Source organism: Microbacterium sp. (assembly GCF_031178445.1).
Taxonomy (GTDB): domain Bacteria; phylum Actinomycetota; class Actinomycetes; order Actinomycetales; family Microbacteriaceae; genus Microbacterium.
In genome coordinates this window covers 1-109,752 of the sequence record NZ_JAPSIY010000009.1, presented here as the reverse complement: position 1 = coordinate 109,752, position 109,752 = coordinate 1, and the positions used below count along the sequence as shown (strand labels likewise).

113 protein-coding genes, 4 tRNA genes and 1 other RNA gene (1 of these 118 only partly in view) are annotated in these 109,752 nt (G+C 68.4%); 38 read left to right on the top strand and 80 right to left on the bottom strand.

The window, feature by feature from the left end:
• The 7 genes from RIN43_RS13280 to RIN43_RS13250 all read right to left on the bottom strand — a co-directional run.
• Nucleotides 1–192 carry the start of a D-alanine--D-alanine ligase family protein gene (locus tag RIN43_RS13280; RefSeq protein WP_309129402.1) on the bottom strand. 906 nt of this gene lie to the left of the window's left edge, so 192 of the gene's 1,098 nt are visible here — the first part of the coding sequence; it begins with the start codon at nt 190–192; its stop codon lies beyond the left edge, outside the window.
• The gene (locus tag RIN43_RS13275; RefSeq protein ID WP_309129401.1) at nt 98–1,219 is read right to left on the bottom strand and encodes an NAD(P)H-dependent glycerol-3-phosphate dehydrogenase; all 1,122 of its coding nucleotides are present in this window, start codon (nt 1,217–1,219) and stop codon (nt 98–100) included. Before RIN43_RS13275 ends, RIN43_RS13280 begins: the two co-directional genes overlap by 95 nt.
• A 4-nt stretch (nt 1,220–1,223) precedes the next feature.
• Nucleotides 1,224–1,973: a lysophospholipid acyltransferase family protein gene (locus RIN43_RS13270; protein WP_309129400.1), complete on the bottom strand. Its 750-nt coding sequence runs from the start codon at nt 1,971–1,973 to the stop codon at nt 1,224–1,226.
• A 4-nt stretch (nt 1,974–1,977) separates the two neighbouring features.
• Nucleotides 1,978–3,339 carry a UDP-N-acetylglucosamine 1-carboxyvinyltransferase gene (gene murA / locus RIN43_RS13265; RefSeq protein WP_309129399.1) on the bottom strand — a complete coding sequence of 454 codons (1,362 nt, stop codon included), beginning with the start codon at nt 3,337–3,339 and terminating at the stop codon, nt 1,978–1,980.
• Between the two features lie 106 nt (nt 3,340–3,445).
• Complete coding sequence (leuD, locus tag RIN43_RS13260) at nt 3,446–4,042, bottom strand: 3-isopropylmalate dehydratase small subunit (RefSeq protein WP_309129398.1); 597 nt, start codon at nt 4,040–4,042, stop codon at nt 3,446–3,448.
• Complete coding sequence (gene leuC / locus RIN43_RS13255) at nt 4,042–5,553, bottom strand: 3-isopropylmalate dehydratase large subunit (RefSeq protein ID WP_309129397.1); 1,512 nt, start codon at nt 5,551–5,553, stop codon at nt 4,042–4,044. Before leuC ends, leuD begins: the two co-directional genes overlap by 1 nt.
• A gap of 157 nt (nt 5,554–5,710) precedes the next feature.
• Entirely contained in the window at nt 5,711–6,709 is a 999-nt protein-coding gene (locus RIN43_RS13250) for a TerC/Alx family metal homeostasis membrane protein (protein ID WP_309129396.1), read from the bottom strand.
• A gap of 233 nt (nt 6,710–6,942) precedes the next feature.
• Between RIN43_RS13250 and RIN43_RS13245 the strand changes: the two genes are divergently transcribed.
• The 5 genes from RIN43_RS13245 to RIN43_RS13225 all read left to right on the top strand — a co-directional run bounded on the left by RIN43_RS13245 (nt 6,943) and on the right by RIN43_RS13225 (nt 11,324).
• On the top strand, nt 6,943–7,500 hold the full coding sequence (locus tag RIN43_RS13245; RefSeq protein WP_309129395.1) for a sigma-70 family RNA polymerase sigma factor: 558 nt from the start codon (nt 6,943–6,945) through the stop codon (nt 7,498–7,500).
• Nucleotides 7,497–8,579 (top strand): DUF4349 domain-containing protein, encoded by a 1,083-nt coding sequence (locus RIN43_RS13240; protein WP_309129394.1) that lies wholly within the window; start codon nt 7,497–7,499, stop codon nt 8,577–8,579. Before RIN43_RS13245 ends, RIN43_RS13240 begins: the two co-directional genes overlap by 4 nt.
• 67 nt (nt 8,580–8,646) lie before the next feature.
• The gene (locus RIN43_RS13235; protein WP_309129393.1) at nt 8,647–9,183 is read left to right on the top strand and encodes a helix-turn-helix domain-containing protein; all 537 of its coding nucleotides are present in this window, start codon (nt 8,647–8,649) and stop codon (nt 9,181–9,183) included.
• A 1-nt stretch (nt 9,184) separates the two neighbouring features.
• Nucleotides 9,185–10,453 carry an MFS transporter gene (locus tag RIN43_RS13230; protein WP_309129392.1) on the top strand — a complete coding sequence of 423 codons (1,269 nt, stop codon included), beginning with the start codon at nt 9,185–9,187 and terminating at the stop codon, nt 10,451–10,453.
• 61 nt (nt 10,454–10,514) lie between these two features.
• Nucleotides 10,515–11,324, top strand: a complete 810-nt coding sequence (locus RIN43_RS13225) for an SDR family oxidoreductase (protein ID WP_309129391.1) — start codon at nt 10,515–10,517, stop codon at nt 11,322–11,324.
• A 56-nt stretch (nt 11,325–11,380) separates the two neighbouring features.
• Here RIN43_RS13225 and RIN43_RS13220 read toward each other — a convergent pair.
• The 3 genes from RIN43_RS13220 to RIN43_RS13210 all read right to left on the bottom strand — a co-directional run bounded on the left by RIN43_RS13220 (nt 11,381) and on the right by RIN43_RS13210 (nt 12,715).
• Nucleotides 11,381–11,453 (bottom strand) — tRNA-Glu (locus RIN43_RS13220).
• 62 nt (nt 11,454–11,515) lie between these two features.
• Entirely contained in the window at nt 11,516–12,541 is a 1,026-nt protein-coding gene (locus tag RIN43_RS13215; RefSeq protein ID WP_309129390.1) for an LLM class flavin-dependent oxidoreductase, read from the bottom strand.
• A 101-nt stretch (nt 12,542–12,642) separates the two neighbouring features.
• Nucleotides 12,643–12,715, bottom strand: a tRNA-Glu gene (locus tag RIN43_RS13210).
• Nucleotides 12,716–12,859: 144 nt separating this feature from the next.
• Here RIN43_RS13210 and RIN43_RS13205 point away from each other — a divergent pair.
• Nucleotides 12,860–13,498, top strand: coding sequence for an MBL fold metallo-hydrolase (locus tag RIN43_RS13205; protein WP_309129389.1), 639 nt, complete (start codon nt 12,860–12,862; stop codon nt 13,496–13,498).
• Nucleotide 13,499: 1 nt separating this feature from the next.
• Nucleotides 13,500–14,378, top strand: a complete 879-nt coding sequence (locus tag RIN43_RS13200; RefSeq protein WP_309129388.1) for a phosphotransferase — start codon at nt 13,500–13,502, stop codon at nt 14,376–14,378.
• On the opposite strand, the gene pepN is transcribed toward RIN43_RS13200, so the two are convergent.
• Together pepN and RIN43_RS13190 are read right to left on the bottom strand one after the other, a co-directional pair.
• Entirely contained in the window at nt 14,364–16,883 is a 2,520-nt protein-coding gene (gene pepN / locus RIN43_RS13195) for an aminopeptidase N (RefSeq protein ID WP_309129387.1), read from the bottom strand. The genes RIN43_RS13200 and pepN overlap by 15 nt on opposite strands.
• A 46-nt stretch (nt 16,884–16,929) precedes the next feature.
• The gene (locus tag RIN43_RS13190) at nt 16,930–18,126 is read right to left on the bottom strand and encodes a PLP-dependent aspartate aminotransferase family protein (protein WP_309129386.1); all 1,197 of its coding nucleotides are present in this window, start codon (nt 18,124–18,126) and stop codon (nt 16,930–16,932) included.
• A 114-nt stretch (nt 18,127–18,240) separates the two neighbouring features.
• Here RIN43_RS13190 and RIN43_RS13185 point away from each other — a divergent pair, with 114 nt between their 5' ends.
• On the top strand, nt 18,241–18,726 hold the full coding sequence (locus RIN43_RS13185; RefSeq protein WP_309129385.1) for an Lrp/AsnC family transcriptional regulator: 486 nt from the start codon (nt 18,241–18,243) through the stop codon (nt 18,724–18,726).
• Here RIN43_RS13185 and RIN43_RS13180 read toward each other — a convergent pair.
• The gene (locus RIN43_RS13180; protein WP_309129384.1) at nt 18,641–20,029 is read right to left on the bottom strand and encodes an APC family permease; all 1,389 of its coding nucleotides are present in this window, start codon (nt 20,027–20,029) and stop codon (nt 18,641–18,643) included. The two genes, RIN43_RS13185 and RIN43_RS13180, sit on opposite strands and share 86 nt — an antisense overlap.
• A gap of 153 nt (nt 20,030–20,182) precedes the next feature.
• Between RIN43_RS13180 and RIN43_RS13175 the strand changes: the two genes are divergently transcribed.
• Nucleotides 20,183–20,653: a carboxymuconolactone decarboxylase family protein gene (locus RIN43_RS13175; protein WP_309129383.1), complete on the top strand. Its 471-nt coding sequence runs from the start codon at nt 20,183–20,185 to the stop codon at nt 20,651–20,653.
• Nucleotides 20,650–20,997 (top strand): GNAT family N-acetyltransferase, encoded by a 348-nt coding sequence (locus tag RIN43_RS13170; RefSeq protein WP_309129382.1) that lies wholly within the window; start codon nt 20,650–20,652, stop codon nt 20,995–20,997. Before RIN43_RS13175 ends, RIN43_RS13170 begins: the two co-directional genes overlap by 4 nt.
• Nucleotides 20,998–21,013: 16 nt before the next feature.
• Here the strand turns inward: RIN43_RS13170 and RIN43_RS13165 are convergent, their stop codons facing one another.
• Both RIN43_RS13165 and RIN43_RS13160 read right to left on the bottom strand, forming a co-directional pair.
• The gene (locus RIN43_RS13165; protein WP_309129381.1) at nt 21,014–22,009 is read right to left on the bottom strand and encodes a pirin family protein; all 996 of its coding nucleotides are present in this window, start codon (nt 22,007–22,009) and stop codon (nt 21,014–21,016) included.
• 83 nt (nt 22,010–22,092) lie between these two features.
• Nucleotides 22,093–22,443, bottom strand: coding sequence for a hypothetical protein (locus tag RIN43_RS13160; protein WP_309129380.1), 351 nt, complete (start codon nt 22,441–22,443; stop codon nt 22,093–22,095).
• A 272-nt stretch (nt 22,444–22,715) separates the two neighbouring features.
• Here RIN43_RS13160 and RIN43_RS13155 point away from each other — a divergent pair, with 272 nt between their 5' ends.
• The 3 genes from RIN43_RS13155 to RIN43_RS13145 are packed head-to-tail and all read left to right on the top strand — an operon-like array spanning nt 22,716 to nt 24,297.
• The gene (locus RIN43_RS13155) at nt 22,716–23,024 is read left to right on the top strand and encodes a hypothetical protein (RefSeq protein WP_309129379.1); all 309 of its coding nucleotides are present in this window, start codon (nt 22,716–22,718) and stop codon (nt 23,022–23,024) included.
• 5 nt (nt 23,025–23,029) lie between these two features.
• On the top strand, nt 23,030–23,794 hold the full coding sequence (locus RIN43_RS13150) for a hypothetical protein (RefSeq protein ID WP_309129378.1): 765 nt from the start codon (nt 23,030–23,032) through the stop codon (nt 23,792–23,794).
• Nucleotides 23,791–24,297, top strand: a complete 507-nt coding sequence (locus RIN43_RS13145) for a YfcE family phosphodiesterase (protein ID WP_309129377.1) — start codon at nt 23,791–23,793, stop codon at nt 24,295–24,297. The genes RIN43_RS13150 and RIN43_RS13145 overlap by 4 nt, the downstream gene beginning before the upstream one ends.
• A gap of 108 nt (nt 24,298–24,405) precedes the next feature.
• Here RIN43_RS13145 and RIN43_RS13140 read toward each other — a convergent pair.
• The 10 genes from RIN43_RS13140 to RIN43_RS13095 form a co-directional block, all read right to left on the bottom strand.
• Nucleotides 24,406–24,477 (bottom strand) — tRNA-Gln (locus tag RIN43_RS13140).
• Nucleotides 24,478–24,565: 88 nt separating this feature from the next.
• Nucleotides 24,566–25,066 carry a lipocalin family protein gene (locus RIN43_RS13135; protein WP_309129376.1) on the bottom strand — a complete coding sequence of 167 codons (501 nt, stop codon included), beginning with the start codon at nt 25,064–25,066 and terminating at the stop codon, nt 24,566–24,568.
• An 88-nt stretch (nt 25,067–25,154) separates the two neighbouring features.
• Nucleotides 25,155–26,465 carry a threonine/serine exporter family protein gene (locus tag RIN43_RS13130; protein ID WP_309129375.1) on the bottom strand — a complete coding sequence of 437 codons (1,311 nt, stop codon included), beginning with the start codon at nt 26,463–26,465 and terminating at the stop codon, nt 25,155–25,157.
• Nucleotides 26,466–26,493: 28 nt separating this feature from the next.
• Nucleotides 26,494–28,005, bottom strand: coding sequence for a glutamate--tRNA ligase (gltX, locus tag RIN43_RS13125; protein WP_309129374.1), 1,512 nt, complete (start codon nt 28,003–28,005; stop codon nt 26,494–26,496).
• Nucleotides 28,006–28,047: 42 nt separating this feature from the next.
• Entirely contained in the window at nt 28,048–28,806 is a 759-nt protein-coding gene (locus RIN43_RS13120) for a methyltransferase domain-containing protein (protein WP_309129373.1), read from the bottom strand.
• On the bottom strand, nt 28,803–30,062 hold the full coding sequence (locus RIN43_RS13115) for an MFS transporter (protein WP_309129372.1): 1,260 nt from the start codon (nt 30,060–30,062) through the stop codon (nt 28,803–28,805). The genes RIN43_RS13120 and RIN43_RS13115 overlap by 4 nt, the downstream gene beginning before the upstream one ends.
• Nucleotides 30,059–30,835 (bottom strand): fumarylacetoacetate hydrolase family protein, encoded by a 777-nt coding sequence (locus tag RIN43_RS13110; RefSeq protein WP_309129371.1) that lies wholly within the window; start codon nt 30,833–30,835, stop codon nt 30,059–30,061. The genes RIN43_RS13115 and RIN43_RS13110 overlap by 4 nt, the downstream gene beginning before the upstream one ends.
• 115 nt (nt 30,836–30,950) lie before the next feature.
• Nucleotides 30,951–32,054, bottom strand: coding sequence for a branched-chain amino acid aminotransferase (locus tag RIN43_RS13105; RefSeq protein WP_309129370.1), 1,104 nt, complete (start codon nt 32,052–32,054; stop codon nt 30,951–30,953).
• Nucleotides 32,055–32,101: 47 nt separating this feature from the next.
• Nucleotides 32,102–33,151 (bottom strand): 3-isopropylmalate dehydrogenase, encoded by a 1,050-nt coding sequence (locus RIN43_RS13100; RefSeq protein ID WP_309129369.1) that lies wholly within the window; start codon nt 33,149–33,151, stop codon nt 32,102–32,104.
• A 105-nt stretch (nt 33,152–33,256) separates the two neighbouring features.
• Entirely contained in the window at nt 33,257–34,795 is a 1,539-nt protein-coding gene (locus RIN43_RS13095; RefSeq protein ID WP_309129368.1) for an MFS transporter, read from the bottom strand.
• A gap of 105 nt (nt 34,796–34,900) precedes the next feature.
• Between RIN43_RS13095 and RIN43_RS13090 the strand changes: the two genes are divergently transcribed.
• Complete coding sequence (locus RIN43_RS13090) at nt 34,901–35,494, top strand: helix-turn-helix domain-containing protein (RefSeq protein WP_309129367.1); 594 nt, start codon at nt 34,901–34,903, stop codon at nt 35,492–35,494.
• A gap of 7 nt (nt 35,495–35,501) precedes the next feature.
• On the opposite strand, the gene serA is transcribed toward RIN43_RS13090, so the two are convergent.
• The 4 genes from serA to RIN43_RS13070 all read right to left on the bottom strand — a co-directional run bounded on the left by serA (nt 35,502) and on the right by RIN43_RS13070 (nt 38,769).
• Nucleotides 35,502–37,118, bottom strand: a complete 1,617-nt coding sequence (gene serA / locus RIN43_RS13085; RefSeq protein WP_309129366.1) for a phosphoglycerate dehydrogenase — start codon at nt 37,116–37,118, stop codon at nt 35,502–35,504.
• A gap of 142 nt (nt 37,119–37,260) precedes the next feature.
• Nucleotides 37,261–37,587 carry a hypothetical protein gene (locus RIN43_RS13080; RefSeq protein WP_309129365.1) on the bottom strand — a complete coding sequence of 109 codons (327 nt, stop codon included), beginning with the start codon at nt 37,585–37,587 and terminating at the stop codon, nt 37,261–37,263.
• Nucleotides 37,584–38,126, bottom strand: a complete 543-nt coding sequence (locus RIN43_RS13075; RefSeq protein ID WP_309129364.1) for a hypothetical protein — start codon at nt 38,124–38,126, stop codon at nt 37,584–37,586. The genes RIN43_RS13080 and RIN43_RS13075 overlap by 4 nt, the downstream gene beginning before the upstream one ends.
• 13 nt (nt 38,127–38,139) lie before the next feature.
• The gene (locus RIN43_RS13070; protein ID WP_309129363.1) at nt 38,140–38,769 is read right to left on the bottom strand and encodes a TetR family transcriptional regulator; all 630 of its coding nucleotides are present in this window, start codon (nt 38,767–38,769) and stop codon (nt 38,140–38,142) included.
• Between the two features lie 80 nt (nt 38,770–38,849).
• On the opposite strand from RIN43_RS13070, the gene RIN43_RS13065 reads away from it, so the two are divergent.
• The 3 genes from RIN43_RS13065 (at nt 38,850) to RIN43_RS13055 (ending at nt 42,942) form a co-directional block, all read left to right on the top strand.
• Nucleotides 38,850–40,559 carry an amidohydrolase gene (locus RIN43_RS13065; protein WP_309129362.1) on the top strand — a complete coding sequence of 570 codons (1,710 nt, stop codon included), beginning with the start codon at nt 38,850–38,852 and terminating at the stop codon, nt 40,557–40,559.
• Nucleotides 40,559–41,953: an APC family permease gene (locus RIN43_RS13060; RefSeq protein ID WP_309129361.1), complete on the top strand. Its 1,395-nt coding sequence runs from the start codon at nt 40,559–40,561 to the stop codon at nt 41,951–41,953. Before RIN43_RS13065 ends, RIN43_RS13060 begins: the two co-directional genes overlap by 1 nt.
• Before the next feature lie 68 nt (nt 41,954–42,021).
• A complete protein-coding gene (locus RIN43_RS13055) occupies nt 42,022–42,942 on the top strand; it encodes a hypothetical protein (protein ID WP_309129360.1) in 921 nt (306 codons plus the stop codon).
• A gap of 66 nt (nt 42,943–43,008) precedes the next feature.
• Here RIN43_RS13055 and RIN43_RS13050 read toward each other — a convergent pair whose 3' ends face one another.
• The 6 genes from RIN43_RS13050 to RIN43_RS13025 are packed head-to-tail and all read right to left on the bottom strand — an operon-like array spanning nt 43,009 to nt 50,024.
• A complete protein-coding gene (locus RIN43_RS13050; protein WP_309129359.1) occupies nt 43,009–44,358 on the bottom strand; it encodes an alpha-L-fucosidase in 1,350 nt (449 codons plus the stop codon).
• On the bottom strand, nt 44,355–45,890 hold the full coding sequence (locus RIN43_RS13045) for a M81 family metallopeptidase (protein WP_309129428.1): 1,536 nt from the start codon (nt 45,888–45,890) through the stop codon (nt 44,355–44,357). The genes RIN43_RS13050 and RIN43_RS13045 overlap by 4 nt, the downstream gene beginning before the upstream one ends.
• Before the next feature lie 54 nt (nt 45,891–45,944).
• Nucleotides 45,945–46,865 carry an ROK family protein gene (locus RIN43_RS13040; protein WP_309129358.1) on the bottom strand — a complete coding sequence of 307 codons (921 nt, stop codon included), beginning with the start codon at nt 46,863–46,865 and terminating at the stop codon, nt 45,945–45,947.
• Nucleotides 46,866–46,896: 31 nt separating this feature from the next.
• Complete coding sequence (locus RIN43_RS13035) at nt 46,897–47,823, bottom strand: carbohydrate ABC transporter permease (RefSeq protein ID WP_309129357.1); 927 nt, start codon at nt 47,821–47,823, stop codon at nt 46,897–46,899.
• Entirely contained in the window at nt 47,813–48,724 is a 912-nt protein-coding gene (locus tag RIN43_RS13030) for a sugar ABC transporter permease (protein ID WP_309129356.1), read from the bottom strand. Before RIN43_RS13030 ends, RIN43_RS13035 begins: the two co-directional genes overlap by 11 nt.
• Before the next feature lie 43 nt (nt 48,725–48,767).
• Nucleotides 48,768–50,024, bottom strand: coding sequence for a sugar ABC transporter substrate-binding protein (locus RIN43_RS13025; protein WP_309129355.1), 1,257 nt, complete (start codon nt 50,022–50,024; stop codon nt 48,768–48,770).
• Between the two features lie 171 nt (nt 50,025–50,195).
• On the opposite strand from RIN43_RS13025, the gene RIN43_RS13020 reads away from it, so the two are divergent.
• Nucleotides 50,196–51,329, top strand: a complete 1,134-nt coding sequence (locus RIN43_RS13020) for an ROK family transcriptional regulator (protein ID WP_309129354.1) — start codon at nt 50,196–50,198, stop codon at nt 51,327–51,329.
• 67 nt (nt 51,330–51,396) lie between these two features.
• On the opposite strand, the gene RIN43_RS13015 is transcribed toward RIN43_RS13020, so the two are convergent.
• The 8 genes from RIN43_RS13015 to RIN43_RS12980 all read right to left on the bottom strand — a co-directional run bounded on the left by RIN43_RS13015 (nt 51,397) and on the right by RIN43_RS12980 (nt 61,595).
• Nucleotides 51,397–52,662 carry an alpha-L-fucosidase gene (locus RIN43_RS13015; RefSeq protein WP_309129353.1) on the bottom strand — a complete coding sequence of 422 codons (1,266 nt, stop codon included), beginning with the start codon at nt 52,660–52,662 and terminating at the stop codon, nt 51,397–51,399.
• Nucleotides 52,663–52,795: 133 nt separating this feature from the next.
• Nucleotides 52,796–53,824, bottom strand: a complete 1,029-nt coding sequence (ilvC, locus tag RIN43_RS13010) for a ketol-acid reductoisomerase (protein ID WP_309129352.1) — start codon at nt 53,822–53,824, stop codon at nt 52,796–52,798.
• A 54-nt stretch (nt 53,825–53,878) separates the two neighbouring features.
• A complete protein-coding gene (gene ilvN, locus RIN43_RS13005; RefSeq protein WP_309129351.1) occupies nt 53,879–54,388 on the bottom strand; it encodes an acetolactate synthase small subunit in 510 nt (169 codons plus the stop codon).
• Between the two features lie 3 nt (nt 54,389–54,391).
• Nucleotides 54,392–56,197, bottom strand: coding sequence for an acetolactate synthase large subunit (locus tag RIN43_RS13000; RefSeq protein ID WP_309129350.1), 1,806 nt, complete (start codon nt 56,195–56,197; stop codon nt 54,392–54,394).
• A 62-nt stretch (nt 56,198–56,259) separates the two neighbouring features.
• A complete protein-coding gene (gene ilvD, locus RIN43_RS12995) occupies nt 56,260–57,993 on the bottom strand; it encodes a dihydroxy-acid dehydratase (protein ID WP_309129349.1) in 1,734 nt (577 codons plus the stop codon).
• Between the two features lie 9 nt (nt 57,994–58,002).
• Entirely contained in the window at nt 58,003–58,806 is an 804-nt protein-coding gene (otsB, locus tag RIN43_RS12990) for a trehalose-phosphatase (RefSeq protein WP_309129348.1), read from the bottom strand.
• Nucleotides 58,807–58,840: 34 nt separating this feature from the next.
• Nucleotides 58,841–60,253, bottom strand: coding sequence for a trehalose-6-phosphate synthase (locus tag RIN43_RS12985; RefSeq protein ID WP_309129347.1), 1,413 nt, complete (start codon nt 60,251–60,253; stop codon nt 58,841–58,843).
• Between the two features lie 115 nt (nt 60,254–60,368).
• Nucleotides 60,369–61,595, bottom strand: coding sequence for an MFS transporter (locus tag RIN43_RS12980; RefSeq protein ID WP_309129346.1), 1,227 nt, complete (start codon nt 61,593–61,595; stop codon nt 60,369–60,371).
• A 137-nt stretch (nt 61,596–61,732) separates the two neighbouring features.
• On the opposite strand from RIN43_RS12980, the gene RIN43_RS12975 reads away from it, so the two are divergent.
• Complete coding sequence (locus RIN43_RS12975) at nt 61,733–62,011, top strand: hypothetical protein (protein ID WP_309129345.1); 279 nt, start codon at nt 61,733–61,735, stop codon at nt 62,009–62,011.
• Nucleotides 62,012–62,040: 29 nt separating this feature from the next.
• Here RIN43_RS12975 and RIN43_RS12970 read toward each other — a convergent pair whose 3' ends face one another.
• From RIN43_RS12970 to RIN43_RS12960, 3 genes are read right to left on the bottom strand one after another with little or no spacing between them, the layout of a single operon-like run.
• On the bottom strand, nt 62,041–63,219 hold the full coding sequence (locus RIN43_RS12970; RefSeq protein WP_309129344.1) for an acetyl-CoA C-acetyltransferase: 1,179 nt from the start codon (nt 63,217–63,219) through the stop codon (nt 62,041–62,043).
• Entirely contained in the window at nt 63,216–63,869 is a 654-nt protein-coding gene (locus RIN43_RS12965) for a CoA transferase subunit B (protein ID WP_309129343.1), read from the bottom strand. Before RIN43_RS12965 ends, RIN43_RS12970 begins: the two co-directional genes overlap by 4 nt.
• A 1-nt stretch (nt 63,870) precedes the next feature.
• The gene (locus RIN43_RS12960) at nt 63,871–64,647 is read right to left on the bottom strand and encodes a CoA transferase subunit A (protein ID WP_309129342.1); all 777 of its coding nucleotides are present in this window, start codon (nt 64,645–64,647) and stop codon (nt 63,871–63,873) included.
• Nucleotides 64,648–64,749: 102 nt separating this feature from the next.
• Here RIN43_RS12960 and RIN43_RS12955 point away from each other — a divergent pair, with 102 nt between their 5' ends.
• Genes RIN43_RS12955 through RIN43_RS12940 form a run of 4 tightly spaced genes read left to right on the top strand, consistent with a single transcriptional unit; the run spans nt 64,750 to nt 67,781 of the window.
• Nucleotides 64,750–65,547 carry an IclR family transcriptional regulator gene (locus RIN43_RS12955; RefSeq protein ID WP_375163749.1) on the top strand — a complete coding sequence of 266 codons (798 nt, stop codon included), beginning with the start codon at nt 64,750–64,752 and terminating at the stop codon, nt 65,545–65,547.
• A gap of 59 nt (nt 65,548–65,606) precedes the next feature.
• Nucleotides 65,607–66,044: a MarR family transcriptional regulator gene (locus RIN43_RS12950; protein WP_309129341.1), complete on the top strand. Its 438-nt coding sequence runs from the start codon at nt 65,607–65,609 to the stop codon at nt 66,042–66,044.
• Nucleotides 66,041–67,267: an MFS transporter gene (locus tag RIN43_RS12945; protein ID WP_309129340.1), complete on the top strand. Its 1,227-nt coding sequence runs from the start codon at nt 66,041–66,043 to the stop codon at nt 67,265–67,267. Before RIN43_RS12950 ends, RIN43_RS12945 begins: the two co-directional genes overlap by 4 nt.
• Before the next feature lie 31 nt (nt 67,268–67,298).
• The gene (locus RIN43_RS12940) at nt 67,299–67,781 is read left to right on the top strand and encodes a YbaK/EbsC family protein (RefSeq protein ID WP_309129339.1); all 483 of its coding nucleotides are present in this window, start codon (nt 67,299–67,301) and stop codon (nt 67,779–67,781) included.
• A 3-nt stretch (nt 67,782–67,784) separates the two neighbouring features.
• On the opposite strand, the gene RIN43_RS12935 is transcribed toward RIN43_RS12940, so the two are convergent.
• Entirely contained in the window at nt 67,785–68,255 is a 471-nt protein-coding gene (locus RIN43_RS12935; protein WP_309129338.1) for a hypothetical protein, read from the bottom strand.
• A gap of 74 nt (nt 68,256–68,329) precedes the next feature.
• The gene (locus RIN43_RS12930; protein ID WP_309129337.1) at nt 68,330–68,656 is read right to left on the bottom strand and encodes a hypothetical protein; all 327 of its coding nucleotides are present in this window, start codon (nt 68,654–68,656) and stop codon (nt 68,330–68,332) included.
• A 106-nt stretch (nt 68,657–68,762) separates the two neighbouring features.
• On the opposite strand from RIN43_RS12930, the gene RIN43_RS12925 reads away from it, so the two are divergent.
• Together RIN43_RS12925 and RIN43_RS12920 are read left to right on the top strand one after the other, a co-directional pair.
• On the top strand, nt 68,763–69,029 hold the full coding sequence (locus RIN43_RS12925; protein ID WP_309129336.1) for a hypothetical protein: 267 nt from the start codon (nt 68,763–68,765) through the stop codon (nt 69,027–69,029).
• Nucleotides 69,030–69,073: 44 nt separating this feature from the next.
• Nucleotides 69,074–70,159 carry a Rossmann fold nucleotide-binding protein gene (locus RIN43_RS12920; RefSeq protein WP_309129335.1) on the top strand — a complete coding sequence of 362 codons (1,086 nt, stop codon included), beginning with the start codon at nt 69,074–69,076 and terminating at the stop codon, nt 70,157–70,159.
• Nucleotides 70,160–70,242: 83 nt separating this feature from the next.
• On the opposite strand, the gene RIN43_RS12915 is transcribed toward RIN43_RS12920, so the two are convergent.
• A tRNA-Lys gene (locus RIN43_RS12915) sits at nt 70,243–70,315 on the bottom strand.
• A 127-nt stretch (nt 70,316–70,442) separates the two neighbouring features.
• Between RIN43_RS12915 and RIN43_RS12910 the strand changes: the two genes are divergently transcribed.
• Nucleotides 70,443–71,261: an inositol monophosphatase family protein gene (locus tag RIN43_RS12910; RefSeq protein WP_309129334.1), complete on the top strand. Its 819-nt coding sequence runs from the start codon at nt 70,443–70,445 to the stop codon at nt 71,259–71,261.
• A gap of 24 nt (nt 71,262–71,285) precedes the next feature.
• Nucleotides 71,286–71,861 carry a hypothetical protein gene (locus RIN43_RS12905; RefSeq protein WP_309129333.1) on the top strand — a complete coding sequence of 192 codons (576 nt, stop codon included), beginning with the start codon at nt 71,286–71,288 and terminating at the stop codon, nt 71,859–71,861.
• Between the two features lie 38 nt (nt 71,862–71,899).
• Here RIN43_RS12905 and RIN43_RS12900 read toward each other — a convergent pair whose 3' ends face one another.
• Entirely contained in the window at nt 71,900–72,097 is a 198-nt protein-coding gene (locus tag RIN43_RS12900) for a hypothetical protein (RefSeq protein WP_309129332.1), read from the bottom strand.
• Nucleotides 72,098–72,197: 100 nt separating this feature from the next.
• Between RIN43_RS12900 and RIN43_RS12895 the strand changes: the two genes are divergently transcribed.
• Both RIN43_RS12895 and RIN43_RS12890 read left to right on the top strand, forming a co-directional pair.
• A complete protein-coding gene (locus tag RIN43_RS12895) occupies nt 72,198–72,818 on the top strand; it encodes a TetR/AcrR family transcriptional regulator (RefSeq protein WP_309129331.1) in 621 nt (206 codons plus the stop codon).
• A gap of 22 nt (nt 72,819–72,840) precedes the next feature.
• Nucleotides 72,841–73,698 carry a transposase gene (locus RIN43_RS12890; protein ID WP_309129330.1) on the top strand — a complete coding sequence of 286 codons (858 nt, stop codon included), beginning with the start codon at nt 72,841–72,843 and terminating at the stop codon, nt 73,696–73,698.
• Between the two features lie 144 nt (nt 73,699–73,842).
• Here RIN43_RS12890 and ssrA read toward each other — a convergent pair.
• Nucleotides 73,843–74,212, bottom strand: a transfer-messenger RNA (tmRNA) gene (gene ssrA / locus RIN43_RS12885).
• Nucleotides 74,213–74,358: 146 nt separating this feature from the next.
• Between ssrA and RIN43_RS12880 the strand changes: the two genes are divergently transcribed.
• Complete coding sequence (locus RIN43_RS12880) at nt 74,359–75,015, top strand: SIMPL domain-containing protein (protein ID WP_309129329.1); 657 nt, start codon at nt 74,359–74,361, stop codon at nt 75,013–75,015.
• Between the two features lie 33 nt (nt 75,016–75,048).
• Here the strand turns inward: RIN43_RS12880 and hflX are convergent, their stop codons facing one another.
• A complete protein-coding gene (hflX, locus tag RIN43_RS12875) occupies nt 75,049–76,560 on the bottom strand; it encodes a GTPase HflX (protein ID WP_309129328.1) in 1,512 nt (503 codons plus the stop codon).
• A 70-nt stretch (nt 76,561–76,630) separates the two neighbouring features.
• On the opposite strand from hflX, the gene RIN43_RS12870 reads away from it, so the two are divergent.
• Nucleotides 76,631–77,272: a methyltransferase gene (locus RIN43_RS12870; RefSeq protein WP_309129327.1), complete on the top strand. Its 642-nt coding sequence runs from the start codon at nt 76,631–76,633 to the stop codon at nt 77,270–77,272.
• 18 nt (nt 77,273–77,290) lie between these two features.
• Here the strand turns inward: RIN43_RS12870 and dapF are convergent, their stop codons facing one another.
• The 17 genes from dapF to RIN43_RS12785 form a co-directional block, all read right to left on the bottom strand.
• Nucleotides 77,291–78,163 (bottom strand): diaminopimelate epimerase, encoded by an 873-nt coding sequence (dapF, locus tag RIN43_RS12865; RefSeq protein ID WP_309129326.1) that lies wholly within the window; start codon nt 78,161–78,163, stop codon nt 77,291–77,293.
• Between the two features lie 36 nt (nt 78,164–78,199).
• Complete coding sequence (locus RIN43_RS12860) at nt 78,200–78,643, bottom strand: GNAT family acetyltransferase (protein ID WP_309129325.1); 444 nt, start codon at nt 78,641–78,643, stop codon at nt 78,200–78,202.
• Nucleotides 78,640–79,188, bottom strand: a complete 549-nt coding sequence (locus tag RIN43_RS12855; RefSeq protein ID WP_309129324.1) for a dihydrofolate reductase family protein — start codon at nt 79,186–79,188, stop codon at nt 78,640–78,642. Before RIN43_RS12855 ends, RIN43_RS12860 begins: the two co-directional genes overlap by 4 nt.
• 44 nt (nt 79,189–79,232) lie before the next feature.
• Nucleotides 79,233–80,174 (bottom strand): tRNA (adenosine(37)-N6)-dimethylallyltransferase MiaA, encoded by a 942-nt coding sequence (gene miaA / locus RIN43_RS12850; RefSeq protein ID WP_309129323.1) that lies wholly within the window; start codon nt 80,172–80,174, stop codon nt 79,233–79,235.
• Nucleotides 80,167–81,717: a tRNA (N6-isopentenyl adenosine(37)-C2)-methylthiotransferase MiaB gene (gene miaB / locus RIN43_RS12845; protein ID WP_309129322.1), complete on the bottom strand. Its 1,551-nt coding sequence runs from the start codon at nt 81,715–81,717 to the stop codon at nt 80,167–80,169. The genes miaA and miaB overlap by 8 nt, the downstream gene beginning before the upstream one ends.
• 54 nt (nt 81,718–81,771) lie before the next feature.
• Nucleotides 81,772–82,611: a regulatory protein RecX gene (locus tag RIN43_RS12840; RefSeq protein ID WP_309129321.1), complete on the bottom strand. Its 840-nt coding sequence runs from the start codon at nt 82,609–82,611 to the stop codon at nt 81,772–81,774.
• Between the two features lie 33 nt (nt 82,612–82,644).
• Nucleotides 82,645–83,694: a recombinase RecA gene (recA, locus tag RIN43_RS12835; protein WP_309129320.1), complete on the bottom strand. Its 1,050-nt coding sequence runs from the start codon at nt 83,692–83,694 to the stop codon at nt 82,645–82,647.
• Nucleotides 83,695–83,932: 238 nt separating this feature from the next.
• Nucleotides 83,933–84,154 carry a DUF3046 domain-containing protein gene (locus RIN43_RS12830; RefSeq protein ID WP_309129319.1) on the bottom strand — a complete coding sequence of 74 codons (222 nt, stop codon included), beginning with the start codon at nt 84,152–84,154 and terminating at the stop codon, nt 83,933–83,935.
• 5 nt (nt 84,155–84,159) lie between these two features.
• Nucleotides 84,160–84,468 carry a helix-turn-helix transcriptional regulator gene (locus tag RIN43_RS12825; RefSeq protein WP_309129318.1) on the bottom strand — a complete coding sequence of 103 codons (309 nt, stop codon included), beginning with the start codon at nt 84,466–84,468 and terminating at the stop codon, nt 84,160–84,162.
• A 198-nt stretch (nt 84,469–84,666) separates the two neighbouring features.
• Nucleotides 84,667–85,149 carry a CinA family protein gene (locus RIN43_RS12820; RefSeq protein ID WP_309129317.1) on the bottom strand — a complete coding sequence of 161 codons (483 nt, stop codon included), beginning with the start codon at nt 85,147–85,149 and terminating at the stop codon, nt 84,667–84,669.
• The gene (gene pgsA, locus RIN43_RS12815) at nt 85,146–85,724 is read right to left on the bottom strand and encodes a CDP-diacylglycerol--glycerol-3-phosphate 3-phosphatidyltransferase (protein WP_309129316.1); all 579 of its coding nucleotides are present in this window, start codon (nt 85,722–85,724) and stop codon (nt 85,146–85,148) included. Before pgsA ends, RIN43_RS12820 begins: the two co-directional genes overlap by 4 nt.
• Nucleotides 85,724–88,522, bottom strand: a complete 2,799-nt coding sequence (locus RIN43_RS12810) for a DNA translocase FtsK (protein WP_309129315.1) — start codon at nt 88,520–88,522, stop codon at nt 85,724–85,726. The genes pgsA and RIN43_RS12810 overlap by 1 nt, the downstream gene beginning before the upstream one ends.
• 146 nt (nt 88,523–88,668) lie before the next feature.
• Nucleotides 88,669–90,345 (bottom strand): ribonuclease J, encoded by a 1,677-nt coding sequence (locus RIN43_RS12805; RefSeq protein WP_309129314.1) that lies wholly within the window; start codon nt 90,343–90,345, stop codon nt 88,669–88,671.
• Nucleotides 90,346–90,429: 84 nt separating this feature from the next.
• On the bottom strand, nt 90,430–91,407 hold the full coding sequence (dapA, locus tag RIN43_RS12800; protein WP_309129313.1) for a 4-hydroxy-tetrahydrodipicolinate synthase: 978 nt from the start codon (nt 91,405–91,407) through the stop codon (nt 90,430–90,432).
• A gap of 29 nt (nt 91,408–91,436) precedes the next feature.
• On the bottom strand, nt 91,437–92,198 hold the full coding sequence (locus tag RIN43_RS12795) for an SDR family oxidoreductase (RefSeq protein WP_309129312.1): 762 nt from the start codon (nt 92,196–92,198) through the stop codon (nt 91,437–91,439).
• On the bottom strand, nt 92,198–92,674 hold the full coding sequence (locus RIN43_RS12790) for a dihydrofolate reductase (RefSeq protein WP_309129311.1): 477 nt from the start codon (nt 92,672–92,674) through the stop codon (nt 92,198–92,200). Before RIN43_RS12790 ends, RIN43_RS12795 begins: the two co-directional genes overlap by 1 nt.
• Entirely contained in the window at nt 92,671–93,480 is an 810-nt protein-coding gene (locus tag RIN43_RS12785; RefSeq protein WP_309129310.1) for a thymidylate synthase, read from the bottom strand. The genes RIN43_RS12790 and RIN43_RS12785 overlap by 4 nt, the downstream gene beginning before the upstream one ends.
• A gap of 95 nt (nt 93,481–93,575) precedes the next feature.
• Between RIN43_RS12785 and RIN43_RS12780 the strand changes: the two genes are divergently transcribed.
• The 3 genes from RIN43_RS12780 (at nt 93,576) to RIN43_RS12770 (ending at nt 95,069) form a co-directional block, all read left to right on the top strand.
• Entirely contained in the window at nt 93,576–94,004 is a 429-nt protein-coding gene (locus tag RIN43_RS12780) for a thioredoxin family protein (RefSeq protein ID WP_309129309.1), read from the top strand.
• Nucleotides 94,001–94,525: a DUF4395 domain-containing protein gene (locus tag RIN43_RS12775; RefSeq protein WP_309129308.1), complete on the top strand. Its 525-nt coding sequence runs from the start codon at nt 94,001–94,003 to the stop codon at nt 94,523–94,525. The genes RIN43_RS12780 and RIN43_RS12775 overlap by 4 nt, the downstream gene beginning before the upstream one ends.
• Nucleotides 94,526–94,643: 118 nt before the next feature.
• Nucleotides 94,644–95,069, top strand: coding sequence for an OsmC family peroxiredoxin (locus RIN43_RS12770; protein ID WP_309129307.1), 426 nt, complete (start codon nt 94,644–94,646; stop codon nt 95,067–95,069).
• A gap of 24 nt (nt 95,070–95,093) precedes the next feature.
• Here the strand turns inward: RIN43_RS12770 and RIN43_RS12765 are convergent, their stop codons facing one another.
• The 6 genes from RIN43_RS12765 to RIN43_RS12740 all read right to left on the bottom strand — a co-directional run bounded on the left by RIN43_RS12765 (nt 95,094) and on the right by RIN43_RS12740 (nt 102,779).
• Nucleotides 95,094–95,537 (bottom strand): hypothetical protein, encoded by a 444-nt coding sequence (locus RIN43_RS12765; RefSeq protein ID WP_309129306.1) that lies wholly within the window; start codon nt 95,535–95,537, stop codon nt 95,094–95,096.
• Nucleotides 95,534–96,280 carry a 4-hydroxy-tetrahydrodipicolinate reductase gene (dapB, locus tag RIN43_RS12760; RefSeq protein WP_309129305.1) on the bottom strand — a complete coding sequence of 249 codons (747 nt, stop codon included), beginning with the start codon at nt 96,278–96,280 and terminating at the stop codon, nt 95,534–95,536. Before dapB ends, RIN43_RS12765 begins: the two co-directional genes overlap by 4 nt.
• A gap of 77 nt (nt 96,281–96,357) precedes the next feature.
• The gene (locus tag RIN43_RS12755; RefSeq protein WP_309129304.1) at nt 96,358–96,960 is read right to left on the bottom strand and encodes a histidine phosphatase family protein; all 603 of its coding nucleotides are present in this window, start codon (nt 96,958–96,960) and stop codon (nt 96,358–96,360) included.
• Nucleotides 96,961–97,066: 106 nt separating this feature from the next.
• Nucleotides 97,067–98,092 (bottom strand): aldo/keto reductase, encoded by a 1,026-nt coding sequence (locus RIN43_RS12750; RefSeq protein WP_375163750.1) that lies wholly within the window; start codon nt 98,090–98,092, stop codon nt 97,067–97,069.
• A 219-nt stretch (nt 98,093–98,311) separates the two neighbouring features.
• Nucleotides 98,312–100,594: a polyribonucleotide nucleotidyltransferase gene (locus RIN43_RS12745; RefSeq protein WP_309129302.1), complete on the bottom strand. Its 2,283-nt coding sequence runs from the start codon at nt 100,592–100,594 to the stop codon at nt 98,312–98,314.
• 262 nt (nt 100,595–100,856) lie between these two features.
• Entirely contained in the window at nt 100,857–102,779 is a 1,923-nt protein-coding gene (locus RIN43_RS12740) for a GDSL-type esterase/lipase family protein (protein WP_309129301.1), read from the bottom strand.
• A 154-nt stretch (nt 102,780–102,933) separates the two neighbouring features.
• On the opposite strand from RIN43_RS12740, the gene RIN43_RS12735 reads away from it, so the two are divergent.
• Both RIN43_RS12735 and RIN43_RS12730 read left to right on the top strand, forming a co-directional pair.
• On the top strand, nt 102,934–103,545 hold the full coding sequence (locus tag RIN43_RS12735) for a VTT domain-containing protein (protein ID WP_309129300.1): 612 nt from the start codon (nt 102,934–102,936) through the stop codon (nt 103,543–103,545).
• A 54-nt stretch (nt 103,546–103,599) separates the two neighbouring features.
• Nucleotides 103,600–103,773, top strand: a complete 174-nt coding sequence (locus RIN43_RS12730) for a DUF5302 domain-containing protein (RefSeq protein WP_309129299.1) — start codon at nt 103,600–103,602, stop codon at nt 103,771–103,773.
• A 93-nt stretch (nt 103,774–103,866) separates the two neighbouring features.
• Here the strand turns inward: RIN43_RS12730 and RIN43_RS12725 are convergent, their stop codons facing one another.
• Both RIN43_RS12725 and RIN43_RS12720 read right to left on the bottom strand, forming a co-directional pair.
• Nucleotides 103,867–104,511, bottom strand: coding sequence for an FMN reductase (locus RIN43_RS12725; protein ID WP_309129298.1), 645 nt, complete (start codon nt 104,509–104,511; stop codon nt 103,867–103,869).
• Nucleotide 104,512: 1 nt separating this feature from the next.
• Nucleotides 104,513–105,730, bottom strand: a complete 1,218-nt coding sequence (locus RIN43_RS12720; RefSeq protein WP_309129297.1) for an LLM class flavin-dependent oxidoreductase — start codon at nt 105,728–105,730, stop codon at nt 104,513–104,515.
• Nucleotides 105,731–105,834: 104 nt separating this feature from the next.
• Here RIN43_RS12720 and RIN43_RS12715 point away from each other — a divergent pair, with 104 nt between their 5' ends.
• Nucleotides 105,835–106,965: an acyltransferase family protein gene (locus tag RIN43_RS12715; RefSeq protein ID WP_309129296.1), complete on the top strand. Its 1,131-nt coding sequence runs from the start codon at nt 105,835–105,837 to the stop codon at nt 106,963–106,965.
• A 97-nt stretch (nt 106,966–107,062) separates the two neighbouring features.
• Nucleotides 107,063–108,067: a 2-oxoglutarate and iron-dependent oxygenase domain-containing protein gene (locus RIN43_RS12710; protein WP_309129295.1), complete on the top strand. Its 1,005-nt coding sequence runs from the start codon at nt 107,063–107,065 to the stop codon at nt 108,065–108,067.
• Between the two features lie 39 nt (nt 108,068–108,106).
• On the opposite strand, the gene RIN43_RS12705 is transcribed toward RIN43_RS12710, so the two are convergent.
• From RIN43_RS12705 to rpsO, 3 genes are all read right to left on the bottom strand, one after another.
• On the bottom strand, nt 108,107–108,445 hold the full coding sequence (locus RIN43_RS12705; RefSeq protein ID WP_309129294.1) for a transcriptional regulator: 339 nt from the start codon (nt 108,443–108,445) through the stop codon (nt 108,107–108,109).
• Complete coding sequence (locus RIN43_RS12700; protein WP_309129293.1) at nt 108,438–109,292, bottom strand: hypothetical protein; 855 nt, start codon at nt 109,290–109,292, stop codon at nt 108,438–108,440. The genes RIN43_RS12705 and RIN43_RS12700 overlap by 8 nt, the downstream gene beginning before the upstream one ends.
• A gap of 152 nt (nt 109,293–109,444) precedes the next feature.
• Complete coding sequence (gene rpsO / locus RIN43_RS12695) at nt 109,445–109,714, bottom strand: 30S ribosomal protein S15 (RefSeq protein ID WP_055993247.1); 270 nt, start codon at nt 109,712–109,714, stop codon at nt 109,445–109,447.
• Nucleotides 109,715–109,752 lie beyond the last annotated feature (38 nt).

The following is a 109,752-nucleotide window of genomic DNA, read 5'->3' as shown; positions in this document are numbered from 1 at the left end:
CTCGGCGTCGAGGGCGAACTTCGCGGGATCGTCCTCCTCGAGCACGAAGGCGCCGTCACGGGTGATGCCCACAGGGATCACCGAGTAGCGTTCGCGGTCAATCGCCGCCAGCACTCCGCCCGCCGTTGCGGAGCTGATCGAATGCTCGCTGGAACGCCCGCCGAAGAGGACCACCACCGTCTGCCTGTCCATGATTCGTTCGCTCCTCCTGGGGTGTGTCGTCGTCGGTGGTGAGGTGCGGGGCGATGTCGCGGGGATCCATGCTCCCGTCCAGCACCATCTTCACCTGCTCCACGATGGGCATGTCGACCTCGGCCTCGCGCGCGAGCTGCAGGATCGGCGCGACCGAGGCGAGGCCCTCAGCGGTCTGGTTCATCTGCTTCACCACGTCCTGGAAGCTGTACCCCTGGCCGAGCAGGCGTCCCGCGGTGTTGTTGCGGCTGAGCGGTGACTGGCAGGTGGCGATCAGGTCGCCGAGGCCGGCAAGGCCCTGCAGTGTCTCGGGCCTGGCACCGTTGGCCACGGCGAAGTCGGTCATCTCGACGAGTCCGCGCGTGATGATCGACGCCTTCGTGTTCTCGCCGTAGCCGACGCCGTCGACGATTCCGATCGCCACTGCGATGAGGTTCTTCAGCACACCGCCGAACTCGGTGCCGATCACGTCGGTGTTCACGAACGAGCGGAAGTAGCGGTTGCGGGCGGTGCGCGCCACCGTGTCCGCGGTCTCCTGACTGCCGGAGGCGATCACCGCGGCGGTGGGCTGCTCGCGCGCGATCTCCAGCGCCAGGTTGGGCCCTGACGCCACGGCGATGCGTGCGGGGTCGCACTGCAGCTCCTGCTCGATGACCTGGCTCATGCGCAGGCCGCTGGCACGCTCGACGCCCTTCATCAGACTGACGATCGGCGCGTCCGCGTCTTCGAGCAGCGGGCGCAGTGCCTTGAGGTTCTCACGCAGGGTCTGGCTGGGAACCGACAGATATATCTGCGCGGCGCCCTCCAGCGCACGAGACAGCTCGTGGGTGGCCTCGATGCTGCGGGGCAGGTTGACGCCGGGAAGGTACTTTGAATTCCGCTTGGCCTCGGCGATCTCGTGCGCGAGTTCGGGGCGGCGCGCCCACATCGTCACCTGGGCGCCGCCGTCGGCCAGGATCTTGCCGAACGTGGTGCCCCAGCTTCCCGCGCCGATCACGGCGACCCGAGGGCCGGTGGGTGTCGGCATCCGCTTAGGGGTCAAGGCGTCCTGTCTCCTTCTGACCGTGATCCGCGGGGTTCCAGCGCACCGCAGGCGCCTTCTCGTCGCGGATCTGCTCGAGCAGCGCGGTGATCGCGTCCATCAGCCGCCGCGTGGCCTCGTTGAGCACGGCGGGCTCACCCCCGCGGCCCCTCAGGTCGGAGAGGTCGACCGGGTCGCCGATCATCACCTGCACCTTTTTGCGCAGCGGCCAGAGGCTGATGCCCTTCTGGTAGCGGCCCATGATGTGCTGGGTGCCCCACTGCGCCATCGGGATCAGCGGGATGTCGCCGGCCAGCGCCAGGCGCACCGCACCTGACTTGCCGCGCATCGGCCACATGTCGGGGTCGCGAGTGAGCGTGCCCTCGGGATACACGATGACGCCGCGTCCGCGCTGCACGAGCTCGCGCGACTGCTGCATGGTCTGCTTCGCAGAGGATGCCGACGACGCACGTGCCACCGGCACCATGCCGGTGCGCTTCAGCACCCAGCCGAGCACCGGCACCCGGAACAGGGTCTCCTTCGCCATGAACCGGGGCAGGCGCCCCGCGCGGTACACGGCGATGGCGACGATCAGCGGATCGAACTCCGAGTAGTGGTTCGGAGCGAGCACGAACGCCCCCTCGCGGGGCAGCTTGTCCGCACCCGTGGTGCGGATCTTCGCCAGCAGCGAGACGAACGGGATGACGATCGCCGCCAGGGGCCAGAAGAGGCTGGGACGGCTCCGCTCGGAAGCAGCCATCAGGTCACCGGACGACGTCGAAGTCGGCGCCCAGAGCCTGCAGCTTGTCGAGGAACTTCTCGTAGCCGCGGCTGAGGATGTCGACGCCCGACACCTGAGACTCGCCGGTCGCGGTGAGCGCGGCGATCACATGGCTGTATCCGCCGCGCAGATCCGGTACGACGATGTCCGCGGCGCGCAGCGGGGTCGGACCGGTGATGACGGCCGCCTGCTCGAGCTCGCGCCGCGGAACGCGACGGGGTCCGTTCTGCAGTCCGTGCGGGTGCACGACGATGTCCGCGCCCATCTTCACGAGCGCCTGAGTGAAGCCGAAGCGGTTCTCATAGACGGTCTCGTGCACGATCGAGCGGCCGTTCGCCTGCGTGAGGGCGACGATGAGCGGCTGCTGCCAGTCCGTCATGAAGCCGGGGTGCACGTCCGTCTCCACGATGACAGGCTTCAGTGCGCCCTCACGGCGGAACAGGATCCCGTCCTCCTGCACGTCGAACCAGCCGCCGGCCTTGCGGAACACGTTCAGGAAGGTGAGCATCTCCTGCTGCTTCGCGCCGCCGACGAAGATCTCGCCGTCCGTGGCGAGGGCCGCGCACGCCCAGGAGGCGGCCTCGTTGCGATCGAAGATGCAGCGGTGGTCGTAGCCGCGCAGCTGCGGAACACCCTCGATGAGAATGACGCGGTTGGGCTCGTACGAGATGATCGCGCCCATCTTCTGCAGCACCGCGATGAGGTCCATGATCTCGGGCTCGATGGCGGCGTTTCGCAGCTCAGTCGTGCCCTCCGCCCGAACGGCGGTGAGCAGCACCTGCTCCGTCGCGCCGACACTCGGGTACGGCAGGTGGATGTTCGCGCCCTTCAGCCCGTTCGGCGCCGAAAGCCGGATGCCGCTGGGCTGCTTCTCGACGACGGCGCCGAACTTGCGCAGGGCGTCGAGGTGGAAGTCGATGGGTCGGTCGCCGATGCGGCATCCGCCGAGGTCGGGGATGAACGCCTGACCGAGCCGGTGCAGCAACGGTCCGCAGAAGAGGATCGGGATGCGCGATGCTCCTGCGTGAGCATCGATCTCCTCGTAGTGCGCGGACTCGACCTCGCTCGGGTCGAGCACCAGCGACCCCGGCTCGTCGCCCTCGGTGACGGACACACCGTGCACCTGGAGAAGCGAGCGGACCACCGCGACATCGCTGATCTCGGGTACGTCGCGAAGGACGCTGGTCGTCTCGCCGAGGAGCGAGGCGACCATCGCCTTGGTGGCGAGGTTCTTCGCGCCCTTCACGTCGACACGACCGCGCAATGGCCTGCCTCCGCGGATCGCGAGGACGGAGCCGGCGGGAACCGGAGCCTGTTCAGCAGCGTCGCGGAGCGGTGTCGTCATTCGGGCCTCTTCTTCTTGGGGACAGCCGCGGCGGTCGCCGCGAGTCACTCTTCAGTCGCGGCAGGCGCCGCAGGGGCTTGTGGCCCCGGCCCACCCGATCTCGGTCCTAGCGGACCGGGAGCGTACGTGGCCGCCACGACTCGCGGCGGGCCTCGAACTGCGCGATCTTGTCTTCGTTGCGCAGTGTGAGCCCGATGTCGTCGAGCCCTTCGAGGAGCCGCCACCTAGTGTAATCGTCGATCCCGATGGTGGTCTGGAAGTCGCCGATCGTCGCGGTGCGCGCCGTGAGGTCGACGGTGATCTCGCGTCCCGGCTCCTCGTCGATCAGCGCCCAGATCTTCTCGATGTCGGCTTCGTCCACCGTCGCGGCGAGCAGCCCCTGCTTGCCGGAGTTGCCTCGGAAGATGTCGGCGAACCGCGGACTCAGCACCACCTTGAAGCCGTAGTCGCGCAGCGCCCAGACCGCGTGCTCGCGGCTGGATCCGGTACCGAAGTCAGGCCCCGCGACGAGCACGGATGCCTGCCGGAACGCGTCCTGATTGAGCACGAACTCCGGATCCTGGCGCCAGCCGTGGAAGAGCGCATCGTCGAAGCCGGTCTTCGTCACCCGCTTCAGGAAGACGGCGGGGATGATCTGGTCGGTGTCGACATTGGACCGCTTCAGCGGTGCGGCGACTCCGGTGTGGGTGGTGAACTTCTCCATCAGTTGCCGCCTTCCGCAGTCACGACGGTCCGCGAGGCCCCGCCGGGGCCCTCTGAAATCTCATACGCGTCCAGGTCGCTCGGGCTTGACAGTGTTCCCCGGATCGCCGTTGCGGCCGCGACGAGCGGCGACACCAGGTGCGTGCGCCCGCCCTTGCCCTGGCGCCCCTCGAAGTTGCGATTCGAGGTCGACGCGCAGCGCTCGCCCGGCGCGAGCTGGTCGGGGTTCATACCGAGGCACATGGAGCATCCGGCGAAGCGCCACTCGGCGCCGAAGTCCTCCACGATCCTGTCGATGCCCTCGGCCTCGGCCTCCAGGCGCACACGCGCCGATCCTGGAACGACCATGACGCGCACGCCGTCGGCCTTCTTCCTGCCCTTGATGATCGAGGCGAACGCGCGCAGATCCTCGATGCGGCTGTTGGTGCACGACCCCATGAAGACCGCATCCACCCTCACGTCCTTCAGCGGCGTGCCTGGGGTCAGGTCCATGTACTGCAGGGCGCGCTCGGCGGCCACCCGCTCGCTCGGGTCGCCGAACGACGCGGGATCCGGAACTGATGCCGACAGCGAGCTGCCCTGCCCGGGGTTCGTGCCCCAGGTGACGAAGGGCTCGAGCTCGTTCGCGTCGATGAACACCTCGGCGTCGAACACGGCGCCCTCGTCCGTGGGCAGAGTGCGCCAGTAGGCGACCGCATCCTCCCAGTCCTGACCCTGCGGCGCGTGCGGCTTGCCCTTCACGTAAGCGAACGTCGTCTCGTCGGGAGCGACCATCCCGGCGCGCGCGCCGGCCTCGATCGACATGTTGCAGATCGTCATTCGGCCCTCCATCGAGAGGGCGCGGATGGCGCTGCCGCGGTACTCGAGCACGTATCCCTGGCCGCCGCCGGTGCCGATCTTGGCGATCACGGCGAGGATGATGTCCTTCGCGGTGACGCCGGGGCGCAGCTCGCCCTCGACGTTGATCGCCATGGTCTTGAACGGCTTCAGCGGCAGCGTCTGGGTCGCCATGACGTGCTCGACCTCGCTGGTGCCGATGCCGAACGCCATCGCGCCGAAAGCGCCGTGCGTGGAGGTGTGCGAGTCCCCGCAGACGACCGTGATGCCGGGCATCGTCAGCCCGAGCTGAGGTCCGACCACGTGCACGATGCCCTGCTCGGCGTCGCCCAGCGAGTGCAGCCGCACACCGAACTCCTCGGCATTGCGGCGCAGGGTGTCGATCTGCGTGCGGCTGGTCAGATCGGCGATGGGCTTGTCGATCTCCAGCGTGGGAGTGTTGTGGTCCTCGGTGGCGATCGTCAGATCGAGTCGGCGCAGCGGGCGGCCTTCGGCGCGCAGCCCGTCGAACGCCTGCGGGCTGGTCACCTCGTGCACCAGGTGCAGGTCGATGTAGATGAGATCGGGCTCGCCGTTCTCCCCCTTGACGACGAGGTGGTCGTCCCAGACCTTCTCCGCCAGGGTGCGCGTGGTGGCCTTCTCGGCGATGGTGCGCGGTCGCGTCTGATCTGTCATGTGGTTCCTTCTGGCTCGAGACGTCGGCCCACAGCGGACTCCGCGACGAGAAGAGGCCTAGATCGAGGTCTCGCCGCGGCTGCTAAGGAGAAGGACCACCTGCTGCACGCGGCCAGCTTACACCGCTGCGGCAGGTGGTCCTCTCCATGTGACCGCGTCAGCGCTCCAGCACCGCCGCGTTCCTCCTGTCGCGAGCGGAGGCGATCAGGCTCGCGACCGTCGCGACGGCCATGGAGGCGATGATCACGCCGAGCGAGACCAGGTTGTTGATGTCGGGCACCCACTCCACGTGCTCGCCGCCGTTGATGAACGGCAGTTCGTTCACGTGCAGCGCGTGCAGGATCAGCTTGACCCCGATGAAGCCGAGGATCACGGCGATGCCGTAGTGCAGATACCGCAGGCGGTCGAGCAGGTCGCCGAGCAGGAAGTAGAGCTGTCGAAGCCCCATCAGCGCGAAGATGTTCGCGGTGAAGACGAGGAAGCCGTTCGTGGTGATCTCGAAGATCGCGGGGATCGAGTCGATCGCGAACATGAGGTCGGTGATGCCGATCGTGATGAACACGATGATCATCGGCGTCCACATCCGCTTCCCGTCGACGGTCGTGCGCAGGCGGGCGCCGTCGTAGCCGTCGCTGATGTCGATGCGGCGACGCAGCACGCGCACGATGAACGCCTCGCGCTTGGCCTCGTCCTCGTGCTCGCCCTCGGGCATCGCCTGCTTGATGGCCGTGTAGATCAGGAAGGCGCCGAAGATGTAGAAGATCGGCGAGAAGTGCTCGATGACGGCGACGCCGATGAGGATGAACAGACCGCGCAGGATGAGGGCGATGATGATGCCCACCATCAGCACCTGCTGCTGCAGGCGCCTCGGCACCGAGAACTGCGCCATGATCAGCACGAACACGAACAGGTTGTCGATGGAGAGGCTGTACTCCAGCGCCCAGCCGGTCACGAAGTCACCGGTGTTCTGCCAGCCGCCGACAAGGCCGAGCAGCACGGCGAAGAGCATGGCGAGCGCCACGTAGAAGACCACCCACAGGGTGGATTCCTTCGTGGATGGGATGTGCGGACGCAGCTTGATGAGCAGCAGGTCTGCGATGAGGATGATCGTCAGCACGATCATGGACGTGATCTCGAACCAGATGGGAATGACCAACAGCGGGTCGCCTTTCGAAAGGGTCGGCGGGAACCGAAAGTCTCTCCCCCGCACTGAGTGCGTCGCGCGCCCGGAGCAGCGATGGCGGTGCTCGTGATGACGATGCGCGCGGAATCGGGATACTCCCTCTCGCGTCAGTAATGCTACCGGATGCGACTGTCGGCTCCTGTCCACATCTGAGACGATGAGGCATCCTCCGACACTCCCTGTGTGAGAGACGCGAACGGAACAGGATGCCGACGCAGAGCGACGACCAGGAACTGGCCGCACGGGCCGCAGCCGGAGACCAAGACGCCTTCCGGTCGATCTATCGCGCTTACGCGCGCCCGGTGTACTGGATCGCCCACGGCATCCTGTCGTCCTCGACCGATGCGGAGGACATCATGCAGGAGACATTCGTGGTCGCCTGGCGAAAGCTGCCGGGCCTGCGCCTCGCGAGCCCTTCGCTGCTGCCGTGGCTGGCGACGATCTGCCGTCTCCAGGCGGCGAATCGGCTTCGCGTGCTGCGTCGGGACCGCGCCAACACGACGGAGGCCGCGGAGGAGACGCTGCCGGCGATCGTGAGCGTCGAGGATCAGGTGATCTCCGCGGCTCTGGCCGAGCGTATCGCGGTCGAGGTGCAGCTGCTCGACGAACTGGACCAGCAGATCTTCCGGCTCTGCGCAGTCGACGGCTATGCGTATCAGTCCGCCGCTGAGCGGCTGGGAGTCAGCCACGCCGTGGTTCGCAACCGTCTCTCCAGGGTGCGCACGCGCTTGCGCGGCGCCGTGACGGAGGTGAAGGACGCATGAGCGACACGAAGGGGATCGAGCTGCCGCCGCTGAGCGACGAGCGGCTCACCGCGATCGAGCGGGACGTCCTGGCGGCGATCGCCGAGGAACCGCGACGATCGGCGCCGCCGCGCCGACGAGGACGCGTGTGGGCGACCGCTCTCGGCGTGGCCGCGGCGTTCGCCGCTGGTGCCCTGATCACGCCTTCCGTGCTCGACGCCGTGCAGGGCGTGCGGGGTGCTTCCGGCACGGCGGCGACGAGCGAGGTCGCCCCGGAGACGGGCGACATGGCGGGCGGCGGCGTGAGTGGCGCTGACGGTTTGATGGGCGCGGATGCGGACGTCGCCACCGACTCGAGCGAGGGCTCGGTCGCTGAGCCGGGAACGCGTGAGATCATCACGACGGCGCAGGTGGAGCTGCGCGTCACCGACGTGCAGCGCGCCGCCGACGGGATCGCCGCTCTGGCGGCGGAGCACGGCGGCTTCGTGGAATCGGCGGACATCGGCGCGTCTCGCGGCGCGGAGGACGCGTCCGTGCCGGCGCCTCCTCGGCAGCCCGGCACCGCTTGGATCAGCATCCGCATCGCCGCGGACGACCTCGACGAGGTGATCGCCGCGCTCGGCGACGACGGCGAGGTCATCCGCTCTTCGATCTCGCGTCAGGACGTCACCTCGACAGCCGTCGACCTGCGCGCCCGGGTCGACGCGTCGCGCGCATCCGTGGCACGACTCACAGAGCTGATGGCGAAGTCGGGGTCTGTCGCGGATCTCATCGCCGCGGAGACGGCGCTGAGCGAGCGGCAGGCGCAGCTGGAGTCGTACGAGCAGGAGCTGAAGAGACTCGACGAGCAGGTTTCGCTGTCGACCGTGACGGTACAGCTCACCGAACGTACCGAGGCGGCCGAGGCCGATCCCGCCGGGTTCGCCGACGGCCTGCTGGCGGGATGGAACGGGCTGGTCTCCGCGCTGAACGGCCTGGTCATCGCGGTCGGATTCCTCCTTCCCTGGCTGGCGATCGCGAGCGTCGTCGTTCTCATCGTCTGGCTCGTCCGGCGCCGCCGACGCGCCTCCCGTGCTCCGAAGGGCGCGGAATCGCACTGAAACCCTGATTTTCCGGGGTATACAAGAAGTCTTGTGGGAATCTTCCTACTCCTTTAGCGTTTCCGGCGTGGAAAAGATCTCCGTCATCACCGCCATCTCGCATCCGCTGCGGCGGCGCATCGTCGACCGGCTGCTGCTCCACGGTGCATCGCAGGTGGGCGTGCTCGCGCGCGCACTCGACGCCCAGGTCGGCAGCATCAGCCATCACCTCCGGATGCTCCAGAGGGCGGGCGTCGTCGAGCAGGTCGATGCACCTGACGACGACAGGCGGGCGAGCTGGTGGCGACTTGCGCGCCGGTCTTTCAGCTGGTCGGCATCCGACTTCGACTCCCCCTCCGACGCGCTCCTCGCGCGGGAGGCGGAGCGCGCGAATCTGCGTCATCAGCTGGAACGGCTGCAACGGTGGCACAGGATCTCTCCCGCCAGCGATCGGCAGGGGTTCGCCACCGACACGCTGGCCTGGGCGACGCAGGACGAGCTGACCGAGCTGATGAACCGCCTCACGGCACTGCTCGACGACTGGCGTGCAGGGATCGACGTGGAGGACGGCCGGCAGCGCACTCCCGTCTACTTCTTCGCGCACGGCTTTCCGACGGAGGTGTGAGGTGACCGCAGAGGCGCGGATGCTGCGCACACCACCGCCCTTCCGACGCGATGCGATGGTGCATGCGTGGCTGATGATGAAGGCGCTGTCGGATGCCGGCGATGCGGTGTGGACGATCGCCGTCGCGTGGACCGCCGTTCAGATAGCCTCGCCCGCGGTCGCCGGACTCGTGGTCGCGGCGGGGACTGTTCCGCGTGCCGTCATCCTGCTGCTGGGGGGCGCCATCGCTGACCGTGTGGACGCGCGCCGCATGATGCTGCTGTTCAACGGTATCCGGGTCATCGTGCTGGCGGCGACGGCGGTGTGGATCCTCACGAACGAGCCGACGGTCGCGATCCTGCTGGCGGCGACCGTCGCGTTCGGAATCTGCGATGCGTTCTACGAGCCCGCAGCGGGCACGATCCCGCGGCAGCTGGTGGCGCCGGCGGACCTGCCCGCCTACTCCGCGCTGAGCCAGACCCTCAGCAGGCTCGGAACGATGGCGGGTGCGGCGATAGGCGGGTTCCTCGTCGCATGGACGGGGATGTCCGGCAGCGCGACCGCCGACGCCATCACATTCGTCGTCGTGATCGCCTTCATCGCGATCTGGCTGCGCCCGCGATTCGCTCTGCCGCGCGCGGCGTCCGGTGAATCAGTCCTGCGCGGCGTCGCCTCGGGCTTCCGCCACCTCGGTCAGAACTCCGCCACCCGCACGCTTGTGATCGCCGTCTCGGGCTTGAACCTCGCTGTCGGGCCTGCCCTTGCGATCGGCCTCGCCCTGCAGGCCAGCGAACACGGCTGGGGCGCCGGCGCTGTCGGTCTATTCGAGGCACTGGTGGGCGGTGGCGCGATGGTCGGCGCACTGACCGTCGTGCGATGGCGGCCCCGCCATGAGGCGACCGGCGCGTTCTGGGCGCTGCTTGTGCAAGGCGTCGGCATCGTCGCCCTGGGTGGTGCACACCCCGTGCTGGTCGGCGCCGGGTGCGTGGTCATCGGCCTCACCGCGGGTTTCGCCTCGGTGCTCCTCGGCGCCACCTTCGCCGCTACTGTGGCGCCCGACTACCTGGGCAGGATGTCCTCGATCACCCGGCTGGGCGATGACTGCCTCATGCCGCTGGCGATGGCCCTTTTCGGCGCCCTGGCCGCGGTGCTCCCGTCGTGGGCTCCGTTCGCGCTCTACGGCGGCGCGCTGGCGATGCTGATGATCGTCCCTCTGCGCAACCCGCGGCTGCGCGAGATCGCACTTCGGCGTGAAGCGCCCACCCAGGCGCTGGAGGACGTCGGAGCTTAGCCGGATCATCGCCGGGGTCAACCCCTGGCTCGCACTCCTGAGATGTCGATAGCGTTCCGGCATGACAGAGAGCGACTACTCCCCCACTCGCGCGATCGTGACCGCATCCGATTCCGGCATCGGCGCTGCCACGGCCATCGCCCTCGCCGAAGCCGGCATGGATGTCGGCGTCACCTGGCACAGCGATGAGGAAGGCGCGCAGCGCACCGCCGTCGCCGTGCGCGCCCGTGGCCGGAAGGCGATGGTCGCGCACTTCGACGCGACGGCGTTCGACGAGGTGCCTCAGGTGATCGACGATCTCGCGGACGCCCTGGGCGGTGTGGACGTGTTCGTGAACAACGCCGGAGCGAGTGAGCGACGTCTGCTGATGGCGACGAGTGCGGAGCAGTGGCGGGAGACCCTGGCCCTGAACGTCGACGGCGCGTTCCTCGGCATGCAGGCGGCGGCCCGCCAGATGGTCGAAGCCGGACGCGGCGGGCGGCTCATCGCGGTCACCAGCGTTCATGCCCATCAGCCGCGCGTCGGCCTCGGCCCGTACATCGCCGCCAAGCACGCCCTGTCGGGGCTGGTCAAGACCTTGGCGATCGAGCTGGCGGAGCACGGCATCACCGCCAACGCGGTGGCGCCGGGTGAGATCGCGACGGCGGCCAGCGGACGCACCTCGGAGGACGCCGACCGAACACATCGTCCCGGCATCCCCCTCGGTCGTCCCGGCAAGGCGGAGGAGGTTGCCGCGGTGATCGCCTTCCTCGCCTCGCCTGCATCGAGCTACGTGACCGGCGCCGATTGGACGGTCGACGGCGGGATGCTGCAGATGGGCCCCCTCGCCGGGACGCACATCCCCGACGACGAGTGGCGACGCGCCGACTGAGTCCCCCGGTACGTGAAGAAGGCCCTCCGATCGCTCGGAGGGCCTTCTTGTCACTGTGACCCCAGCGGGATTCGAACCCGCGTTACCGCCGTGAGAGGGCGGCGTACTAGGCCGCTATACGATGGGGCCGTCATTGCAACCGTTCAAGTATGCCATGGCGCCGACAGGGCGACCAAATCGAGCCGTGAGGCTCAGGCGAGCATGTCCTTGACCATCGGCACCACCTGCGAGCCATACAGCTCGATCGACCGCGAGAGAACGTCATGGCGCACCATGCTCTGGTCGTACTTGAGGTCGAAGCGGTTCACCGGCAGAGTCCGGAGCGTCGCGGCGATCTTCCGTGCGACGGTCTCCGGCGATCCGATGTACAGCGCGCCGCCCTCGATCTCGCGCTCGAAGTCGCCGACCGACGGCGGAGCCCAGCCGCGCTCCTGCCCCATCCTGGTCCGCATGGCGAGCCATCCGTCGTGAGTCAGCTCGCGCGCCTTCTCGTCGGTCTCGGCGACCAGCCCCGATGAATGCACGGCGACGGGCTGGTGCTCGACTCCGAACTGATCCTGGGCGCGCCCGAAGAGGTCGAGGTAGGGCGAGAAGCGCGCTGCCGGCCCGCCGATGATGGCGAGGAAGAGGCCGAAGCCGTAGCGCGCCGTCCGCACCACCGAATCGGGGCTACCGCCGACACCGACCCAAGTGGGCAGACCGCCGGCTGTGGTCGGGAACACGCGTTGCTCGGTCAGCGCGGAGCGCGTGTTCCCCTGCCATGTCACCGGTTGCTCCTTGAGCAGCTGCGACAGCAGGTCGAGGCGCTCCTCGAACAGCTCCTCATACTGGCGCAGGTCGAAGCCGAACAGCGGGAACGACTCGATGAACGACCCTCGCCCTGCGACGATCTCGGCCCGGCCGTTGGAGACGGCGTCGAGCGTGGAGAACCGTTCGAACACCCGCACGGGGTCGTCCGAGCTCAGCACGGTGACCGCTGAGCCGAGGCGGATGCGCTCGGTACGCGAGGCGATCGCAGCGAGTACCATCTCGGGGCTCGAGACCGCGAAGTCGGAGCGGTGGTGCTCCCCGACGCCGAAGAAGTCCAGCCCGAGGCCGTCTGCGAGGACGGCGTCGTCGACGATGTCGCGGATCACTTCGGGATGTGGGAGCGGCCGCCCCTGCGCGTCGTTGGTCACTCCGCCGAACGTGTCGAGTCCGAATTCGATGTCAGTCACAGCGTGCACAACACGCCGCTCGAGTGATTGATTCCCCTGAATAGAGCTCACCAGGCAAAGGCGAAGGCCCTCCGATCCCTCGGAGGGCCTTCGAGTCGCTGTGACCCCAGCGGGATTCGAACCCGCGTTACCGCCGTGAGAGGGCGGCGTACTAGGCCGCTATACGATGGGGCCGTCCGGCCTTCCGGCCGTTCAGGCAACCGTAGAAGTCTGCCACGACGCATCCGCTGTCACCAAATCCCACGACCCAGCACCGGCATCACGGGCGTGTCGCATCAGCCGCTTGCCGAGGGGCCGAGGGTGGAGTTGACTCGAGGCATGCGCGTCACCAAGCACGAGCACGCCGCTCTCCGCATCGAACACGACCAGCAGACGCTCCTCATCGACCCAGGCTCGTTCACCACTCCGCTCACGGACCTCAGCGACCTCGCCGCCGTCGTGATCACCCACGAGCATCCCGATCACTGGACGACCGAGCATCTCGCCGCCGCCCTGGCGGCCGCGCCTGACGCACCGGTGTACTCGACGGCCGGAGTCGCACAGGCCGCCGAAGACGTCCCGGTGACCGTCGTCGAACCCGGCGACACCGTCACCGCGGGTCCGTTCACGCTGCGCTTCTTCGGGGGTGACCACGCCGTGATCCACTCCTCGCTCCCCCGCATCCGCAACGTCGGCGTGCTCGTGAACGACCTGCTCTACTATCCAGGCGATTCCTACGCGGTTCCGGAGGGCGTCGACGTCGACACCCTCGCCGCGCCCCTGGGCGCACCCTGGCTCAAGATCGGCGAGGCGATGGACTTCGTGCTGGCCGTGTCGCCTCGTCGCTCGTTCGGCACTCATGACATGACGCTCTCCGACGTCGGCCGCAGCATGCACAGAGCGAGACTGCAGTGGGCCACGGAGCAACACGGCGGGCGCTTCTTCGCCCTCGACCCGGGCGACTCGCTCGATCTCTGACGTGGCCGACTCCCCACCAGCCGAGCTCCGCCTGCACGAGCACGAGGTCAGAGCGCTGCTGCGCGCCCAGGCGCCGCACCTGGCCGACCTCAGCCTCACGCCGATCGCGGAGGAATGGGACAACGTCACCTGGCGCCTCGGAGACGATCTCGCGGTCCGGATGCCGCGCAGGGCAGCCGCAGCGCACCTGATCCACCACGAGCAGTTCGCGCTGCCGCTGCTCGCGCCGGCGCTCGCCGACGCCGGGATCCGCACGCCGGTGCCGCTGGTCCACGGTCGCGCCGGTGCGACGTTCCCCTGGCCGTGGTCCATCGTCCCGTGGCTTCCCGGCACTCCGGCGCTCGCCCGAACTCGAGCGGAGAACGCCGGATGGGCGGAGAAGCTCGCCAGGGCTCTTCATGCCCTCCATCGGCCTGCACCATCGGACGCGCCCTCGAACCCCGTTCGCGGAGTCGCGCTCGGCCGGCGCGACGAAGGAATCCGCGAGCGTCTTCGGCGGCACCCCGAGCATCCCGTTCTCACCGAGGCCTGGGAAGCAGGCCTTCGAGCGCCGCTGAACGCCGAACCCGTCTGGATCCACGGCGACCTGCATCCCGGCAACATGCTCGTCGACGGCACCGACCTCACGGCGATCATCGACTTCGGCGATGTCACTGCCGGCGATCCCGCCTACGACCTGGCCACCGGATGGATGCTGTTCGAGCCGGAGGGTCGAGAGCGGTTCCGCCGCGCGGCCGGCGACCGGTACGACGACGGCGACTGGACGCGGGCGCGGGCGTGGGCCGCCGCACTCGCCGTCATCCTCATCGGCGCCAGCGACGACCGACCGGCTCTTCGTCGCCTGGGACTGGAGACCGCCGCTCAGCTAGCGGACGGATGACGGCTGCGCGGCACGCACAGTCAACTCGCGGCGGAGGTCGTCGCGCTGCTCGATCACCAGGCGCAGCAGGGCACCGGGCGCATCGCTGTTCGCGTCGAGCCAGGCGTCGACGGAATCGGTGCTGTCCGATGCCGGGAAGAGGCCGACGACGAGGCGCTGGGCGAGCTCGATGCTGCGCTCCGACCACGCATCGCGGATCCGCGCGAAGTACTCGTCGTCGAACGCGTCGGTCAGGTCGCGTCGTCCACCCGCGCGGAACCCGCCGATGGTGGCATCGAGATGATCGTTGCTGAGACTGAGGTCGTTCCACGCCGCATCCCATGCCGCGGCACGCACATCCGCGTCGGGTCGGGAAGCCAGTGCGCGGATCTCAGCCGTGCGCCCCGCGGCCGTGGCGTCCTTCGCCAGCTCCTCCGCGATCATCTCGGCGTCGGCGTCGCCCGTGGTGGCGAGGGCGGTCATCATCAGCCAGCGCACGTCCGCGTCGATCGGCAGGCCCTTCGGCGCGTCGCCGTCGAGAATGACGCGCACCTGCTGTGCACGGGAGCGATCGTAGCTCGCCGCCGCGGCGAAGGCGCGCGCCCATGCGAGCTGGGTGTCGCTGCCGGCGTCTGCATCCTGCAACGAGGTCCAGGTGGTCTCGAGCCACTGCCGTCGCTGTTCGGCGCGTGAGTCCTCTCCGGCGTAGTGCTGCACCGCGAACGCGGCGTTCTGCAGCACAGCGGTGAGCAGGGCGACGTTGGGCTCGGCGGGCGCGTGGCGACCCACGATCTCCAGGTAGCGGGCGACCGCCAGCTCACCGTCGCGCGTCGCGTTCCACAGCGACGACCACACCAGGCCGCGGACGAGGTCATCCTCGAGCGTGCTCAGCGAACGCGCGACCGCGTCCAGTGAGCTCTCGTCGAGCCGTGCCTTCGCGTAGGTGAGGTCGTCATCGTTCAGCAGCACGAGTGCCGCATCCGGGATCTCCACCTCGGTGCGGTCCTGATCGACGCGGATCCCGATGCGCTCCCGCAGCGTCAGCCGCTCGCCTTCGAGGTCGTACAGCCCGATGCGAAGGCGATGCGGACGCGGCCCCGCCTCGCCGCCGTCCTGGACGAGCACACGCCGGCCCTCGGCATCCGTCTCGAGCCACAGCGCGGCCACGCCGCTGGTCTCGAGCCATGCCCGCGACCAGGCACGCAGATCCTCCCCCGACACCTCTTCGAGCTTGTCGAGCAGGTCGTCCAGCGTCGTGTTGCCGAAGGCGTGCCCCCGGAAGTAGCGACGGGCGCCCTCGAAGAACGCTTCCTCACCGACGTAGGCGACGAGCTGCTTGAGCACGGCCGCTCCCTTGGCGTACGTGATGCCGTCGAAGTTGAGCTTCGCCGCTTCGAGATCCGGGATGTCGGCGACGATCGGATGCGTGGTCGGCAGCTGGTCCTGGCGGTACGCCCAGGTCTTGCGGCTGTTCGCGAACCGCGCCCACGCGTCCGTGAACCGGGTGGCTGCGGCGGAGGCGTGCGTTCCCATGTAGTCGGCGAACGACTCCTTGAGCCACAGATCGTCCCACCACTGCATGGTCACCAGGTCGCCGAACCACATGTGCGCCATCTCGTGCAGGATGGTGTTCGCTCGTCCGCCTCGCTGCGCGTCGGTGGCGGCTCCGCGATGGATGTACGACTCGGTGAAGGTCACCAGCCCCGGGTTCTCCATCGCGCCGAGGTTGTACTCGGGCAGGAAGATCTGGTCGTACTTGCCCCACGGGTACGGGTACGCGAACGCGTCGGTGAAGAAGTCCAGGCCCTGCCGGGTGACCTCGATGATCTCGTCCGCCTCGAGATGCTCGGCCAGCGATGCACGGCACAGCACGCCCAGGTCGATGCGCTGGTCCCCCCTGCTCCACTCGCCGTCGATGCGGGCGTAGGGGCCCGCCGCGACCGCCGTGATGTAGCTCGAGATCGGCTGCGTCTCGGCGAACTCCACGCGCTGCACGCCGATACCCTCGTGCACGCGCTCAGGTGACTGATTCGACAGCACGTGCCATCCGGCGGGGGCAGTGACGTCGAAGGTGTACTTGGCCTTCATGTCGGGCTGCTCGAAGCACGCCATGACGCGACGGGCGTCGGCCGGCTCGTACTGCGTGTACAGGTAGGTCTCTCCGTCGACCGGATCGTGGAACCGATGCATCCCCTCGCCGGAGCGGCTGTAGGCGGCGACGGCCTCCACGCGCACCACGTTGTGCGATCCGAGCCCGTCCAGCAGGATCCGCGCACCGTCGTAGCGCACATCGCGCTCCTCATCGTTGACCACCACCCTGGTGACGCTCTCGCCGATGAAGTCGAGCCAGGTGGCGTCGGTGTCGGCGTCGAACGTGAGGGTGGTGACGCTGGGGAACCCGGTGCGGGCCTGCTCCGGTGCGCCGGTGAGATCGAGTTCGACTCGCACGCTGCTCACCGTGATGTGCGCCGCTCGCTCGGCCGTCTCTTCTCTGGTCAGGTTCGCGGAGGCGTTCGCAGAGGTCATTCCTCCATCGTGGCATGACAGCGGCGGGCGCTGAGCATCCGTCGCCTCAGTGCACCGCCTCTGTCGCGACCACCGCCTTGGCCAGTGCCTGCTCGAGGTCGGCGATGAGGTCGTCGGCGTTCTCGAGGCCGACCGACAGCCGCACGACGTCGGCGCCGGGGCGGGCCTGCGGTGCGACAGGCCGGTGCGTGAGCGCCGCCGGATGCTGGATGAGCGAATCCACCCCGCCCAGCGACACAGCGTGCGTGAACAGGCGCACGGAGCCCGTGAGCGCCTCGGCAGCGGCATACCCGCCCGCCAGGCGGATGGCGATCATGGCGCCTCCGCCGCGCATCTGCCGTCCGATGAGCCGGCGCTCGTCCGCGAGCTCGGGATAGAACACCTCGGTCACGGCAGAGTGATCCTGCAGACGCGCGACGAGCGCCCGGGCACCGGCCTGCTGGGTGCGCATGCGCACCGGCAGAGTGGCGAGCCCGCGATGCAGCAGATAGGCCCCGAGCGGATGCAGGAGTGCGCCGGTGATCGCACGCACTCGCCGCAGGGCCTGCGCGCGGGGCTCGGAGCATGCGATCACGCCGGCGATCACGTCGCCGTGGCCGCCGATGTACTTGGTCGCGCTGTGCAACGACATCGCTGCGCCGAGGTCGAGCGGGTTCTGCAGCAGCGGGGTGGCGAAGGTGTTGTCGACCAGCACAGGCACTGTCCCGGCCTGCTCGACGACCGATGCGATGTCGACCAGATCGAGCGTCGGATTGGCCGGCGTCTCGAGCACGATCAGGCCGGTGTCGGGGCGGATGCTATCACCGACCGCGTCCTCATTGCAGAAGGTGACCTCGGCTCCGAGCAGGCCGGAGTCGAGCAGGTGATCGGTGCCGCCGTACAGCGGACGCACCGCCACGATATGGTGACGGCCGATCGCGGTCGTGTGCGAGAGGATCGCCGCGGTCATCGCGGCCATCCCCGACCCGAACGCCACCGCGGTCTCGGCGTGCTCGAGCTCGGCCAGTGCCTCCTCGAAGCGTGCCACCGTCGGGTTCCACAGTCGCGCATATACGCTGCCGCCGTCGGGCAGAGGCTGCCCGCCGGTGGCCATCGACTCATAGGAGTCGCCGCCGTGAACGATGTCGGGCAGCGGATTCGTCGAGGACAGGTCGATGGGAGCGGCATGCACTCCGAGCGCCGCGAAGTCCGATCGGCCGGCGTGAACAGCGACCGTGTCCGGGTGCAGTGGAGAATCGAGCATGACCTCAGAATGCGCCCGTGCGACGATTCAAATCCAGCCCGATTGTCGCGAACCGCCTGAACGGTGTCCTATCTTGTTCACTGAACAACTTCCTACGGATCATCGGAGGCCACGTTGCCGTCAGAGCGGAACACGCACGGTGTCGTCGACGAACTCGACCTGGGCATCCTGGCCGAACTCGCCGGTCAGCCGGACGCACCGGTGAAGCAGGTCGCCGCGGCTCTGGGCATACCGGCGTCGACGTGTGCCTTCCGCCTGCGGTCGCTGCGGGCGCGCGGCGTCATCTCCGGAGTGCGACTCGTGATCGACCCGGCGGCCGTCGGCGCACCGGTGCAGGCGATGATCCGAGTGCGATTGGCCAATCACAGCAAGGAAGGGGTTGATGCTCTCTTCGACGCGCTGGTGGCCACGGACGGAGTGCTGCAGGTGTTCCACATCGCCGGAGGCGACGACTTTCTCGTGCATGTCGCCGTGGCCGATGCGGTCGCGCTGCGCGATATCGTGCTCGAGCACATCACGGTCCACCAGGTCGTGAGGGCGACGGAGACTCAGCTGGTGTTCGAGCTGCGCGAGGGCGCCGGCGTCGTGCCACGACGCTGATCACGTGCAGGCCAGCGCCGACCGCGAGCAGGATTCCCGCGAACAGCCAGACGATCGGGCGCTGCTGGGTGAGCAGCACGAGGCATGACGCGACGCCGAGCACCGGGACGATCGTCCATACCCGGAAATGATCGTGCTCCACCCGGTCCCGCCTCAGCACGAGCACCGAGACGTTGGCGCTGATGAAGACGATCAGCAGAAGCAGTACGACGGTCTCGGCGAGAGTGGCCAGATCTCCGATCAGCGTGAGCAGCGTGGCCACAGCAGTCGTCGTCACGATGGCGACCCACGGCGTGCGCCTTCCCGGCAGGACGCGCGACAGCACACTCGGGAGCAGCCCTTGCTCGGCCATTCCGTAGGCGAGCCTGCTCGCCATGATCATCGTCAGCAGGGCGCCGTTCGCCACGGCGATGAGCGCGATCAGGCTGAACAGCCACGAGGGCACCTGCAGCCCCGTCGCCTCCACAACGGCGAGAAGCGGACCGCTGGACTGCTGTAGCTCGGCGGGCGGAAGCGCGGCCGCGCTGGCGAGCCCGACCAGCACGTACATGACCCCCGCGGCGATCAAGGCCCCGAACAGAGCTCGCGGGTAGTCGCGCCGTGGATTCCCGACTTCCTCGATGACGTTCGCAGACGTCTCGAACCCCACGAACGAGTAGTAGGCGATGATCGCACCGCCGAGCACCGCCGGTGCGAGACCGACCCCGTCCGGCAGCTGCGCGGTGCGCGACAGGTCGCCTCCGCCGCCTCCGACGAAGACCGCCACGACGACGACCACGATCACCAGCCCCGACAGCTCGATAGCCGTCATCACGAGGTTCGTCCGCATCGACTCGCGGATGCCTCTTGCGTTCAATGCGGCGACCAGCAGCAGGAAGACCATCGCCGCGGGCACGACGGGTACGTCCAGGAATGTGCCGAGATAGTCTCCCGCGAACGCGATCGCCAGCCCCGCGGCGCTGACGACCCCGGCCGCCAGCATGCTGAATCCGACGAGGAACGAGATCAGGGGGCTTCGGAAAGCCCGCTCCGCGAACACCGCCGCTCCCCCGGCGCGCGGATACTTCGTGACGAGCTCCGCATACGAACCCGCGGTCAGCAGCGCGAGCAGAAGCGCGACGAGCAGCGGCGCCCAGAGCATGCCGCCGGCTTCGACCGAGAGCACACCCATCAGCGCATAGATGCCCGCGCCGAGTACGTCACCGAGGATGAATGCGAACAGGAGCGGCCCGGAGATCGCGCGGCGCAGCCGGGTCGTGGGGACAGAGGCGTCCGGCGTGGACGCGGCGTGGTCGGAGAGCATGGCGAGACTGTATGGCACGTGACGAGAGCCAGGCACCAGCCTTGACACCACACACGCGCCGCCGATAGTGCCGCCGCGCGGAATGCGCGGATCAGACCATAGGTTGGTGGTGACAGAAGTGCATTCGCACTCACCCGAGCGTGAGGAGGACCCATGCGTCCGTACCTGGACAAAACCGCCCCCGGCGTCTGGAAGGCCATCACGGCGTACTCGGCCGTCGTGGCGCAGGAGGCGGAGCGTCGAGGACTGAGCCAGCAGGAGTCGGAGTTCATCAAGGTGCGGGCCTCGCAGCTGAACGGCTGCGCCTTCTGCCTCGACCTTCATTCGCGAGAAGCACGTTCCTCCGGCATCACGCCGCAGAAGCTCGATGTGCTGCCTGCCTGGAGGGAGAGCACGTTGTACACGGAGCGGGAGAAGGCGGTGCTGGCCATCGCGGAGGCGACGACCCGGATGCCTCTCACCGAGGAGTCCCGCGCCGATCTCGAAGGATCTCGCGCTGTGCTGGGCGATGACGCCTTCGCCGCCGCCGAATGGGTGGCTGTGACGATCAACGCGTTCAACCGGGTCTCGATCCTCAGCGAGCACCCCGTGCGACCTCGCGACGCGGACGGGGTGAGGCTGTGACCGGCCGGTACACCGTCGAGCACGAACCGGATCAGTCGCGGTATGTGCTCGTCGACCGGGAGGCAGGCGCTTCCCAGCCGGAGGAGATCGGCGAGGAGTCGTACGTCGACGTCGAGGGTGAGCGCGTCTTGTACCACACGGTCGTCTCGGACGAGTATGCGGGTCAGGGCCTTGCGTCGCTGCTGGTTCGAGAGGTCGTCGAGGACACGATCGCGTCAGGACTGCGGATCGTGCCGGTGTGCCCGTACGTAGCGGCGTGGTTGCCCAAGCATCCGGAATACGCCGAGCACGTCGCCGAACGGCGGGCTGAGCACGGAGCAGCCGTTCGCGCCCGGGTGGGCTGAACGCCGACGCATCCCGTCACTCCCTCGGCCGAAGGCGCACGGTTGGCATGGGAGGAGCAGGCAGCGGGGCCCGCTGCCCCGCCGCGAAGGGGCCGAACAGTGGTGCCTTGCCCTCGTCTGCCGGGTGGGCCGGCTCGAACCCGAGCTCTGCCTGATAGCGGCGCCGATACTCCTCGATCTCGTCATGGCTGCGGCCGATGAAGTTCCACCACATCACGATCTGCTCCCCGAGGGGCACCCCGCCCAACAGGATCACTCTGGCCCCCTCCGGGCCGGCAGCGATGTGCAGGGTGTCGGAGCCCGTCGGGACGTACCCCAGGGAACGGTGCTCCACCGTGGTGCCGTTCACCACGACGGCGCCGGTCTCGGCCAACGCGGCGTGCTCGAAGTCCGGACGGACGCGGAGCATCGTTTCCGCGCCGGGTCGAAGGGTGAGTTCGGCGCCGAGCAGGTCAGGGGTACGGGTGTCCACCGGGGAGACCGAACCCGCGAGCTCACCGATGAACACCCGAGCGGTGACCCCCTGCAGATGCACGGGCTGCGGGGCGTAGTGCTCGAAATGCTTGTCACTGAAGCGCGTCGACTCGGGCAGCGCGTACCAGAGCTGGACCCCGTGCAGCGTGGTGGTGTCCGCGGTACTGATCTCCTGATGTGTGATGCCGCTGCCTGCGATCATGAGGTTCAGCTCCCCGGGCAGCACGGCTGCCGCGACACCGTTCGAATCGAGGTGGTCGATGCGTCCGGTGAACAGCCAGGACACGGTGGCCAGGCCTGTGTGCGGATGCCGTGGCACCTCCATCCCGCCCGTGAGCGCGACGTCGTCGGGTCCGTAGTGGTCGAGAAAGCACCACGCGCCCACCAGTGAGCGGCGCTTCTGCGGCAGCGTGCGGTAGACGGTCATCGCCCGCACCCCGCCCAGAGGGACATCTCGGGGTGTGAGCACCTCGACCTCGGTGCACGGTCGGCCCGGCTCAAGGACGCTGACAGGTGGGTTCTTCTCGAGATTTGTCATGCGAACGCTCCTCTACGCCCCTGGGGTGCTCCTGTCAGCGTATCGATCCTCCGAGCCGCCTGGGGCGGAGCACGCGCCTCGCGTCAGTCCCGCGCGTCGATGTCCTCGAGCAGGTCCTTCAGCGTCTTTGCGATGGAGTCGTGGTCGTACTGCCCTGCACGGCTCTCACCGGCGATCACGGCGCAGCGATGCAGCCTGCGGAAGTCGCCGTACGGGAATCTGCAGCGGCCCTTCGTGCCCTCGGTTTCGTCGGTGTCCTCGCCGAGATGCCAGAGAGCGAAAGCCTTCATGCCGTGCTTCTCTATGAACGCGTTCTCTTCGTCCGTCCCCGGTGCATGCTCGCTCCAGTCGTCGCGCTCGTCGCGCACCACGTCGCCGTCGCGCAGCAGCCGACGCGCGTGCGCCAAGGCCTCCTTGTTCAGTCGCACAGTCACCTGCTTCTCCTCTCCGACCCCCGCGGGGACCCCGGGCGGGCCACTCGTGATGATGGCCCGCCGATCCTGCTCTCAGAAGGGGATGGCCCGAGTCGCCACGCCGTGCTATCGCTCCCCCGGCCGCACTCACATAGCGCGTCGGAGCGCGCGAATCCAGCCCGTTGAGAAAGTCGGCGCCGAGACGGATCGTGGACGCTCTAGGGAGGCGTGACATGAGAAGGAATGCGCCTGAGTCGCCGGTACCCGGCTCGCGAACCGATCCCACTCGCGTGATGAATCAGCCCGCGCTGCGGACATCTTCAGGCGCGGTCTGGCTGATCACTGCGACGATCTTCACGGCGGTCTGCCTCGTGCCCCTGGTCGCGATCATCGTGACCGGCGGCGCCGCGGCATCCGTCGCCCTGATCGCGACGGTGCTGCTGGCCTGCCTGCTGACGACGATGTTCATCGTGCGCTTCACGATGACGCCCGGCACACGTCAGCTTCGTTGGCTCGCCGCCTGCATGCTGAGCATGGCCGTCGTGGCACTCATCGCGATGATCGTCTGCGTCATGATCGTCTGGACCTCGGTGCGGAGCTGAGCGGCATGGACAGCATCCTGTATCTGGTCTTCGCACTCGCCTATGCGGTGCTGTTCTTCTGGATGATCGCCCTCACCCTCTCACGCAGGCGCATCATCGCCTCCGACCTTGCGGCGCTGGTCGTGGCGGCGCTGGTCTATGACAACGCCGTGCTCGCCGTCGGCGCACTCGTCGGGGAGGGCGAAGGGCTGCGCGTCGCCAACGGCCTTCGCTTCTGGATGCACGCCTTCGCCACGCCCCTGCTTGTCATCGTGGGTTGGCACGCCATGTCACGGGCGGGCATCCGATGGGCCGCGCGCGGCTGGGCGGCCGCTGCCGCTGTGGCTCTGAGCGCCGTGCTGATCGCGTGGGAGCTCGCCACGAGCACCCTGCGGATGGAGCTCGTCGCCGAGACCGAGTACGGCGCGGTGAGTTATTCGGATGCCGCCGCGCCGGCAGGGCCACCCGTCATGGCGCTCATCGTCGTGGCGGTGCTGCTGCTGGCGGGCATCCTGGTCTGGATCCGCCAGAAGTGGCCGTGGCTGACCGTCGCCGCGGTCGTGATGGTCGCAGGGATCTCGATCCCGCTTCCCGTGCAGAGTGGCGCCGTCACCAACGCGTTCGAACTTCTGCTGCTCATCGGCGTCGTCGCGACCATCGGCTTCCAGGACGGCGCCGAGCCCGCCCCCGCCCCGACGGGCCTGGGCAGACTGCCGCGTTCGGCGGGGGGCACCGCGCGCGACGCCGGGTCGCCTTCGCGTGCGGACGACGCCCCGAGGATGCGACGGTGACGACGAGGCTGCTCCTGCTCGCCGACACGCATGTTCCCCGTCGTGCACGTCACCTACCCGACGACGTGCTCATCGCAGCGGGCGCGGCCGATATCGTCGTGCACGCGGGCGACTGGGTCGACGAGGCAACGCTCGACCTGCTCGAGCAGCATTCCGCTGTGCTTCACGGGGTGCACGGGAACAATGACGGCGCTGCAGTGCGAGCACGGTTACCGGAGGTCGAGCGATTCCGGGTGGAGGATGTCGAGGTGGCGGTCGTTCACGAGACAGGTCCTGCGAAGGGCCGTGAGCTGCGCGGGGATGCTGCCTTCCCCGGAATCGACCTGCTGGTCTTCGGACACTCCCACATCCCCTGGGACACACGCTCGCCCCTCGGCATGCGCCTGGTCAATCCCGGATCGCCGACGGATCGCCGCCGGCAACCGCAGTGCACGATGATGCTCGCGACGATCGACGAAGATGCGGTCGGGATCGAGTTGTGCACCGTGAACCGCGCGCGTTGATTCGCGGACTTCGGGGCGAGTCCGCGGTCCCGAGTCAGGGTGCCCGGCGCGCAGAAGCAAGAAGCCCGGTCACCCGCCTGAGGCGGACTTCCGGGCTTCTGAGAAGTGCTGGGGTACCTGGACTCGAACCAAGAACAACTGAACCAGAATCAGCCGTGTTGCCAATTACACCATACCCCAAGGGCGAAACCGGAGCCTCGCACCGAGGTTCAAGCTTACCCGACAGGCCCGCAGATGGCGAATCGGTGCGCGGCGCCCGGGCGTGGCGTCATGCGACCGACGCGACCGTTCCGGACTGACTCGGGCGTATCCATTTCTCCAGTTCGAAACCCTGCTCGCGCGCCGTCGCGAGGAACGACTGCTCGACGGCATCGGAGATCTCGGGCGAGCGCGCGAGGAGCCAGAGGTGCTTGTGGTCGGGAGTGCCCACCAAAGCGTGCTCATATCCGTCGTCGACGCGCAGCACCCAGTAATCGGCCTGTGTGAAGGGGAGCCACCGCAGCGCCTCGGGAAGGAAGCTCACCCGCAGCCGACCCGGGTGCTCCCCGTCCGGCACCGCTCTGCCGATCGCCTGAGTCGGCTTCCCGTCCTCGTCGATGCAGCGGTTGTCGACGCGGACACTCCCGTCATCGTCGATCGAGTACTCGGCGGTCACATCGCGCGCCGCGTCGTCCTCGAACCTGAGCGGGAGCCTGCCGATCTCGAACCAGAGTCCGAGGTAGCGGCCCAGCTCGAAGGCCGGAACCGACCGTACCGTCTCTTCCGTCATGTCCTCCTCCTTCGCCATCCGGCCACGCTAGACGCCGGCCAGTCCGGCCCGAAGAGGGTTGCATGAGCATCCCCGCTCGGCTACGCCCTCACATCTCACCCATGCGCGCCGGTCTCACCCAGCGCAGCGTGAGCGTCGAGCGGGTGATGCGGCCGAGATCGGCCAGCAGTGCTCCCACCTTCGTGCCGATGCACAGGCTGAGGAACATCATCGGCGCCGACACGAGCGCCTGCGCATCGAAGCTCGCCAGTGCGACCAGCCCGATCGTCCCCGGTACCAGAAGCAGGAACGCCGGCTGGAACGACACCGTGGCCGGCACCGCCAGCATGACCCGCTCGAGCACACGCGCGGCGACGAACAGCACCGCCGCCGCCACCCCGGTCGCGACGATGCTGCCCACCACCTGACTGAACAGGGCGAGAACCGCATACGTCCCCGTCATCACCACCACGCACACGACGGTCAGGCGGAAGCCGGAACCGAAGGCGAGCCCGATGCCGATCGCCAGCACGAGCACGGCGAGCCACGCGGCCCAGACCGGCGGGAGTGCCTCCCAGCCGCCCCGATCGTCGGCCAGTCGCACGGCCTCGCCGACCAGCGCGGCCGATGCGGAGTCGATCCTCAGGCCGGTGAGAGCGGCCCCGGAGTAGACGCCGGCGGCCATGAACGCCAGCATGATCAGCCCGTACATCAGCCGGGACGCTCCCGTGACGATGTCGGTGGATGTCAGCTCGAGCAGGGCGTTGGTGATCAGTGCACCGGGCACGAGGATGGCGATCGGAGCGCACACCGCGAACAGCGGCACCGCGCCCAGATCGAGCAGCCCCGCCACAGCGCCGACGAGCAGAGTCGACACCAGCGCCGAGACGAACGGTGCGATGGCGGCGGCGGCACGAACGCGCATCATCACGAGAGTGAGGGCTCCCACCAGCGCGCCGACGACAAGGGCGAGGAGGATCGCCCACCAGGGGCAGCGGAACAGGGCCGCCAGCGACAGAGAGAGCAGAGCGCACCCGATCACGTTCTGCAGACCCGGCAGCCGCCGCGGGGTCGCGCGAATTGCGGCGATGCGCGCGGACGCGGCGTCCAGCAGCACCTCTCCGGCCTCGAGATCGCGTACGAGCCTGCTCGCCCGCGCCGACTGGCGGAAGGTGAGCGCCTCGCCCTTGCCGATCACCGTCGTCGTCGCCGACGCCGACCCCGGCCTGCTCACCATGACCATCTCGGGCAGGATCGCGAACTCGACGGGCAGGTCGGGCAGAGCCCGCCTGCTCACCTGCTCGAGCGAGCCGCGCACGTCGGTGACCGATGTGCCGCACTCCAGCAGCAGAACTCCGAGTTCGCCGAGTATGACGTCCGCGTCGGCCGCCGGCATGGCGGCATCCGTCCTCGAGTCCATCTCGGGCGCTCCGCCTTGCCCAGCCGGCTCAGCGAGCCAGGTGGCCGCCCAGCGCTCTCAGCCGACGGAGCGTCGCATCCTTGCCGAGAAGCTCCATCGACTCGAAAAGCGGCGGCGAGACGCGACGTCCGGTCAGCGCGACACGGGGCGGACCGTAGGCGACGCGGGGCTTGAGACCCAGCTCCTCCACCAGCTTGGCGCTCAGCGCCGACTGGACCGCCTCGGTCGTGAACTCCTCGATCGGCTCCAGTGCTGCGATGCAGGCGTCCAGCACCTCCGGCGCGTTCGCCGGCAGCCCCTTCAGCGCATCGTCCTCGACGACGACCTGATCCGTGAAGAGGAACCCGAGCATGCCCGGTGCCTCGCCGAGCAGCTGCATGCGCTCCTGCACCAGCGGTGCCGCACGGAAGGTGAGCACGATCTGATCATGCGTCGGCTCGCCTGCGCCGTACACTCCCGCGGCGGCCAGGTACGGCACAAGCCGCTCTGCGAAGTCCTTGCCATCGAGCATCCGGATGTGGTCGCCGTTGATCGACTCGGCCTTCTTCTGGTCGAATCGAGCCGGGTTCGGGTTGACGTTCACGATGTCGAACGCGGCGATGAACTCCTCGAGCGAGAAGACATCCCGGTCGGGACCGATCGACCAGCCGAGGAGGGCCAGGTAGTTCAGCAGCCCCTCGTGGATGAATCCACGCTCGCGGTGCAGGAACAGGTCGGCCTGCGGGTCGCGCTTGGACAGCTTCTTGTTGCCGGTCTCTCCCAGCACCAGGGGCATGTGCGCGAAACGCGGCACGAACGTCGTCACTCCGGCCTGGATCAGCGCGTCGTACAGCGCGAGCTGGCGCGCCGTTGACGGCATCAGGTCCTCACCGCGCAGCACGTGGGTGATGCCCATCAGCGCATCGTCAACGGGGTTCACGAACGTGTACAGCGGAACGCCGTTCGGACGCACGACCACGAAGTCCGGGAAGGACCCGGCGGGGAAGGTGACCTCGCCGCGGATGAGATCGACGTAGGTGAGGTCTTCGTCGGGCACGCGCAGTCGCAGCGCAGGCTGACGGCCCTCGGCGCGGAACGCCGCTTTCTGCTCCTCGGTGAGGTCACGGTCGAAGTTGTCGTAGCCGAGCTGCTTGGCGCGCCCGTTCGTCTCGTTCCGCGCGTCGATCTCCGCGGCCGTGGAGTAGCTCTCGTAGAGGGCACCGGTCGCGAGCAGCTTGTCGATCGCCTCACGATAGATGTCGTGACGCAGAGACTGCCGGTACGGCGCGTGCGGGCCGCCCACTTCGACACCCTCGTCCCAATCGATCTTCAACCACGTGAGCGCATCGACCAGCTGGCGGAAGCTCTCCTCGCTGTCGCGGGCCGCATCGGTGTCCTCGATGCGGAACACCAGCTTCCCGCCGTTGTGGCGTGCATACGCCCAGTTGTACAGGGCCGTGCGCACCATGCCGACGTGCGGCAGGCCGGTCGGAGAAGGGCAGAAGCGCACGCGGACGTCGGATCCCGTCGCGGTGGTGGTGAGGGGGTGCGGAGTAGCCATATCCCCTCGATCCTATCGGGGCCGGATGCTGAGCCGCCGACCTCAGTGCGTGCGGTCGACGGCGATGGCAGCGGTCTGCGTCAGCGGCACGCGACCGTCTTCCGCGCGCTCCGCCACGACCTCGTCGAACGCGACGCGGAAGCGCCGCCGGTCGGCATCCGGAAGACCGCGGAAGAAGCTTCCGACGCCCGCCACTCCCCCGTCGACACTGCGCCAGAGCGTCCGCGGCTCCGGCCGCCACGTCCAGGTCAGTTCGATCACCTCCGGACGCCAGCTCGCGTCGCGCAGCATCCGCTCGAAGCCTGTCACTGTCCGGTCGAAGTCCTTTTCCTTCGGAAGCAGGCCACCCGAAGCCGGCGCGAGCCCCGCCCGCTGCGTGACGTCGGCCCAGATACGGGTGGAGGACTGCGTCCAGATGGATGCGACCACGATGCCACGGCTGACTCGCTGCAGCTCGGCCGCCCCGGCCCGCGGGTCGGCGAGGTGATTGAGCACGAAGTTCGCGGCGACCGCATCGAACGCGTCATCATCGAACGGGAGGTGGGGCAGAGCCCCGTCTCCGACCGGTACGCCCGGATGCCGCTTGGCCGACACCGCTCGCATGCTCGGCTCAGGCTCGCAAGCCGTGACCTGCCAGCCCACGGAAGCCCATTCCGCTGCCAGCGTGCCGTCGCCGGATCCGACATCGAGCAGCGACCTTCCGCCGGCCTCACCGGCCAGCGCGCGCAGCGATTCCCCGGTGCCTGCGCACAGCGCCGCGTACGAGTCGGCGTACGCCTCGCCGACACCCTGCCAGCTCATGCACCTTCCCTGATGCGCCCGAACGGCGAGAGCAGCGTGATCGCGAGGACGATGACCAGCGCCACCGCACCCAGCCCGCCGTAACCGAACGCGCTGAGCACCAGACCGGCGCCCGCCGCGCCGGCCGCTGCGGTGAGGCTCATGAGCGAGTCGCTGATGCCCTGCCGGCGCGGGCGCATCGCCACGGTCGACGACTCGGTCAGCAGCGCGGCCCCGGCGACGGTCGCCGCGCTCCAGCCGAGACCGAGCAGGATCAGGGCGACCATGACGCCTGCGGCGTGCTCGCCGGCGAAGATCGCGAACAGCAGCGAAGCGGCCAGCATCGCCTGCCCGAGCAGAACGACTCGGATCCGTCCCCACCGATCGGTGAGGATCCCGAACACGGGCGACAGGCCGTACATACCGGCGACGTGCAGCGCGATCGTCACGCCGACCAGCAGCGTCACATCGGTGCTCGTGGCGGCGGTGCCGTGGGCGCCGTGCGCCATGTGCGAGAGGTGAACCGGCGTCATGGCCATGACCGACGCCATCACGGCATGAGAACCGGAGACGGCGAAGATCGCGTAGCGTGCCGACCTCGGGCGGTCATGGCTCGCCCCGAGAGGTGAGTGGACCGACGGGGTCGCAGCGAGGCGGATCGCGGTGAGCAGTGGATCCGGTCTCAGCGCGACGAGGTAGAGCACCAGCGCCGCCATCTGAGCGACGAGCGAGAACAGGTACGACCCGGTCAGCGGCGGCATCCCGATAGCGTGCCCGAGGGCTTCGCCGGGGGTGAGCAGCAGCGGGCCCGTGACGCCGCCGATGGTCGTCGACCACACCACGATCGACAGATCGCGACCGCGATGCTCGGGTGCCGCCAGGTCGGTGGCCGCGAATCGCGACTGCAGGTTCCCGGCGTTGCCCATGCCGATCATGACGATGCCCACCAGCAGAAGCGGGAACGCCCGCAGCGCCGCGGCGGCGATCACGGTCGCCACGCCGATGAGGGCGAACAGGTTGCCAGCGGTCAGCGAGAGTCGCCGCCCGCGGCGCGCGGCGAACCTGGCGAGCGGGATGGCGAACGCAGCCGCGCCGAGCGTGACGGATGCCGTCGCGAGGCCCGACAGCGCGTCGTCGCCGGAGAGATCGGCAGCCAGCAGGGCCCCGAGCGACACTGTCGCGCCGAAGGCTATGCCGCCGAGGACCTGACCGAGCGACAGCACCAGCACCGTGCGGCGCTGCAGGGCGCCGACGGCGTCGGCGGTGAGAGTGGTCACGAGGCGGGCGCGGCGTCGCGCACCGGGTTGCGCAGGGTGCCGATGCCGGTGACCTCGACCTCGATCTCGTCCCCGGCGACGACCGCGCCCACTCCGGCCGGCGTTCCCGTCATGACGACGTCACCGGGCAGCAGCGTGAAGACGGCCGAGGCGTAGGCGATGATGTCGGCGACGGAATGGATCATGTCGGTGAGCGGCGCCTGCTGGCGCACTTCGCCGTTCACGCGGGTCTCGATGCGCGCAGCGCCGGGGTCGAACTCCGTCTCGATCACGGGGCCCAGTGGGCAGAACGTGTCGAATCCCTTACCGCGGGTCCACTGTCCGTCCTTGCGCTGCAGGTCACGGGCCGTGACGTCGTTGCCGACCGTGTAGCCGAACACGTGGTCGAGGGCGTCGCCCGCGCGTACGTTCTTGGCGATCCGGCCGATGACGGCGACGAGCTCGCCCTCGAACTCGGTGCGCTCCGAGATCGTCGGCCGCACGATCGCGTCGCCGGTGCCGATCACGGCGGTGTTCGGCTTGAGGAAGAGCAGCGGCTCTTCGGGGGCGACGTTGCCGAACTCCGCGGCGTGGTCGTGGTAGTTGCGTCCGACGCAGACCACCTTGGATCGGGGGATGACCGGAGCGAGAAGGGCGGCGTCCGCCACGGGGACGCGCTCGCCCGTCGGCTGGTACCCGGCGAACAGGGGGTCGCCGTCGAGCACGACCAGCTCGTCCTCGTCGAGGATTCCGTACCGGATGCCGTCCTTGTGGCTGAATCGCGCGATCTTCACCCCACCAGCCTAGCCACTCGTGCCGACAGCGCATCTGCCGCCGACACCCCGGGTGCCGACGCCCACGCGCGGCGGTGTGGACGAGGACCAGGGGTGCCGGCGCGAAGAGAAGGGGTCAGGAGTCCAGGCGCACGAGCCAGCCGTGCTTGTCCTCGCGGCGTCCGTACTGGATGTCGGTCAGCTCCTCGCGCAGCGACAGGGCCAGGTCGCCGAGGGGCTGCTCGTCCTCGAAGTCCTCCGAGACCAGCGCGCCGATCGGCGTCACCACGGCGGCCGTGCCGCACGCGAAGACCTCCACGATGTCGCCCGAGGCGACGCCCTGGCGCCACTCCTCGAGGGAGACGGCTCGACGCTCGACGGTCAGTCCGCGATCCTCGGCCAGCTGCAGCAGCGAGTCGCGGGTGATGCCCTCGAGGATCGAATCGGACTCCGGGGTGACGACGCGGCCGTCCTTGAAGACGAACACGACGTTCATGCCGCCGAGCTCCTCGACGTTGCGATCGGCATCGAGGAAGACGACCTGATCGCAGCCCTTCTCATAGGCTTCGGACTGCGGCAGAAGGCTGGAGGCGTAGTTGCCGCCGGTCTTGGCCGCACCGGTGCCACCCTTGCCCGCCCTGGCGTAGCTCTCGCTCAGCCAGATGCGCACAGGCTTGATGCCGCCGGTGAAGTACGCGCCCGCCGGGCTGGCGATGACGTAGAAGGCGACCTTCTTCGCCGGGCGGACACCGAGGAACGCCTCTTTGGCGAACATGAACGGCCGCAGGTAGAGGCTCTGGTCGGCGCCGGACGGCACCCAGTCGCCGTCCACGGCGATCAGCGCACGCAGCGACTGCAGGAAGTACGCGGTGGGCAGCTCCGGGAGCGCGAGGCGCCGTGCGCTCTTCTGCAGGCGCGCCGCGTTGCGGTCGGGACGGAACGTATGGATCGACCCGTCGGCGTGCCGGTAGGCCTTGATGCCCTCGAAGATCTCCTGCCCGTAGTGCAGCACCGCGGCCGCGGGATCGAGCGGGATCGGCCCGTAAGGCTGCACGCGAGGGCGGTGCCATCCGCCCTTCTCCGACCAGCAGACGTCGACCATGTGATCGGTGAAGCTGGTGCCGAAGCCGGGATTCTGCAGGATCTCCTCGCGCTGAGCCGCGCTCTTCGCGGCGAGGTTCTTCGTGACGGCGAAGGTGAGCTCCGCAGCGGCAGGACTGGTGGTGGCGGTGTCGGTCATGTGGTGTCCTCGATCGGGTGCGGCGGCGATGCGCGCGTGCTTTCAGATTACGCCTGCAGCAGGGCGATGACGGCGTCGCCGGTCTGGCTCGTGCTGCGGGCTCCCTCACGGGAGGCGATGTCCTGCTCGACCGCCTGCTGGACCCGCGTCGCCTCGTCATGCAGACCGAGGTGGTCGAGCAGCAGGGCGACGGAGAGGATCGCCGCCGTCGGATCCGCCTTCTGCAGCCCTGCGATGTCGGGCGCCGAGCCGTGCACCGGCTCGAACATCGAGGGGAAGGCGCCGTCGGGGTTGATGTTGCCCGAGGCGGCGAGGCCGATGCCACCGGTGACGGCGCCGGCCAGATCCGTGAGGATGTCCCCGAAGAGGTTGTCGGTGACGATCACATCGAAGCGAGAGGGGTCTGTCACGAGGAAGATCGTGGCCGCATCGACGTGCAGATAGTCTACGGCCACGCCGGGATGCTCGGATGCCACCTCGTCGACGAGCCGCTTCCAGATGCCGCCCGCGTGCACCAGCACGTTGGTCTTGTGGACGAGGGTGAGCTTGCGACGACGGCGTTCGGCGAGGGCGAACGCGTAGCGCACGACCCGCTCCACGCCGAATGCGGTGTTGACGCTCGTCTCGTTGGCGATCTCGTGCGGGGTGCCCTTGCGGATGCTGCCGCCGTTGCCGACGTAAGGTCCCTCGGTGCCCTCGCGGACGACGACGAAGTCGATCTCTCCGGGGTCGGCCAGGGGCCCGGAGGCGCCGGGGAACAGCTTCGACGGGCGCAGGTTCACATAGTGATCGAGCTCGAAGCGCAGCTTGAGAAGCAGCCCCCGCTCGATGTTCGCGTCCCTGAGCCGGGGGTCGCCCGGCGTGCCACCGACCGCACCGAGCAGGATGGCATCATGTCCGCGGATCGCATCGAGGTCGGCATCCGTGAGGGTGTCGCCGGTCTCGAGGAAGCGGCCCGCGCCGAGCGAGAACGGTGTCTTCTCGAAGCTCACGCCGCTGCCCGCGGTGACGGTGTCGAGCACGCGCTCCGCCTGGGCGATGACCTCGGGGCCGATCCCGTCACCCGGGATGACGGCCAGCTTCACGACACGCGACATGACACTCCTCTCGCCCGGGCCGACGATGCCGCAGGCGCTTCTCCACCAGCGTAGCGGCGCCGCGAGGAGGCTCCCTTCCGTGTGTCGACGGCCCGCACGCTCCCGTCAGCGACGAGCACCGCGCGGTCGCAGCGTGAGCGCGGCGATCACGCCTGCACCGACCACCAGCAGAGCGCCGATCAGCGAGGTGACGGTGACGCCCGATTCGAAGGCGACCACCGCCGCCTCCCAGAGACTCGCGCCCAGCGTCGCCGGCAGATCGTGTGCCGCCGCGTACGCCCCCGCGAGAGTCTCGCGGGCGACGGCGCCTGCGGCATCAGGGACGCCGTCGGGCAGCACCAGCGCGCCGCGGTAGAAGGCGGTGATCAGACCGCCGAGGATGGCGGTGCCGAGCACCGCTCCGAGTTCGTAGGCCGTCTCGGATACGGCGCTCGCGGCGCCGGCCTTCTCCGGCGGTGCGCTGGAGAGGATCAGCTCGTTGGAGACGGTCTCGGCGGCGCCGATGCCGATGCCGAGTACGACGAACGCGACGACCAGCGGCAGCAAGCCGTGGTCCTGTGAGGCGAACGCCACCAGGAGGTAGCCGATCAGTGAGAACACCAGCGCACACGGCACCAGGATGTGCGGGGCGACGCGGCGGGCGATCGGCACGACGGCGAGCCCGGAGACGATCATCATGAGCATCCCGGGCACCAGGGCGAACCCCGCGAGCATCGGCGAGAGACCGATCACGAGCTGCAGGTGCTGCGAGACGAAGTAGAGGAACCCGACCAGGGCGACGACGCTGAGCAGGTTCACCAGGATCGCCCCCGAGAAGGCGCCCCGGCGGAAGAGGGCCATGTCGAGCATCGGGATCCGCGCGCGCAGCTGACGTCGCACGAACAGCACGCCCATTCCGGTACCGAACAGCGCACTGAGCACGGCCGTTACCGTCGGGCCGTCGACGGCGAAGCCCTTGATCGCGAAGACCACGGGGACCATCGCCGCCATCGACAGCAGGATGCTCACAGGATCGATCCGTCCGGGGTTCGGATCGCGGCTCTCGGGGACCAGCAGCGGCGCCCCCACGAGCAGCGGGATCAGCACCGGGACGGCGAGCAGGAACACCGAGCCCCAGGCGAAGTGCTCGAGCAGGAAACCCCCGACGATGGGGCCAAGGGCCGAACCGGCGGAGAACGCGGCGGCCCAGACGGCGATCGCGAATCGCCGCTGGTCCCGGTTCTGGAAGATCGAGCGCAGCAGCGACAGCGTCGACGGCATGAGCATGGCTCCGAAGAAGCCGAGCAGGGCGCGAGCGGCGATCAGGAGACCGGCGGTGGGCGCGAACGCGGCCAGTGCCGACACCGCTGCGAACCCGGTGGCGCCGATGAGCAGCATCCGGCGCCGCCCGAACCGATCCCCGAGTGCTCCCATGGTGACCAGCAACCCGGCGAGCACGAGCGGATAGACGTCGATGATCCACAGCTGCTCGGCGCCGCTGGGTGCCAGTGCGAGGGAGATCTCGGGCAGCGCGAAGCTGAGCACGGTGTTGTCGACCGAGACCAACAGCACAGGCAGCATCAGCACGACGAGCGCGGCCCAGCCCCGCCCTCCGGCGCGGGGGCCGTCAGTGCGCGTGATGTCGATGGATGCCGTGGCAGGCATGCTTTCCTCCGTTACTAAACCGTCCAGCTGGTACAGTAACAGAGGAATGCCTGATCGGATGCTGTGCATTCATACGCATCCGCCCTTCGACCCGAGGAGCTGCCGATGCCCCGCCCTCCCCTGGCACGCGAGCGTGTGATGGATGCATATGAGTCGATCCTGATAGACGAGGGCGGTCGAGCGGCGACGCTCGACGCCGTGGCCAGGACCGCCGGTGTATCGAAAGGCGGACTCCTGTACCACTTCGCGTCGAAGGACGAGCTCGCCGCAGGGCTCGTGGCCAGGCTCGAGGCGCTGACGGACGACGACCTGCTTCGCATGAAGGCCGACTCGGAAGGACCCGTCGCCTACTACGTGCGCACCTCGGTCATGGAGGACGACGCACTCGACCGCGCTCTGATCGCGACCACTCGGCTCGCCCAGGGTGGCTCCGTCATCGCTGCGGCGGGGCTGCGCGAGGTGCGTCGACGGTGGGCCGATGCGATCCGGCCGCACGTGCGCGACGAAGCGGCCCTCGACCTCGTCATGCTGCTGAGCGACGGCCTGTACTTCAACAACTCGCTCGCGTTCGATCCCGCGGACCCTCACGGCGCCGACGGGTTCGTGCCGACCGGCGAGGGCTTGGAGCGTCTCATCCGTCTCGTGACGCAGATGACGCGGGCTCCGAAGGGTTCGGAGCCCGCGTCGTCGGAAGCTTGACGGCCGCTCAGACCTCGGTGATCTCGATCTGGCGGAACAGGTCGGCGTCGATGGCCTCGCTGACGTCGGCGAGCAGCTCCTCCGACACCGGCGAGTCGAGCGTCAGCACGCTGAGCGCCTGAGCCCCAGCCGCCTGCCGCGCGATCTGCATACCGGCGATGTTGATGCCGGCCTCGCCGAACTTCTGGCCGTACACCGCCACGATCCCGGGACGGTCGGTGTACAGCATCACGACGTGGTGCTTCTCGAGAGGCAGCTCGACGGCATGCTCGTTGATGCCGACGAGTTTCTCGATCTGCTTCGGACCGGTGAGAGTCCCGGACACGGAGAGCTGAGAGCCGTCCGAGAGAGCACCGCGCAGGGTGATGACGTTGCGGTACTCCTCGCTCACCTCGTCCTGCAGCAGCCGCACGGCGATCCCGCGCTGCTCTGCGAGCAGGGGCGCGTTCACGTACGAGACCGTCTCACTGACGATGTTGGTGAACACGCCCTTGAGAGCCGCCAGGCGCAGCACGCTCACGTCGTACTCGTTCAGCTCGCCATGCACCTCGACATCGAGGCTGGTGAGCGGCGCCTGCGCGAGCGCGGAGAAGATCTGGCCGAGTTTCTCGACCAGCGGGATCCCCGGGCGCACGTAGGGGTCGATGGCGCCGCCGGCGACGTTGACGGCATCCGGAACCAGATCGCCGCCGAGCGCCAGGCGTACGGAGCGCGCGACCGAGACACCCGCCTTCTCCTGCGCCTCCTCGGTGCTCGCTCCCAGGTGCGGGGTCACGACGACGTTCGGGAGGTCGAGCAGGGCGCGGGCGGTTCCGCCCTCGGCGGGCGGCTCGGACGTGAACACGTCGAGCCCGGCACCGGCGATCTCGCCGCCGACGAGTGCTTCGTGCAGCGCCTCCTCGTCGATCAGCCCTCCGCGAGCGACGTTGACCACGTACGCCGTCGGCTTCATGGCCTTGAACTGCTCGGCGCCGATCATGCCGGTGGTCTCGGGGGTCTTCGGCATGTGGATCGTGAGGAAGTCCGCCTCGGCGACCAGCTCCTCCAGCGAGAGCAGCTGCACGCCCAGCTGCTGAGCTCGTGCGCTGGTGACATAGGGGTCGTATGCGACGACGCGCATGTCGAAGGCATTCAGACGCGCGGCGACGAGCGCGCCGATGCGTCCCAGGCCCACGATGCCGACGGTCTTCTCGAACAACTCGGCGCCGGTGAACGAACTGCGCTTCCATGCTCCGGCCGACAGCGACGCGTGCGCTGCCGGGATGCGGCGGGCGAGGCTGAGGATGTGGCCGACGGTGAGCTCCGCGGCCGAGACGATGTTCGAGGTGGGGGCGTTCACCACCATGACTCCTGCAGCAGTCGCGGCTTTGATGTCGACGTTGTCGAGACCGACGCCCGCGCGTGCCACCACCTTCAGACGCGGCGCATGCGAGAGGGCCTCAGCGTCGATGCGGGTGGCGGAGCGCACGAGCACGGCATCGGCATCAGCGAGGGCTGCGAAGAGGGCCGCACGGTCGGTGCCGTCGACCTCACGGACGTCGAAGTCGGGGCCCAGAGCCTCGATCGTGGCGGGTGAGAGCACCTCGGCGAGGAGAACGACGGGCTTGGCAGGCTGGTTCGGCACAGGAATCCTTCGGGGCAGCACGCGGATGGGATAGCCGATGCGCCGCACGCCGTCGGGGCGCGATCGGGACACACTTTACCTCAGCGGCGACCGCAGCCCCGACCGTGTGACGCGACGCAACGCGCCTCGGGAACTCGATGGCTCAGCCGACGACGAGAAGGTCCCAGTTGAGCACGGTGTAGCCGACGAGGCTCAGGCTGAACGCCGCCACCACGCCAAGACCCGCGAGCAGGATGAGCGCCTGCTCTCCTCCCCCGCGCCTGCGGCCGAACGCGAAGGCGAGCACGAACACCAGCACGGGGAACAGCACGGCGAAGAGCATCGTGGCCCAGCCGGTTCCGCTCAGTCCCTCCTGTGCCAGTGTGATCAGCTGCGCCACGGCGTTCCACACCGCATACGCGTAGAACAGCCCTGCGGCGCCGAGCACGGTGGCCGACAGCCAGCGGGGAGTGTCAGTCGTCTCGGTCATGCGCCCAGCGCTCCCATCGTCACGAAGGGCCACGGCACGAGCAGCACCGCTCCGGCGGCGAGAAGGGCCATCCGCACCCAGGTGGCGCTCCGCCGTGTGCATACCCAGGTGGTGAGGAACCACAGCGCCGGCGCTCCGACGGCCAGCACGAACCACGGGACGTACATCGCCTCGCTGACGATGAGCGGCGCGAGTGCCTTCAGGCGCAGTCCGCCGACGATCCAGCCGACGGTGTAGAGCAGATACACCCCGCCCAGGACTCCCAGGGCGAGGAGGGCGGCGCTGCTGAGCCCGGACCGTTCATCCGGCGACGACGCGGTCTCGTCCGCAGGCCGTGCGCGCTCCTCCGAGTGCGTCGGGGGCGACGCCGCGCCTGCGTCCGCGGCGCCCTCCGACGCGGCGCCTGGGGAATCACGGTCGATGTCGCCGACGTGCTCGCTGCCCCTGCCGACGGCTTTCCAGCCCTCAGGAGGGGAAGCACGCCGAGCACCCTCGTCGCCGTCCCAGCTCAGGGCGTCGTCATCCGGATCTGCGTTCACACCCTCAGCGTACTCACGCTCCTCGATGTTCGGTCCCGTGGTCTTCCGTCGCCGGCGCCCCCAGTCGCTCACTGACCCTGCGCATCGCGGATTCCGCATCCGCCACGGTGATCAGGGAGTTTCCGCCGACGATGTGCAGCCCGTAGGAGTCCTCGAGGGCGACGAGAGTCATGGCGAAAGTGGGCAGATCGAGCTGGGGCGAGAAGAGACCGCGGTCGAGTCCGCGCTGCAGGACGCCGGTGTAGGTGGCGAGCTGGCGGCGGTACATCGTCTCGACCAGCTCGTCGTGCAGGGCGGAGCTGCCGGCGAGGATGTCGAACTCGTACAGCAGCCGCATGAGCGCGTCGTCCGGGCCGTCCGGAAGTCCTGCGCGAATGGCCACGGCAAGCTGGTCACGCGGGTCGTCGAGACCGGCGATCCGATCGTCGCGGGCGTCGCAGAACCGCTCCACGCCCGCGCGATGCGCCTCGACCAGCAGTTCGTCGAGGTCGGAGTAGTAGTACAGGATCGCGCCGCGGGTCAGTCCCGCACGGTGTGCCACATCCGTCAGGGAGATCGAGCGCAGCCCGCGTTCGGAGACGGCCGTCAGCGCCGCCTCGACGAGATCGGCGCGCCTTGCGTCCTGTCTCTTGGGTCTTGCCATTCCTTGACACTACCGCGAATGAATGCCACACTCGATCCATTCTTTGACGTTGGCGTCAAAAAACATTCGAGGAAGAACACATGACAGACCTGCTGCTGACCGATGCCGTGGTGCGCACCTTCGATCCCAACCAGCCCTGGGCGGAGGCCATCGGCATCACGGCTGGCCGCATCAGCTACGTCGGATCCGCCGCGGAGGCGCCGACCGCGAAGGAGACCCGCGGGCTGGACGGCCGCCTCATCACCCCTGGCATCATCGACAGCCATAACCATCTGCTGCTCGGCTTCGACGAGGACGCGGTGAGCCTGGAGGGGGCGGAGACGCTCGCCGAGGTGCGCCGTCGCCTCTCCGCACTGGCGGGCGCACGCCCCGACCTCGAGTGGGTCTGCGGCGAGAACGCCGCCTACTCGGTCGTCCACGACCGGCGGCCGGACGCCGGCGACCTCGCCGGGATCACCGACCGCCCCGTGTTCGTGACGACGTACGACCAGCACTCGGTATGGCTCAACGACGCCGCGCTCCGGGTGCTCGGCATCGCCGACGGCGGCACGATCCCGTGGGGCAACCCTGAACGCGATCGCGACGGTCGAGCCACCGGCTGGGTGACCGACTTCTACACCAGGGCGATGACGACCGCAGGGCTCGCCGCCATCCGCCGTGACATCCCGCTGTACTCCCCCGAGCGGCGGTACCGGCGGATGCTGTCCAGCCTGCGCATGGCGACCGCGGGGGGGATCACGACGGCGGTCGAGCCGCAGGTGCCGCTCGCGGAGACGGACCTCATGCTGCGTGCCCGCCGCGAAGGGCGGCTCAGCTCTCGTGTGATCGCAGCGCTGTTCCACCCGGTCGACGCGGATGCCGCGTTCCGCACGCGTCTCCGCGAGGCGGTCGACTCCGCCCCCGACGACCCGCTGCTGCGGTTCGGACCACTGAAGCTGTACGCCGATGACGTCATCGAGCCCCACACGGCCTGGATGCTCGACGACTACGCGAACAGGCCGGGTCACCGCGGACACCCCAGCGCGGCCATCGGCGAGCTCACGCGCATCGTCACCGAGCTCGACGCGATGGGTTTCCAGACCCACACGCACGCGACCGGCGACGGCGGCATCCGCCTCGCCCTCGACGCCATCGAGCACGCGGCACGCACCAACCGAACGCGCGACAGGCGCCACGGCATCGTGCACGTGGAATGTCTGGATCCCGCCGATCTGCCGCGTTTCGCCGCGCTCGGCGTGACCGCCGCGATGCAGCCGCGACATTGCTCCCCGGATCTCGTCGCAGGCACCTGGATGCAGAACATCGGCGAGCATCGCTGGGATCGCGCCTGGCGCATCCGTTCTCTGATGGCATCGGGCGCGCACGTCGCCCTGTCCAGCGACTGGCAGGTCGGCGAGATGGATCCGCTGGTCGGGGTGTACTCGGCTCTCACGCGCGCCGGACTCGACGGCACGGGAGCCTGGACCCCTGCTGAACGCATCGGCCTCGATGATGCGCTTCGCGGGTACACCCGCGAAGGCGCCTGGGCCTGGCACGCCGAGGACGAACTGGGGATGCTCCGTGTCGGTGCCGCCGCGGATGTCGTCGCGTGGAGCGACAACCTCTACGACCACGAGGCCGACCCCGCCGGTCTGCTCGATCAGCACGCCGTCCTGACGGTCGTCGCGGGTGAGGTCGTGCACGACGCCGATCGCGCGCCTGCCGCCCCCCTACCCCACCCCGCTCTGTCCCACCCAGGCGAGACCTCGCCGCACTGCTCCGCCGACGTCGTCGGAGAAAGGATCCACTGATGTCCACCACCCCGATCTCCCGCACCGGGGCCGCGCCGGAAGCGACCCACGCCCTGCGGCGCTCGCTGTCGCTGCCCCAGATCGTCTTCCTGGGCCTGGCGTACATGGCGCCGATGGCGGTCTTCGACACGTTCGGAATCGTCGCCCAGGTGTCGGAGGGACATGTCCCGCTCTCGTATCTGCTGATCTTCGTCGCGGTGGCGATCACTGCGTGGGCCTACAGCAGAATGGTGCGCGTCTACCCGCGAGCCGGCTCCGCCTACACCTACACCCGCGAGTCGATCAATCCGCATGTGGGGTTCGTGGTCGGCTGGGCCGCCACGCTCGACTACCTGCTGCTGCCGATGATCAACGCGCTGCTGTCGTCCATCTACATGACGGTCGCATTCCCCGAGATCCCGGCATGGGTGTGGATCATCGGCACCATCGTCATCTGCACGGGCATCAACCTGGCCGGTGTCCGACTGGCCGCTCAAGTGAACACGGCCCTGGTCGTCATCCAGATCGTCACAGCCGTCGCCTTCGTCGTGCTCACCGTGAAGAACATCGCCGATGGGGCGAACGGCGCCGCCTTCTCCTTCACACCGTTCCTCGCCGCCCCCGAGCAGTTCAGCGGTGTCGCCTCCGGTGCGGCCATCCTGGCGCTGTCCTTCCTCGGTTTCGACGCCGTGACGACCTTGTCGGAGGAGGCGCGCAACCCCCGGCGCGACATCCCCCGCGCGATCTTCCTCATCGTGGCGGCGGCCGGCGTGTTCTTCGTCTCGGTCACCTACGTCATGCAGGTGCTGTTCCCGGATGTCAGCCTGGTGGGCGACATCGTCGGCGCCTCGCCCGAGATGGCCAGATACATCGGCGGCGCGCTGTTCCAGGCGCTGTTCATCGGTGGCTACATGGTCGCCGTTCTCGGATGCGGCATCACCCAGCAGATGTCAGCGGCCCGGCTGCTGTATGCCATGGGCCGCGACGAGGTGCTGCCGCGGAAGGTGTTCGCCAGGCTGAACGCCAAGGGAGTCCCTTCCGCGAACCTGATCCTCATCGGGGTGCTCGCCGCCACCGCCGTGTTCCTCGACCTCTTCCAGGCCGCCTCACTGATCAACTTCGGCGCCTTCGTCGCCTTCACTTTCGTGAACCTTTCGGTGATCGCGACGTGGCTGCGGTTCCGGCGCGACAGTGCGGCGAAGAGCATCATCGGGTGGGTCGTCGTGCCGGCGATCGGCGCGATCGTCAACGTCGTGCTGTGGTTCAGCCTGGAACCGAGCGCCATGCTCATCGGCGCGATCTGGACCGCCGTCGGGTTCGTCTACCTGCTGTGGCGGACGCGACTCTTCCGCGCCGCGCCGCCCGCGCTCACCGGGCCCCTCGACGTCGAGCGTGAGGAGCGGACAGGAGTCTGAATCGCACCGCGGCGCCGCACCCCCGTTCCACTATGCTCAGGGCGGAACCACACGGGAGGGACACGGACGTGGCAGAGAACAGCAGGCAGGTTGACGGACCGGCCGAGAACGCGGCCGGTAGGCGGGAATGGGCGCCGACCGGGGAGTCGAAGAGGAAGGCGACCACATTCCGCTGGATCGCCGCCGTCCTGTGGGCCGTCGCGATCGCGGCGGAGGCGGTCGCCATCTTCTGGCTGCTCCGGCAGCGGGTCGTCACCACGGAGGGCGGACTGCGACGCGACCCCGAGACCGGTCTCCTGGAGGAACAGGTGGCCTCCTCGACCTTCCCGCAGTGGGCGTTCATCACACTGCTGGTCCTGCTCGTCGTGATCGCCGCGCTGTCGATAACGGGTTCGATCCTCTGGAAGAAGGCGAACCGCCTCGATCCAGCCCGCAGATCGGACAAGGTGCGCTTCTTCGTGCAGAACCAGCTCGGCGCGATCATCGCCATCATCGCCTTCGTGCCTCTGATCGTCCTCATCTTCCTGAACAAGGACATGGACAAGGGGCAGAAGGCGACGGCCGGCGTCGTCGGAATCGTGCTCGCCGCACTCGCCCTCGTGCTCGGCATCGACTTCGATCCGCCGTCCGTCGAGCAGTACACCGCCGACCAGTCGGCCGTCATCCAGTTGCTCGGCAAGGACGAGGTGGTGTGGGTCGACGGCGGTTCGGTCTACCACGTGTGCGATGAGGTCTCCGACATCCAGACCGGCAGCGAGAAGCGGGTCGGCACGACGGCCGAGGCGGTCGAGGCCGGCAAGATCCGCCTGACGCTGAAGTTCGCCTCGGAGATGCGCGCGTGCGGGCTCGCCGTACCGGAGAACGACGAGGAGATCACCGAGGCGCTGCGTGCGATCCAGGCCGGGCAGGTCGACACACCGCTTCCCGCACCGGAGTGGGCTGACTCCGCAGACGCGCCGCCCGCGATCGAGGACGCGCCCGCGGAGTGAGAATCGCGGACGCGGAGAGGCCCGGCGCACACGGCGCCGGGCCTCTCTGCGTCCTGCAGCGCTGTTTCACACACCCGTCGCTGTGAGCACCGCGACAGGTTCGGAGCGCAGCGCTTCCGGCACGGTAACAGTGCGGATGCCGGACGCCTCCGCGATTGTCGCGCTCGAACCGTCCATCCATCGCAGCTCGGCATCGCCGAACTCCGCCGGTAGAGCCGCCTCCCCGACGGCAGGATCCAGCAGATGCAGGTGCACCCCCGCAGCCGATCGCGTGTAGCGCCGCGGCGCACCGCTCTCCTCGCCGAAACGCACCCACGGACGCGTCCCGTAGATCGCCGAGCCGTTGGCTCGCAACCACTCGCCGAGCTCGCGCATGGCTGCGCGCTGCAGTTCCGGGATCGATCCGTCGGCCGCCGGTCCGACGTTGATCAGCAGGTTGCCGTTCTTGGAGACGACGTCCACCAGCATCCGGATCAGCGCGGCGCCCGACAGGGAGTGACGTTCATCCTCCGCCTGGTTGTAGCCGAACGAGTAGCCGAGGCCGCGCGTCGACTCCCACGGTTCCTCGAGGATGTCGGGGATGTCCGTGTACTCACGGGTGAGGAAGCCGTGATACGGCACACCCCAGCGGTCGTTCACGACGCCGTCGGGCACGGAATCGAAGTACCTCTTCAGCAGGGCGGCGACGCCGTACTCGTGGCTTCCCTTGCCGCCGTCGGGCCACTCGATGTCGTTCCACAGCAGGTCGGGAGCGAACCGCTCCACCAGCTCTTCGAGCTGGGCGGCCGAGTAGCGGGCGAACTGGGCGTCGTTGCGTCGGAATCGGAACAGGTCCGTGTCGGATTCGATCGGAGGGAAGTCGCCGACGTGCCAGTCCAGCGCCCCCGAGTAGTACACGCCGAAGCGCGCCCCAGCGCGGCGGGTGGCGGCGTGGAACTCGCCGATCAGATCGCGCCGTGGCCCACGCATCACCGAGTTGAAGCCGGTGGTCCGCGTGCCCCACAGGCAGAAGCCCTCGTGGTGCTTCGTGGTCGGCACGATGTACTTCGCCCCTGCGCCGACGAGCTCGCCGACGAAGGACTCGGCGTCGAACGACGACGCGTCCCACAGATCCGCGAGATCCTCATACGAGGTGCCGGGGCCGTACAGCTCCTGGTGACGCTGCCACGTCGGGCTGCCCGCGATCCGCACCGTGTTGCCGTACCACTCAGCGTACTGGTGCCAGGCGTAGGCGTCCTCGGTCGGGATGTTCACGCCCTCACCGTGCTGCACCGCCCACGCCGGCACGGAGTACAGACCCCAGTGCACGAAGAAGCCGAGCTTGGCGTCCCGATACCAGTCGGGCACCCCCTGCGTGGGATAGACCGGTGCGGCGGAGCCGAAATCGGGCCCTGTGCGCTTCTCGAAGTTCATCATGCGGAGACCTCCTCCCGTCGGCTCACGTGCGCGGTGAGAGCGGGTGTCCCGCCGGTGTCGAACGGGAAGACCCCTGGAGCGAGCCGGTGGTGGCCGAGTCGGAGCAGGTCCTGATCCACTCCACCGGGTGTCAGCGCCAGCGTCCAGTCCGCCGCGAGCTCGTACAATTCCGGCTCGAGGTAGCCGATCTTCACGACGACGATGTCGGCGGCTTCCGGGTCGAGACCCAGCATCCTGAAGTCGTCGAGGTGGTGGAAGGGCTTGCGGCGCTCTGTGATGATCGCGTGCAGTCCCCCGACTGCGATCACGGCCTGGGTTCCCGCATCCGGATCCCCGTCGGTGATCGAGAAGACCTCACCGGTGATCTCGACGGGTCCGTGCGGACCGTCGTCGACGCGTGCACCGGCGGTGAGCGTGACGCGGGTGCCAACGCCTGCCGTTCGCGCGGTGGCGACGGCGCTCGCGTCGAAGATCGACGCGACGATCGTGGTACGGCTGCCATCGACGAGCTCGGGAGTGGCGAGCAGCTGCGCCAGCGTCCAGGTGACATCGCCGGCGCCCCCTGCCGTCGGGTTGTCGCCGGAGTCCGAGATCATATACGGACGCGCCGCCCCCGGCGCCATCGCATTCTGCAGCGCGCCGTCGAGATCGGCTGTCGGCGCGACGAAGGCGAAGTCCTCGCGGGCCGCCCAGAACATTCTGGCCACGCGTTCGGCTTCGCGAGCGATGAGCTCCTCGTCGTCGCCCATGACCACCACGTAGGCCTGGCAGCGCGGCTCGTCCGCCCAGGCGTATCCGATCCACACCGACGCGTCGACGACGCCGTGCATCGCCTCGATCCCCGGCAGTTCCGCGTAGATGCCCTGCGCGGGTTCCAGCCGTGTCGAGGTCTTCTCCCCCGGCAGCAGCACCGGAACCGGGACCCAGGCCTTGAGGGGACGACGACGCAGCGGGTCGGCGCCGTGCTCGCCACGCAGCCGGGCGAGGAGGTTCCAGACAGCCCGCTCCTTCGTGTTGAGCCAGTCCTCGTGGGGCGCCATCCGGTAGCAGGTGAGCAGGTCGACCTCATCGCGCAGCACCTCCGAGACGTTGCCGTGCAGGTCCATCGAGGTCGACACGAGCGTGTCGGGTCCGAGCGCTGCGCGTACCGCAGAGGCGAGATCGCCCTCCGCGTCCTGCATTCCGATCACGCTCATCGCGCCGTGGATGTCGAAGAAGAATCCGTCGAAGGGGCCCTGCTCGCGGATCGACTCGAGGATCGCCCGCTTCATGCGGTCGTAAGTCTCGGGCGCGACAGCGCCGCCGGGCAGCGAACGACCGTGATAGAGCGGCACCCACTCCGCCGCTTCACGCAGCTCGCGGCCGGCGTCGAGGAAGGGATAGTAGCCGATCAGGTCGGCTCCGGTTCGGATCGTGAACGCCTCATCGCCGGACACATGCGGGGAGAACGTGCTGGATTCGATCGAGATACCGGCGATGCCGATTCGCGGCCGGCTGAGGCCGCCTTCGGCGACGGGCGGCAGGGCGCCCATCCAGATCTCGCTGGCTTCGGGGCGTGCGGTCACAATCGCTCCTTTCGAGGATGGTCAGAATGAAAAAGCCAGAGCCGCGCTTCGTGCGGTCTCGATGGCACCGAGGGCGACGGCGTCGCCGCCGAGCCGAGCGGGGAGGATCTCGAGCGGGATTCCCGACACCGGAGCATCCGTGCGCAGGGCCGCGTCGATGCCGGGTGTGAGCAGGTCCCAGGCCTCGGCCACTCCTCCGCCCACGATCGCGAGCGGCAGGTCGAGCAGGGTCGCCGCGCTCGCGCAGGCCAGCCCGAGCGCATGACCCGCGTGGCGGAACACGGCGATGGCGTCGGCATCGCCCTGTCGGGCGCGCTCGGCGACCTGCCGGGCTCCGCCGATGTGCCCGCCGCTGCGCTCGGCATAGCGCAGCCCGATGGATGTCCCGGAGGCGAGCGTCTCGAGATGGCCGGTCTGACCGCACGTGCAGACGATGTCGCTGTAGCCGGGCGTATGGCCGATCTCGCCGGCCGCGCCGTGCGGTCCTCGCCGCAGTTCGCCGTCGATGATCACGGCTCCCCCTACGCCCGTGCCGAGCATGACCCCGAGCACATCGCCACGGGCCCCGGCGCCTGCGGCTTCACCGAGAAGGAAGGCGTTGACGTCGTTCTCGATGCCGACGGGCGCGCCGAGGCGCTCTGAGAGCGCCCTCGCGAGCGGGAATCCCGCCCATCCGACGAAGGTGGCCGACGCCGCGCGGATCGCCCCGGTCTCGTGGTCGATCACACCCGCCGCTCCGACGCCGGCGGCGCGGATGCCGGCCCCGGCCGCCGACGCGAGCTCGTGCACGAGGGCCGACGCCGCGTCGGCGACTGCATCCCCGCCCTCGCGCACCGGCGCCGGGACGCCGCCCCTGGCGAGGACGCCGCCGGCGTCATCGACGATGAGGGCCGAGATCTTCGTCCCTCCGATGTCGATCCCGGCGAAGGCCGGGATCGACATCGGCTGTGCCTCGTGTCGCTCATCCACGGATTCAGCGCCCACCGAGTCCGGCCATTGCGATGCCCTTGACGAGATGCTTCTGCAGCGCGATCACGAGGATGGTGGTCGGGATCATCGAGATGATGGATGCCGCCATCTGAAGGTCCCAGCGGGTCCCGGTGAGGCCCGAGAAACTCGCCAGACCCACCGGCAGCGTGCCATGAGCGTTGTAATCGACCGTCACGATCAGCGGCCACAGGTAGCTGTTCCAGAACGACAGGAAGGTGAACACGGCCAACACTGCGACCGCCGAGGTCGACAGCGGCAGAATGATCTGCAGGAAGCTGCGCACGGGACCCGCCCCGTCGACGCGGGCTGCTTCCTCGAGCTCGTAGGGGATGCCGCGGAAGAACTGCCGCATGAGGAAGGTTCCGAAGGCGGTGAACGCGAACGGGAAGATCAGCGCCTGGTAGGTGTCGACCCATCCGAACCACTGCATCACCTGGAACATCGGGATCACGAGAACCTCAGCGGGCACCATGAGCGTGGCCAGGAAGAGCACGAACACCGCGTCTCTGCCCTTCCAACGCAGCCGGCCGAAGGCGTACCCCGCGGTCGTCGAGACGATGAGCACCACGATGGTTCCGGCGACAGAGGTGAAGATCGAGTTGCCGATGTAGGTCCAGAACGGGCCGAACGCGAACACCTCCGCGAAGTTGGACCATCGGATCTCCGAGCCGAACAGGCTCGGCGGCATCGCGAACATGTCGCCGTTCGGCTTGAGGGCCGAGAAGAAGGCGTAGACAAGGGGCAGCATGAACAGCGCCGCGGCGACGTAGACGAACACGTGGCCGACGAAGAGGCGCACGCGCCCGCCTGCCGTCATGGGCTCACGCCCCGAACGGCGTTCGGGCTCGATGTGACCGTCTTCGACGGCGGTGGTGGTCAGCGCCGGGACCACGGTGGTGTCAGTGCTCATAGTGCACCCACTTCTTCTGCGCGCCGAACTGCAGCGCCGTGATGATGATGATCAATGCGAACAGGATCCAGGCGCCCGCCGCGGCGAGACCGAGGTCCTGGAACTTGAAGCCCTGGTTGTAGATCCACATCACCAGCGGCATCGTCGCGTTGCCCGGACCGCCGCCGGTGAGCATTTGCGGCTGCACGAACACCTGCAGCGAGGTGATCATCGTCATGATCGTGGCGAAGAAGATCGCCGGGGAGATCATCGGGATCATCACGCTCCAGATCATTCTGAAGCCCTTGGCTCCGTCGATGCGCGCCGCCTCGACGACGCTCTCCGGCAGCTGCTCGAGTGCGGCCGAGAAGATGAGCATGTTGTAGCCGAGGCCCTGCCACACGCTCATCACGACGACCATGATCATCGCCCACTGGCGGTCGGCGAGGAAGTTCGGCAGTTCGATGCCGAACCAGGTCTGCGCGAGCCCGTTGAAGAGCCCCTGCGGCTGCAGCAGCATCTTCCAGACCAGCACGTTCGCGACCATGGGCGTCACGACCGGGATGAAGAACAGCACGCGGAGTGCTCCGCGCCCACGGATGCGGGGGCCGAGCCCGAGCGCGAGCGCCAGCGACAGCGCGATGCTGACCGGCACGTAGAGGACGGTGAACACGATCGTGTTCCGCAGCGACGGCAGGAAGTTCGGGTCTTCGAAGAGGCGGGCGTAGTTCGCCCCGCCATTGAAGGTGCGCTCACCGAACGTCGGCCAGTCGAAGAAGCTCATCACGATGGACAAGACGACGGGCACGATCGTGAACAGGGCGAGGCCCACCAGGGCTGGGCTTGCAAAACCCAGCGCCTGGCGCGCCTCGACCTTGGCGAACGACCCTCGACGACGCTGGGGAGCGATCGTGGTGGTCATCTCTGTTGTTCCTTAGTCGGGGCCTCTGCCCCGGATAGATGTGTCAGTTGCCGAACTGCTGCTGGGCGGACTCCAGGACCTCGTCCATGGAGGCCTGCCCGTTGTACACGCTCACCAGCTGCGGCTGCACGAACGTGCCGACCTTTGCCCAGTTGTCGGAGACGTACTGGCCCTGCACGTTCTCGAAGGCGGCCTCGAAGACCTCCTCGACCTGGTCACGGTACGACTCGTCGAGCGACTCGAAGTACAGCGGCTGGCTCTCAGCGCGCGCCGGGTAGCTGCGGCCGGACGACGCGATGTAGTCCTGCGAGTCCTTGCTGAGCAGCGAGCCCAGCACCTTCAGGGCGGCTTCCTTGTTCTCGCAGCTCTTGGCGATGCCGTAGCCAGAGCCGAGGATCAGGCTGAGGTTGCCGTTCTCGCCGGTCGGGAGCGGCGCCATACCTGCCTTGAAGCCGGCGTCGTTGTTCAGGTAGCCGACCGCATTCCAGGTTCCGTCGACGGCCATGGCGGCGTTCTGACCGGTGTACTGGTTCTCTCCCCAGCCGGTGTCAGACGCGGATGCGACCGGAGCGGCGACCTTGCTGTCGGTGACGAGTCCGCTGTACCACTCGGCGGCCGAGGCGAAGCCCTTGTCCGTGAGCTGAAGCGTGCCGTCCTCCGAGACGGGCTGCGTGCCCGACTTGGCGATCGGAAGCGCCTGCCACTGGAAGTCGCCCATGCCGATGCCGAAGCCGTACTTTCCGCCGGTGGTCGCCTTCTCAGCGATGGACTCGAAGTCGTCGAAGGACCAGCCCACCTTGGGCAGGTCGGCGCCCGCGGCGGTGAGCATGTCCTCGTTGTAGTACGTGAGCATGGTCGACACATCGAACGGGAGGCCGTAGAGCTCGCCCTTGTTCTTCAGGATCTCGGTCGCACCTGCTGCGAAGTCGCTCTCCGCCAGGCCCGCGGTCTTCAGGTCGTCTTCGGTCAGCGTCGCGAAACCGTCGGTGTAGCTGGCGAGCATGCCGGAGTTCATGCCGGTGACGCACGCCATGTTGCCAGAGGCCATGTTGGTGGTGAGCTTCGTGAAGAAGTCGCCCCACGGTGCCGTGCGAAGCTCGACCTTGAGGTCGGGGTTCTGCTCCTTGACGACCTCGATCTGCGCTTCCAGCGCCTTCGTGTCGTCCTCACTGCCGGCCCACATGTCGACGACGATCGTGTCGCCATCTGCGGACCCGCCACCGGAGCTGCTCGCGCAGCCGGTCATGGCGACCGCGACACCGGCGACGGCGACGACTGCGCCCACCCGCATCTTCTTCATTGAATGCCTCCTTGCGGAAAAGTTCTCAAGCAGTTACTTCGCGTGTCGAAATAACCTGTTATGTTGTTGCAGAAAGTTACGCTTTCATAATTCAGCGCCCGATGCAAGGCGGACATCCGATGTCTGGCCCGGGCGTTGCGGAATCGTCACCCATCGCAGCGAGGAGTACCCATGGCTCAGGCCAGCCCCGTCGACGAGACCAGGAGGATCTTCGACCTCGTCGCGACCGGCCGCGCGCGCTCGCGTTCCGAACTCGCCGCTCAGCTCGGCGTCGCCGCGTCGACCATCGGACTCCGAGTCCAGGCGCTCCTCGACGCCGGCCTGCTGCAGGAAGCCGGCGACGGCACGTCTCGAGGCGGTCGGCGTCCTCGGATGCTCCGCATCGCCGAAGACGGCGGCTGCGTCCTCACCGCAGATCTGGGCGGCGGGCACGCCCGCATCGGCCGGCACTCACTCTCCGGCGCGCTGGAGCGCGTCGCGACCATCCCCGTCGATCTGACCGCCGGCCCTGAGCCGACCCTCTCCGCGGTGTGCGAGGTCTTCGACGACCTCGCCGGCGGGGCGGCAGTGCGCGCGATCGGTGTCGGGCTGCCCGGCCCCGTCGACATCGCGACGGGCTCAGTGGATCAGCCGTCACGCATGCCCGGGTGGCCCGGGTTCCGGGTCGGCGAGCATCTTCGAGAGCGCTACGGCGTGCACGTCGCCGTCGACAACGACGCGAACCTCGCCGCCCTCGGTGAGCACCGGCTGCAGTTCGGCCTCTCCGAGCACAGCATCACCGTGAAGGCCGGCACCGCCATCGGCAGCGGGATCATCGTCGACGGCCACGTCCATCGCGGCGCGACGGGGGCCGCGGGTGACATCACCCACACGCGCATCGACGGGAGCGGCGACATACCGTGCTCCTGCGGCAACACCGGCTGCCTCGAGACCGTCGCGAGCGGCGCGAGCCTGGTGCGCCAGATGCGCGAGCGCGGCCGCGGCGAGGTCACGACCACCGAGCACGTGCTCGGGCTCGCGCGGGACGCGGATCCCGTCGCGACCACGCTCGTGCGCACCGCGGGCACGCATCTGGGTCAGGCACTCTCCGGGGTGGTGAACTTCTTCAACCCGCACGCCGTCTACCTCACCGGCAGCATGAGCGCGTCGGAGCCGTTCCTCGCCGCGGTGCGCAGCCGCGTCTACGAGGCATGCCATCCGCTGGTGACCCAGCGCCTCAGGATCGAGGCGGCGCACACCGGCGCGGACGCCATCGTGCTCGGCGCGGCGCGTCTGGCGCTGGACGGCCTGGAGCTGCCGGCCTGAGCTGCCGGCCTGGGCTGCCGGCCTGAGATCCCGGCCGCTCGAGGCGTGCGTCCCGCCGGGGCGCGACCTACTCGCCGGTGAGCGTCAGTTCGACGACCGGGACGAGGACATCGGGACGCATCACGGGCAGGTGCACCGTGAGCGTACCCTCCTTCTCCCCCGCCGGTGTCATGTGCGACGCCTGCTGCTCCGGATCGGTCACGCTGGTGCGCAGCCACGACCCATCGTTCAGCAGCCGCGCGAAACCGACCTTCCCCGCCAGCTCCGGCAGGTGCACGAAGCCGAGCGGCCAGGAGAACAGATGCAGGTACAGCCGATCACCGCGGCGGGTGTAGACGCCCTCGCGGGGCGGACTGAACTCCGCATGACCCGCCCCGACGATGGCGTCGCGATGCAGCCGCATCCACTCCCCGATCTCCGCCAGGGTGCGCGCGTCACGTGGCGCGACGGCGCCACGCCCGTCGGGACCGATGTTGAGCAGCATGTTCCCGTCCATCGAGACGGAGTCGGCCAGCATCTGCACGAGAAGGGTCGAGGACTTCTGCTCGGTGTTGTCGCGGTGATAGCCCCACGATCCGTTCAGCGTCTGACAGGCCTCCCAGATCTGCGGCTCACCGTCCTTCATGAGCGGGGAAGTCGGCTGATACTGCTCGGGCGTGACGAAGTCACCCGGGATGCCGAGACGATCATTGACGAGCATCTCCGGCTGCAGTTCGCGGCAGAGCGCCAGGAGCCGGTCCGCATCCCACGCGTCCGGACCCTTGCCCTCCCAGCCGTCGCGGGGCTCCGGGTAAGTGAAGTCGAAGAACAGATAGTCGATCTGGCCGTAACGGGTCAGCAGCTCCCGCACCTGGCCGTGCAGGTACTCGCGGTACCGAGCCATGTCGCGACCTTCGTTGAGGGCGGCAGCGTTTTCGTCATCGCGGCGCGGGTGGTTCCAGTCGACCGTGAAGTCCGGGTGGTGCCAGTCGATCAGCGAGTGGTAGAGCCCCACTTTCAGCCCTTCGGCGCGCAGGGCGTCGACGTACTCGCGCACCAGGTCGCGGCCGCAGGCCGTCATCGACGTGAAGTCGGTGAGCTCGCTGTCCCACAGGCAGAAGCCGTCATGGTGCTTGGTGGTGAGCACCACGTAGCCCATGCCGGTCTCCTTCGCCTTCCGCGCCAGCGCGGCGGCGTCGAAGCGGTCGGGGTCGAAGTGCGTGTAGTACTGCCGGTAGTCGTCCTCCGTCAGTCGTTCATAGCTCTGCACCCACTCGTGACGCGCCGCCACGCTGTAGATGCCGAAATGCACGAACATCCCGAATCGGGCCTCATCGAACCACGCCTGTCGCATGAGACAATCCTGGCACAGACATCCGACCTATGAACGCGATCGCGAGCGAGATCGCCGCGCACCGAGAACTGCCTGCGCCCTGGGAACGACGAACGGGCGCCCCCGAGAGGGGACGCCCGTTCGCTGCGTGGGATCAGCGCGCGGCGCTGCCCTCGACGTAGTCCTCGTCCTGCGACTTCCAGGCGAACAGAGCGCGGAGCTCCTTGCCGGTGGTCTCGATCGGGTGACCCTGCTCCTTCTCGCGGAGGGCGAGGAACTCCTGCCCGCCGTTGTCCTGATCGTCGATGAAGCGCTTGGCGAAAGCACCCGACTGGATGTCGCCGAGCACGGCCTGCATCCGCTCCTTCACGCCGGCGTCGATCACGCGCGGACCCGAGACGTAGTCGCCGAACTCCGCGGTGTCGGAGATCGACCAGCGCTGCTTGGCGATGCCGCCCTCCCACATGAGGTCGACGATCAGCTTGAGCTCGTGCAGCACCTCGAAGTAGGCGATCTGGGGCTGGTAGCCCGCCTCGACGAGCGTCTCGAAGCCGGCCTGAACCAGGTGGCTCATGCCACCGCAGAGCACGGCCTGCTCGCCGAAGAGGTCGGTCTCGGTCTCTTCGGTGAAGGTCGTCTTGATGACGCCGGCGCGGGTGCCGCCGATGGCCTTCGCGTACGAGAGGGCGAGATCCCAGGCGCCGCCGGAGGCGTCGCGCTCGACGGCGATGATGTCGGGGATGCCGCGGCCTGCGACGAACTCGCGGCGCACGGTGTGCCCCGGCGCCTTCGGTGCGATGAGGATGACGTCGACGCCCTCAGGCGCATCGATGTAGCCGAAGCGGATGTTGAAGCCGTGTGCGAAGGCCAATGCCTTGCCCGCCGTCAGCTTGTCCTTGATCGACTCGTTGTAGATCGTGCGCTGGTGCTGGTCGGGGGCGAGGATCATGATCACATCGGCCCACTCGGCTGCATCCGAGACCGTCTTGACCGGGAAACCGGCCTCCTCGGCCTTCGCGATGGACTTCGAGCCCTCCTTGAGGGCGATGGCGACCTCGACTCCGGAGTCGCGCAGGTTCATCGCGTGCGCGTGCCCCTGCGAGCCGTAGCCGACGATCGCGACCTTCTTGCCCTGGATGATCGAGAGGTCAGCGTCGTCGTCGTAGAAGATCTCGGTGCTCACTGTGTGTTTCTCCTTGATAGTGGTTCTGAAGTTTCGGATGTCGCTGTCGACCGGTCAGCCGCGCAGTACGCGTTCGGTGATGCTCTTGCCGCCGCGGCCGATCGCGAGCAGGCCCGACTGGGCGAGCTCCTTGATGCCGAAGGGCTCGAGTGCGCGCAGGAGCGCGTCGACCTTGCCCTTGTCGCCGGTGACCTCGATCACCAGCGCATCAGGGGCGTAGTCGACGACCGATGCGCGGAACAGGTTCACGACCTCGAGCACGTTCGAGCGGGTGCTGTTGTCGGTGCGCACCTTGATGAGCATGTGCTCACGCTGAACCGACGTCGACTGCTCGAGCTCGACGATCTTGATGACGTTCACCAGCTTGTTCAGCTGCTTGGTGACCTGCTCGAGCGGCAGCTCCTCGACGTCGACGACCACGGTGATGCGCGAGATGCCCGGCACCTCGGTCACGCCGACGGCGAGGGAGTCGATGTTGAAGCCGCGCCGGGCGAAGAGCCCCGCGACACGGGTCAGGAGGCCGGGCGTGTTCTCGACCAGCAGGCTCAGCACGTGCGTGGACATGGCTCAATCCTCCTGATCGAAGGCCGGCGCGTGGTCCCGCGCGTACTGGACATAGCTGTTGCTCACACCCTGGGGGACCATCGGCCACACCATGGCCTCCGCGCTCACGACGAAGTCGATCACCACGGGCCGGTCGTTGGTCTCCAGCGCGGTCTGGATGGCCGCGTCGACCTGATCCTCGGTCTCCACGCGCAGCGCCAGGCATCCGTAGGCCTCGGCGAGCTTGACGAAGTCGGGGATGCGCACCGTGCCGTGGCCGGTGTTGAGGTCGGTGTTGGAGTGGCGCCCGTCGTAGAAGAGGGTCTGCCACTGTCGCACCATGCCCAGCGACGAGTTGTTGATGATCGCGACCTTGATCGGGATGTTGTTGATGACGCAGGTGGCGAGCTCCTGGTTGGTCATCTGGAAGCATCCGTCGCCGTCGATGGCCCATACGACGCGCTCAGGTTCGGCCACCTTCGCACCCATCGCCGCCGGCACCGAGTAGCCCATGGTGCCCGCTCCCCCGGAGTTCAGCCAGGAGTTGGGTCTCTCGTACTTGATGAACTGGGCTGCCCACATCTGATGCTGTCCGACGCCGGCGGCGTACACGGCGTCAGGGCCTGTGAGCTCGCCGATGCGCTGGATCACGTACTGCGGTGCCAGCAGGCCGTCGTCGGTCGGCGCGTAGCCGAGCGGGAACTCGGCGCGCAGCCCGTCGAGGTACGACCACCACTCCTCGATGTCCGTCCTGCTCCCCGCCGCGACGCCACGATAGGCGGTGTCGAGGTCGACGAGCACATCGCGCACGTCGCCCACGATCGGCACGTCCGCAGTGCGGATCTTCGAGATCTCGGCCGGGTCGATGTCGACGTGCACGACCTTCGCGTTGGGCGCGAACAGCGAGGCCTTGCCTGTGACCCTGTCGTCGAAGCGCGCGCCGAGCGACACGATCAGATCAGCCTCCTGCAGGGCCAGCACCGCGGGCACGGTTCCGTGCATGCCCGGCATGCCGAGGTGCTGCGGGTGCGAGTCGGGGAACGCGCCTCGAGCCATGAGCGTGGTGACCACCGGCGCCCCCGTCGACTCCGCGAGCGTGCGCAGTTCCGCCGACGCGCCGCCGCGGATCACACCTCCTCCGACGTACAGCACCGGCTTGCTCGACTCCGCGAGCAGGTTCGCCGCCGCCTGGATCTGCTTGCCGTGCGCCTTCGTCACCGGACGATAGCCGGGCAGGTCGATCTTCGGCGGCCAGACGAACGGCACGACGTTCTGCTGCGCGTCCTTGGTGATGTCGACGAGCACGGGGCCGGGGCGGCCGGTCGACGCGATCTCGAACGCCGCGGCGATGGCACCGGGGATGTCAGCGGCATCCTTCACCAGGAAAGAGTGCTTGGTGATCGGCATCGTGATGCCGACGATGTCGGCCTCCTGGAACGCATCCGTGCCCATCAGCGTCGAGAACACCTGTCCGGTGATCGCGACCAGCGGCACGGAGTCCATGTACGCGTCGGCGATCGCGGTGACGAGGTTGGTCGCGCCCGGACCCGAAGTCGCGATGCACACGCCGACTCTGCCTGACGCCGATGCGTAGCCCTCGGCGGCGTGGCCGGCTCCCTGCTCGTGACGCACGAGGATGTGCCGCAGTCCGGAGGCGTCCATGAGCGGGTCGTAGACCGGCATGATGGCGCCGCCGGGAAGACCGAACACGTCGGTCACACCGAGGTTCTCGAGCGACCGGACGACCGCCTCCGCGCCCGAGATCTCGGGAGCGGCGGCGGGTCTTGCGGGAGGCCGCGGCACGGCCGGAGCGGTGTCAGGAGGAGTCATGTCTCTTTCCTAGGTGATCGATCGGAGTCGGAGCATTCCGCCGGAGAAGGCGGATGCGGTACTCAACCGGTCGTCGCGCCCTCTGCTGCAGAGCGCACGAGACGGGAGTACTTGGCAAGGACGCCACGGGTATAGCGCGGAGGAAGGGGCTCCCAGCCGGAGCGGCGGGAGTCCAGCTCTGCCTCCTCGACGAGTAGCTCGAGGGAGCGAGCCGCGATATCGACCCGTATCAGATCACCATCGCGCACGAAGGCGATGGGACCAGCGTCCACCGCTTCGGGTGCTATGTGGCCGATGCACAGGCCGGTTGTGCCGCCTGAGAATCGTCCGTCTGTCAAGAGTAGTACATCTTTTCCGAGCCCCGCGCCCTTGATGGCGCCGGTGATCGCGAGCATCTCGCGCATGCCGGGGCCTCCCTTGGGCCCCTCGTAGCGGATCACCACCACGTCGCCCGCGTTGATCTCGCCCGCGGCCAGCGCGTCCATGGCGGCGCGCTCGCGCTCGAAGACGCGGGCAGGGCCCTCGAAGACGTCGGCGTCGAAGCCGGCCGACTTCACGACGGCTCCCTCGGGCGCCAGCGAACCGTGCAGGATCGTGATACCCCCGGAGGCGTGGATCGGGTTGTCGAAGGTGTGGATGACCTCGCCGTCGATCGGGTCGGGGTTCAGCTCGCGCAGGTTCTCGGCGACGGTCTTGCCGGTCACGGTGAGGGCATCGCCGTGGATGAGCCCCTCATCCAGCATGGCCTTCATGATCACCGGGATCCCGCCGTGCCGGTCGACGTCGTTCATCACGTACTTGCCGAACGGCTTCATGTCGGCGATGTGCGGCGTCTTGTCGCCGATGCGGTTGAAGTCGTGCAGGCTCAGCTCGATCTCGGCCTCTCGCGCGATGGCGAGCAGGTGAAGCACGACGTTGGTGGAACCCCCGAGCGCCATCGCCAGCGCGATCGCGTTCTCGAACGACTCCTTGGTGAGGATGTCCTTCGTGGTGATGCCCTGACGCAGCAAGTTCACCACGGCCTCGCCCGAGCGGTGGGCGTAGTAGTCGCGACGGCGGTCGGCAGACGGCGGAGCTGCCGAGCCCGGCAGGCTGAGGCCGAGCGCCTCGGCCACTGACGCCATCGTGTTCGCCGTGTACATGCCGCCGCAGGCGCCCTCACCGGGAGCGAATGCGCATTCGATGCGCTTCAGGTCCTCCTCGGACATCCGACCGGCCCGACAGGCGCCGACGCCCTCGAAGGAGTCGATGATGGTGATGTCCTTCTCGGTGCCGTCAGAGAGCTTCACCCAGCCGGGTGCGATCGACCCGGCGTAGAGGAACACGCTCGACAGGCCCAGACGCGCGCTCGCCATGAGCATGCCGGGGATCGACTTGTCGCAGCCGGCCAGCAGGACGGTGCCGTCTAGGCGCTCGGCCATGATCACGGTCTCGACGGAGTCCGCGATGACCTCGCGCGAGACGAGCGAGAAGTGCATGCCCTCGTGCCCCATGGAGATGCCGTCCGAGACCGAGATGGTGCCGAACTGCAGCGGATAGCCGCCGCCGGAGTGCACGCCCTCCTTCGCGCCCTGCGCGAGCCGATCGAGGCTCAGGTTGCAGGGGGTGATCTCGTTCCAGCTCGAGGCGATGCCGATCTGCGGCTTGTCCCAGTCGGCGTCGCCCATCCCGACGGCGCGAAGCATCCCGCGGGAGGTGGTCGCCTCGATGCCGTCGGTGACGACGCGGCTGCGGGGCTTGATGTCTATGTCAGCGGAGGCGCCGGGCGCGCCGGTGGAGGCTTCGTGAGAGGACATGACGGAAGTCTATTCCCGCTGCGACGCCCGTTCCGTCGCGATGACACCCAGGAGCGCGGCCATCTTCTGTGGGGAGTCCACACGCAGCGTCGCCGCAGTCTCTCCCGGCCCCACCCTGACGCCGAGATCCCCGGGGCCGAGCGCTCGCAGGGCGTCCTCATCGGTGACGTCGTCGCCGGCGAAGAGAATGCCGTCGGCGCCGAACCTCTCGCGCAGGCGCGCGATGGCCGAGTCCTTGCCCTCATGGCGGTACGAGTACTCCAGGATCCGGTCGCCGACACGACGCCGCCAGTGTCCGGCTCGCTGTGCCATCACCTCGTCCACTGCCGCGAACGCCCGCTGCTCCACCACGGAATCCGCGCGGCGGCCGTGGATGCCGATCCCGAGCGTCTTGCGCTCCAGGCGCATCCCGGGGAAGTCGCCGAGCAGCTTCTCGATCTCATCGGAGAGCGCCCCGCGCAGACCGTCGCCTTCCGCATCGGCGAGGTCGGCGCTGTCCGCCTCCCCCTCGCCCGGAAACCAGTACTGCGCCCCGTGCGAGCCGGCGAGCGCGATCGGCGAGTCGTCGTCGTGTTCGGCGATCTCGCGCAGATGCACCAGGCTGCGCCCCGAGACGAAGGCGACGGTGGTGTCCGGCAGCACCGAGAGCGCGGCCAGCGCATCGGCGACCTCCGGGACCGCGCGCGCCGCCATGGGATCGGGGACCAGCTCTGAGACCGTGCCGTCGAAGTCGAGAGCGATCACGAGGCGGGGCGTGCGTGCGATCGCGAGGACGGCATCGTCAGATGTCTCCGGGTTCCACTCTCTGGTCACGTCTGCTCCTCGTTCCTTCCGCGTACGGCTTGTCTCAGGCACGGGCCGCACGGTCGTGGCGGGCGGTTTCGAGCGCACGGAGGAATGAGCTGGACCACGCGTCCACGTCGTTCTCGAGCACCCGCTTGCGCAGCGAGCGCATGCGCTTGCCCTGCTCGGCCGCCGGCATCTCGATCGCGGTCATGATCGCGTCCTTGAGCCCCTCGATGTCGTGTGGATTGACGCGCACGGCCTGCCGCAGCTCGTCGGCCGCCCCCGTGAACTCGCTGAGCACCAGGACGCCGCGATTGTCGGCCCGCGTGGCGACGTACTCCTTCGCCACGAGGTTCATTCCGTCACGCAGCGCCGTCACGAGCATCACGTCCGCCGCCAGATACATCGCGACCATCTCCTCTCGGGGGAAGCCGTGGTGCAGGTAGCGGATCGCCGTATGCCCGAGCGTGTCGTGGTCGCCGTCGATCCGGCCGATCGCGAGTTCGATCTCGTCACGCAGATGGACGTAGGCGTCGACGCGCTCGCGGCTGGGGCTGGCGACCTGCACGAAGGTGACGTCCTCGACCGACACGCGCCCCTGATCGAGCAGCTCTCCGAAGGCCTTGATGCGGTGCCCGATGCCCTTCGTGTAATCGAGCCGGTCGACACCGAGCAGGACCTTCTTCGGGTTGCCGAGGCCCTCGCGTATCTCGGCCGCGCGCGCCCGGATGTCCGGTCGCTGTGCGAGTTCCCGGTAGGGGGCGGTGTCGATGGAGATCGGGAAGGCTCTCGCGACGGTGCGACGGCCCTCTGGCAGCGACACAGAGGAGGATTTGACCTCGTACCCCAGGCGACGCTTGACCGCGGCGAGGAAGTTCGCGGTGTCCTGAGCCCGCTGGAACCCGATCACGTCCGCGCCGAGCAGGCCTCGCAACACCTGATCGCGCCACGGCAGCTGGGCGTAGAGGCTGTGAGCGGGAAAGGGGATGTGGTGGAAGTACCCGATGACGACATCGGGACGCAGGGCGCGCACCATCTCGGGGACAAGCTGCAGCTGGTAGTCGTGCACCCACACCGTGCCTCCCGGCGCGACGGCATCCGCAGCCGCTTCCGCGAAGCGTCGGTTCACGCTCATGTAGGCCTCCCACCATTCGCGGTGGTAGGCCGGCGGCGCGATCACGTCGTGGTACAGCGGCCAGATCGTGTCGTTCGAGAAGCCTTCGTAGTACTCGGCCACCTCCTGCTCGCTCAGCGGCACTGGCACGAGCCGGATGCCGCCCGCCTCGAAGGGCTCCAGCGACAGGTCGGCCTGCCCTGCCCAGCCCACCCAGGCGCCTTTCGCCGTACGCATCATCGGTTCGAGTGCGGCGACCAGCCCTCCTGGAGACGTGCGCCATGTCTCCTCCCCGTCTACGGTCACGACCCGGTCGACGGGCAGGCGGTTGGCGACGACGACGAACTCAGCGGCGGTCATGGAACTCCTCTTGGCTCTGAGCTCCCAGGCTACCGATCGCGCACCGCCAGGGCCCCGGGCTTGCGCTGAAGGCATGGAGGGTGGCAAGGGCGGTATGAGGCGTGCGGTCCGGCCCTCACCGCTGCGGGCGCGGTGTCAGCATCCAGTTGCCGACTCCTGCCGCCACGACGACCGCCGAGGCGACGAGCGGCATCAGCAGCGCGGCGCCGGTGCTGGTGCTCTCGGCCAGGTCTCCGGTGACCGCCGCAGCGATCGATTGACCGACGACGACACCGGATCCGAGCATCGTCATCACCGTCGCCGAACGACCGAGTGGACTGCGCGCGGCCGCCAGGCTGTACAGCGACACCAGCGTCGGCCCGACGCCGATGCCCAGCAGCGCGAGCGCCAGGAGCATCCCGGCGACGGTCGATGCCGTGGCGAACAGCAGGGAGCCTGCCAGCAGGATCCCGCCGAAGACGAGCCAGCGTGCCCTGAGGCTGAACCGCGGCGGGAGCCAGGCGACCCCGAGCGCGAGTATCGCCGACCCGATGCCCATCACGCCGTACAAGAGCCCTGCCTGCTCTGCAGAGCCGAGGTCGGCCATGAAGGCCGTCAGCGAGGTCAGCGCTGCGCCGAAGAACAGCCCGACGCCTGTGATTCCGACCACCACGACCAGCAGCGCCGGCCGGAACAGCTCGGAGGCCGATGACGGCGCGGCGCCCGAACCGTCGCGGGTGACGGACACATGGCGGCCGGTCGGATGCAGCGCGAACGCGCCGACGAAGAACAGAGTGAGGAGTGCGGCCGCGACGATCGGCGCCCACGGGGCGATCAGCGATGCGAGAGCACCGACCAGGAAGGGACCGAAGACGAAGACGGTCTCGTCGGCGGCGGACTCGTAGGACATGGTCGCCGAGGTGGTTCGCTCGTGCTGCGCGGAGGGCATCCGCTCGTCGATGATCGTCACCAGTCGGGATCGCGACATCGGTGAGACCTGCGGCGCGGTCGCGCCGATCGCGAAGGCGGAGAGCAGCACCAGCGGATCCGCGGCCGGACTGTAGACCACTGCGGCGAAGACCGCCAGCATGGTCGCGTTGAGTACAGCGGCGGCCGTCAGCACGCGCCTCTGCCCGAAGCGATCGGCGGCTGCTCCGAGGAAGGGTCCGATCAGCGCCGTGCCGAGACCGACGGCCGCCGACGTGAGGCCTCCGAGCGACAGCGAGCCACGAGCCGAGACGACGACTGTCAGCACGCCGACGACCATCATGGCGAACGGCAACCGCGCGACGAACGCGATCACGAAATACGGTAGCCCTGCCAGGCGCAGCAGGCTCGGAGAAGTGGAAAGTGTCTGTGTCATGGCTCTCGCGCGCGACGTGGAGGCGCGGGGTAGGGTGCCGCCGCTGTCCGTCGGGGAGCCGACGGCCGGTAGATACACAGTTGTACGTCTGTCAACCCTACCCGAGGCAGCTGGGTGCCCTCAGGTAGCGTGGGGGCATGCGCTACATCCTTCGCACCGGACTCTTCAGCGCCATCAGCACTGGCTACGCTCTGCTGCGCGGCACACGCGGCAAGCCGATCACGTGGCGTGCGGCGTTGGGCTGGATCAGCTGGGCCATCACCTTCGCCCTCGCAATCGGCGCGGTCAAGGATCTGCGCCGGCAGGAGCGCGGGCTTCCGGTCGCCATGGACTCCCCGTTCGCGCCGAAGCCCGACAAGCGCGAGATGCGCGAGAAGCGGCGTGATGAGGTGCGCCGCATCTCAAACGAGCGCTGAGCCCCCCAGCTGGCGCGCGCTTTCTCCCCTCAGCGAGTGAGGACGAGCGCTTCACCCTGCCCGCCGCCGCCGCACAACGCGGCGACCGCTGTGCCGGTGCCGCGTCGTGCCAGCTCATGCGCGAGGTGCACGACGAGTCGTGCCCCGCTCGCACCGATCGGATGACCGATCGCGATACCGCCCCCGTGGATGTTGACGATGTCGGCGCCGAGCGAGAGCTCCCGCTGGGAACGTGCGACGACGGCGCCGAACGCCTCGTTGATCTCGACCAGATCGAGCCTGGTGACGTCGATGCCCTGCTTCTGGAGCGCGCGCTCGATGGCGCGAGCGGGTTGCGCCTGCAGAGAGTTGTCGGGCCCTGCCGTCTGTCCACTGGCACCGATGACAGCCAGCACCGGCCAACCCTTCGTCTCGGCGTTCTCGCGGGTGGTGACCACCACCGCCGAGGCGCCGTCGGAGATCTGCGAGGAGTTCCCGGCCGTGATGCTCCCTCCCTCGGAGAATGCGGGTCGCAGTCCCGCCAGAGTCTGCACAGTCGTCTCAGGGCGCACGCCCTCGTCTGCCGTCAGCACGATCGGATCGCCCTTTCGCTGCGGCACCGTCACGGGGACGATCTCCGCGTCGAAGACGCCATCCCGCTGCCCTGCCGCAGCGCGCTGGTGCGAGCGGGCCGCGACCTCGTCCTGCAGCTCACGCGTCATCTCGTAACGCGGGTTGTGCCGCTCGGTCGACGCGCCCATGCTCTCGCGGTCGTACGCGTCGGTGAGGCCGTCGTAGGCCATGTGATCGAGCACCTCGACACTGCCGTAGGTCCAGCCGTCGCGCGAACCCACCAGCAGGTGCGGCGCCCTGGTCATGGATTCCATGCCCCCCGCCACGACTGTGATGGCGTCGCCGGTGCGGATCATCCGCGCAGCGTCGATGACCGCGGTCAGCCCCGAGAGGCAGACCTTGTTGACCGAGCTCGCCGGAACGTCCCAGCCGATGCCGGCTCCGACCGCGGCCTGACGAGCGGCGTTCTGCCCGGACCCGGCCGCCAGCACCTGCCCCATGATGACGGCGTCGACCTCAGTGGGGTCGACAGCGGCCTGCTCGAGGGCACCGCGGATCGCGAAAGCGCCGAGCTGCGGGGCGGTGAACGGAGCCAGCTGTCCCTTGAGCCGCCCCTGCGGCGTTCGTGCCGCTGCCACGATGACGATGTCGCTCATGAGTCCTCCTTCAATGCCGCCGGCACGATGAGCGCCGGCTCGGTCGCGTCGACGACGTCCTGCACCGACACGCCCGGCGCGGTCTCGACGAGCGTCAGACCATCGGAAGTCACATCGATCACAGCGAGGTCGGTGATGATCCTGTCGACCACTCCCCTGCCGGTGAGGGGAAGTGAGCATTCGTTCACGATCTTCGCGGAGCCGTCCTTGGCCACGTGCTCCATCAGCACGATGACCCGGCCCGCACCGTGTACGAGGTCCATGGCGCCGCCCGGGCCCTTCACCATCTTGCCGGGGATCATCCAGTTCGCCAGGTCGCCGAATGCCGACACCTGCATGGCGCCGAGAATGGCCGCGTCGATCTTGCCGCCGCGGATCATCCCGAAGCTCGTCGCGGAGTCGAAGTAGGCGGCGCCGGGAAGAACGGTGACCGTCTCCTTGCCTGCGTTGATCAGGTCTGGATCGACGTGCTCCTCGGTCGGGTACGGACCGACGCCGAGGATGCCGTTCTCCGACTGCAGTACGACCGTGACCCCGTCAGGCACGTGGTTGGGGACCAGCGTCGGCAGTCCGATGCCGAGATTCACGTACGAGCCGTCGCTGAGCTCGCGGGCCGCGCGGGCTGCCATCTGATCGCGGGTGAGCGCCATGTCAGTCTCCTTCGCTGCTGCGCACGGTGCGCCGTTCGATGCGCTTCTCGATGGCGCTGCCGACCTCGACGATGCGATGCACGTACACTCCCGGCAGGTGAACCCGATCGGGATCGATCTCCCCGGGTTCGACGAGCTTCTCGACCTGCACGATGCACACCCGGCCCGCCATCGCGGCGAGCGGGTTGAAGTTCCTGGCGGCTTTGTTGAAGACGAGGTTGCCGTGCCGGTCGCCCGCCACGGCGTGCACGAGGGCGTAGTCGGTCGTGATCGACTCCTCCAGTACGAACTCCCGCTGCTCTCCTCGGTGTTCGAACGTGCGCACCTCCTTCACCGGCGATGCGATCGCGATGCTGCCGTCGGGGTCGTACCTGCGCGGAAGTCCGCCTTCGGCCACCTGAGTGCCGACGCCGGTCTGCGTGAAGAACGCCGCGATCCCGGCGCCTCCGGCGCGCAGCTTCTCGGCAAGCGTGCCCTGCGGTGTGAGCTCGAGCTCGAGGTCGCCCTCGAGGAACTGTCGCTCGAACTCCTTGTTCTCCCCCACGTACGACGAGGTCATCTTGCGGATCCGCGTCGAGGCGAGCAGTATCCCGAGGCCCCAGTCGTCCACCCCGCAGTTGTTGCTCACCACGCTGAGGTCACCGGTGCCTTGGGCGTGCAGGGCTTCGATCAGCGCCATCGGGTTACCGGACAGGCCGAACCCGCCGACGGCGATGGACGCACCGTCGGGGATGTCCGAGACCGCTTCTGCGGCGGACGGCCACTGCTTGTCGATCACGCACCACTCCTTCGTGTCGGGTGTCTCCAGCATCCGCCCGCGGCGACGCGACGGCAAGCGGATGCTTGCGATGTGGGCTCTCCAGCCAGTAGCGTCCACATCGTGGGATCCGTGCCAAGCCGTTCACGCGCCGTGCCGGGCGCACAGGCCGTGGCACGCGCCGCCTCGCTGCTGCGGCTGGTGACTGCCCGCGGGGACGGCGTCTCGCTGCAGCAGCTGGCACAGGAGGCCGGCCTCAGCCGCTCCACCGCGCACCGGCTGCTCTCGGCGTTGCGGGTGGAGGGGCTCGTCGATCAGGATGACGCCAGTTCGCTGTGGATGCCGGGTCCTGAGCTCTACCTGATGGGAACCGTCGCTGCGGCGCGGTACGACGTGACAGAACTGGCAAGGGACATCGTGCGCTCGCTGGCCGTGAAGACGGAGGAGAGCGCGTTCTTCTCCGTACGGCGCGCCGATGAGACGGTGTGTCTGCTGCGGGAGGAGGGATCGTTCCCGATCCGCTCCTTCGTGCTCAGCGAAGGGGTGCGGTTCCCACTGGGGGTGGCCAGCGCGGGGCTGGCGATCCTCGCATTCCAGACTGACCACGATGTGGATGCGTATCTGGAACGCCACCCCGAGCTGCCCGAGCGCTGGGGCGGGGCGCATGCAGGAGCGCCCCTCCGCGCCCGGCTGCGTGAGACCAGGGAACGCGGATATGCGGTCAATCCCGGACTCATCGTCAGCGGCTCCTGGGGTATGGGTGCGGCGGTCTTCGACCGCGACGGTCGCCCGGAGTGGGCGCTCAGCCTGACGGGGGTCGAGTTCCGGTTCGGTCCCGATCGGCTGCCTCAACTCGGCCGCACGCTGCTCTCGCACGCGCATCAGCTCTCTTCGCGCATCGCCGGTGCGCGCCGCGGCTGACGCCTCCGCATCCGGACGCCGTCGGCCAATTACATACGTACTGATATATACTGATTGGTATGCAAAGAGCGGAGGTCATCCCCTCGATCGTGCTGTCGGCGCATGCGCTGGCGCGGATCGCAGCACAGGACGCCGGAAGCGAGGCTCCAGCGGCGCAATGGCGAGTGCTGAGCCTTCTCGAACACCGAACGGGTATGCGCATCGGTGAGCTGGCCCGGGCCGCGAGGACCACGCAACCGGGCATGACCCGCCTGATCGGCGACCTCGAACGCGCTGGTCTCGTGCGCCGAGGCACGGATGCCGCCGACTCCCGCGCGACACTCGTCTCGCTGACCGAGCATGGCCTCGAGTCGCTGACGGCGTGGCGAGCGGAGTTCCGCGACACTCTCGCACCCCGCTTCTCCGATCTCACAGATCGCGACTGGGAAGCGCTCGAGACCGCGGCCAGGCTGCTCGCGACGCACGCGACGGAGAAGGAAACAGGAGAGGACGAATGAGCGCAACACCCGCGGGATCGATCTGGAGGCAGCCAGGACAGGTCTGGGCGGTCGCATTCGCGTGCGTGGTCGCCTTCATGGGCATCGGGTTGGTCGATCCGATCCTGCCCGCCATCGCCGAATCGCTGCAGGCATCGCCGTTCGAGACCGAGCTGCTGTTCACCAGCTACCTCGTGGTCACCGGCCTGGCGATGCTGGTCACCAGCTGGATCTCCAGCCGTATCGGCGCGAAGGCCACTCTGCTCACAGGGCTCGCCCTGATCGTCGGCTTCTCGCTGCTGTGTGCACTCAGCGGCAGCGTCGACGCGGTCATCGGCTTCCGCGCGGGCTGGGGACTCGGCAACGCGCTGTTCATCTCCACCGCGCTCGCGACCATCGTCGGCGCCGCCTCCGGCGGCAGCGCGGCCGCCATCGTGCTGTACGAGGCGGCATTGGGCCTCGGCATCGCTGTCGGCCCGCTGCTGGGCGGACTGCTCGGCGAGGTCAGCTGGCGCGGCCCGTTCTTCGGCGTCGTGGCGCTCATGGCGATCGGGTTCGTCGCCGTGCTCGTCCTCGTTCGCAGTGGCGACGAGAAGCGGATGCCGATGCCGTTCTCCGCGCCCTTCCGCGCGCTGCGTCGTCCTGCGCTGGCGGTGCTGGCGATCGCGGCGCTGTTCTACAACATCGGGTTCTTCGTGCTGCTGGCCTTCTCGCCGTTCCCGCTCGGCTTCGGCGCGATGGGCATCGGCCTCACGTTCTTCGGCTGGGGCGTCGCCCTCGCCGTCACCAGCGTCTGGGTCGCCCCTGCGCTCATGCGGCGCACGTCGCGCACCGCGATCATCTTGACGACGCTGCCGCTGCTCGCGGTCGATCTTGTGGCGGCCGGCCTGGTCGTCGAGAGCCCAGCGGCTCTCGTGGTGTGCATAATCGCAGGCGGCCTGCTCCTTGGCATCATGAACACCGTTCTCACCGAAGCCGTCATGGAGGCCACGGATCTGCCCCGCTCCGTCGCCTCGTCGGCGTACTCAGCCGTCCGCTTCCTGGGCGGAGCGATCGCGCCGCCCGCGGCAGCGGCACTCGCGCACGCCTTCGGCGACACCGTCCCGTACCTGTTCGCCGCCGGCGCCGTGCTCGTCGCCGCGGCTGTCATCCTGGTCGGACGCGGCACACTGGCGCACATCGACGACGAGGGCGAGGGCGTTGCCGAGGACGCTGCCGCTATCCTCGTGGGTGACGCCACCTGAGGGCGTCCGATCGATGGAGGAGACGCACCGCATGAGCACCGCCGAAGCCCTTCCGGCCCGGAGCAGGATCGTGCAGGAGCATCTCACCGCGGCCGGCGTCGACACGACCGTCGTCGTGCTGCCCGCCTCGGCGCGCACCGCGGCTGAGGCGGCGACGGCAGTGGGGTGCCCTGTCGGCGCCATCGCGAACAGCCTGGTGCTCGTGGCCGATGACGTGCCGATCCTCGTGATGACCAGCGGCGCGCACCGCGTGGACTTCTCGGTGCTGGCTCTCAGCATCGGGGCCGCCTCGGTCGCCATGGCGCCCGCCACTCTCGTTCGGGAGGCGACGGGGCAGGCGATCGGCGGCGTGGCGCCCGTCGGACATCCCCAGCGCCTGCGCACCTACCTCGATGAGGATCTGCGGGCGTACGAACAGATCTGGACCGCGGGTGGAACACCGCACACAGTGATGCCGCTGACCTTCACTCAGCTGGAGAAGCTCACCGGTGGCTCCGCGATCCGCGTGGCGTGAGAATCACTCGACCATCAGGTCGTCGATCTCGAGATCCTCGTCGAGCAGACAGTAGATGGTGAGATCCGGGTACTCCTCGGGTGCGACGTAGAGCAGCGTCATCCCGCCGTCGCCGAACACGACGACACCGTCGAGTGCGAGGTCTTCGCGCAGCGTCTTCTGCTCCGCGTCGAGGTCGACGTCATCGTCACCTTCGAATGCCGCATCCGTGAGCTCCTCGGCCACCTCGCTCTCCCTGGCATCGAGCACCTCCTGGGTGAGCCTGGCCAGGGAATGCCGGACCGTCTCCTGCATGGCGTCCATGTCAGGCAGGTCCTCGGGGTCGAGATCGACATCGTCATCGTCGAGGTCGTCGTCTCTTTCGAAGTCCTCGTCGAACTCGTACTCGACGGTCACACGCCGGCCGCCGGGAAGCTCGACCGTCGCGGTGAGCGCACCGTCTTCATCCGTGTCGATGTCGTCGAGTTCGATCATGAGAACCTCCTCGTTCGCCATGATCTCACCGCTCGGCGCATGACGGAAGAGCCCGGTAGGCGTCGATGCATCCATCACATGGTCGCCGGCTCTTGGGAGACCTGGCTGGCGATGCCGTCGAGAAGCAGCTCGCCCGTCGCATTCAGATGCTCCATCAGGAGGTGGATGCGCCGTGGGTCGACCGGATGGTCCTGATCGGTGTCGAAGCCGAACTGCAGGGGGATGGCCGGATGGATCCAGGCGGAGCGTCTCTGATTCACCGCATCGTCGATCGGCCGCCACGTCATCATGAAGCTCTCCTGACGCCGGAGCTTGGTGGAGATGACGATCTTCAGGTGCACGAGGGTCGCGTCGTCGATGACGATCTCGTCGCCCGAACCGTCGTACTTCATTCTGCCCATAAAGGACACAGTAAACCTCGCGAACGCGGACGACACCATTGCCACCACTTCCCGTCGTCCGCAACCCCCATCGCGCACCGGGGGAGGCATCGATAATGTGCTGGCCATGGGGGCACAGACGATGATGCGGACACTGATCGCGATCGATGGCGAGAGATTCCTGCTCGGTGCCGATGAAGACGTGGGCGAACTCAAGCGCCGGATCGAGGAAGCCGTCCAGGCGGGCGGTCGATTCGTGGACTTCGAAGCCGAGAGCTCGACGATGAGCGTGCTCATCTCTCCGCGCAGCGCGGTCACCGTGGTGGGGATGATCGGACATGATCCGTCGTTCCCCGACGTCGACCCTCCCGGGATCGGACTGCCCGATTACTGACGACCGCCCGGGCAGCGGCGCGTCGCTCGCCTAGGGTCGATGGCATGAGAAGAACGCGCGGAGCTGTCGTCGACGTCGACTCCCTCTCGGACTTCGATCGGCGCGTCTCGTTCGGGGTGCGATCTCTTCGCGGCTGGCGGATGCACTCCCTCGACCTCAGGGACCGCCGCACCGCTCTCCGCTCCGTTGACGTCGCCGGCGCGCTGTTCCTGGGGTGCGACCTCCTCCCCGAGGATGAGCAGTCGATCCGCGCCCGCGGCGCGGCCGTCTTCCCGTCCGTTCCGGAGGCGCCCGTCGACGCGTACAGGACCACGCTCTACACGCCCCATGAGCTATACGGGGCGGCGGGATACACGGGCAGCCCGGACGCACGCATCTACGCATGGTCGCAGCGGGAGAGCACTCGCGATGCCGCGCTGGCGCAGGCGTTGCACGACCACAGTGTCGGAATCGCGCTGTCGAGGTGGATCGCCAGTCACCGTCTGGTGGGTGTGATGGGCGGACACAAGGCGGTGCGCGGGCAGACGGCGTACGCGCAAGGAGCCGAACTGGGCTGGCTGCTGTCTCAGACGCACACCGTGGCGACCGGTGGCGGTCCCGGCGCGATGGAGGCGGCCAATCTCGGCGGGTATCTCGCCCGCTACGGGAGCGCGGCGCTCACGGAGGCCGTGCGGGAACTGGCGAGCGTGCCGAGCTTCACGCCCGACACCGGCGCATGGGCGGACGCGGCGTTCCGGGTACGGGACCTGTTCCCGGACGGCGCCGATTCGCTCGGCATCCCGACGTGGCACTACGGTCACGAACCCCCGAACGTCTTCGCGAGCGTGCTTGCGAAGTACTTCCACAACGCCCAACGGGAGGCGATCCTGCTGGAGATCTGTCAGGGCGGCGTCGTGTTCCTCCCCGGAGCCGGCGGCACGGTGCAGGAGATCTTCCAGGACGCGTGTGAGAACTTCTACGCGGATGAGTCCTCGGTCGCGCCCATGGTGCTCATCGGCCGGAGCTACTGGACCGAGGACTATCCGGCCTGGCCGCTGCTGCGCGCACTGTCAAGAGGGCGACCGATGGAGCAGCACGTGCACCTGGTCGACTCGGTGCAGGAGGCTGCGGCCATCGTCGCGGCCGTCTGATGTCGCCACCGCTGCTGAATCCCGTCTCACAAGCGGATGCGAAAAAGCCCCGGAAACCGGCGAGAGTTTCCGAGGCTGATCCGTGCACCCCCAGGGACTTGAACCCTGAACCCACTGATTAAGAGTCAGTTGCTCTGCCGATTGAGCTAGAGGTGCGTGGTCCGGAATGTTCCCCGACCGAGGAATTACGTTACCAGGACGGAGAGGGCGAGCCAAATCCGCTCCGTCCGCCGGGCGCGTTGCGGACGCGGAGCGCGTCGCTCCCGCCGACTATCCTGATGGGGTGACCTCCGCCCCCACTCCCGCCCGCCTCCGCACTGATCTTCAGGCCGATCTCGCGCTGGCCCTCCGGCTCGCCGACGCGGCCGACGCGCAGACGCTGCCGCGGTTCGACGCATCCGACCTGGAGGTCTCCACGAAGGCCGACCGCTCGCATGTGACCGATGCGGACCTGGCCGCCGAGAAGGCGGTGCGATCGCTGCTCGCCGTCGAGCGTCCGACCGACGGCGTCTTCGGCGAGGAGTACGGCGCGGAAGGCGACACCCGCCGTCAGTGGATCATCGATCCGATCGACGGCACCGCGAACTTCCTGCGGGGCGTGCCGCTCTGGGGCACCATGATCGCCCTCGCGATCGACGGAGTCCCTCGGCTCGGGGTCGTCAGCATGCCCGCACTCGGGCGCCGCTGGTGGGGAGCCACCGGACTCGGCTCGTGGACGGCCGCAGCCGGATCACCGCGGCGCATCAGCGTGTCGAAGGTGGACGCGCTGGAACAGGCGAGTGTCAGCTTCCAGAGCATCACGCAGTGGGCTGACGCCGGCAGGCTCCCCGAGCTTCTCGCACTGGCCGACCGGGTGTGGCGCGACCGCGCGTACGGCGACGTCTACAGCTACATGCTCCTCGCCGAGGGGCGAATCGACATGGTCGCCGAGTTCGACGTCAAGGAGTACGACATCGCCGCAGCCGTCGCCATCGTGCGCGAGGCCGGAGGCACGATGACCGCCTTCGACGGAGCTGAGTCGATCTCCGACCGCTCGGCGCTCGCCACGAACGGCGTGCTGCACGATTCCTTCCTGTCCCTGCTGCGTGAAGCGCGACGCTGACCGCCTGCACAGAATCCACGATCGATGAGAACTCCCCTCCCCCTCGCCTTCGGCGCGCTGCTGGCCGTGGTCGCCCTCAGCGCCTGCAGCGCCCCTGCCCAGTCCGATGACTCACGCACCCCGGCGCCGAAGCCGCCTGCATCCGAATCGCCCGCCCCGGTGGTGACCACCGAGCCCGTCGACGAGATGACTCCGGCCCCTTCTGCGATACCGGCATGCGACACGATCATCACCGAGGGCACGGTCGAGGCACTGTCGTCCGAGGGTTGGACCGCCAAGCAGGAGGAGTTCCGCATCGGCGACACGGCTCTGGAGGGCGGGCTGCTGTGCTTGTGGTCGGACTACAGCACGGCATCCGATCACGGTCAGATGTACGCCTGGGCTCCTCTCGATGCGCAGACTGCGGATCCTGCGCAGCGCAGCCTCCAGGCGGAGGGATGGCTGAGGTCCGTCGAAGGCGACAGCGTCTATTTCACCGAGGACCCCGAGTTCGCGATCGCGACCGACGAGAACGGCTTCGGGATGACCTACGAGTTCGGCGACGGCTGGGTCAAGCTCGCCGACACCAAGCAGGGCCTGGTGCTCATCGATTGGCCTTGAACCGCGGCGACCGTTTCAGGCCGCGCATGGCCCCGGGGTCAGCCCTGGCGGCGATTCCAGGAATCGGTGCGCCGCGTCGCCGAACCGGCCTGCCGCATGACCCAGGCGAGAGCCAGGCTGACGGCGAGGATGCCGGCGGTGAAGACCACGCCCTGCGCAGCAGGCAGTCCGTGGGCGATGCCGAGCAGGAAGATGCCTCCGACGAAGAGGATGATGAACACGATGAAGTCGACCACGTCGAATCCTTCCAGGCTGGGGGTGCCTCTCCAGCTTAGCGGTGTCGGCGAGGATGCACGGCTCGCCGGTATCCGGCGCGGGTCGCACTAGGTTGGATCCATGGTGAAGGGCGAGACGGCCACGGACCGGCCGATGTCAACGGCACGTCGCGGGCGCCCGGGGCATGACCGCGACTCGGTCATCCGGGCGAGCGTCGCCCTGTTCAACGAACAGGGGTATGAAGCGACCTCCGTCTCGGATCTCACTCGCCGCCTCGGCGTGACGAAGTCGGCGCTGTATCACCACGTCGACTCGAAGGAGCAGATTCTGGAGGTCGCTCTGGAAGACGCGCTGGGCGGTCTCGAGCATGCTCTGGATGCGGCGCTGGACGGCGTCACGGCCGCGGAGCGGCTGAGCGCGATCATCCGCGGCGCTGTGCGCGTGCTCACCGAACGGCAGCCCCAGGTCACGCTCCTGCTGCGACTGCGGGGCAACAGCCCGATCGAGCTCGCCGCCCTCGACAGGCGGAGGCGTTTCGACCACCGTGTCACCCAGCTCGTGCGCGACGCGCAGTCGGAGGGGCTCCTGCGGGACGACCTCGACGCCGGAGTGGCGACGCGCCTCGTCTTCGGCATGATCAACTCCGTCGTCGAGTGGTACCGCCCAGACGGGCCTGTCGACCCCGCTCTCCTGGCCGACGAGGTGCTCGCCGTCGCCTTCGACGGACTGCGTCCGCGCTGAGCTCCGGCGTAATCTTCTGGGCATGGCCGATCGCTCGCTCATCGACATCGCCGCGGAACTGTACGCGACGTCGCCGGAGTCGTTCATCGCGAGCAGGAACAGGCTCGCCGAGTCGGCGGACGATGCGACCCTCGGCGCGCAGATACGAGCGCTGCGCAAGCCGTCGACGGCTGCGTGGGTCGTGAACCTCTTCGCACGGGAACGCTCTGACCGCCTCGCCGACGCCCTTCGCCTGGCCGACGAGTTGCGTCAGGCACAGGCCGAGCTGGACGCACAGACCCTCGCACAGCTCGGACGCCAGCGGCGCGCGCTGACGAGTCGACTCGCGGAGGAGGCCGCCACGCTCGCGATCGCGCGCGGCGGGCGGGTCACGGCGGCCACGCGCGAGGCCGTGCAGCAGACGATCACCGCCGCGTTCTTCGACCCGCACGCGGCCGAGGCCGTCGCCTCCGGTCGGCTCGTGCGCGAGCTCGAGGCGTCTGGAGAGGCGACGCTCGACCTGCGGACCGCGGTCGCCGGCGGCGCACCCGAGGGCAGGGAGCTGCCGCAGCCCCCGGCCGACGAGCTCCGCGCGCGGCGGGAGCGTCGCAGCGCCGAGCGCGAGCTGCACGACGCCGAGCAGGCGTTGGCCCGGGCGCAGCGCGAGCAGACGTCGGCGGCGCGGGAACGCAGGGAGAGCGCGGAACGTGCAGACGCCCTCACTGACCGGATCAGGGAGCTGGAGGACGAGCTGTCGCGCGTCCGCAAGCGGGCGGAAGCAGCCCGTCGAGAGGTCGACGAGCTCGACGGGCGCATCGCGAACCTCGACGAGAACGTCCGCGGTGCGGAGAACGCGGTGACGGCCGCCACGTCGAAGCTGCGTGAACTCGGCCGACCATGACCGCTCGGGCGCGACACCGGTGGGGCGATTCCCTGCACCGAGGACATCGACCTGGCCTGAGTGGCTCGAGCCACGGCAATGAAGAACCCCCGCGTCTCCTCACTCTCGTGAGGGAACGCGGGGGTCGTCCACAGTGACAGCGGTTGGTGGAGCTGGGGGGAATCGAACCCCCGTCCGACGCTGCTAATCCACGTCTTCTCCGGGCGCAGTCTGTGAAAGCGTTCTGCTCGGCTCCGACCTTTGTCACAGACACCTAAGTCGACAAGCCCAGCCTGGGAAGAGTCCCACGAGACGTCCAGACGCCGTCACGCAGCAAGATCCCTAGATGACGCCAGGGTCCGTATCGGGATCACATACGGTCTGACGGACTATCGGGCTCGCTTATGCAGCGAGGGCGAAGTCGTTGCGCTTTGCATTGGCAACTATTGTTTTGCAGGGATCGTTCACGAGATGACCCTGCATCCTCGGCCCGCTTCTCGTCGATACACAGGCGCCGTCGAAACCGATCAGCCCCGTGGACCTTCTCGCGAAGGAGCCGCTGTCACTCTGTGGAATTACCAGACGGATGCCGAAGCATCCGAGCATCACAGGTTACAACGTAATCGGGGCGCGCGCCATTCCGCGCCATCAGCCCGAGCCGGTTGACGTAGAGTCGCAGCCATGAGCGACGTCATCATCACCGTTCGCGGCGAGCACGAGTTGCGGGTGGCCCCGGAACGGGCGACCATCTCACTCTCAGTCGAGACCGACGGTCCCGATCGCGACTCCGTCGTGTCCGGCGCCCTCAGCCTCGCAGCACCCGTGCGCGAGAGCATCGTGCAGCGCCACGACTCCGGCACCGTGGCCGAGTGGAGCAGTCGCAGTATCGACGTGCGGGCCGACCGGCCATGGAACAGCGAGGGCAAGCAGCTGGATCCGGTTTATCGCGCCGCCGTGAGGTTCACCGCCACCTTCTCCGACGTCTCGGACATGTCGCTGTGGGTGACCGAGATCTCGGCGTGGGAAGGGGTGCAGATCGGCGGGGTCGACTGGCACCTGACGCCGCAGACCGAGCGCGCGGTGGAGCGTGAAGTGGCCACGCAGGCCGTCGGCGTCGCGGTGACGCGCGCAGGTGCGTACGCCGAAGCGCTGGGACTGCACGAGGTGACGCCGCTGGAGATCGCCGACCGAGGGTTGATCTCGGCCACCGCCTCCCCCGTTCAGGAGAAGGCGCTGCGCACTGCGGCGTTCGACATGGCGGGGTCCGCGCCGATGGAGTTCGAAGGCGAGGACATCGTCGTGTCAGCGACAGTCGAGGCGCGGTTCAGCGCACGCTGAACGGCAGCCCGCCCGTCGCGACCCGTTCGGATCTCAGTCGGCGCCGAGAGCGTAGGGCGCGAGTTCAGCAGCCAGGCGCTCCGAGACGTGCGCGTGCACGGCGGTGCCGTGCTCCCGATGCTCGGCAGAAAGCAGCACCCCCGTCTCGTGCACGGCCGAGACCAGATCACCGCGGTCGTATGGCACCAGCGCATGCACCTCGACAGCGGGAACCGGCAGCATCCGCTCGACCGCCGCCCTGAGCTCCTCGATGCCCTCGCCAGTGCGCGACGAGACGAAGTGCGCGTCCGAAGCGAGCCCGCGCAGCACCAGTCTCTCGTCCTCGTCGACGAGGTCGGCCTTGTTGAAGACCACGATCTCGGGCACGTCCCTGGCGCCGAGGTCGCCCATCACATCTCGCACCGTCTGCAGCTGAGCGGACGGATCGGGGTGCGAACCGTCGACGACGTGCACGATGAGGTCCGCCTGGGCCACCTCCTCCAGCGTGGAACGGAAGGCCTCCACAAGCTGGTGCGGCAGGTTGCGCACGAAACCGACCGTGTCGGTGAGCGTGTACACGCGCCCGTCCGCCGTCTCGGAGCGCCGCACCGTGGCATCCAGCGTCGCGAACAGGGCGTTCTCGACCAGCACGCCGGCGCTGGTCAGCGCGTTGAGCAGGCTGGATTTGCCTGCGTTGGTGTACCCGGCGATCGCGACCGAAGGGATCGTGTTCCGCTTCCGCTCCGCACGCTTCGCCTCACGGGCCGGTGCGAAATCGCGTATCTGCCGGCGCAGCTGCGCCATACGCGTTCGGATGCGGCGACGGTCGAGCTCGATCTTCGTCTCACCGGGTCCGCGGGAACCCATGCCGGCTCCCCCGGCGCCCACCTGGCCACCGGCCTGGCGGCTCATGGACTCACCCCAGCCGCGCAGCCGGGGAAGCAGATACTCGAGCTGAGCGAGCTCGACCTGTGCCTTGCCCTCGCGGCTCTTGGCGTGCTGGCTGAAGATGTCGAGAATAACCGTGGTGCGATCGATCACCTTGACCTTCACGACGTCCTCGAGCGCGCGTCGCTGGCTGGAGGCCAGCTCGGTGTCGGCGATGACGGTGTCGGCGCCGAGGGCGGCCACGACATCCTTCAGCTCCTGCGCCTTGCCACGACCGAGATACGTGGCGGGGTCGGGATGCGGCCGGCGCTGCAGCAGACCGTCCAGCACCACCGCGCCGGCCGTCTCAGCGAGGGCGGCGAGCTCGCGCAGCGAGTTCTCGGCGTCGTCCTGCGCTCCCTGCGGGTACACGCCGACGAGCACGACGTTCTCGAGGCGCAGCTGACGGTACTCGACCTCTGTGACGTCCTCGAGCTCGGTGGACAGCCCGACCACTCGCCGCAGCGCGTGCCGGTCGTCGAGATCCCACTGCTCGCCGTCGGTGTCGCCGTGCGCGGCGGTGGCCGCATCCTGCAGCGCCTGCGCTGCTCCGAACACGCGCGCCTCCGTGCGCGATTCGGCGTGCGCGAGCACCCGGTCCAGCGCGTCCTGCGTGTTCTCTTCGTTCTTATTCGTCATCCGGTCCTTGATCCGTCTTCTGTGCCCACGGCGCCTTAACCTTAGCGCCGCAGTCCGGTACGCTCACTGCATGCCGTCCGACCACTACTTCAGCGCGGCGCCGGCAAGTGCAGAGAACCTGCGCAGCATCCATGTCACCCTGGCGGGGCGGGAACTCGATCTCACCACCGCGGGCGGGGTGTTCAGCCCCGATCGCCTGGATGCCGGGACTGCCGTGCTGTTCGCCAATACGCCTCCGCTGCCGCCAGGCGGCGACTTCCTCGACCTCGGATGCGGCTGGGGGCCGATCAGTCTCACCATGGCGCTCTCCGCACCGCATGCGACGGTGTGGGCCGTGGATGTCAACGAGCGCGCCCTCGACCTGACGCGCCGCAATGCTGAGTCCCTCGGTCTCACCAATGTCAACGCTGTGAAGCCCGATGATGTTCCCGACGACGTCACGTTCCGCACGATCCGCTCGAACCCTCCGATCCGGGTCGGCAAGAACGAGCTGCACAGCATGCTGGAGCGCTGGATTCCGCGCCTGGACGAGCGAAGCGACGCGTGGCTCGTGGTGCAGCGCAACCTCGGTTCGGACTCACTGCAGCGCTGGATGTCGGCCACTTTCACGCCCGGCTACAGCGTGTATCGCGCGGCGACCGGCAAGGGCTATCGGGTGCTCAAGGTGCGCAGGCACGGCACTCCGCCGACCGCGCCCATCGCCGTCGCCTGAGCGAGCAGCCAGGCGAGGTCAGACGAGGTCGATCTCTCCGCGGTAGACGAGCTGTGCCGGACCTGACAGGGCCACATGCTCGCCGTCCTCTGCGGGAAACATCCGCACACCGAGAGTGCCTCCGGGCACCTCGACCCGCCAGTTGTGAGGCGCGCGCTCACCGGCCCAGTACCGCACCGCCAACGCGGTCGCCGCTACACCCGTGCCGCAGCTGAGCGTCTCGCCGACGCCTCGCTCGTGTACGCGCATGCGCACGTGGCCGACCCCGTCGCGCACCAGAGGCTCAGCAGGAACCACGAACTCGACGTTCGCCCCGGCGGCGGGAGCGGGATCGAGTACGGGAGTCGGATTCAGGTCGAGCTCGGCCAGCTCGTCGTCCGATGCGAGCGCGACGACAACGTGAGGGTTGCCGACGTCGATCCCGAGCCCCGGCCTCGCGACGGAGAGCCCGGCCGCGCGCGCGAGAGGCTCACCCCCGGCCAGCTTCCAACGGCCGAGGTCCACCTGGTAGCCGTTGTCCGACTGCATCACATCGCGAACGCCGGCCCTGGTGCCGATCGGCAGCGTGGAGCCGGGCTCGAGCGTCGCCAGGCCCGAGCGCAGCAGGTAGTGCGCGAACACGCGGATGCCGTTGCCGCACATCTCCGCTGCCGAGCCGTCGGCGTTCCGATAGTCCATGAACCATTCGGCCGCGGGCTCCTCGGCGAGTGCAGCGGCCCCGTCCGGGATGGCACTCGAGCGCACCACGCGGAGCACCCCGTCGGCGCCTACGCCGAAGTTGCGGTCGCAGAGCGCCTGCACCTGATCTGTGCGCAGGTCGAGAGCACCGTCGGGATCCTCGATGATGACGAAGTCGTTGCCGGTGCCGTGCCCCTTGGTGAATGCGACCATGCCGTCCAGTCTAGAGAGCACAGAACGGTTCAGCGCTCAGACGCTCGCCTCGGCCGGCACGTCGACGATCAGCCGCTTTCCGGTCATGGCGATCTCGAATCGCTCGTAACCGACGCCGTCATAGAACGCGAAGACGATCTCGTTGCCTGGGCGCACCATCAGCTGCACCTTCGGGCAGCCCAACGCGATCAGACGGCGCTCGGCCTCTTCGACCAGCGTCCGGCCGATTCCCTCTCCTCTTCGGTCGGCTGCACTGGCCAGGTAGTACAGCCAGCCGCGGTGCCCGTCGTAACCGGCCATGACCGCTCCGACGATGCGCCCGGCGTCCTCGGCGACGAGGAGCAGGTCGGGCCACACCGCGCGCATCCGATCGATATCGGCGCGCGGGTCGTTCCACGGCCGCGTGAGCCCCGCCTCGTGCCAGAGTGCGACGACCGCGTCAGCATCCGCGGGCTCGAAGGACCTGATCAGCACGCTCATGAGGCGACTCCGTTCTGCGTGCCGGTCAGCACGCGATATCGCGCGCAGGCGAATGCGCGGTTCCGAGCGAGATCGACGAGTTCGAGATCCAGCTCGCGCGGTAGGAGCGGGGCGCCCGACCCCAGCGTGACGGGCGCGAACTGCACCCAGACCTCGTCGAGCAGGCCCGCGTCAGCGAACTGACCAGCGAGGTCTCCCCCGCCGACCACCCACAGGTCCGCACCGTGTGCTGCAGCGGTCATGTCGGCGTGCACCTCGCGTATGTCGGCCTGCGTGAGTCGCACGTCGCCGTGCCGAGGAAGCTGCAGGTCTCGATGGCTGAAGATCCACGTCGGCTGCGTGTAGCCCCAGTCACCGTTCTCGTGACGCATCACCCACTCGAAGGTCGAGGCCCCCATCGCCAAGGCGCCGATGTTCGCGATGAAGCCCGGGTATGCCATGGGCCCGTCCTTGTCGAACTCCTGCTTCAGCAGCCAGTCCAGCGAGTGGTCGGCCGTGGCGATGAAGCCGTCGAGCGAGGAGGCGGTGTAGAAGTGCGTGGCCATGCGTCCATGGTGCACGGAGCCACCGACATCCGGGCTGTCGGCGGTCAGTCCGGCAGTGCCGAGACGTCGACCGGGTGCTCGAGCCATTCGATCCCCGGGTACCGTTTGAACCACGACACCTGGCGGCGCGCGTAGCGGCGTGTCAGCGCCTGCGTCTGCGCGATCGCCTCAGCCTTCGTCATGTCCCCGGCGAGCTCCGCCAGTGCCTGCGCATAGCCGATGGCACGGCGCGCCGTGACGCCGTCCTCGAGGCCCTGTTTCTGCAGTGCCCGTACTTCGTCGGGAAGCCCGGCAGCCCACATCCGTTCGACGCGGCGATCCAGTCGTTCGACGAGCGCTGCGCGTTCGACATGCAGACCGATGATGCGCGTATGCGGATGCCACAGCACGGGAGCCTCGGGCAGCGCGGCGCCGTGCGTGGCTGCGCCCTGCGAGAGCACCTCGAGCGCCCGCACGACGCGACGGCCGTTGTGCGGATCGATCCGGGCTGCGGTGGACGGATCCAGCTCACGCAGCCGCGCATACAGGGCTCCGACCCCCGTCTGCGACAGCTCGGCCTCGAGGGCCGCGCGCAGTTCGGCGTCGCGCGGGGGGAAGCGGAAGTCGAAGATCACGCTGGACACGTAGAGTCCTGAACCGCCGACGAGAATGGCGTCGCCGCCGCGATCGTTGATGGCGCGAACGGCGTCGCGCGCGATCGGCTGATACCAGGCGACCGCTGCTTCCTGTGTCACATGGCGCACGTCGAAGAGGTGGTGCGGGATGCCGCGCCACTCGTCGTCCGCGAGTTTGGCGGTGCCGATGTCCATACCGCTGTACAGCTGCATGGCGTCAGAGTTGACGATCTCGGCGGGGTTCCCACGTGCACGGAGATGCTCGGCCAGGTCGAGAGCGAGTTCGCTTTTGCCCGTGCCGGTGGCACCGACGACGGCCCAGAGTCGAGGCCGGCCTCGGTGGGAATCGTCTGCCGGCGCGCGCTCAGACACCGACGCGAAGGGTCGGCAGCCCCAGCGAGACGGGGCGGGGAGCACCGGCTTCGCCTGTCGGAGCCGGCACGGCGCACGACTCGGACTGCGCACGATCCCACGCGTCGCCGCCGCGTGTGCGGCGGATGCGCAAAGGCGCACCGGTCGGGTCGTCGGCCAGGAGGTGGAAGGGAGCACCATGGGTGATCCGCACCGTCACGACGTCACCGGGACGCGGAAGCTCTGAGCCGGGCGTGACCTCGAAGTGCACAAGGCGGTTGTCCTCGGCGCGGCCGGTGAGGCGGTGCGTCTCGGCGTCCTTCTTGCCCTCTCCTACCGACACGAGCACTTCGACCTCGCGCCCGACCTGCTTCTGGTTCTCCTCGAGCGAGATGCGCTCCTGCAGGGCGATCAGTCGCTCGTACCGCTCCTGCACGACCTCCTTCGGCACCTGGTGCTCCATGGTGGCCGCCGGAGTGCCTTCGCGGATCGAGTACTGGAAGGTGAACGCTCCTGAGAAGCGCGACTGCTCGACCACGCGCAACGTGTCCTCGAAGTCCGCGTCCGTCTCCCCTGGGAAGCCGACGATGATGTCGGTCGTGATGGCTGCGTGCGGGATGCGCTCGCGGACCCTGTCGAGGATGCTGAGGAACCGCTCGCTGCGATAGGAACGGCGCATCGCGCGCAGGATGCTGTCGCTGCCGGACTGCAGCGGCATGTGCAGCTGCGGCATCACCGCCGGGGTCTCTGCCATGGCGTCGATGACGTCGTCGGTGAACGCCGCAGGGTGCGGGCTGGTGAAGCGGATGCGTTCGAGTCCCTCGATCTCACCTGCGGCGCGAAGCAGCTTGCTGAACGCCTGCCGGTCGCCGAACTCGACGCCGTACGAGTTCACGTTCTGCCCGAGGAGCGTCACCTCGATCGCGCCGTCGTCGACGAGCAGCCGGATCTCGTTGAGGATGTCACCGGGGCGGCGGTCCCTCTCCTTACCGCGCAGGCTGGGCACGATGCAGAAGGTGCAGGTGTTGTTGCAGCCGACCGAGATCGACACCCAGCCGCTGTGGGCGGAGTCGCGCTTCGTGGGCAGAGTCGAGGGGAAGACCTCGAGCGACTCGATGATCTCGAGCTCGGCGTCGCCGTTGTGGCGTGCGCGCTCGAGCAGTCCCGGCAGAGAACCCATGTTGTGGGTGCCGAACACGACGTCGACCCACGGCGCCTTGTCGAGCACGGCCTGCTTGTCCATCTGCGCCAGGCATCCGCCGACGGCGATCTGCATGCCTTCGTGCTTGTCTTTACGGGACTTCAGATGCCCGAGCGTGCCGTACAGCTTGCCTGCTGCGTTGTCGCGCACCGCGCAGGTGTTGATGATCACCACGTCGGCGTCCTCGCCGTCGGCGGCACGCACATAGCCTGCGCTCTCCAGCGAGCCCGAAAGCCGTTCGGAGTCGTGCACGTTCATCTGACAGCCGAAGGTGCGCACCTCATAGGAACGGTGGCGCCCGTCGGCCTCGATCGCTGCCGCCGAGGGCGCGATAATCGTCGGTTCGCTGCGCGGAGTAGTCATGATGACAGCTATTCTACGAGCGCCGGGCGGAAGCAGGCCGCGCCGCCGCAGCCCTCAGTCCGATTCCGTGAAGCGCACTCCCCCTGTAGCGGGGCCGCTCGCTTCCCGGAGGGCGGTCCGGGCGGCGCTCATCGCGACCGAGCCGCCGTAGCCGCGGCGCCCGAGCTGTCCGAGCAGCCGGCGCAGCGCGGTGTCGGGTTCCAGCCGGCTCATTCCCCGAGCCTTGGATCGAGCGAACTCGAGCGCACGCTCGGCGTCGTCGTCGGGCAGGGCCGCGAGGGCCTCGTCGACGATCTCGCGGGGGATGCCGCGTTGCGAGAGCGCACGTGACAGCGCGACCCGTCCCTGGCCCTTGCGTTCGACACCGGATGTCACCAGCAGCGATGCGAGCGTGCGATCGTCGAGGTAGCCCCTGCTGACGAAATCGTCGATGATGTCATCCGCCGACTCACTATCGAGTTCGTTCTCCCTGAGCACGGCCCGCGCCTCTGACACGGAAAGCTGTCGTGCGCGCAGTTTGCGCACCAGTGCCTCCTGCGCCCGGTCCCGCCGTCCTTCGAGGTCGTCACGCCGTTCCTCTTGTTCATCCGCATCGACCGGTCTCACCGCCCTCAGCCGCGGTCGGGCGGCGGAGCGCCGTTCCGAGGAAGCCAGTGACGGGTGGCGTGAGGCGCGTGATCGCGCGTCGTCGATCGGCCGATCGTCGTCGGCCGACGGTCTGTGCTCGCCTGCGCCCACGCGACGAACCGCCTCGAAGCGATCAGCCTCCGGCTCGCCGGTGTCCGACGACTCCTGCGTGCCGTGCCGATCGGGCTCGGAGCGACCTTCTTCGGGCGATCTGGCGCCGAAGAGAGGGATCACGGGGGCGAGGTGATCCTCGCCCCCGTCAGCCATCGCTCACTCCGACCATCGGGAGAGGACAGGACATCAGGCCGGGCGACGCTGCGCGAGCTCGTCGGTCGGCGTCTCCTCGGCAGCCTTCGCGCCGACGCCCATCTTCTGCTTGATCTGGGTCTCGATCGCGACCGCGACATCGTCATTCGCGATCAGGAAGTTGCGAGCGTTCTCCTTGCCCTGCCCGAGCTGGTCGCCGTCGTAGGTGTACCACGAGCCCGACTTCTTGACGATGCCGTGCTCGACGCCGAAGTCGATCAGGCTGCCCTCGCGGGAGATGCCGACGCCGTACAGGATGTCAAACTCGGCCTGCTTGAACGGCGGGGCCATCTTGTTCTTGACCACCTTCACGCGGGTACGGTTTCCCACCGCCTCCGTGCCGTCCTTCAGTGTCTCGATCCGGCGGATGTCGAGACGAACCGAGGCGTAGAACTTCAGCGCCTTACCTCCGGCGGTGGTCTCGGGCGAGCCGAAGAAGACACCGATCTTCTCACGCAGCTGGTTGATGAAGATCGCGGTGGTCTTGGTCTGGTTCAGCCCACCGGTCAGCTTGCGCAGCGCCTGCGACATCAGTCGCGCCTGAAGGCCCACGTGCGAGTCGCCCATCTCGCCCTTGATCTCGGCCTCGGGCACGAGCGCCGCGACGGAGTCGATGACGACGAGGTCGATCGCTCCAGAACGGATCAGCATGTCGGCGATCTCGAGCGCCTGCTCGCCGGTATCGGGCTGCGATACGAGCAGCTGATCGATGTCGACGCCGAGCTTCTTGGCGTACTCGGGGTCGAGAGCGTGCTCGGCGTCGATGAAGGCGGCGATACCACCCGCCCGCTGGGCGTTGGCGATCGCATGCAGCGTCAGAGTGGTCTTACCGGACGACTCAGGTCCGTAGATCTCGATGATCCGGCCGCGCGGCAGGCCGCCGATGCCGAGGGCGACGTCCAGGGCGATCGATCCGGTGGGGATGACCTCGACGGGGGCGCGTTCGTCGCTGCCCAGCCGCATGATCGATCCCTTACCGAACTGCCGCTCGATGTGCGCGAGCGCAGAATCCAGGGCCTTCTCGCGATCGTCTGTTGATGGCATGACGTGCTCCTCACTGTGTCGAATGCTGCCGCCTGTAGGCTGTCGCGACCGCTCCGGCTGGGGCAGCTCTCCGACAAGGCGCATGGCTCGTTGCCATGTCCCTCACGTTAGGGCGGGCCACCGACATCGAGCCGGACGGCGAGCCTTCTGTGGAGGGATATCGCATCGAGACCATCTGTGCAGAACGATACGCGCTCATCGAACAGACGTTCGACGACACGCCGATTCCGATGAAGGGTCAGCGCCGCCGCGGCTCGAGCCGTCCGACACCGTAGCGCCGCTCTGCGGGGACATCGGTCTCAGCGCACAGCGCGAGCCAGATCTCGCGCGGCGGCACGCCTGCATCGAGGGCGTCGAGCGCAGACATGCCCAACGCACCCAGCACGAGATCGTGCGTGAGCGCGGTCGCACGCCCGCCGAATTCGTCTTCGACGGCGCGCAGGAACTCGCTGCGTCGCATCCGTGTCAGCGTAGGGAGAGCTCGGGCTCGACCGAAGCGACGAGCTCGTCGGGCACGACGTCCGGGAACCCGTGGAGGCCTTCGAGCACTGAGATTCGGTCGCCGACCTCGCGCATGATCGTCGAGATCGGTACATCCAGCGCTTCGGCCACCGAGGCGAGGATCTCGCTCGAAGCCTCCTTCTGACCGCGCTCGACCTCGCTGAGGTAGCCGAGTGCGACGGAGGCCTTGCTCGCCACCTGTCGAAGAGTGCGACCCTTCTGCTGACGGAAGTCCCGCAGGACATCGCCGATCTCCTGTCGTACCAGGATCATCGGAACCTCCTCTCCGTCTCCCCCGGACCTCGGCCCGAGTGGATCGCCAGTCTAACCTGATCAGACGCCACTGAATCTACTGTTTCTCTCTGTGCTTCTGCCTGGAACATGTGCGGTTCCGCGGGGAAGGAGGCGGCGTCGCCGTCTCCTGCGGTTCTCGTATGGAGCACATCATCATCAACCGCGCGTGTGACTCCGCTATTCCCCAGCGCACTCCAGCGCCGCTTCGATGGCTGCGTCGACCGCCTGCCTGCGGATCGCTTCGCGGTTCCCCGTGAAGACGAACGAGATCGAGCGCCGCGCTGCGGGGGTCACGACGCCGATGTGCACGGTGCCGACCGGCTGGCCGTCAGGCGAGTCCGGGCCGGCGATGCCGGTCGTGCCGATGCCGACGTCGGCGACGCGCCCGTCCACGGCGACCGCCAGGCGCACGCCGTCGGCCATCTGCGCAGCGACCTCGGCGTCCACGGGTCCGCGCTCCTCCAGCAGGGCCGCGTCGACTCCGAGCAGCGAGTGCTTGACCGGTGTGGCATAGGCGACGACGGCTCCGAGGAACGTGGCGGAGGCGCCGGGCACCGAGACCAGATCGGCGGCCAGGGCGCCCCCGGTGAGAGACTCGGCGACACCCAGCGTCCAGCCGCGCTCGCGGAGCCTCGCCAGCAGAACGGCCGCGCCGCTCATGACGTACTCGTGCGCCTGCCTCGCAGCTGGGCGAGGAGGTAGTCCACACCGCTCGCGACAGTGAGCACGAGCGCGGCGATCATGAGCGCCTGCGTCACGAACACCCAGGGCTGCAGGCCGATGATGAAGTTCAACGGGAGCAGTGCCCAGCTCAGCGCGACCGCCTGCACGACGGTCTTGACCTTGCCCATCCATGCGGCCGCGACGACCTGCTGGTGCACGATCACGAAGCGGTGGGCCGTGATGCCCCACTCCCTGACCAGGATGATGATCACCAGCCACCAGCCGACCTCGCCGAGGATCGCGAGCCCGAGGAAACCGGCGCCGGTGAGCAGCTTGTCGGCGATCGGATCCCAGAGCTTGCCGAAGTCACTGACGAGGTCGTACCGGCGCGCGAGATAGCCGTCGACCCAGTCCGTCGAGATGGCGAGCACGAAGAGACCGCCGGCGATCCATCGCATCACGGGGTCGGTCTCGCCGTGCGTGCCCCCGAGAAGCAGGAGCACGAGGAAGACGATCGCCAGCGGGATGCGGGCGACCGTGATCGCGTTGGGAAGCTGCCGCGGGATGGCCATCAGTCGCGACCCGTCAGGCCCCAGGCGTCCTCGTCGCCGTCGTCCTCGCTCTCCACGACCGGCAGCCCGTCGTACTGCGCTTCGATCGGATCGCGTCGGTACCGATCGTCGTCGGCGGCGACGGGCGCGGTCGCAGGAGCTGCCGTGGCCGTCGGGGCCGCGGAGGCCGCAACGGGGGTGGCAGGCGTCGCGGGAGCGTCGTCACCTCGCAACCGCGCCAGCACCCCGGCGAGCTGCTCAGGCGTGACCAGCACATCCCGCGCCTTGGAGCCCTCGGACGGCCCGACGATCTCGCGCGATTCGAGCAGGTCCATCAGACGGCCGGCCTTGGCGAAGCCGACTCGCAGCTTGCGCTGCAGCATCGAGGTCGAGCCGAACTGCGACGACACGATCAGCTCCGCGGCGGCGAGCAGCAGCTCGAGGTCGTCGCCGATGTCCTCGTCGACCTCCTTCTTCTTGCCCTCGACCGCCTCCTGCACGTCGGGCCGGTATTCGGGGCGGGCCTGGCCGGTGACGTGCTTGACCACGGCATCGATCTCCTCCTCCTTCACCCAGGCGCCCTGCAGGCGGAAGGGCTTGGAGGATCCCATCGGCGAGAACAGGGCGTCGCCCTGTCCGATCAGCTTGTCCGCGCCCGGGCTGTCGAGGATGACCCGGCTGTCGGTGACGCTCGTCACCGCGAAGGCGAGGCGCGACGGGACGTTGGCCTTGATGAGGCCGGTGACGACGTCGACGCTCGGTCGCTGCGTGGCCAGCACCAGGTGGATGCCGGACGCCCGGGCGAGCTGGGTGATGCGGACGATGGAGTCCTCCACGTCGCGGGGTGCGACCATCATGAGGTCGGCGAGCTCGTCGACGACGACGAGGAGGTACGGGTAGGGCTTGAGCACGCGCTCACTGCCGACGGGAACCTCGACCTCGCCTGCGCGCACCGCACGGTTGAAGTCGTCGATGTGGCGGAATCCGAACGACGCGAGGTCGTCGTACCGCATGTCCATCTCCTTCACGACCCACTGCAGGGCCTCGGCGGCCTTCTTCGGGTTGGTGATGATCGGAGTGATCAGGTGCGGCACACCCGCGTAGCTGGTCAGTTCGACGCGCTTCGGGTCGATGAGCACCATCCGCACGTCTGCCGGGCGCGCCCGCATCAGCAGGCTCGTGATCATCGAGTTCACGAAGCTCGACTTTCCGGAGCCCGTGGAACCAGCCACGAGCAGGTGCGGCATCTTGGCGAGGTTGGCGACGACGAAGTTGCCGCCGACGTCCTTGCCGACACCGATCGTCAGCGGATGCGTGCTCTTCTGCGCGGCAGCGGAGCGCAGCACATCTCCCAGCGACACCGTCTCGCGGTCGGCGTTGGGGATCTCGATGCCGATCGCGCTCTTACCGGGGATGGGCGAGAGGATGCGCACATCGTTCGAGGCGACCGCATAGGCGAAGTTGTTGCTGAGCTGCAGGATCTTCTCGACCTTGACGCCGTGCCCCACTTCGACCTCGTACTGGGTGACGGTCGGCCCGCGGGAGAACCCGGTGACCTTGGCATCGACGTTGAACTGGGTGAGCACGTTCGTGATCTGCTGCACGACACGGTCGTTCGCCTCCGATCGGGCGACGGCGGGAGGGCCTTCGCTCAGCGTGGAGGGAGACGGAAGCACATAGGGCGCGGCCGGCGGCATCGGGCCGTCTGTGCCGGGTCCGGCGGTACCGAAGCCGTCCAGTCCCGGGAGTTCGCCCGTGGAGCCGTCGTCGTCGAGAAGCGCCGTGGTGTTCTGCTCGTCGAGGGAGTCCGTGAGTGCGCTGAGGTCGGTGAGCACCTCGGTCGCGGCATCGTGGGGCGCGTGATCGACGATGACCGCCTGGTCGTACGCCGCCTTCTTGCCCGGCTTCTCATCGCCGCCCGCGTCGAACAGCGCGGTGATCGCCTGTGAGTCGACATCGTCCGGGTCCTCTTCGCGCCCGGTCTTGTTGCGCCGCCACCAGGGCAGCACATCCGCGTCGTCGACCTTGTCGGCCTCGTCGATCTCGGACGCCGGCTTGGCGGCCTTCTCGGGACGCTCCGCACCGAACATCCAGGCATACAGGTCGCCGAGACGCTCGCCGATCCGGTTCGGCGGGGTCTTCGTGAGGATCAGGATGCTGAGCGCGGCGAGCACGCTCAACACGATGTACGCGACGATCGGCGTGAGGAAGGCCAGCGGCTCTCCCAGCATCCACCCGAACAGGCCGCCCGCGGCACTGAGCGCGGGCATCCCCTCCTTCGGCTGCGGGCGCACCAGGTCACCAGCCGAGTCGAGCGCACCCGAGGCGACGTGGCAGAAGCCCGCCAGTGCGAGCACGAAGAAGCCGAAGCCGATGCCGATGCGTCCGTTGTCGTGCACGGACGAAGGGTGCCGGAACAGCCAGCCGGCGAGCAGCAGGAGCAGTACCGGGAGCACGAACGCCGCTCGGCCGATCAGACCGCCCCAGCTGAACGCGCTGATCGCCTGTGCGACCTCGTCGCCGATGAAGAACCACTCCACGACGGCCCCGGCGCACGCCAGCAGCACCAGCAGGAAGGGGAAGCCGTCGCGCCGGTCGTCCTTCTCGAGACTCTCCGGGCCGAAGGCGCGGAACAGCCCGCCGACACCGTGTGCGAGCCCGAGCCAGATGCGGACGCCCACCGAGGGCCTGTCGGCGTCGTCGATGTACTTCTTCGGCGCCGGCGCGGCCTTCGCCGGCGACCGGTTCGCGGTCTGCCGCTTCGAGCGGGGGGTCGCGCCCTCGGACGCGCGCTCGGATCTCGTGGTGCTCCTGGCCATGCCACCAGGTTATTCCCGGGCACCGACTCTGCCCCGCAGTGACGCGGCTTTCCGGGGGATCGCAGGCTCGGATCGCTCTGCACCGCTCCCGCCGACGTCGACGTCGATCGACGACGCCGCTGCCGGGGGAAGCGCAGCGCGCTGGACTACGCCTCGATCACCAGCGGGACGATCATCGGCCGCCGACGCAGCTTCTGATTCACCCACCGGCCGATCGTGCGCCGTACCACCTGCGAAAGCGCATGACTGTCCTGCACGCCGTTGCCCGCCGCTTCCTTGAGCGCTGCGACGATCTTGGGCGCCACGTCGTCGAACACCGAGTCGTCCTCTGCCACGCCCCTGGCGTGGATCTCGGGCCCGGAGATGATCCGGCCGGTCGCGGAGTCGACCACCACGATCACCGAGACGAACCCCTCCTCGCCGAGGATGCGGCGATCCTTCAGGTCCGCATCCGTGATCTCGCCGACGGTGGAGCCGTCGACGTACACGAATCCGAGATCGAGCTGGCCCACCACGCGCGCCTCGCCGTCCTTCAGATCGATCACCGTGCCGTTCCCGGCGATGATCGTGCGCTCCTCGTCGATGCCGGTGTCCTGCGCGAGCCGGGCGTTCGCCATGAGGTGGCGGTACTCGCCGTGCACGGGCAGCACGTTCTTCGGCTCGAGGATGTTGTAGCAGTACAGCAGCTCACCGGCGGCGGCATGGCCCGACACGTGCACACGGGCGTTGCCTTTGTGCACCACGTTCGCGCCGAGCTTCGTGAGGCCGTCGATGACCCGGTAGACGGCGTTCTCGTTCCCGGGAATGAGGCTGGACGCGAGGATGACGGTGTCGCCGGGGCCGGGCTCTATGGCGTGGTCGAGGTTGGCCATACGGCTGAGCACCGCCATGGGCTCGCCCTGCGAACCCGTGGACATGTAGACGACCTTGTCGTCGGGCAGGTCACGAGCCTTCTTGTAGTCGATGAGTACGTTCTCGGGCACCTGCAGGTACCCGAGCTGCTCGGCGATGGTCATGTTGCGCACCATGCTGCGCCCCAGGAACGCCACGCGGCGGCCGTGCTCGTGCGCGGCGTCGATGACCTGCTGCACCCGGTGCACATGGCTCGAGAAGCTGGCGACGATGACGCGGCGCGGGGCACGGCCGATCACCTGGTCGAGTACGGGCCCGATGGAGCGCTCGGTGGGTGTGAAGCCGGGCACGTCGGCGTTGGTGGAATCGACCAGGAAGAGGTCGACTCCCTCCTCGCCGAGCCGGGCGAACGCCCTCAGGTCGGTGATGCGGCCGTCCAGGGGCAACTGGTCCATCTTGAAATCGCCGGTGGCCAGCACCAGCCCCGCCGGCGTGCGGATCGCGACCGCCAATGCGTCCGGGATGGAGTGGTTCACCGCGACGAACTCGAGATCGAAAGGACCGACCTGCTCCTCCTGCCCCTCGGTCACCGTGAGGGTGAAGGGCCTGATGCGGTGCTCCTTGAGTTTCGCCTCAACCAGCGCGAGGGTGAGCCCCGACCCGATCAGCGGGATGTCGCTCTTCAAACGCAGCAGGTACGGCACGGCCCCGATGTGGTCCTCGTGTCCGTGGGTGAGCACCACGCCGACGATGTCGTCGAGGCGATCCTTGATGGGCTCGAAGTCGGGCAGGATCAGATCGACCCCGGGCTGGTGCTCCTCAGGGAAGAGCACGCCGCAGTCGACGATGAGGATCTTGCCGCCGAACTCGAAGATCGTCATGTTGCGGCCGACCTCGCCGAGCCCGCCCAGCGGCGTCACGCGAAGCGTGCCGTGGACGAGCGGTTCAGGGGCGGCGATGGGGATGGACATTGACGTCTCCTCAGTCGGACATCGAGTGTCCGTTCGTATGCGATTCAGCGCGCGGGCGCGCTCATCGTGTCGTGCTGCGCACGATCATCTTGTGGTGCCGTGCACCTTCGGCAGGGCGCCACCCGCGGCCGCGTTGCGGTCGGGGCGGAAGTTCGAGAAGTCGGCACCCGGGACATCCTTGACGAGGTCGAGCTCGTCCTCGATGAGAGCCGCCTCCCATTCCTCCGGACCGACGAGGGGCAGACGCACTCGCGGGCTGCCGATCCGGCCCAGTCCGTGCAGGATGTACTTGGCAGCCACAGTGCCGGGCACATGCGTCATCGCCGCGCGCACGAGCGGCTCGAGGCGCATGTGCTCGGCCGTGGCGGTCCTGAGATCGCCACGGTTCACCGCGTCGACGATGGTGCGATACGGCGCGGAGGTGATGTTGGCGGTGACGCCGATCAGCCCGGTCGCACCGATCGACAGGTGCGGCAGCACGTTCGCGTCGTCACCGGAGAAGTACATCAGGTCGGTCTGGTTGAGCACGCGGCTGACCTCGCTGAAGTCCCCCTTGGCGTCTTTGACGGCGAGGATGTTCGGATGCTTCGCCAGCCGCAGAATCGTCTCGTACTTGATCGGAACGCCGGTGCGGCCGGGGATGTCGTAGAGGATCACCGGCAGGTCCGTGGCGTCGGCGACCAGGCGGAAGTGGGTCAGGATGCCGGCCTGCGTGGGCTTGTTGTAGTACGGGGTGACGATCATGATGCCGTCCGCCCCTGCCTTCTCGCTCGCCTTGTAGAGCTCGATCGCGTGGGCGGTCTCGTTCGACCCGCCGCCGGTGATGATCTTCGCGCGCCCTGCCGACACGTCCTTGCCGACCTCGACCAGGCGCAGCTTCTCGGCGTCGGTGAGGGTCGACGTCTCTCCGGTGGTGCCGGTGACCACGATGCCGTCGGCGCCGTCGGCGATGACGCGGTCCATGTGCTTCTCGACGGCAGGCCAGTCCACTTCACCGTCGGCGGTCATCGGGGTGACCAGCGCGACGAGGACCTGGCCGAAGGGATTGCCGGTGTGCGTCATGAGTACAAGGTTATCGCGGCGACGACCGATCACATGCGTCCGCGACGAGCAGCTCTCGCTATCAGGGAACGAGGAAGGACGCAGGTCACGGCGACGACGATCTTGTATCGTGTGGAGGGCACCGACACCGCCTTGCCGCGGGCCGCATCGCGCAGCCCCTCGCGCACCACGTCCCCGGCATCCAGCCACCCGATCGCCGGCACGCCCTCCTTTCCCGGCTCCAATCCCATCCGCTCGTGGAAGCTGGTGTGGGTGAACCCCGGGCAGAGGGCGGTGACCGTCACGCCGTCGGACGCGTACTCGGCGTTCGCCCATCGGCTGAATCCGATCACCCACGCTTTGCATGCCGAGTACGTCGAGCGCGAGATGAAGCCGGCGACGGACGCCACGTTCACGATGCGCCCTCCGCGCCCGCGCATGGTGCGCAGGGCGGCGTGCATCAGCCGCATCGGCGCCTCGACGTGCACCCGCAGATGCCGCACCTCGTCTTCGACATCGTTGTCCGCGAAGCGCAGCGGCAGACCGAATCCGGCATTGTTGATCAACAGGTCCACGGGCTCGGCGGCATCCGCGAGGCGTGCCGCGACCCGGTCGACATCGCGCTCATCGGTCAGATCGGCCGGCATCACCTGGACGTCGACGCCGAAACCGTCTCTCAACCCGGCGGCAAGCTCATCGAGCGCATCCACGTTGCGTGCGACCAGCACCAGGTCGGCCCCGCGAGCGGCGAGTTGACGGGCGAACTCCGCGCCGAGCCCGGCGCTCGCGCCCGTGATCAGTGCGACCGGCATCAGCGCTGGTACGCCAGGAAGCGGTAACGGATGCCAGAGGATGAGGTCTGCCACTCCCCTTCGTCGACCAACCGCCACCCGGCTGTCGACGGGGCGTAGGCATCGCCTTCGACATCCACATCGAGCTCGGTGACCTCCAGCCGGTCCGCGTCGCCGATCACCTCACGGAAGATCTCCGCGCCCCCGATCACCCAGGCCTTCTCGAGGCCGCGCAGTGCCTCGCGCACGCTCGATGCCCGGCGTGTCCCCGGTGCCGTCCAATGCTGCTGCCGAGTGATCACGATGTTGTCCCGACCGGGAAGGGGCCTGAAGCGCTCCGGCAGCGAGTCCCAGGTCTTCCGCCCCATCACGACAGGAGCCCCGAAGGTGACCTCCTTGAAATGCGCGAGATCCTCCGGCACGTGCCACGGCATGCCTCCGCCGGCACCGATCACGCCGCCATGAGCCTGCGCCCAGACGAGTCCGATCCATGTCATACGGCGACCGCCGCGCGGATGGCCGGGTGGTGCTGGTATTGCTCGATCACGAAGTCGTCGTAGCGGTAGTCGAGGATCGACTCCGGATTGCGTGCGAACCTCATGGTCGGGTACGCGTACGGCTCCCGCGTCAGCTGCTCACGCACCTGTTCGACGTGATTGTCGTAGATGTGGCAGTCGCCGCCGGTCCACACGAAGTCGCCGGGCTCAAGCCCGGTCTGCTGCGCGACCATGAGCGTCAGCAGCGCGTAGGAGGCGATGTTGAAGGGCACCCCGAGGAAGAGGTCGGCGCTGCGCTGGTACAGCTGACACGAGAGCCTGCCGTCGGCGACGTAGAACTGGAACAGGGCGTGGCACGGGGCGAGCGCCATGTCGGGGATATCGGCGGGGTTCCACGCCGACACGATGAGACGCCGCGAGTCGGGCGTCGCCTTGATCTGGTCGATCACCTGGGACAACTGGTCGATACTGCCGCCGTCCGGCGTCGGCCAGGAACGCCACTGCACGCCGTAGACCGGGCCGAGATCGCCGTCCTCGTCGGCCCATTCGTCCCAGATCGTCACTCCGTTCTCCTGCAGCCATCGAACGTTCGAGTCGCCGCGCAGGAACCACAGCAGCTCATAGGCGATGGACTTGAAGTGCACCCGCTTCGTGGTGATCAGCGGGAAACCCTGCGAGAGGTCGAAGCGGATCTGCCGTCCGAACACACTGGTCGTGCCCGTGCCGGTGCGATCGTCCTTGTGCGTGCCGTTCTCGAGCACATCGCGGAGCAGATCTTCGTAGGGCGTGGGGACGACGGCGCTCATGTCAGCCACGATACCCGGCCAGGGCGTCGGCGAGGCGGTTGTCATCCGCCGTCACATCCCCCTCTCTCACCACGTGCCCGACGTACTCTCGACGAATGCCCCTGTCGCTCGCTCTCGCCGGCCTCGCCGGCCTGGTCGCCGTCGCTGTGATCGCCGGCCTGATCTGGCGTGCGCTCGACGGCCGGCGACGACGCACCCATGACGCGAGCGTGTCGCCAGAGGAACTCGGTTCACATGCAGGGCGGACCGTCCTGCTGCAGTTCACAACGGAGACCTGCGCCCGGTGCCCGCAGGTTCGCCGGATGCTGCGGGCCGTATCCGACGCGCTCACGGGTGTCGAGTTCGCCGAGGTCGACCTCACGCGTCGCCCCGATCTCGCCGCGAAGCATCGCATCCTCGCCACGCCCACGACCTTTGTGATCAGCCCGGACGGGGCCGTCGCCGCACGCTTCGGCGGAGTCCCGCGTCGGATGGACATCGAAGCCGCCCTCGCCTCCCTGCGCTCACCACAGGAGATCCGATGACGACAACAACCGGAATCGACCCCAGGGCGCCCCGCTTCGCCGCCTGGATCACGTCCGCCCTCCTGCTGGTCGCGACGCTCCTCGGTCTCATCGGGCTCTCGGCGACTCGCCGGTCATCCGACTGGTCGATCACGTCGGCCTCGCTGGCGCAACGCACCCTCGACCCGGCCTTCGTGCTCACCGTCGCTATCGCCGCGCTGTTCCTGTGGGGCCTCCTGTCGCCGTCCAGCCAGCCATGGTCGGTGCTGTTCCGCACCCTCGTGAGGCCGCGGCTGTCCCCTCCCGCCGAGCTGGAGGATCCCCGCCCGCCGCGTTTCGCGCAGGGTGTCGGGCTGCTCGTCGTCGGCCTCGGGCTCGTGCTCCACCTGGCCGGGGTTCCGCTGGCGCTACCCGTCGCGTCAGCTGCGGCCTTCATCGCGGCCTTTCTGAACGCCGCGTTCGGGTTCTGCCTCGGCTGCCAGCTCTACCTGCTTCTGCAGCGCACTCGAACGATCGGACGCGGAGTCTCAGGGCGCGGCTGAACCTCGAAAGCTGAGACCGCCGCGGGGTCGGTTCCGAACGCGTGCCCGCATGGGTAGGCTGGCCACGCGACGCGAGCCTGCGTCAGCATCCGCGTTCCCCGCGACCACTGGAGGAAACATGCCCGTCACCAGCGAAGCGACCACCACCTGGACCGGCTCACTGCTCGAGGGTTCCGGCACCGTCGCGCTGTCGTCGTCGAACCTCGGCACCTTCCCGATCGACTGGAAGGCCCGCACCGAGGGCTCCGACACCACGACGACACCCGAGGAGCTGATCGCCGCCGCCCACGCGTCGTGCTTCAGCATGGCGTTCTCGCACGCGCTCGCCGAGAACGGCACTCCGCCCGAGCGGGTGAACACCACCGCCTCGGTGACCTTCAAGCCCGGCACCGGCATCACGGGCAGCCACCTGAACGTGAACGCCTCCGTGCCCGGGCTCTCGCCTGAGAAGTTCCAGGAGATCGCGCAGGGTGCCAAGATCGGCTGCCCTGTCTCTCAGGCGCTCGCCGGCATCGAGATCACGCTCGAGGCGACGCTGGCCTGAGCGGACGCAGCTTTCGCAAGGACGTCAGGACCTCGTCCGCGACAGCCGAATGGCTTCGCGGATGCTGGACCTGGCGTCCTTTCGTCTTCCGGCGGCATCCTGCACGACGCCGAGCCGGAAACGGGCCCTCCAGTCGTCGGGTGACGCCGTGACCTGCGACGTGTAGACGTTGATCAGCGCGTCGACGTCGCGGCTGAGCAGCCGGCCGCTCGGCGTGAGCTCGCCTGGCGCCTCGGGCATTCCGCCCTCAGCGTGGAGCACGCGGCCGAGGCGGTCGGCGGCGAACCCGAACTGCATCTCACGCACGAGCGCCCATGCCCCGATCGGCGCGATCACGATGAGCGCGATTCCCATACCGACGGCAGCAGGCGTGCCCACCGCGAGGAACAGCACCGCGAGCCACACGACCGTCGCGATGTAGAGCAGCAGTGCCGCGCCCATCACCGCGACGCCGATTCGCGAGATCACGAGCGCGGCCGGATGCCGAGATCGATCACGTTCTCCAGTCCGACGACCACTCCGCGCACGTCGCGCGCGTACGGGAGTGCCAGGCGGATCCCGGGGGCGTATGCGGCAGCCGGGTCGATCGTGTCATGCACGAACGACAGCGACTCCCCGGCGCCCGAGAGGATCACCTCCTGCTTCGCGACGACCCCGGGACGCCGCAGTGAGTGCACGGGGATGCCGGCGACCTGCTGACCGCGGGCGCGTTGATCGACGTGCGGCGCACTGAACGGCCCCTGTTCCATCCGGGCGTCGGACATCAGCTCGGCCGTTCGCACCGCCGTACCGCTGGGCGAGTCGATCTTCGTGTCGCGGTGCGCCTCGATGACCTCGGCGCTGGGGAAGAACGGAGCTGCGACGGCGGCCAGCACCGTGCCCAGCGCCGATCCCAGCGAGAAGTTGGGAATGAAGAGCGCCCCGGTACCCGCGTTCTCGACCAGGGGACGCACCAGGGCAATGCGCTCCTGTGACCACCCCGAGGTGCCGACCAGCACGTTCACTCCGCTCTCGGTCGCCGTCCGCACCACGTCGACGCTCACGGCAGGCGTCGAGGCATCGACGATGAGATCGGCCCCGTCGAGCTCGGACAGGGCGCTGGACGAGCCGAGGATGCTGCGAACCTCGAACCCGTCGAGCTCGTCGATCGCCGCGCGGATGACGCGACCGAGCTTTCCGGTGCCGCCGACGAGGGCTACCTGTGTGGACATGGGTCCAGTCTAGGTTCGCGTGCCGGTGCCGGGCTGACCGCGACGCGCGAGACGAGGCGGGTAGCGATCCTCGCAGATCAGACAGACAGGTAGTCGGGCAGCCCGGTGCGCAGCTCCATCGGCAGATGACCGAGGTCATTGTGCGCGAGCAGCGACCACGGGCGGCCCTGCTTCTGAGCGATCACCGTGAGGCCGCAGTGCGCCTGGTTGAGCGTCATCCACCGCCACTCCGGTGCGGCGAGCACCTCTCGCACGAACCAGCTGATCACGAAGTTGTGGGTGATCAGCACCTCATGCACGTCACCGTTCCTGCGGCGGAGGAACTCTCCCACGGCATCGGACATCTGCGCGCGTCCTGCTTCGATCTCGGCCTCGGTCACCGAGCCGAAGAACGGCTCGAACGCCGGCGGCGTGTCATCGGTCATCCCCGTCGGCACGCAGTCGAACAGCAGCGCCGAGGGCACCGGGTCGACCGACGGAAGCCGCGCTGCCACGGCCCGCGCGGTCTCTGCGGCGCGCAGAAGCGGGGAATGCCACACCGCGTCGAGGGGAAGGCCGGACAGCCTGTCGGCGATCAGCTCCGCCTGCCGCTGTCCCCGCGGCGAAAGGGGTCCGTCATCGACGCCGTGTTCGGCGTCCTGATGTTCACCGTGTCTGACCAGATAAATGTAGTGCGTCACAACCCTGCTCGCTTCATCGCCGCCGCGTGGGCGCCTCCTCCAGCTTAGGTCACGGGTCAGACACGAAGGCCCCCGGGTGTCGCCTGGTGACGGCGTGGTGAGGCGATCAGTCGCCGGCTCGGGTGAGCTCGGCGATGTGAGCCCGGGAGAGGGAGACTCCTGCGCCCTGCATGAGCTCTTCGACATGGTGCGCCGCGAACACGTTGACGATCGGCGCGACGACGGTGCGCTGGGCGAGCAGCCAGCCGATGGACACGGCAGCGACCGGGACGCCCAGCTCCCCGGCGATCGAATCGAGCGCGCGCAGCACTCGGATGCCGCGCCGATTGATGTGGCTGCGAAGCTGCTGTCCGCGCACTCCGGTCACCTGGGACTTGCTGCGGTGACGACCGGACAGGAAGCCGTGCTCGAGCGCGTGTGACGGGGTGGTCGCCAGGCTCTGCGCACCCGCGACGAGCCGCAGATCGCCTTCGAACCCGTCGCGGCGAAGCAGGTTGTACGGCTCGTCGAGCGCCTCGATGCGCGGATAGCCCGCGGCGGCGAGTATGCGCGCCTCGACGAGCTTCTCCGCCGTGAAGCCGAACGCTCCCACCGAAGAGACCTTGCCCGCGTCTCGCAGCCATTCGACGGTCGCCAGAGTGTCCTCGAGGTTGCTGCCGGTGTCGAGCGACGCATCGAGGTACAGCACATCGATGTGCTCGACGCCGAGCCGTGTGAGGGAGCCCTCCACCGCCCGCACGAGGTTGACCGAGTCCAGCCCCGGATTGTCGGCATGCGATCCGACCCTGGCGCTGAGTACCACGCGATCGCGTATGCCTCGCGTGCTCAGCCACTGACCCACGATGTACTCGCTGCGCCCGCCGGAGAAGCCGTCTGCGGTGTGGACGGCGTTGCCGCCGTACTCCACGTAGCGGTCCAGGATGCCGTGCGCCGCCTCGAGGTCGACGTTCCAGCCGAACTCCGCGGCGCCCAGCATCAGCGGGAAGATCGAATGCCCCGTCTCTCCGAGCGCGACCCTGATGGTCTCACCCACTCCCGGGCCGACCACGGGGATGGGTGCGGAAGGGTGATCGTGAAGCGATTCGGGAACGCGCGACGAGTCTGCTGCCGTGCCTACGCCGAAAAGACGCATCTTCTCACCCCCGCGGATCAGCCGATCCGTTTCATCCACGCACCCCCCGGTGCGTACTTCGAGGGTAAGCGAGGTAGCACTGAGATCCGACCACGACAGGGGAACATGACCGGAAGAACGAATAACGTTTCCATCACATCAGATACGACCGGGCCCGGAACCGCGTGCCTGCGCACGCGGTTCCGGGCCCGTACTCGGATGCCGAGCGTCAGAGGCGGATCACGCCTCGGCGGCGTCGGCCTCCACCGTCTCGGCCTCAGCCTCGGCGGGAGCGTCGTCGAGCACGGGCTCGAGCGACAGCTTGCCGCGGTCGTCGATCTTGGTGATCTTGACGAGGATCTTCTGGCCGACCGAGAGGACGTCGTCGACGTTCTCGACCCGCTTGCCTCCGGCGAGCTTGCGCACCTCGGTGACGTGCAGCAGACCGTCCTTGCCAGGCAGCAGCGAGATGAAGGCGCCGAAGCTGGCGATCTTCACCACGGTGCCGAGGAACTGCTCGCCGACCTCGGGGTTCGTCGGGTTGGCGATCGCGTTCACCTGGGCGCGTGCTGCCTCGGCCGAGGGGCCGTCGGTCGCACCGATGTACACGGTGCCGTCCTCCTCGATCGAGATCTGCGCGCCGGTCTCGTCCTGGATCGCGTTGATCGTCTTGCCCTTGGGGCCGATCAGCTCGCCGATCTTGTCGACCGGGATCTGCACGCTGATGACGCGCGGCGCGGTCGGCGCCATCTCGTCGGGTGCGTCGATCGCGGCGTTCAGCACGTTCAGGATGGTCAGACGCGCGTCGCGGGCCTGGGTGAGCGCTCCGGCGAGCACCGACGACGGGATGCCGTCGAGCTTGGTGTCGAGCTGGATGGCCGTGACGAACTCGCTGGTGCCGGCGACCTTGAAGTCCATGTCGCCCAGCGCGTCCTCGGCGCCGAGGATGTCGGTGAGGGCCGCATAGCGGGTCTCACCGTCGACCTCGTCCGAGACCAGGCCCATGGCGATGCCGGCGACGGGCGCGCGCAGCGGCACACCGGCGTTCAGCAGCGACAGGGTCGACGCGCAGACGGATCCCATCGAGGTCGAGCCGTTCGAGCCCAGGGCCTCTGAGACCTGACGGATCGCGTACGGGAACTCCTCGCGCGTCGGCAGCACCGGCACGAGCGCGCGCTCGGCGAGGAAGCCGTGCCCGATCTCGCGACGCTTCGGCGACCCGACTCGACCGGTCTCACCGGTCGAGTAGGGCGGGAAGTTGTAGTGGTGCATGTAGCGCTTGGACGTCGTCGGCGACAGCGAGTCGATCTGCTGCTCCATCTTGAGCATGTTCAGCGTGGTGACGCCCATGATCTGGGTCTCACCGCGCTGGAAGATCGCCGAGCCGTGCACGCGCGGGATGACCTGCACCTCTGCGTCAAGCGGACGGATGTCGGCGAGTCCTCGACCGTCGATGCGGACGTTCTCCGTGAGGATGCGACCGCGCACGATCTTCTTCGTGACCGACTTGTACGCTGCGGCGAACTCGAGCGGGGCCGCGGCCGGCAGATCGCCCGCCTCAGTCGCCTCGATCAGCTCTGCCTTGACGCGGTCCTTGATCGCGTCATCGGCGCTCTGGCGCTCCTGCTTGTCGGCGATCTGGTAGACGCCGACGAGCTCGTCGTACGCACGCTTCGCGACGAAGTCGTAGACCTCTTCGCTGTACGGCAGGAACACCGGGTACACGCCCGGCTCCTTCGACGTCGTCGCGGCGAGCTCCGCCTGAGCCTTCACGAGCTGCGAGATGAACGGCTTCGCGGCCTCCAGGCCCTCGGCCACGACCTGCTCGTTCGGCTTGGTGGCGCCGGCCTTGATGAGGTTCCAGCTGCCCTCTGTCGCTTCCGCCTCGACCATCATGATCGCGACGTCCTCGGTGCCGTCAGCCTTCGTGACGACGCGGCCCGCGACGACGAGGTCGAACACTGCCTGCTCGACCTGCGAGGCGTCGGGGAACGCGACCCACTGGTCGGCGTGCTCGCCGTGGCCGGGGATGAACGCCAGGCGAACGCCCGCGATCGGACCGGAGAAGGGCAGACCCGAGATCTGGGTCGAGGCGGACGCGGCGTTGATCGCCAGCGCGTCGTAGTACTCGCCCGGGGCGATCGACAGCACGGTGATGACGATCTGGACCTCATTGCGCAGGCCGTCGACGAACGACGGACGCAGCGGACGGTCGATCAGTCGGCAGACCAGGATCGCCTCGGTGGAGGGGCGTCCCTCGCGGCGGAAGAACGAGCCGGGGATCTTGCCTGCGGCGTATGAGCGCTCTTCGACATCGACCGTCAGCGGGAAGAAGTCGAAGCCCTCACGGGGGTGCTTCGAGGCGCTGGTGGCCGACAGGAGCATCGTCTCGCCGTCGAGGTAGGCCGCGACCGAGCCCTGAGCCTGCTGAGCGAGGCGTCCGGTCTCGAAGCGGACGGTGCGGGTGCCGAAACGGCCGTTGTCGAGAACGGCCTCAGTGGCGGTGATTTCAGGACCTTCCAAGAGGTCTCTCCTTCTTTGTTTAGGCTCGCTCACCCGTGTGGTGCGCGAGTTCTCGCGAAGGAGCGGATGCGGGCAGATATAAGCGCGCGGGCACTCCCGCGAATCTCGCCTGCGCTGGCCACCAGTAGAAGATCACCCGGCGCCGTGCGCGACGAGGAACCCACCACAGGGGACCAGCTTCTCAGCCGACCGCTCCGTGTGAAGCCTGTATGCAGTTTGTGAGGATGCCACAGGGATCCTCATCCAGCCTAGCAGTCGGCCGTCATCGCGCATCCTCAGGCAGCCGCACCTGGCTGCGGCCGATGTAGACGTAATCGTGGTGCTTCGCGGTACGGCCGTCGCCAGCAGTGCGTCCGCGCAGACGCCGCCACAGCCAGGGCAGCGCGTGGCGCCGCCACCACAGCCGGCGCGGGAGGCGCTCACCGGCGTGCAGTGATTCGTCGAGGACGCCGAGCGCCTCCGCGTGCGGTACGCGGAGCACCTCGCCGATGCGGTATGCGAGCAGGCGATGTCCCCGACTGGAGAGATGCACGAGGTCCTCCCCCCAGTTGGGGCGCTCCCCCAAGTCGGGATGCAGGTCCGCATCGATCAGGATCGCGCCGCTGCGCTCTGCGATCACGGCGAGCGCACTCGCATAGGCGGCGAACCGGCGCACGTACAATCTCGATGCGAGACGCCTCGGCAGGAAGGGCGTCACGAGCACGACGTCAGCTCCGTCCGATCTCAATGCGGACACCGCGCGCTCCACGTCCGCGGCGAGTGCGGCGACGTCCGTGCGCGCGCGGACGAGATCGTTGGCGCCCACCAGGACTGACACCAGGTCCGGCCGCAGATCGCGGGCTCGTGAGAGCTGCGCCCCGCAGACGTCCTCGACGCGCTTGGAACGCACCGCCAGGTTCGCGTACTGCAGACCGCCGCTCGCCGCCAGCAGCATCGCGAGCCTGTCGGCCCAGCCACGCAGCGAGCCGTCAGGTCCGGGGTCGCTCAGCCCCTCGGTGATGGAGTCCCCCAGTGCGACATAGCGCCGCCAGCGACGCGCCTGCACGGACGGCGCCGGATCCGGGCGCCTGAGGCGAGTCGCACGCTGCATCCGGTCGACCGGATGCAGCGCACGTGCTTCGTCGAGATGGCCGAGGAGCTGCTCGCACACGGCCGACCAGGATCTGCTCTCGACGGCTTCCCTTCCCGCCCTGCCGAACGCGCGCCGCTTGCGCTGATCGCCGACGAGGTCGGCGACACGCATGCGCAGGTCATCGAGATCACCGGGACGGTAGAGCCAGCCGTCGATCCCCATTCGCACGAGATCGAGAGGACCTCCCCTGCCGGTGGCGATGACGGGCACGCCGCTGGCGTGCGCCTCCTGCAGGGTCTGCCCGAAGGTCTCGCTCTCACCGGGATGCACGAAGATGTCGAACGACGCCATCACTGCCGCGAGCTCGAGTCCGGCGAGATGCCCGAGGAAGAGCGCCTCCGGCAACATCACCTCGAGGCGATGCCGCGCAGGGCCGTCGCCGACGATCACAAGCAGGACGCCGGGCAGGCCCGCGAGCGCACGAAGATCCTCGACCTGCTTCTCGGGGGCCAGCCGGCCCACGTATCCCACGACGGTCTCGGCCTCACCGAAGGCCGGGTGCGCGACCCGTCGGGACGGATGGAACCGCTCCGCGTCCACTCCCCTGGCCCACCGGCGGATGCGGTCTACGCCGAGCCGCTCCAGCTGCGCATCCGATTCACGTGACGGCGAGAGGGTGAGCGTCGCTCGTCGGTGCAGCCGGGTGATGTGCGCCTCGGCGAGCGCCGTCGTCACGGGAATGCCGTATCGGGCGGCATAGGACGCGACATCCGTCTGATATGCCGCGATGGCGGGGACGCCGAGCCGGTCCGCGGCGACCGCGCCCCGCCATCCCAACGCGAACGGAGAAGCGAGGTGCACGACGTCCGGCTGGAACCGGCGCAGCGATTCCGCCACACGCGCGGTCGAGGATGTCCCCACGCGCACGTGGCGGTAGCCGGGTAGCGGCACGGACGCGACGGGGTCGATGCGGGCTGCGCCCGATCGGCGCGGCATCTCCGGCGCGGCGGGCGCCACGACGTGCGCTTCATGCCCGGTCCGTTCGAGATGGCGCAGGATCTGCAGAACGGAACCGGTCACGCCGTTCATGTGCGGAAGGAAGGATTCGGCCACGATCGCGACTCTCACGATGCCAGAATGTCGCGAGCGACCGGCCGGATGGCGGCGACGGCGCGCGGCGGGCGAAGTGTTCACCCGATGCACGGATGCCGGTCACCGGTCAGCTTCCGGACGGTTCCCGTTCACCCGCGCTGTGCAGACTGCGGCCATGCTCCCCGATCCGCTGCTGATCGCCCTGACGGGACCGTGGGGACTCATCGCCATGGGGCTGCTGGTCCTCTGCGACGCGTTCCTCGTCGTCGTCCCGGGTGAGATCGCGGTCACCGCACTCGGAGCGCTCGCGGTCTCGGAGGGCGCCCCTCCACTGTGGGCGGTCATATCGGTCGCCGCGATCGCCGCCTGGTCGGGCGATGCGACGTGCTTCCTGATCGGTCGCCGCGTCGGACTGCAGCGGTGGCGGTGGATGCGCACGGCGAAGGTGCAGGCCGCCCTGACTGCTGCTCGGCGCCGCCTGGACCGCAACGCCGCGACCGTACTGTTCACCGCACGCTTCGTGCCGTTCGCGCGCCTGGCGGTGAACCTCACCGCCGGCGCGTCCCGGTTGCATCCGGTGCGCTTTCTGTCGCTCGCCGCCTGCGCGGCGGCGGGATGGGCCGCCTATCAGGCCGCTGTCGGCGCGGCGATCGCCGCGATCCTGCCCGGTGGGCCGCTGGTCGCCGTGGTCGTCTCCGTGGTCGTCGCGATCGCGATCGGCGTGATCATCGATCGCGTCGTCACGCGCACCCAGCGCCGCGACACCACGGGGCGTCCCTTCCGCTGAGTCGGCGAGACGGCTTCCGTCGACTGGCACCCGATTCGGGCTAGGCTGTCGGCCATGAGCGAAGACAAAGCGGTCTCATCCGAGGAGATCAAGCGGAAGTTCAAGGAAGCGCTCGACAGGAAGAACGCACGGCAGCACGGCGGGGAGGCGCACCTCGACGGCGACTCCCCCGTCCACGCCGCGCCCGCTCCGCAGCTCAAGCGCGAGTTCCGCCGCAAGAGCGGCTGAGAAGAAGACTGCGGGAGCCGGGTCGACCCGGCTCCCGCGGTGCCTCTCAGACGCAGCTGCGCCGGTGGCGCTCCCCTCCGGGCGAGCGCGCTGTCACTCGCCGGCGAGGCCCCCCAGGAGATGCCCGAAGGACTTCCCCTTGCCGAGATAGGTGTCGGGATCGAACGGGTCGTCATCCGAGACCGCCTCGCGGCGGGCCACTGCTTCGGCGAGTTCGCGCGCGCCGCGCTCCACCCTCGCGCTGAGGGGCGCGACCTCATCGGCGTTGGCACCCCAGTCGCTCGACGCTGCGAAGACGCCGGTCGAGACCGGTTCGGCATGCAGATACGTGAACAGCGGCCTGATCGCGTAGTCGATGGCCAGGGAGTGTCGTGCCGTGCCTGCGTTCGCCCCGATCAGCACCGGCTTGCCGGTGAGCGCGTCGGGGTCGAGCACATCGATGAACGATTTGAACAGCCCCGAGTAGCTCGTCGAGAAGATCGGAGTGACGGCGATGACCGCATCCGCCGAGACGACTCGGTTGATCGCCTCTTCCAGGGGTGCGGGCGCGAAGCCGGTCAGCAGGTTGTTGGTGATGTCGTGTGCGAGGTCGCGCAGCTCGATCACATCGACCTGCACGTCGATGCCGCGCTCGCGGAGCGCCTTCGCGGTCTCTGCAGTCAGCCGGTCGGCGAGCATCCGGGTCGACGAAGGATTCGACAGACCCGCGGAGATCACCGCGACGCGCCGCTCGCCCATCTCAGGCGTCCTTCCGGCTCAGGCCGAAGGCGGCGCCGGCCGGGGCCGGAGCGTCCTGATACGGCGAGCCGGCAGTGAGGTTGTCACCGCGGTTGGCGCTCGGGCGCGCCTCGCGCGACGGACCGTCGCCGTAGACCGCCTTGACCCTGGCCGAGTGCGTCGGTCCGTCGGGGACGTTGTCGGGGCGGTTCTTCGCAAGCTCCCTGCGCAGCACGGGCACGACCTCGCCACCGAGGATGTCGAGTTGTTCGAGCACCGTCTTCAGAGGCAGTCCCGCGTGATCGATCAGGAACAGCTGCCGCTGGAAGTCACCGAAGGTCTCGCGCATGCCGGCATACCGGTCGATGACCTCCTGCGGCGAGCCGACGGTCAGCGGAGTCATCTCGGTGAAGTCCTCCATGCTCGGGCCGTGGCCGTAGACGGGCGCGTTGTCGAAGTAGGGCCGGAACTGCCGCTTCGCGTCCTGCGAATTGGCCGCCATGAACACCTGACCGCCGATGCCGACGATGGCCTCCTCCGCAGTGCCGTGACCGTAGTGGGCGAACCGCTGCCGGTACAGCTCGATGAGGCGCTGGTAGTGCTCTTTGGGCCAGAAGATGTTGTTCGCGAAGAATCCGTCGCCGTAATACGCGGCCTGCTCGGCGATCTCAGGGGTGCGGATCGAGCCGTGCCAAACGAACGGCGCCACTCCGTCCAGCGGGCGCGGGGTCGCTGTGAATCCCTGCAGCGGGGTGCGGAACTTGCCCTCGAAATCCACCACGTCCTCTCTCCACAGCTTGTGCAGCAGCGCGTAGTTCTCGATCGCGAGCGGAAGACCCTGACGGATGTCCTGGCCGAACCACGGATAGACCGGCCCCGTGTTGCCCCGCCCGAGCATCAGGTCCATGCGTCCGCCGGTGACGTGCTGGAGCATCGCGTACTCCTCGGCGATGCGCACCGGATCGTTGGTGGTGATCAGCGTCGTCGAGGTCGAGACGATCAGCCGCTCGGTCTGCGCGGCGACGTGCGCGAGGAAGGTCGTCGGGCTGGATGACCAGAACGGCGGGTTGTGGTGCTCGCCGATCGCGAAGACGTCGAGCCCGACCTCTTCGGCGTGCCGTGCGATCGTGGCGGTCGCCTGGATGCGCTCGGCCTCGCTCGGCGTGATTCCGGTCGTCGGGTCCTGCGTGATGTCGCTGACCGACATGATGCCGAATTGGATGGCGCTCTGCTCGTTCACTGTTCTCTCCACTCGAGGCGCCCTATCGGTCGCCCTTTTATTCAAATGAATGTATCGAGTACAACATGCGCGTGACAACAATATTCCCGCAGTAGCCTCGAACGATGAGCAGTGCCTCGGAACAGCCGCCGCAGACGGCCACCGGATCGATCGCCAGACCGCGACGCCGGGTGCCGTTCTGGGACAACGCCCGCTTCGCGTGCATCGTGCTGGTGGTGCTGGGCCACGGCATCCAGCGGCTCACCTACGATTCCGACATCTCGTACGCGTTCTACCTGTGGATCTACGCGTTCCACATGCCCGCCTTCGCCATGATCTCCGGCTACTTCTCGAAGTCGGCCAGCCCGAACAGGCGGCAGATGTCGCGGGTCATCACCGACATCCTGGTGCCCTACTTCATCTTCGAAGCACTGTGGGCTCTGACGAAGTGGCTCGTCGAAGGCCGCGCCGACCCGAACCTCACCCAGCCTTCTTGGACGCTGTGGTTCCTGCTCGCTCTGGGCATCTTCCGGCTCATCCTCCCCTACCTCGCGCTGCTGCGCTGGCCTCTGCTGTGGACGCTGGCGATCTCGATCGGCGTCGGATACCTCTCCAACGTCGACAGCACCTTCTCGCTGTCGCGCACGCTGGGCCTGCTGTTCTTCTTCACTCTCGGCTGGTGGATGCGGGAGCACGACTTCGTGCGACGGCTGAACCTCATCGACTATCGCCCCTGGTGGCTGCGGGTCACGGCCGTGCTGGTGCTCGCAGGCTGGGCGTTCGCGTGCTGGGCAGGCCTGGCCGCCTGGGACGCGTTCGACCTGAGGCACTGGTTCTTCTATGAGGATTCATACGCAGACCTGACCGGCGCGCACGAATGGTGGGCCGGCGCGGTGCGGCTGGCGGTGATGGCTCTGGCCCTGCTCCTGAGCGCCGCGTTCTTCGCGCTGCTGCCGCGTCGCGCGCAGTGGTGGACCACCCTCGGGCAGTACACGATGTACGTCTACCTGCTGCACTCCTTCGTGCTGTATCCCTTCCGCGAATCCGGCGTACTGCGGGGTCTCGACCCGACCTGGATCTGGCTGCCTGTGGTCACGGCACTTTCGGTGGCCACGGCGTTCGCACTGGCCTCCAAACCCGTGCGGCGTGTCTTCCGCCCGCTCATCGAGCCGCGTCCGCGGTGGATGTTCGCCGACGCCTCGTTGACCTCGCCGGCCGATCACCGCAATGACCCGACCGGGTCTCGGCGCAGCTGAGAAGACCGGACGCCGCGCGCCCCGGCGGCGCCCGAGACCGGGGTAAGACGCCGCAACAAACCGCCGTCGCGCACCGCAGGGCATCTAGCGTCGAAGGATGACGGACCTGAACCTGCCGATCCTCGATCTCTCCCAGCTCGACGCAGGACCTGCTGCGGCTGCGGAGTTTCGCGAGGCCCTGCGTCGGGCGACCCGCGACGTCGGCTTCTTCTATCTGACCGGCGCCGGGATCGCGCCCGAGCTCGAAGGGCGCCTGCATACCGAGGCCCGGCGCTTCTTCGAGCTCCCCGAAGCCGACAAGCTCGCGATCGAGAACGTGAACAGCCCGCACTTCCGCGGTTACACCCGTGTGGGCGGTGAACGCACCCAGGGCAAGGTGGATTGGCGCGAGCAGATCGACATCGGGCCCGAGCGCGCTCCTGTCGCGGGCGGCCCCGCGTTCAATCGACTGATAGGGCCCAACCTCTGGCCCGCCGCGCAGCCGGAGCTGCGGGAGGTGGTCGCCGAATGGCACGCCGCACTTTCAGGGATCGCCCGCAAGCTGCTGCGAGCGTGGGCGCTGGCGCTCGGCGCGAAGGCGGACTATTTCGACGAGCACTTCGGGGAACCGTCGACCCTCATCAAGATCGTGCGCTATCCGGGCACGGATGCGCCGGAGCCCCAACAGGGCGTGGGGGCGCATAAGGACTCCGGGGTGCTGACGCTGCTGTGGGTGGAGCCGGGCAAGCACGGTCTGCAGGTCGAGCGTGACGGCGTGTGGGTGGATGCCCCTCCGCTGCCGGGGACGTTCGTGGTCAACATCGGCGAGTTGCTGGAATACGCGACACGTGGGTATCTGCGCGCGACGAACCACCGAGTCGTGTCACCGCGGAAACCGGAGGACAGGATCTCGATCCCGTTCTTCTTCAATCCGGCGCTCGATCAGCGCCTCCCCGTGATCGAGCTGCCCGCCGAGCTCGCGGTCAAGGCGCGCGGCGTCACGGACGACCCGGCCAACCCGATCCACGCCCTCTACGGCGAGAACGCCCTCAAATCGCGGCTGCGGGCACACCCCGACGTGGCCGCGCTTCACCACGCGGACCTGCTCGGCGCCTCCGGGTGAGCTCGCGGACAGGCCTCGTCCGTTGGCGACGCACGCGGATCACTGTGACTGCGCCGCGGCACCGGAGCCGTAGTCGACGATGGCATGAAGCGCATCGAGATGCGCATTGAACGCAAGCCGGCCACCCGTCGTCGCCGTCACCCAGGTGCGGGACCGCCTGCCCGCATGCCCCTTCCGCACCTTCACGTACTTCACGTGCTCGAGAGCGGAGATCGCTTTGCTCAGCGCCGAGTCCGAGACCTGAAGGATGCCGGCGAGCGTCGCGAAGTCGAGTTCGAGATCCTCTTCGAGCGCAGCCATGAGCGAGAAGCGGATGGCGCTGGCGAAGCTGTCATCCAGCCGCAGTCGCGGGTGCGAGCGCTGGGCATCCTCAGCCATGACGACGCCCCAGCGAGGCGATGAGCACGAACACCACCCCGATCACGAGACCGCTGGCCGCAGACGCGGCCGCAAGCGGAAGCGAAGTGCGCGAATCGAGCAGGATGAGCAGAACGGTCACCGCGCTCGCGCATGCGAACGCTCCCCACGTCCGCGGCCCCCAGGCCACGGCCACTTCGGGCGCGGCGCCCGCGGTCGCCATGACGCTCCAGACCACGAGCGCGAGCATGACGACCAGGTATCCCAGCCAGACCACGGCGGCATCCGGCGAGCCGACACCCGCCACCGCGATACCGAGTGCGACGCCGATGCCCCCAGTGACGACCCGGGTGGCACGGTCGAAGGGCGCGCGGTCCGCGCTGACGCCGACGCGGGCCGCACTCCTGCGCCACTCGCCGACCGCCACATACCCGAATGCCGCCAGTGCGAAAGCGCCCGGCACCAGACGCGCCCACGTCGGCAGCTCGACTCCTGCGAGCAGAAGCCCCAGCGCGCCGACGACGCACGCCATCAGGAATATCGCGACCGTTCCACGCACGCGCTGTTCCCGACCGCGACGCCGGTAGCCGTACGCCTCGTGGAGTGAACCCGCGAGCATGGCCCAGATGAGCATCGAGGGCAGCAGAGCCATCACGCCGACGCCGTCCCCCGGCATGACGAACATCAGCACCGTGCTGTAAACGGCCAGAGCGACGCCTTCGATGGCGAACAGTCGTGCGGCGCCGCGCCGATCCAGGCGCTCCTCTCGTCGCATCGCGACCTGCCGCGATTCGTCTAGATATGCCTGCGCCGTGGCGGGAGTCGGCCGGTCGAGCGGCATCGCCCCCGGCTCCGGTCTCTGATCCATGAACGCCCCGCTTTCCAATCGGAAACCCTATTCACTTTCCTACGGGAAACCAAGTGCCCGCGTCAAGTCGCACCAGGCCGGCAAAGCGAAGGCCTCCCCACACCGTGGGGAGGCCTTCCAAGAATGTTCTGCGCGATTGAACGCGGGACGCGTTACCGGCGGAGTCCGAGACGCTCGATCAGCGAACGGTAGCGCTCGATGTCGATGTCCTGGAGGTAGCCGAGCAGACGGCGGCGCTGACCGACGAGCAGGAACAGGCCACGACGCGAGTGGTGGTCGTGCTTGTGCTCCTTGAGGTGCTCGGTGAGGTCCTTGATGCGCTGCGTCAGCATCGCGACCTGCACCTCGGGGGATCCGGTGTCACCGGGGTGCGTCGCGTACTCTTCGATGATCGCCTTCTTGACGTCTGCTTCCAGTGCCATAGATTCGATCCCCTCTCTGCTTGTTGCGCGGTGCCCGA

What these genes read in the sequence shown, in the direction of transcription:
- dapF (WP_309129326.1), bottom strand. Translation starts at nt 78,163, where the DNA reads ATGGTCGCATTCACCAAGGGGCACGGCACCGGCAACGACTTCGTCATC.
- RIN43_RS12970 (WP_309129344.1), bottom strand. Translation starts at nt 63,219, where the DNA reads ATGAGCGACATCGTCATCGTGGCAGCGGCACGAACGCCGCAGGGGCGG.
- RIN43_RS12770 (WP_309129307.1), top strand. Translation starts at nt 94,644, where the DNA reads ATGCCCGTCACCAGCGAAGCGACCACCACCTGGACCGGCTCACTGCTC.
- RIN43_RS13130 (WP_309129375.1), bottom strand. Translation starts at nt 26,465, where the DNA reads ATGGACTCGAGGACGGATGCCGCCATGCCGGCGGCCGACGCGGACGTC.
- RIN43_RS13025 (WP_309129355.1), bottom strand. Translation starts at nt 50,024, where the DNA reads ATGAAGAAGATGCGGGTGGGCGCAGTCGTCGCCGTCGCCGGTGTCGCG.
- RIN43_RS13180 (WP_309129384.1), bottom strand. Translation starts at nt 20,029, where the DNA reads ATGCTCTCCGACCACGCCGCGTCCACGCCGGACGCCTCTGTCCCCACG.
- RIN43_RS13080 (WP_309129365.1), bottom strand. Translation starts at nt 37,587, where the DNA reads ATGACCGAGACGACTGACACTCCCCGCTGGCTGTCGGCCACCGTGCTC.
- RIN43_RS13070 (WP_309129363.1), bottom strand. Translation starts at nt 38,769, where the DNA reads ATGGCAAGACCCAAGAGACAGGACGCAAGGCGCGCCGATCTCGTCGAG.
- RIN43_RS12715 (WP_309129296.1), top strand. Translation starts at nt 105,835, where the DNA reads ATGAGCAGTGCCTCGGAACAGCCGCCGCAGACGGCCACCGGATCGATC.
- rpsO (WP_055993247.1), bottom strand. Translation starts at nt 109,714, where the DNA reads ATGGCACTGGAAGCAGACGTCAAGAAGGCGATCATCGAAGAGTACGCG.
- RIN43_RS12840 (WP_309129321.1), bottom strand. Translation starts at nt 82,611, where the DNA reads ATGGCTGACGGGGGCGAGGATCACCTCGCCCCCGTGATCCCTCTCTTC.
- RIN43_RS12985 (WP_309129347.1), bottom strand. Translation starts at nt 60,253, where the DNA reads ATGACCGCCGCTGAGTTCGTCGTCGTCGCCAACCGCCTGCCCGTCGAC.
- RIN43_RS12830 (WP_309129319.1), bottom strand. Translation starts at nt 84,154, where the DNA reads ATGCGACGCAGCGAGTTCCTGCGCGCCGTCGAAGACGAATTCGGCGGG.
- RIN43_RS13175 (WP_309129383.1), top strand. Translation starts at nt 20,183, where the DNA reads ATGCGTCCGTACCTGGACAAAACCGCCCCCGGCGTCTGGAAGGCCATC.
- RIN43_RS12890 (WP_309129330.1), top strand. Translation starts at nt 72,841, where the DNA reads ATGGCCGATCGCTCGCTCATCGACATCGCCGCGGAACTGTACGCGACG.
- RIN43_RS13270 (WP_309129400.1), bottom strand. Translation starts at nt 1,973, where the DNA reads ATGGCTGCTTCCGAGCGGAGCCGTCCCAGCCTCTTCTGGCCCCTGGCG.
- dapA (WP_309129313.1), bottom strand. Translation starts at nt 91,407, where the DNA reads ATGACGCACACCGGCAATCCCTTCGGCCAGGTCCTCGTCGCGCTGGTC.
- RIN43_RS12945 (WP_309129340.1), top strand. Translation starts at nt 66,041, where the DNA reads ATGAGCGCAACACCCGCGGGATCGATCTGGAGGCAGCCAGGACAGGTC.
- RIN43_RS13275 (WP_309129401.1), bottom strand. Translation starts at nt 1,219, where the DNA reads ATGCCGACACCCACCGGCCCTCGGGTCGCCGTGATCGGCGCGGGAAGC.
- RIN43_RS13105 (WP_309129370.1), bottom strand. Translation starts at nt 32,054, where the DNA reads ATGACCGACACCGCCACCACCAGTCCTGCCGCTGCGGAGCTCACCTTC.
- RIN43_RS12790 (WP_309129311.1), bottom strand. Translation starts at nt 92,674, where the DNA reads ATGACATGGATCGGACTCGTCTGGGCGCAGGCTCATGGCGGCGTGATC.
- RIN43_RS12775 (WP_309129308.1), top strand. Translation starts at nt 94,001, where the DNA reads ATGACGACAACAACCGGAATCGACCCCAGGGCGCCCCGCTTCGCCGCC.
- RIN43_RS12980 (WP_309129346.1), bottom strand. Translation starts at nt 61,595, where the DNA reads ATGACACAGACACTTTCCACTTCTCCGAGCCTGCTGCGCCTGGCAGGG.
- RIN43_RS13100 (WP_309129369.1), bottom strand. Translation starts at nt 33,151, where the DNA reads ATGTCGCGTGTCGTGAAGCTGGCCGTCATCCCGGGTGACGGGATCGGC.
- RIN43_RS12795 (WP_309129312.1), bottom strand. Translation starts at nt 92,198, where the DNA reads ATGCCGGTCGCACTGATCACGGGCGCGAGCGCCGGGCTCGGCGCGGAG.
- RIN43_RS12880 (WP_309129329.1), top strand. Translation starts at nt 74,359, where the DNA reads ATGAGCGACGTCATCATCACCGTTCGCGGCGAGCACGAGTTGCGGGTG.
- RIN43_RS12730 (WP_309129299.1), top strand. Translation starts at nt 103,600, where the DNA reads ATGAGCGAAGACAAAGCGGTCTCATCCGAGGAGATCAAGCGGAAGTTC.
- RIN43_RS12950 (WP_309129341.1), top strand. Translation starts at nt 65,607, where the DNA reads ATGCAAAGAGCGGAGGTCATCCCCTCGATCGTGCTGTCGGCGCATGCG.
- RIN43_RS12735 (WP_309129300.1), top strand. Translation starts at nt 102,934, where the DNA reads ATGCTCCCCGATCCGCTGCTGATCGCCCTGACGGGACCGTGGGGACTC.
- murA (WP_309129399.1), bottom strand. Translation starts at nt 3,339, where the DNA reads ATGACGACACCGCTCCGCGACGCTGCTGAACAGGCTCCGGTTCCCGCC.
- RIN43_RS12810 (WP_309129315.1), bottom strand. Translation starts at nt 88,522, where the DNA reads ATGGCCAGGAGCACCACGAGATCCGAGCGCGCGTCCGAGGGCGCGACC.
- RIN43_RS12940 (WP_309129339.1), top strand. Translation starts at nt 67,299, where the DNA reads ATGAGCACCGCCGAAGCCCTTCCGGCCCGGAGCAGGATCGTGCAGGAG.
- ilvN (WP_309129351.1), bottom strand. Translation starts at nt 54,388, where the DNA reads ATGTCCACGCACGTGCTGAGCCTGCTGGTCGAGAACACGCCCGGCCTC.
- RIN43_RS12965 (WP_309129343.1), bottom strand. Translation starts at nt 63,869, where the DNA reads ATGGCGCTCACCCGCGATCAGATGGCAGCCCGCGCGGCCCGCGAGCTC.
- RIN43_RS13065 (WP_309129362.1), top strand. Translation starts at nt 38,850, where the DNA reads ATGACAGACCTGCTGCTGACCGATGCCGTGGTGCGCACCTTCGATCCC.
- RIN43_RS13240 (WP_309129394.1), top strand. Translation starts at nt 7,497, where the DNA reads ATGAGCGACACGAAGGGGATCGAGCTGCCGCCGCTGAGCGACGAGCGG.
- RIN43_RS12705 (WP_309129294.1), bottom strand. Translation starts at nt 108,445, where the DNA reads ATGGCTGAGGATGCCCAGCGCTCGCACCCGCGACTGCGGCTGGATGAC.
- RIN43_RS13020 (WP_309129354.1), top strand. Translation starts at nt 50,196, where the DNA reads ATGGCTCAGGCCAGCCCCGTCGACGAGACCAGGAGGATCTTCGACCTC.
- RIN43_RS12710 (WP_309129295.1), top strand. Translation starts at nt 107,063, where the DNA reads ATGACGGACCTGAACCTGCCGATCCTCGATCTCTCCCAGCTCGACGCA.
- RIN43_RS12935 (WP_309129338.1), bottom strand. Translation starts at nt 68,255, where the DNA reads ATGATCGAACTCGACGACATCGACACGGATGAAGACGGTGCGCTCACC.
- RIN43_RS13015 (WP_309129353.1), bottom strand. Translation starts at nt 52,662, where the DNA reads ATGCGACAGGCGTGGTTCGATGAGGCCCGATTCGGGATGTTCGTGCAT.
- RIN43_RS12920 (WP_309129335.1), top strand. Translation starts at nt 69,074, where the DNA reads ATGAGAAGAACGCGCGGAGCTGTCGTCGACGTCGACTCCCTCTCGGAC.
- RIN43_RS13000 (WP_309129350.1), bottom strand. Translation starts at nt 56,197, where the DNA reads ATGACTCCTCCTGACACCGCTCCGGCCGTGCCGCGGCCTCCCGCAAGA.
- RIN43_RS12925 (WP_309129336.1), top strand. Translation starts at nt 68,763, where the DNA reads ATGGGGGCACAGACGATGATGCGGACACTGATCGCGATCGATGGCGAG.
- RIN43_RS12855 (WP_309129324.1), bottom strand. Translation starts at nt 79,188, where the DNA reads ATGGCCACGCACTTCTACACCGCCTCCTCGCTCGACGGCTTCATCGCC.
- RIN43_RS13135 (WP_309129376.1), bottom strand. Translation starts at nt 25,066, where the DNA reads ATGACGGAAGAGACGGTACGGTCGGTTCCGGCCTTCGAGCTGGGCCGC.
- dapB (WP_309129305.1), bottom strand. Translation starts at nt 96,280, where the DNA reads ATGTCCACACAGGTAGCCCTCGTCGGCGGCACCGGAAAGCTCGGTCGC.
- RIN43_RS12905 (WP_309129333.1), top strand. Translation starts at nt 71,286, where the DNA reads ATGAGAACTCCCCTCCCCCTCGCCTTCGGCGCGCTGCTGGCCGTGGTC.
- RIN43_RS13040 (WP_309129358.1), bottom strand. Translation starts at nt 46,865, where the DNA reads ATGTCGATCCCGGCCTTCGCCGGGATCGACATCGGAGGGACGAAGATC.
- RIN43_RS13095 (WP_309129368.1), bottom strand. Translation starts at nt 34,795, where the DNA reads ATGCCTGCCACGGCATCCATCGACATCACGCGCACTGACGGCCCCCGC.
- RIN43_RS13165 (WP_309129381.1), bottom strand. Translation starts at nt 22,009, where the DNA reads ATGACAAATCTCGAGAAGAACCCACCTGTCAGCGTCCTTGAGCCGGGC.
- leuC (WP_309129397.1), bottom strand. Translation starts at nt 5,553, where the DNA reads ATGACAGATCAGACGCGACCGCGCACCATCGCCGAGAAGGCCACCACG.
- RIN43_RS13120 (WP_309129373.1), bottom strand. Translation starts at nt 28,806, where the DNA reads ATGAGCTGGCAGGGTGTCGGCGAGGCGTACGCCGACTCGTACGCGGCG.
- RIN43_RS12870 (WP_309129327.1), top strand. Translation starts at nt 76,631, where the DNA reads ATGCCGTCCGACCACTACTTCAGCGCGGCGCCGGCAAGTGCAGAGAAC.
- RIN43_RS12820 (WP_309129317.1), bottom strand. Translation starts at nt 85,149, where the DNA reads ATGAGCGGCGCGGCCGTTCTGCTGGCGAGGCTCCGCGAGCGCGGCTGG.
- RIN43_RS13060 (WP_309129361.1), top strand. Translation starts at nt 40,559, where the DNA reads ATGTCCACCACCCCGATCTCCCGCACCGGGGCCGCGCCGGAAGCGACC.
- RIN43_RS12895 (WP_309129331.1), top strand. Translation starts at nt 72,198, where the DNA reads ATGGTGAAGGGCGAGACGGCCACGGACCGGCCGATGTCAACGGCACGT.
- RIN43_RS12750 (WP_375163750.1), bottom strand. Translation starts at nt 98,092, where the DNA reads ATGCGTCTTTTCGGCGTAGGCACGGCAGCAGACTCGTCGCGCGTTCCC.
- ilvD (WP_309129349.1), bottom strand. Translation starts at nt 57,993, where the DNA reads ATGTCCTCTCACGAAGCCTCCACCGGCGCGCCCGGCGCCTCCGCTGAC.
- RIN43_RS12700 (WP_309129293.1), bottom strand. Translation starts at nt 109,292, where the DNA reads ATGGATCAGAGACCGGAGCCGGGGGCGATGCCGCTCGACCGGCCGACT.
- RIN43_RS12930 (WP_309129337.1), bottom strand. Translation starts at nt 68,656, where the DNA reads ATGGGCAGAATGAAGTACGACGGTTCGGGCGACGAGATCGTCATCGAC.
- pgsA (WP_309129316.1), bottom strand. Translation starts at nt 85,724, where the DNA reads ATGGCCATCCCGCGGCAGCTTCCCAACGCGATCACGGTCGCCCGCATC.
- recA (WP_309129320.1), bottom strand. Translation starts at nt 83,694, where the DNA reads ATGCCATCAACAGACGATCGCGAGAAGGCCCTGGATTCTGCGCTCGCG.
- RIN43_RS13090 (WP_309129367.1), top strand. Translation starts at nt 34,901, where the DNA reads ATGCCCCGCCCTCCCCTGGCACGCGAGCGTGTGATGGATGCATATGAG.
- pepN (WP_309129387.1), bottom strand. Translation starts at nt 16,883, where the DNA reads ATGACCTCTGCGAACGCCTCCGCGAACCTGACCAGAGAAGAGACGGCC.
- RIN43_RS13190 (WP_309129386.1), bottom strand. Translation starts at nt 18,126, where the DNA reads ATGCTCGATTCTCCACTGCACCCGGACACGGTCGCTGTTCACGCCGGC.
- RIN43_RS13050 (WP_309129359.1), bottom strand. Translation starts at nt 44,358, where the DNA reads ATGATGAACTTCGAGAAGCGCACAGGGCCCGATTTCGGCTCCGCCGCA.
- RIN43_RS12825 (WP_309129318.1), bottom strand. Translation starts at nt 84,468, where the DNA reads ATGATCCTGGTACGACAGGAGATCGGCGATGTCCTGCGGGACTTCCGT.
- hflX (WP_309129328.1), bottom strand. Translation starts at nt 76,560, where the DNA reads ATGACGAATAAGAACGAAGAGAACACGCAGGACGCGCTGGACCGGGTG.
- RIN43_RS13155 (WP_309129379.1), top strand. Translation starts at nt 22,716, where the DNA reads ATGAATCAGCCCGCGCTGCGGACATCTTCAGGCGCGGTCTGGCTGATC.
- RIN43_RS13045 (WP_309129428.1), bottom strand. Translation starts at nt 45,890, where the DNA reads ATGGGCGCCCTGCCGCCCGTCGCCGAAGGCGGCCTCAGCCGGCCGCGA.
- RIN43_RS12975 (WP_309129345.1), top strand. Translation starts at nt 61,733, where the DNA reads ATGCGCTACATCCTTCGCACCGGACTCTTCAGCGCCATCAGCACTGGC.
- RIN43_RS12780 (WP_309129309.1), top strand. Translation starts at nt 93,576, where the DNA reads ATGCCCCTGTCGCTCGCTCTCGCCGGCCTCGCCGGCCTGGTCGCCGTC.
- leuD (WP_309129398.1), bottom strand. Translation starts at nt 4,042, where the DNA reads ATGGAGAAGTTCACCACCCACACCGGAGTCGCCGCACCGCTGAAGCGG.
- RIN43_RS12860 (WP_309129325.1), bottom strand. Translation starts at nt 78,643, where the DNA reads ATGAGCGTGCTGATCAGGTCCTTCGAGCCCGCGGATGCTGACGCGGTC.
- RIN43_RS12785 (WP_309129310.1), bottom strand. Translation starts at nt 93,480, where the DNA reads ATGAGCGCCGTCGTCCCCACGCCCTACGAAGATCTGCTCCGCGATGTG.
- RIN43_RS13035 (WP_309129357.1), bottom strand. Translation starts at nt 47,823, where the DNA reads ATGAGCACTGACACCACCGTGGTCCCGGCGCTGACCACCACCGCCGTC.
- RIN43_RS13030 (WP_309129356.1), bottom strand. Translation starts at nt 48,724, where the DNA reads ATGACCACCACGATCGCTCCCCAGCGTCGTCGAGGGTCGTTCGCCAAG.
- RIN43_RS12725 (WP_309129298.1), bottom strand. Translation starts at nt 104,511, where the DNA reads ATGGGCGAGCGGCGCGTCGCGGTGATCTCCGCGGGTCTGTCGAATCCT.
- gltX (WP_309129374.1), bottom strand. Translation starts at nt 28,005, where the DNA reads ATGGCTACTCCGCACCCCCTCACCACCACCGCGACGGGATCCGACGTC.
- RIN43_RS13205 (WP_309129389.1), top strand. Translation starts at nt 12,860, where the DNA reads ATGCGCGTCACCAAGCACGAGCACGCCGCTCTCCGCATCGAACACGAC.
- RIN43_RS12805 (WP_309129314.1), bottom strand. Translation starts at nt 90,345, where the DNA reads ATGTCCATCCCCATCGCCGCCCCTGAACCGCTCGTCCACGGCACGCTT.
- RIN43_RS13245 (WP_309129395.1), top strand. Translation starts at nt 6,943, where the DNA reads ATGCCGACGCAGAGCGACGACCAGGAACTGGCCGCACGGGCCGCAGCC.
- miaB (WP_309129322.1), bottom strand. Translation starts at nt 81,717, where the DNA reads ATGACTACTCCGCGCAGCGAACCGACGATTATCGCGCCCTCGGCGGCA.
- RIN43_RS13150 (WP_309129378.1), top strand. Translation starts at nt 23,030, where the DNA reads ATGGACAGCATCCTGTATCTGGTCTTCGCACTCGCCTATGCGGTGCTG.
- RIN43_RS13225 (WP_309129391.1), top strand. Translation starts at nt 10,515, where the DNA reads ATGACAGAGAGCGACTACTCCCCCACTCGCGCGATCGTGACCGCATCC.